This window comes from Bacteroidota bacterium (genome assembly GCA_016713765.1).
GTDB lineage: Bacteria > Bacteroidota > Bacteroidia > AKYH767-A > 2013-40CM-41-45 > Pollutiaquabacter > Pollutiaquabacter aromativorans.
Genome location: JADJON010000001.1, coordinates 2,018,497 through 2,133,839, shown reverse-complemented (window position 1 = coordinate 2,133,839; position 115,343 = coordinate 2,018,497). Strand labels below are relative to the sequence as shown.

96 protein-coding genes, 1 tRNA gene and 1 pseudogene (2 of these 98 only partly in view) are annotated in these 115,343 nt (G+C 53.6%); 38 read left to right on the top strand and 60 right to left on the bottom strand.

Going from position 1 to position 115,343, the window contains the following annotated elements; all coding sequences use genetic code 11:
- The 4 genes from IPJ96_08190 to IPJ96_08175 form a co-directional block, all read left to right on the top strand.
- Positions 1-642: the 3' portion of a TonB-dependent receptor gene (locus IPJ96_08190; protein ID MBK7910329.1), read on the top strand. It extends 1,731 nt beyond the left edge of the window; only the last 642 of its 2,373 coding nucleotides appear in the window; the start codon falls outside the window, past its left edge; it ends in the stop codon at positions 640-642.
- A gap of 4 nt (positions 643-646) precedes the next feature.
- Entirely contained in the window at positions 647-1,528 is an 882-nt protein-coding gene (locus IPJ96_08185; protein MBK7910328.1) for a DUF4249 domain-containing protein, read from the top strand.
- A gap of 48 nt (positions 1,529-1,576) precedes the next feature.
- Positions 1,577-2,521 carry a thioredoxin-disulfide reductase gene (gene trxB, locus IPJ96_08180; protein MBK7910327.1) on the top strand — a complete coding sequence of 315 codons (945 nt, stop codon included), beginning with the start codon at positions 1,577-1,579 and terminating at the stop codon, positions 2,519-2,521.
- 165 nt (positions 2,522-2,686) lie between these two features.
- Positions 2,687-2,935, top strand: coding sequence for a 4a-hydroxytetrahydrobiopterin dehydratase (locus tag IPJ96_08175; protein MBK7910326.1), 249 nt, complete (start codon positions 2,687-2,689; stop codon positions 2,933-2,935).
- 1 nt (position 2,936) lies between these two features.
- Here the strand turns inward: IPJ96_08175 and IPJ96_08170 are convergent, their stop codons facing one another.
- The 3 genes from IPJ96_08170 to IPJ96_08160 are packed head-to-tail and all read right to left on the bottom strand — an operon-like array spanning position 2,937 to position 6,384.
- Entirely contained in the window at positions 2,937-4,622 is a 1,686-nt protein-coding gene (locus IPJ96_08170) for a S8 family peptidase (GenBank protein MBK7910325.1), read from the bottom strand.
- The gene (locus IPJ96_08165) at positions 4,612-5,343 is read right to left on the bottom strand and encodes a hypothetical protein (protein ID MBK7910324.1); all 732 of its coding nucleotides are present in this window, start codon (positions 5,341-5,343) and stop codon (positions 4,612-4,614) included. Before IPJ96_08165 ends, IPJ96_08170 begins: the two co-directional genes overlap by 11 nt.
- Before the next feature lie 3 nt (positions 5,344-5,346).
- The gene (locus tag IPJ96_08160) at positions 5,347-6,384 is read right to left on the bottom strand and encodes an alkane 1-monooxygenase (GenBank protein MBK7910323.1); all 1,038 of its coding nucleotides are present in this window, start codon (positions 6,382-6,384) and stop codon (positions 5,347-5,349) included.
- Between the two features lie 109 nt (positions 6,385-6,493).
- Between IPJ96_08160 and IPJ96_08155 the strand changes: the two genes are divergently transcribed.
- The 3 genes from IPJ96_08155 to IPJ96_08145 are packed head-to-tail and all read left to right on the top strand — an operon-like array spanning position 6,494 to position 10,105.
- Positions 6,494-7,186, top strand: coding sequence for a carboxypeptidase-like regulatory domain-containing protein (locus tag IPJ96_08155; protein ID MBK7910322.1), 693 nt, complete (start codon positions 6,494-6,496; stop codon positions 7,184-7,186).
- Positions 7,170-9,701 carry a carboxypeptidase regulatory-like domain-containing protein gene (locus IPJ96_08150; GenBank protein MBK7910321.1) on the top strand — a complete coding sequence of 844 codons (2,532 nt, stop codon included), beginning with the start codon at positions 7,170-7,172 and terminating at the stop codon, positions 9,699-9,701. Before IPJ96_08155 ends, IPJ96_08150 begins: the two co-directional genes overlap by 17 nt.
- Positions 9,701-10,105: a hypothetical protein gene (locus tag IPJ96_08145; GenBank protein MBK7910320.1), complete on the top strand. Its 405-nt coding sequence runs from the start codon at positions 9,701-9,703 to the stop codon at positions 10,103-10,105. The genes IPJ96_08150 and IPJ96_08145 overlap by 1 nt, the downstream gene beginning before the upstream one ends.
- Positions 10,106-10,107: 2 nt before the next feature.
- On the opposite strand, the gene IPJ96_08140 is transcribed toward IPJ96_08145, so the two are convergent.
- The 4 genes from IPJ96_08140 to IPJ96_08125 all read right to left on the bottom strand — a co-directional run bounded on the left by IPJ96_08140 (position 10,108) and on the right by IPJ96_08125 (position 15,642).
- Complete coding sequence (locus tag IPJ96_08140; protein MBK7910319.1) at positions 10,108-10,923, bottom strand: SDR family oxidoreductase; 816 nt, start codon at positions 10,921-10,923, stop codon at positions 10,108-10,110.
- Complete coding sequence (locus IPJ96_08135; protein ID MBK7910318.1) at positions 10,916-12,343, bottom strand: FAD-binding protein; 1,428 nt, start codon at positions 12,341-12,343, stop codon at positions 10,916-10,918. Before IPJ96_08135 ends, IPJ96_08140 begins: the two co-directional genes overlap by 8 nt.
- Positions 12,300-13,703: a hypothetical protein gene (locus tag IPJ96_08130; GenBank protein MBK7910317.1), complete on the bottom strand. Its 1,404-nt coding sequence runs from the start codon at positions 13,701-13,703 to the stop codon at positions 12,300-12,302. Before IPJ96_08130 ends, IPJ96_08135 begins: the two co-directional genes overlap by 44 nt.
- 118 nt (positions 13,704-13,821) lie before the next feature.
- Complete coding sequence (locus IPJ96_08125; protein ID MBK7910316.1) at positions 13,822-15,642, bottom strand: T9SS type A sorting domain-containing protein; 1,821 nt, start codon at positions 15,640-15,642, stop codon at positions 13,822-13,824.
- Between the two features lie 149 nt (positions 15,643-15,791).
- Here IPJ96_08125 and IPJ96_08120 point away from each other — a divergent pair, with 149 nt between their 5' ends.
- Complete coding sequence (locus tag IPJ96_08120; protein MBK7910315.1) at positions 15,792-16,154, top strand: DUF3127 domain-containing protein; 363 nt, start codon at positions 15,792-15,794, stop codon at positions 16,152-16,154.
- Positions 16,155-16,221: 67 nt separating this feature from the next.
- Here IPJ96_08120 and IPJ96_08115 read toward each other — a convergent pair whose 3' ends face one another.
- Entirely contained in the window at positions 16,222-16,713 is a 492-nt protein-coding gene (locus IPJ96_08115; protein MBK7910314.1) for an FKBP-type peptidyl-prolyl cis-trans isomerase, read from the bottom strand.
- A gap of 93 nt (positions 16,714-16,806) precedes the next feature.
- Here IPJ96_08115 and IPJ96_08110 point away from each other — a divergent pair, with 93 nt between their 5' ends.
- Positions 16,807-17,817: a metal-dependent hydrolase gene (locus IPJ96_08110; protein ID MBK7910313.1), complete on the top strand. Its 1,011-nt coding sequence runs from the start codon at positions 16,807-16,809 to the stop codon at positions 17,815-17,817.
- On the opposite strand, the gene IPJ96_08105 is transcribed toward IPJ96_08110, so the two are convergent.
- The 4 genes from IPJ96_08105 to IPJ96_08090 form a co-directional block, all read right to left on the bottom strand.
- Positions 17,818-18,603, bottom strand: a complete 786-nt coding sequence (locus tag IPJ96_08105; GenBank protein ID MBK7910312.1) for a (Fe-S)-binding protein — start codon at positions 18,601-18,603, stop codon at positions 17,818-17,820.
- Between the two features lie 31 nt (positions 18,604-18,634).
- The gene (locus IPJ96_08100) at positions 18,635-19,936 is read right to left on the bottom strand and encodes a (Fe-S)-binding protein (protein MBK7910311.1); all 1,302 of its coding nucleotides are present in this window, start codon (positions 19,934-19,936) and stop codon (positions 18,635-18,637) included.
- A 9-nt stretch (positions 19,937-19,945) separates the two neighbouring features.
- The gene (locus tag IPJ96_08095) at positions 19,946-20,905 is read right to left on the bottom strand and encodes an MCE family protein (GenBank protein MBK7910310.1); all 960 of its coding nucleotides are present in this window, start codon (positions 20,903-20,905) and stop codon (positions 19,946-19,948) included.
- A gap of 150 nt (positions 20,906-21,055) precedes the next feature.
- On the bottom strand, positions 21,056-22,255 hold the full coding sequence (locus tag IPJ96_08090; protein ID MBK7910309.1) for an N-acetylmuramoyl-L-alanine amidase: 1,200 nt from the start codon (positions 22,253-22,255) through the stop codon (positions 21,056-21,058).
- A 124-nt stretch (positions 22,256-22,379) separates the two neighbouring features.
- On the opposite strand from IPJ96_08090, the gene IPJ96_08085 reads away from it, so the two are divergent.
- Entirely contained in the window at positions 22,380-24,905 is a 2,526-nt protein-coding gene (locus IPJ96_08085; protein MBK7910308.1) for an LPS-assembly protein LptD, read from the top strand.
- 153 nt (positions 24,906-25,058) lie between these two features.
- Here the strand turns inward: IPJ96_08085 and IPJ96_08080 are convergent, their stop codons facing one another.
- Together IPJ96_08080 and IPJ96_08075 are read right to left on the bottom strand one after the other, a co-directional pair.
- Entirely contained in the window at positions 25,059-25,721 is a 663-nt protein-coding gene (locus IPJ96_08080; protein ID MBK7910307.1) for a hypothetical protein, read from the bottom strand.
- A 42-nt stretch (positions 25,722-25,763) separates the two neighbouring features.
- A complete protein-coding gene (locus IPJ96_08075; protein ID MBK7910306.1) occupies positions 25,764-26,303 on the bottom strand; it encodes a GNAT family N-acetyltransferase in 540 nt (179 codons plus the stop codon).
- A 76-nt stretch (positions 26,304-26,379) separates the two neighbouring features.
- On the opposite strand from IPJ96_08075, the gene IPJ96_08070 reads away from it, so the two are divergent.
- On the top strand, positions 26,380-27,165 hold the full coding sequence (locus IPJ96_08070; GenBank protein MBK7910305.1) for a toxin-antitoxin system YwqK family antitoxin: 786 nt from the start codon (positions 26,380-26,382) through the stop codon (positions 27,163-27,165).
- Between the two features lie 6 nt (positions 27,166-27,171).
- On the opposite strand, the gene IPJ96_08065 is transcribed toward IPJ96_08070, so the two are convergent.
- The 4 genes from IPJ96_08065 to IPJ96_08050 form a co-directional block, all read right to left on the bottom strand.
- Positions 27,172-27,654, bottom strand: coding sequence for an ABC transporter ATPase (locus tag IPJ96_08065; GenBank protein ID MBK7910304.1), 483 nt, complete (start codon positions 27,652-27,654; stop codon positions 27,172-27,174).
- 39 nt (positions 27,655-27,693) lie between these two features.
- Complete coding sequence (locus IPJ96_08060) at positions 27,694-28,959, bottom strand: MFS transporter (protein MBK7910303.1); 1,266 nt, start codon at positions 28,957-28,959, stop codon at positions 27,694-27,696.
- A gap of 215 nt (positions 28,960-29,174) precedes the next feature.
- Entirely contained in the window at positions 29,175-31,064 is a 1,890-nt protein-coding gene (locus tag IPJ96_08055; protein ID MBK7910302.1) for an ABC-F family ATP-binding cassette domain-containing protein, read from the bottom strand.
- 127 nt (positions 31,065-31,191) lie between these two features.
- A complete protein-coding gene (locus IPJ96_08050; GenBank protein MBK7910301.1) occupies positions 31,192-31,734 on the bottom strand; it encodes a hypothetical protein in 543 nt (180 codons plus the stop codon).
- Between the two features lie 562 nt (positions 31,735-32,296).
- On the opposite strand from IPJ96_08050, the gene mgtE reads away from it, so the two are divergent.
- Both mgtE and IPJ96_08040 read left to right on the top strand, forming a co-directional pair.
- Positions 32,297-33,676: a magnesium transporter gene (gene mgtE / locus IPJ96_08045; GenBank protein ID MBK7910300.1), complete on the top strand. Its 1,380-nt coding sequence runs from the start codon at positions 32,297-32,299 to the stop codon at positions 33,674-33,676.
- A gap of 12 nt (positions 33,677-33,688) precedes the next feature.
- Complete coding sequence (locus IPJ96_08040; GenBank protein ID MBK7910299.1) at positions 33,689-34,159, top strand: copper resistance protein NlpE N-terminal domain-containing protein; 471 nt, start codon at positions 33,689-33,691, stop codon at positions 34,157-34,159.
- A 14-nt stretch (positions 34,160-34,173) separates the two neighbouring features.
- On the opposite strand, the gene IPJ96_08035 is transcribed toward IPJ96_08040, so the two are convergent.
- Entirely contained in the window at positions 34,174-34,956 is a 783-nt protein-coding gene (locus tag IPJ96_08035) for a DUF1573 domain-containing protein (protein ID MBK7910298.1), read from the bottom strand.
- Positions 34,957-34,960: 4 nt separating this feature from the next.
- Complete coding sequence (locus IPJ96_08030; protein MBK7910297.1) at positions 34,961-36,352, bottom strand: peptidoglycan synthetase; 1,392 nt, start codon at positions 36,350-36,352, stop codon at positions 34,961-34,963.
- Between the two features lie 119 nt (positions 36,353-36,471).
- Here IPJ96_08030 and IPJ96_08025 point away from each other — a divergent pair, with 119 nt between their 5' ends.
- On the top strand, positions 36,472-37,314 hold the full coding sequence (locus IPJ96_08025; GenBank protein MBK7910296.1) for an MBL fold metallo-hydrolase: 843 nt from the start codon (positions 36,472-36,474) through the stop codon (positions 37,312-37,314).
- On the opposite strand, the gene IPJ96_08020 is transcribed toward IPJ96_08025, so the two are convergent.
- The 10 genes from IPJ96_08020 to IPJ96_07975 form a co-directional block, all read right to left on the bottom strand.
- The gene (locus IPJ96_08020) at positions 37,302-39,365 is read right to left on the bottom strand and encodes a ComEC/Rec2 family competence protein (protein ID MBK7910295.1); all 2,064 of its coding nucleotides are present in this window, start codon (positions 39,363-39,365) and stop codon (positions 37,302-37,304) included. The two genes, IPJ96_08025 and IPJ96_08020, sit on opposite strands and share 13 nt — an antisense overlap.
- A gap of 95 nt (positions 39,366-39,460) precedes the next feature.
- Positions 39,461-40,582, bottom strand: coding sequence for a lipid-A-disaccharide synthase (lpxB, locus tag IPJ96_08015; GenBank protein ID MBK7910294.1), 1,122 nt, complete (start codon positions 40,580-40,582; stop codon positions 39,461-39,463).
- The gene (locus tag IPJ96_08010; protein MBK7910293.1) at positions 40,579-40,881 is read right to left on the bottom strand and encodes a hypothetical protein; all 303 of its coding nucleotides are present in this window, start codon (positions 40,879-40,881) and stop codon (positions 40,579-40,581) included. Before IPJ96_08010 ends, lpxB begins: the two co-directional genes overlap by 4 nt.
- Complete coding sequence (locus IPJ96_08005) at positions 40,871-41,176, bottom strand: hypothetical protein (protein ID MBK7910292.1); 306 nt, start codon at positions 41,174-41,176, stop codon at positions 40,871-40,873. Before IPJ96_08005 ends, IPJ96_08010 begins: the two co-directional genes overlap by 11 nt.
- Complete coding sequence (gene surE / locus IPJ96_08000; protein MBK7910291.1) at positions 41,151-41,942, bottom strand: 5'/3'-nucleotidase SurE; 792 nt, start codon at positions 41,940-41,942, stop codon at positions 41,151-41,153. The genes IPJ96_08005 and surE overlap by 26 nt, the downstream gene beginning before the upstream one ends.
- Before the next feature lie 122 nt (positions 41,943-42,064).
- Positions 42,065-42,517, bottom strand: a complete 453-nt coding sequence (locus IPJ96_07995) for an Hsp20/alpha crystallin family protein (GenBank protein MBK7910290.1) — start codon at positions 42,515-42,517, stop codon at positions 42,065-42,067.
- A 209-nt stretch (positions 42,518-42,726) separates the two neighbouring features.
- Positions 42,727-44,682, bottom strand: a complete 1,956-nt coding sequence (locus IPJ96_07990; GenBank protein ID MBK7910289.1) for a hypothetical protein — start codon at positions 44,680-44,682, stop codon at positions 42,727-42,729.
- Positions 44,683-44,822: 140 nt separating this feature from the next.
- A complete protein-coding gene (locus IPJ96_07985; GenBank protein MBK7910288.1) occupies positions 44,823-45,695 on the bottom strand; it encodes a hydroxymethylglutaryl-CoA lyase in 873 nt (290 codons plus the stop codon).
- Positions 45,685-46,188 (bottom strand): TlpA family protein disulfide reductase, encoded by a 504-nt coding sequence (locus IPJ96_07980; GenBank protein MBK7910287.1) that lies wholly within the window; start codon positions 46,186-46,188, stop codon positions 45,685-45,687. Before IPJ96_07980 ends, IPJ96_07985 begins: the two co-directional genes overlap by 11 nt.
- Positions 46,189-46,194: 6 nt before the next feature.
- Positions 46,195-46,656 (bottom strand): DUF4920 domain-containing protein, encoded by a 462-nt coding sequence (locus IPJ96_07975; protein MBK7910286.1) that lies wholly within the window; start codon positions 46,654-46,656, stop codon positions 46,195-46,197.
- 137 nt (positions 46,657-46,793) lie between these two features.
- Here IPJ96_07975 and IPJ96_07970 point away from each other — a divergent pair, with 137 nt between their 5' ends.
- A complete protein-coding gene (locus IPJ96_07970; GenBank protein MBK7910285.1) occupies positions 46,794-47,474 on the top strand; it encodes a tetratricopeptide repeat protein in 681 nt (226 codons plus the stop codon).
- Between the two features lie 62 nt (positions 47,475-47,536).
- Positions 47,537-48,031 (top strand): 6,7-dimethyl-8-ribityllumazine synthase, encoded by a 495-nt coding sequence (locus IPJ96_07965; GenBank protein ID MBK7910284.1) that lies wholly within the window; start codon positions 47,537-47,539, stop codon positions 48,029-48,031.
- 48 nt (positions 48,032-48,079) lie between these two features.
- On the opposite strand, the gene IPJ96_07960 is transcribed toward IPJ96_07965, so the two are convergent.
- From IPJ96_07960 to prmC, 8 genes are all read right to left on the bottom strand, one after another.
- The gene (locus IPJ96_07960) at positions 48,080-49,162 is read right to left on the bottom strand and encodes a T9SS type A sorting domain-containing protein (protein ID MBK7910283.1); all 1,083 of its coding nucleotides are present in this window, start codon (positions 49,160-49,162) and stop codon (positions 48,080-48,082) included.
- Positions 49,163-49,297: 135 nt separating this feature from the next.
- Positions 49,298-51,376 carry a T9SS type A sorting domain-containing protein gene (locus tag IPJ96_07955; GenBank protein ID MBK7910282.1) on the bottom strand — a complete coding sequence of 693 codons (2,079 nt, stop codon included), beginning with the start codon at positions 51,374-51,376 and terminating at the stop codon, positions 49,298-49,300.
- 12 nt (positions 51,377-51,388) lie between these two features.
- Positions 51,389-52,084, bottom strand: coding sequence for a WG repeat-containing protein (locus IPJ96_07950; GenBank protein ID MBK7910281.1), 696 nt, complete (start codon positions 52,082-52,084; stop codon positions 51,389-51,391).
- A 107-nt stretch (positions 52,085-52,191) separates the two neighbouring features.
- Positions 52,192-54,570 (bottom strand): TonB-dependent receptor, encoded by a 2,379-nt coding sequence (locus IPJ96_07945; protein MBK7910280.1) that lies wholly within the window; start codon positions 54,568-54,570, stop codon positions 52,192-52,194.
- 48 nt (positions 54,571-54,618) lie between these two features.
- Complete coding sequence (locus IPJ96_07940; GenBank protein ID MBK7910279.1) at positions 54,619-55,497, bottom strand: 4-hydroxy-tetrahydrodipicolinate synthase; 879 nt, start codon at positions 55,495-55,497, stop codon at positions 54,619-54,621.
- 3 nt (positions 55,498-55,500) lie between these two features.
- Positions 55,501-56,049: a hypothetical protein gene (locus IPJ96_07935; protein MBK7910278.1), complete on the bottom strand. Its 549-nt coding sequence runs from the start codon at positions 56,047-56,049 to the stop codon at positions 55,501-55,503.
- A gap of 51 nt (positions 56,050-56,100) precedes the next feature.
- Complete coding sequence (ligA, locus tag IPJ96_07930; protein MBK7910277.1) at positions 56,101-58,179, bottom strand: NAD-dependent DNA ligase LigA; 2,079 nt, start codon at positions 58,177-58,179, stop codon at positions 56,101-56,103.
- 20 nt (positions 58,180-58,199) lie between these two features.
- Positions 58,200-59,093 (bottom strand): peptide chain release factor N(5)-glutamine methyltransferase, encoded by an 894-nt coding sequence (gene prmC, locus IPJ96_07925; GenBank protein MBK7910276.1) that lies wholly within the window; start codon positions 59,091-59,093, stop codon positions 58,200-58,202.
- Between the two features lie 58 nt (positions 59,094-59,151).
- Between prmC and ribD the strand changes: the two genes are divergently transcribed.
- Entirely contained in the window at positions 59,152-60,189 is a 1,038-nt protein-coding gene (gene ribD / locus IPJ96_07920) for a bifunctional diaminohydroxyphosphoribosylaminopyrimidine deaminase/5-amino-6-(5-phosphoribosylamino)uracil reductase RibD (GenBank protein MBK7910275.1), read from the top strand.
- A gap of 12 nt (positions 60,190-60,201) precedes the next feature.
- Positions 60,202-61,125, top strand: coding sequence for a M20/M25/M40 family metallo-hydrolase (locus IPJ96_07915; GenBank protein ID MBK7910274.1), 924 nt, complete (start codon positions 60,202-60,204; stop codon positions 61,123-61,125).
- Between the two features lie 3 nt (positions 61,126-61,128).
- Here the strand turns inward: IPJ96_07915 and IPJ96_07910 are convergent, their stop codons facing one another.
- Positions 61,129-61,536, bottom strand: a complete 408-nt coding sequence (locus IPJ96_07910) for an acyl-CoA thioesterase (protein MBK7910273.1) — start codon at positions 61,534-61,536, stop codon at positions 61,129-61,131.
- A gap of 167 nt (positions 61,537-61,703) precedes the next feature.
- On the opposite strand from IPJ96_07910, the gene IPJ96_07905 reads away from it, so the two are divergent.
- The 4 genes from IPJ96_07905 (at position 61,704) to IPJ96_07890 (ending at position 66,276) form a co-directional block, all read left to right on the top strand.
- Complete coding sequence (locus IPJ96_07905) at positions 61,704-62,453, top strand: 5'-nucleotidase C-terminal domain-containing protein (GenBank protein ID MBK7910272.1); 750 nt, start codon at positions 61,704-61,706, stop codon at positions 62,451-62,453.
- Positions 62,443-63,414 carry a metallophosphoesterase gene (locus tag IPJ96_07900; GenBank protein ID MBK7910271.1) on the top strand — a complete coding sequence of 324 codons (972 nt, stop codon included), beginning with the start codon at positions 62,443-62,445 and terminating at the stop codon, positions 63,412-63,414. Before IPJ96_07905 ends, IPJ96_07900 begins: the two co-directional genes overlap by 11 nt.
- Positions 63,415-63,592: 178 nt before the next feature.
- Complete coding sequence (gene dnaA / locus IPJ96_07895; GenBank protein MBK7910270.1) at positions 63,593-65,023, top strand: chromosomal replication initiator protein DnaA; 1,431 nt, start codon at positions 63,593-63,595, stop codon at positions 65,021-65,023.
- A gap of 95 nt (positions 65,024-65,118) precedes the next feature.
- The gene (locus IPJ96_07890; GenBank protein ID MBK7910269.1) at positions 65,119-66,276 is read left to right on the top strand and encodes a hypothetical protein; all 1,158 of its coding nucleotides are present in this window, start codon (positions 65,119-65,121) and stop codon (positions 66,274-66,276) included.
- A 34-nt stretch (positions 66,277-66,310) separates the two neighbouring features.
- Here IPJ96_07890 and IPJ96_07885 read toward each other — a convergent pair.
- Positions 66,311-66,383: transfer RNA gene (locus IPJ96_07885), tRNA-Lys, on the bottom strand.
- A 116-nt stretch (positions 66,384-66,499) separates the two neighbouring features.
- Here IPJ96_07885 and IPJ96_07880 point away from each other — a divergent pair.
- The 5 genes from IPJ96_07880 (at position 66,500) to IPJ96_07860 (ending at position 69,854) form a co-directional block, all read left to right on the top strand.
- A complete protein-coding gene (locus IPJ96_07880) occupies positions 66,500-67,057 on the top strand; it encodes a thioredoxin family protein (GenBank protein ID MBK7910268.1) in 558 nt (185 codons plus the stop codon).
- The gene (locus IPJ96_07875) at positions 67,054-67,893 is read left to right on the top strand and encodes a deoxyribonuclease IV (GenBank protein ID MBK7910267.1); all 840 of its coding nucleotides are present in this window, start codon (positions 67,054-67,056) and stop codon (positions 67,891-67,893) included. The genes IPJ96_07880 and IPJ96_07875 overlap by 4 nt, the downstream gene beginning before the upstream one ends.
- Complete coding sequence (locus IPJ96_07870; protein ID MBK7910266.1) at positions 67,890-68,456, top strand: GNAT family N-acetyltransferase; 567 nt, start codon at positions 67,890-67,892, stop codon at positions 68,454-68,456. The genes IPJ96_07875 and IPJ96_07870 overlap by 4 nt, the downstream gene beginning before the upstream one ends.
- Before the next feature lie 28 nt (positions 68,457-68,484).
- Entirely contained in the window at positions 68,485-68,910 is a 426-nt protein-coding gene (locus tag IPJ96_07865) for a GNAT family N-acetyltransferase (protein ID MBK7910265.1), read from the top strand.
- Positions 68,911-69,023: 113 nt separating this feature from the next.
- Complete coding sequence (locus IPJ96_07860; protein ID MBK7910264.1) at positions 69,024-69,854, top strand: hypothetical protein; 831 nt, start codon at positions 69,024-69,026, stop codon at positions 69,852-69,854.
- Between the two features lie 62 nt (positions 69,855-69,916).
- Here IPJ96_07860 and IPJ96_07855 read toward each other — a convergent pair whose 3' ends face one another.
- The 5 genes from IPJ96_07855 to IPJ96_07835 all read right to left on the bottom strand — a co-directional run bounded on the left by IPJ96_07855 (position 69,917) and on the right by IPJ96_07835 (position 77,229).
- The gene (locus tag IPJ96_07855; protein ID MBK7910263.1) at positions 69,917-70,483 is read right to left on the bottom strand and encodes a YqgE/AlgH family protein; all 567 of its coding nucleotides are present in this window, start codon (positions 70,481-70,483) and stop codon (positions 69,917-69,919) included.
- Positions 70,484-70,585: 102 nt separating this feature from the next.
- The gene (locus tag IPJ96_07850) at positions 70,586-71,758 is read right to left on the bottom strand and encodes a hypothetical protein (protein ID MBK7910262.1); all 1,173 of its coding nucleotides are present in this window, start codon (positions 71,756-71,758) and stop codon (positions 70,586-70,588) included.
- 108 nt (positions 71,759-71,866) lie between these two features.
- Positions 71,867-73,471: a PDZ domain-containing protein gene (locus IPJ96_07845; protein MBK7910261.1), complete on the bottom strand. Its 1,605-nt coding sequence runs from the start codon at positions 73,469-73,471 to the stop codon at positions 71,867-71,869.
- A gap of 73 nt (positions 73,472-73,544) precedes the next feature.
- The gene (locus IPJ96_07840; protein MBK7910260.1) at positions 73,545-75,947 is read right to left on the bottom strand and encodes a TonB-dependent receptor; all 2,403 of its coding nucleotides are present in this window, start codon (positions 75,945-75,947) and stop codon (positions 73,545-73,547) included.
- A gap of 25 nt (positions 75,948-75,972) precedes the next feature.
- Positions 75,973-77,229 carry an NAD(P)/FAD-dependent oxidoreductase gene (locus IPJ96_07835; protein MBK7910259.1) on the bottom strand — a complete coding sequence of 419 codons (1,257 nt, stop codon included), beginning with the start codon at positions 77,227-77,229 and terminating at the stop codon, positions 75,973-75,975.
- Between the two features lie 63 nt (positions 77,230-77,292).
- On the opposite strand from IPJ96_07835, the gene IPJ96_07830 reads away from it, so the two are divergent.
- Positions 77,293-79,380: a DNA mismatch repair protein MutS gene (locus tag IPJ96_07830; protein ID MBK7910258.1), complete on the top strand. Its 2,088-nt coding sequence runs from the start codon at positions 77,293-77,295 to the stop codon at positions 79,378-79,380.
- Positions 79,381-79,405: 25 nt separating this feature from the next.
- On the opposite strand, the gene IPJ96_07825 is transcribed toward IPJ96_07830, so the two are convergent.
- The 4 genes from IPJ96_07825 to IPJ96_07810 form a co-directional block, all read right to left on the bottom strand.
- Complete coding sequence (locus IPJ96_07825; GenBank protein ID MBK7910257.1) at positions 79,406-80,374, bottom strand: AAA family ATPase; 969 nt, start codon at positions 80,372-80,374, stop codon at positions 79,406-79,408.
- A gap of 34 nt (positions 80,375-80,408) precedes the next feature.
- On the bottom strand, positions 80,409-81,767 hold the full coding sequence (locus IPJ96_07820) for a peptidylprolyl isomerase (GenBank protein ID MBK7910256.1): 1,359 nt from the start codon (positions 81,765-81,767) through the stop codon (positions 80,409-80,411).
- Between the two features lie 18 nt (positions 81,768-81,785).
- Entirely contained in the window at positions 81,786-82,661 is an 876-nt protein-coding gene (locus IPJ96_07815) for a peptidyl-prolyl cis-trans isomerase (protein ID MBK7910255.1), read from the bottom strand.
- 74 nt (positions 82,662-82,735) lie between these two features.
- Positions 82,736-84,694 carry a peptidylprolyl isomerase gene (locus IPJ96_07810; protein MBK7910254.1) on the bottom strand — a complete coding sequence of 653 codons (1,959 nt, stop codon included), beginning with the start codon at positions 84,692-84,694 and terminating at the stop codon, positions 82,736-82,738.
- Positions 84,695-84,781: 87 nt separating this feature from the next.
- Here IPJ96_07810 and IPJ96_07805 point away from each other — a divergent pair, with 87 nt between their 5' ends.
- A complete protein-coding gene (locus tag IPJ96_07805) occupies positions 84,782-86,581 on the top strand; it encodes a multicopper oxidase domain-containing protein (protein ID MBK7910253.1) in 1,800 nt (599 codons plus the stop codon).
- Positions 86,582-86,590: 9 nt separating this feature from the next.
- On the opposite strand, the gene guaB is transcribed toward IPJ96_07805, so the two are convergent.
- From guaB to IPJ96_07780, 5 genes are all read right to left on the bottom strand, one after another.
- Positions 86,591-88,060 carry an IMP dehydrogenase gene (gene guaB / locus IPJ96_07800; protein ID MBK7910252.1) on the bottom strand — a complete coding sequence of 490 codons (1,470 nt, stop codon included), beginning with the start codon at positions 88,058-88,060 and terminating at the stop codon, positions 86,591-86,593.
- A gap of 187 nt (positions 88,061-88,247) precedes the next feature.
- Positions 88,248-90,293, bottom strand: coding sequence for a gliding motility-associated C-terminal domain-containing protein (locus tag IPJ96_07795; protein ID MBK7910251.1), 2,046 nt, complete (start codon positions 90,291-90,293; stop codon positions 88,248-88,250).
- 90 nt (positions 90,294-90,383) lie between these two features.
- On the bottom strand, positions 90,384-91,679 hold the full coding sequence (locus IPJ96_07790; protein ID MBK7910250.1) for an insulinase family protein: 1,296 nt from the start codon (positions 91,677-91,679) through the stop codon (positions 90,384-90,386).
- A 4-nt stretch (positions 91,680-91,683) separates the two neighbouring features.
- Positions 91,684-92,925: an insulinase family protein gene (locus IPJ96_07785; protein ID MBK7910249.1), complete on the bottom strand. Its 1,242-nt coding sequence runs from the start codon at positions 92,923-92,925 to the stop codon at positions 91,684-91,686.
- A gap of 10 nt (positions 92,926-92,935) precedes the next feature.
- The gene (locus tag IPJ96_07780; protein ID MBK7910248.1) at positions 92,936-93,886 is read right to left on the bottom strand and encodes a nitronate monooxygenase; all 951 of its coding nucleotides are present in this window, start codon (positions 93,884-93,886) and stop codon (positions 92,936-92,938) included.
- Between the two features lie 145 nt (positions 93,887-94,031).
- Between IPJ96_07780 and IPJ96_07775 the strand changes: the two are divergent.
- Both IPJ96_07775 and IPJ96_07770 read left to right on the top strand, forming a co-directional pair.
- A pseudogene (locus IPJ96_07775) lies at positions 94,032-95,020 on the top strand (NTP transferase domain-containing protein).
- 39 nt (positions 95,021-95,059) lie between these two features.
- Positions 95,060-96,328: a serine hydroxymethyltransferase gene (locus IPJ96_07770; GenBank protein ID MBK7910247.1), complete on the top strand. Its 1,269-nt coding sequence runs from the start codon at positions 95,060-95,062 to the stop codon at positions 96,326-96,328.
- Between the two features lie 73 nt (positions 96,329-96,401).
- Here IPJ96_07770 and IPJ96_07765 read toward each other — a convergent pair whose 3' ends face one another.
- Both IPJ96_07765 and IPJ96_07760 read right to left on the bottom strand, forming a co-directional pair.
- Positions 96,402-99,923 carry an immune inhibitor A gene (locus IPJ96_07765; GenBank protein MBK7910246.1) on the bottom strand — a complete coding sequence of 1,174 codons (3,522 nt, stop codon included), beginning with the start codon at positions 99,921-99,923 and terminating at the stop codon, positions 96,402-96,404.
- 108 nt (positions 99,924-100,031) lie between these two features.
- Entirely contained in the window at positions 100,032-101,189 is a 1,158-nt protein-coding gene (locus IPJ96_07760) for a homogentisate 1,2-dioxygenase (GenBank protein ID MBK7910245.1), read from the bottom strand.
- A gap of 319 nt (positions 101,190-101,508) precedes the next feature.
- Here IPJ96_07760 and IPJ96_07755 point away from each other — a divergent pair, with 319 nt between their 5' ends.
- The 6 genes from IPJ96_07755 to IPJ96_07730 all read left to right on the top strand — a co-directional run bounded on the left by IPJ96_07755 (position 101,509) and on the right by IPJ96_07730 (position 110,046).
- A complete protein-coding gene (locus IPJ96_07755) occupies positions 101,509-104,211 on the top strand; it encodes a T9SS type A sorting domain-containing protein (protein ID MBK7910244.1) in 2,703 nt (900 codons plus the stop codon).
- 120 nt (positions 104,212-104,331) lie between these two features.
- A complete protein-coding gene (locus IPJ96_07750; GenBank protein MBK7910243.1) occupies positions 104,332-105,363 on the top strand; it encodes a fumarylacetoacetate hydrolase family protein in 1,032 nt (343 codons plus the stop codon).
- Between the two features lie 9 nt (positions 105,364-105,372).
- On the top strand, positions 105,373-107,610 hold the full coding sequence (locus IPJ96_07745; GenBank protein MBK7910242.1) for a bifunctional (p)ppGpp synthetase/guanosine-3',5'-bis(diphosphate) 3'-pyrophosphohydrolase: 2,238 nt from the start codon (positions 105,373-105,375) through the stop codon (positions 107,608-107,610).
- Positions 107,611-107,623: 13 nt separating this feature from the next.
- Complete coding sequence (locus IPJ96_07740; GenBank protein ID MBK7910241.1) at positions 107,624-108,106, top strand: transcriptional repressor; 483 nt, start codon at positions 107,624-107,626, stop codon at positions 108,104-108,106.
- A 218-nt stretch (positions 108,107-108,324) separates the two neighbouring features.
- Positions 108,325-108,672 carry an STAS domain-containing protein gene (locus IPJ96_07735; GenBank protein MBK7910240.1) on the top strand — a complete coding sequence of 116 codons (348 nt, stop codon included), beginning with the start codon at positions 108,325-108,327 and terminating at the stop codon, positions 108,670-108,672.
- 96 nt (positions 108,673-108,768) lie between these two features.
- Positions 108,769-110,046, top strand: coding sequence for an adenylosuccinate synthase (locus IPJ96_07730; protein MBK7910239.1), 1,278 nt, complete (start codon positions 108,769-108,771; stop codon positions 110,044-110,046).
- Positions 110,047-110,216: 170 nt separating this feature from the next.
- Here IPJ96_07730 and IPJ96_07725 read toward each other — a convergent pair whose 3' ends face one another.
- From IPJ96_07725 to IPJ96_07710, 4 genes are all read right to left on the bottom strand, one after another.
- The gene (locus IPJ96_07725; GenBank protein MBK7910238.1) at positions 110,217-111,155 is read right to left on the bottom strand and encodes a S1/P1 Nuclease; all 939 of its coding nucleotides are present in this window, start codon (positions 111,153-111,155) and stop codon (positions 110,217-110,219) included.
- 96 nt (positions 111,156-111,251) lie between these two features.
- Positions 111,252-112,001, bottom strand: a complete 750-nt coding sequence (locus IPJ96_07720; GenBank protein ID MBK7910237.1) for a 2-phosphosulfolactate phosphatase — start codon at positions 111,999-112,001, stop codon at positions 111,252-111,254.
- A gap of 92 nt (positions 112,002-112,093) precedes the next feature.
- Complete coding sequence (gcvT, locus tag IPJ96_07715) at positions 112,094-113,194, bottom strand: glycine cleavage system aminomethyltransferase GcvT (GenBank protein ID MBK7910236.1); 1,101 nt, start codon at positions 113,192-113,194, stop codon at positions 112,094-112,096.
- Positions 113,195-113,275: 81 nt separating this feature from the next.
- Positions 113,276-114,355 (bottom strand): glycosyltransferase family 4 protein, encoded by a 1,080-nt coding sequence (locus IPJ96_07710; protein MBK7910235.1) that lies wholly within the window; start codon positions 114,353-114,355, stop codon positions 113,276-113,278.
- Positions 114,356-114,471: 116 nt separating this feature from the next.
- Here IPJ96_07710 and IPJ96_07705 point away from each other — a divergent pair, with 116 nt between their 5' ends.
- Positions 114,472-115,343 carry the start of a polysaccharide biosynthesis protein gene (locus tag IPJ96_07705; protein MBK7910234.1) on the top strand. The gene runs 1,024 nt beyond the window's last position, so the window shows 872 of its 1,896 coding nt (coding positions 1-872); it begins with the start codon at positions 114,472-114,474; its stop codon lies off the right edge, out of view.

Here is a 115,343-nt window from a genome sequence, read left to right as displayed (position 1 = left end):
GTGGAGGCGTATTACAAGGAGATGAAAAACCAGGTCGAATACCGCGAAGGATTCCTGCCGGAAGAAACGGTGAACGACAACATCGACAATAACTTCGTATTCGGAAGGGGATGGAGTTACGGGACAGAATGGTTCATTAAAAAATCAGCCGGAAAGTTCAGTGGCTGGATCGGCTATACGCTCTCCTGGACCAAACGGAAATTCGAAGACCTGAACCTTGGTAAAGAGTTCTTTGCCAAGTTCGATCGCCGGCACGACATCAACATCGTCCTGACCCGACAGATGGGAACACGATGGATCCTCGGTGCGACCTGGGAATACTCCACCGGAAACCTGAACACCTTCCCACAACGCCTGTACCTCTTATCAGACGGCAATATTGTGCAGGACTATGGCGGTGAACGCAACAACTACCGTTTGCCTGCTTATCACCGACTGGACTTTTCGGCTACGCTGAAGAACAAGCCCGGCCGCAAATACGAATCCAGCTGGAACTTTTCGGTGTTCAATGTTTACAACCGGTACAATCCGTACATCATTTACTTCGACACCAAGTCGGAAAACGGAACCATCGAGATCCAAGCCAAGCAGATCTCGCTCTTCCCGATCATTCCAAGTGTCACCTGGAACTTCAAATTTTGAACCGATGAGAACGACCCGACTACTCCTTGTCTCCCTCCTGCTCCTGTCGCTCTCGGCTTGTGAGAAGAACGTAACTGTCGACATCCCCGAAGCTGAAGAATTGCTCGTGGTGGAAGGCTATATCGAAAATGGGCAGCCTGCCCTACTCGCCCTGTCCAGGACTCTCCCCTTCTTTGGCAGCATCAACGTCACCAATGTGATCCAGAACACTGTCCAGGGCGCCCGGGTGATCGTATCCGATGGCACGACGATCGACACGCTGGATCAATTGCCGGGATTCGGCGTCTATGTATCCAGCCTGATCGGTGAAGCCGGAAAAACGTATACGCTCCGGGTCGAAGCCGAAGGGAAAGTCCTGACAGCATCGACCAAGATCCCCGAAGTGGTGACACTCGACAGCACCTGGTGGAAAGTCGATGGCGAACGGGACTCGCTTGGTTTTGTCTGGGCCCGCATGACGGAGCCTGACACCCTGGGCAACTGCTACCGTTGGTTCGCCCAGCGCATGAACCGCTATACGTTCGGAGATGACATCGGAAGGCAAAAGGATTCCATATTCATCGCACCGCTCGGCTCTGTCTTCGAGGACAAGTTCATCAACGGCAGGAGCTTCAATTTCAGTTTCCCGCGGGGAATTGCCACCAACTCCGAAAAGGAAGACGACGAAAATGAAGAGCGGTTCTTTTTCAAGCGCGGCGATACGATCGTCGTGAAATTCACTGCCATCGACAGGGATCATTTTGAATTTTGGCGTACGGCTGAGACGCAGATCCAGAACAACGGGAACCCGTTCGGATCCCCGGCGCCGATCACGTCCAACATCAGCGGCGGATTGGGCATTTGGGGCGGTTATGCCGCTTCATTTGACACCGTCATTGCTCAGTAAGGCGGGTTCGTTCTTTGTCCGTACCTTTGCGGCCTATTTCATTAGGCCATGAGTGAGACCATCGAACATGTACAGTGCCTGATCATCGGATCAGGTCCCGCCGGATATACTGCCGCCATATATGCCGCCCGTGCCGATCTGAAGCCTGTAATGTACCAGGGACTTCAGCCAGGCGGACAATTGACCATCACGACGGAAGTCGAGAATTATCCGGGATACCCGAAGGGAACACACGGTCCGCAAATGATGGAGGATTTCAAGGCCCAGGCTGAGCGCTTTGGCACGGATATCCGTTTCGGCTATGCAACGTCCGTCGATTTCACCGGGCCCGTTCACAAGGTGGTCATCGACGAAACGAAGACCATCCATGCCGACTCGGTTATCATCGCTACCGGCGCTTCTGCCAAATGGCTCGGCCTGCCCTCGGAACAACGCCTGAACGGTTACGGCGTATCCGCTTGCGCGGTTTGTGACGGATTCTTCTTTAAAGGTCAAACGGTCGCCATTGTCGGTGCCGGTGATACTGCCGCGGAAGAGGCTACCTACCTCGCCAAACTTTGTAAGAAGGTCTACATGATCGTCCGCCGGGATGCTATGCGGGCCAGCAAGGCCATGCAACACCGTGTCCTCAACACCCCTAACATTGAAGTACTCTGGAATCACGAGACCAAGGAGATCGTCGGTGAGAAGGGTGTGGAAGGTGCGATCCTGATCGACCACAAGACGGGCCAGGAACGCAGAATCGATGTCACGGGTTTTTTCGTTGCCATTGGGCACCATCCCAATTCCGACATTTTCAAAGGTTGGATTGATATGGACGAAACCGGCTACATCAAGAATATTCCCGGCACTTCGAAAACTTCCCGGGAAGGTGTTTTTGCAGCGGGTGATGTTGCTGATAAGGTCTATCGGCAAGCCGTCACCGCAGCCGGAAGCGGATGTATGGCCGCCTTGGATGCCGAACGCTATCTCGCGTCAAAGGGCGTCCACTGACCCGAATCAACCACTTCGCCAATTAGCATTAAATAGCTTATAATCAGCTATTTAATGCTAATTTAATTATTCGCTGGTTTACGCTTTGTGGTGGATGCCACTTACTTGCGCCGGATTGTCGTTTGGTTACATTTGTCGGACCACATCATGGCAACCACACAAACAATGGCTTGGAAAGAAGAGGACAACCGACTAACGCGCAGTTACGAGTTCAAGGACTTTGCGCACGCCTTTTCGTTCATGACAAGGGTCGCTTTCATTTGTGAAGCCATGAATCACCACCCGGTATGGAGCAATAGCTGGAACAAGGTTCACATCAGTCTGACAACGCACGATGCCGGACATATGGTCACGGAAAAGGACCGCCGGCTATCGGATGCCATTGAGAAAGTGTGGGACGAAATCAAGGGTTGAATCAGCGGGAACGTACGACCTTCCGGACGAATTCCTTTTCTCCTGAAGCTACCCGGATGAGGTAGAAACCCGTCTGGAGATTTCCGAGGTCTGGAAGGCTTAGGGTACTGATGCTGTTCCCGCTTACCGCCACATCCTTGTTCCATACGACCCGTCCCAAGCCATCGGTCAGCGAGAGCCGAATGGTTTGTGCCTTCCGGGAGAAATACTGCAGTTCCAGGCGATCATTGAACGGATTCGGATAAACGCTCATCAGCGCTTCTTCATAAGGAAGACCGTCGATGATACCGCCCAGCAGCAGGTCAGCCAGGATAAAGTTCGGAATGCCAAAACCGAGGGAGTCGCCGGGAGTATTGTAATAGCTGGCACTTTGCTCAATGGCGTGAAAAACCTCCATGTTCGATTTGTTGGGATGGGCTTGCCACAGACAAGCCGCCGCTCCGGCAAGTACCGGACATGCGAAGGAAGTGCCGTTGCCCGGTCCGTTACTGCCATCGCCATAGGAAACGATAGTTCCAAGACCCTTCGCCGCGACATTCGGTTTAACATCGCCATCGGAAGACGGGCCGAAACTACTGAAGGAAGCTTTGAATCCGGAGGAATCCACCGCGCCTACTGCCAGCACACTGTCACCATCTGACGGAGCACTGATGTAGTGCCAGCCGGAATTTCCCTGATTGCCGGCGCTCGCCAGAACCAGGAGTCCACGGCTCGCGGCAAAGTCGGCTGCAAGCGAAGACGGACAGGTATTTCCATTCATGTCCGCGTAGGTATGGCTGGCGGAAGTATCGTCGAAGGTAGAATACCCCAGGGAGGATGTGATGATATCCGCGCCCGCGCTATCGGCATATTCGGCAGCGGCAGCCCAATTGTATTCTTCGATGATATTCTCCGTCGGTGCATCTTCGCTACGCAACAGATGGAAGGCGGCGTGCGGGGCGGTTCCGATTAACTGGCCCGGTAAAATGCCGGCAATCGTAGATAATACGGATAATCCGTGGGAGTCGTCTTCAAAAACGGATGCCTGATCGTCGACGAAGTCCCAGGTAGATAACAAGCGATTATCGATGAAGAGGCTGTCGAGGGATGGTACATGATCGGCCTGATAGAAGCCTGCGTCCAGCACGGCGATGACGATACCTTCCCCTTTGTATCCCTGATCGTGGAGATACTCGGCATTCATCAGATGCAATTGATTGAAGGAGGGGCCATAATCATACGATGCGGTACGCAGGAAAGGCAACTCCTTCAACACAGGTCCGGAATGAAGCCGAAGGCTCTTTTTCCGGGAACCATCGCCCGGAGAGCCGGCAACCCGCTTCACACGGTCGCTACTGAGAACAAAGGGCAAAGCATCAATGGAGATCCGGGTAAGGGAGTCGCACTCCACCACTACGGCATTCTGCCACTTGAGCCGGTTGATGATCCGGGCACCTTTCGTTGCAACGCTATCGATGTACCATTCGTTGACAGGCAAGTCCGCCTGGGTCACCGGGATATTCTGGCGCGATCGCCGGTCGATGGCGCGCTGGGAAAGAAAATCCTGCGGCGCGCCGACAGAAAAAGTACTTCCATTCTTATCCGTAAAACGCACTACGTATTTTGCCTGGCCGGTTTGCGCAGTCACCGTCTGCATGCTCATCAGGAACAGGCAGGTTGCCAGGAATCGGATTCGTTCAATGCCCATAATCTCGGACGGTTAAAGTGTATTCGGTCCCATTCAGGATCAGCGGCAGACCGGAACTCTGTATGAGAACGCTGACACTATCCGATTGTTTCTGGATCATCCCGACATCCCGTGCATAGATCTCTTCTTTGTAGATCCGGTTGATGTTCGAGGAAAATTCGTTTTGTAAAACCGTGATCGTTTGATCAAAGGCGTACGGCCCGACCGATTTCGCCTGAAACAAATCACGGTAGATATAGACTTCTTCCAGAAAGAAGTTGTAGGCGTTTCCGTTCCAACTCTTCCGGGCATCGATGGGGAAAGCCAGCTTGACAAACCGAACGTTGTCTTCCGTCCGTTCCACGTTCTCACTCGTCCGCTTGGCGGTCCACAGGTTGAAATATTCCCAGGGAAGCGTATCGTTTTCACGCCGATACCGGTTGATGCGAATGGCCGTATCCCCTTCTCCATCAATGAAAACGGAATCGATAACTTCCCGCAACTGGAAATGATAAAATTCAACGGCCGTGTCGACCTCGCCTGCATCATCAACCGGAAGATGAACAACCGAATCAGCGTCGTACTCGATCCAGGTACCGCTATCAATGGGGAAGTAAGCCTGGTAAGATGGCAAACTGGAAGGTGCAACCGTATCGTCCTTACAACCTGTGCATGCACCAATCAGGAAAAGTCCCGGCAACAGGATCCATCGGCAATGTTTGAATGGAGCAAAATGGATCATGGTTCAGGTAGCGTGAATTTGCTGAAGATACTGCTCCAGTCGTGGGTTGACAATCTTGAACCAAATGGGAGGAATAAGCGCCATCAGGACTGCAGATGCATACCCACCGGGAAGTACAGGACTTTTTTCGTACGTCTGAAGGGTATGATAAGGTTTCGATGCATGGAAATGATGATCACTGTGACGGCTCAGGTCGATCAGGACAAATCGGCTGACCACTTTGTCCGTCTGCCAGCTGTGCGTTTCCCGAACCCGCTCGTCTTCCCGGCGGGAAAGGCCATAGTGTTCAATGTAGTTGGTGTATTCGAGCAGGAAATTCGCGGTTAGTATCTGCAAGGCCCAGGCACCCAGACCGGGCCAACCCAGGAAATACCAGCACACGATGGAAACAAGCAACAAGCCCGTGAAGTTTCTCCAGACATAATGATCAGGATGAACCGTTGATTTACCTTCATGCCTAAGACGCTGGTTTTCCAATCGAATAGCTCCGGAGAGCTGACCGCTGAGCGATCGCAAGAAGAATGCGTACAGGTTCTCGCCAAAGCGGGCAGTAGCAGGGTCCCTGGGTGTTCCGACCCATTTGTGGTGCACCCGCAGGTGTTCAACGAAGAAGTAGATGTTGCCTGCTGTGAAAAGCAGGAACTTCCCCAAGGCCTGCCAGGCCAGGTGCTTTCGGTGAACCAATTCATGGGCGATGACAATCGAAGAAGATCCCGAATGAACGCCTGTAGATAGCGCGGCCCCGATCAGGTGGATGCCGGCAATTCTGCCGCCGGCAATGGAATCGAACAACGCGCCCAACGCCACTACCTGAAAAACGGCATGCAAAATCAGGATCAGATCCGGTAAAAAGGAGGTGGATGCTGACTCATTGTGATGATCCTCGGCGACGAACCACTCGAGGGCTGCCAGCAATCCCAGGGAGAAAACCAGGTTCGCCCAGGACCAGGCACCTCCCAACGCATTTCCGGCAATGGTTACCAGTCCGGGCGCAAGGCTCCAGAGATACCGCAGATTGCGCAGGGTCCCGCGAGTAAACATGTACAACAAATTTACGAAAACGACCGGGGCTAAAGCGTTGATAAACCGTCAATTTTTTACCGGAATTGCCGTTAATCAACTTCCCATTAGTTAATACCTTTACCCCACTATGCCTAAAAAATACGGCTTCCCGGCCATTTTGGCCCTGTTACTCTTCACGCTTGGCACAAAGACCGCAGTGGCCCAGTCTAACCGGCTGATGCCCGATGACCTTGTCCAGTTTTCCGGAGTCGTAGTCAGCAACGACAGCCTGATGCCCATCCCCTTTTCGAGCATCATGATCAAGAATACCAGCCGGGGAACCATCTCTGATTACTACGGATTCTTTTCGTTCGTCGCCAAAATGAAAGACACCGTGGAATTCGCGGCCATCGGCTTCAAGAAAGCGGTCTTCATCATCCCGGATACGATCAGTGACCACCGGTGCTCGCTCATACAACTGCTGCGACGCGATACGGTTCTCCTGAAAGAGGTCGTGATCTTCCCCTGGCCGACGAAGGAACAATTCAAGGACGCCTTCCTGCAGCTTCGCGTACCGGACGACGATCTGGCCCGTGCCGAACGAAACCTGGACCGTAATCAACTCAACATTCTTGCGACCGCCATGCCGATGGATGGCTCCATGAACTTCCGCTACCAGATGGAACAGCAATCGAGCCGCTTGTACTATGCCGGGCAGCTACCGCCGAATAACCTGCTCAACCCGGTCGCCTGGTCCAAGTTCATCCAGATGTGGCAAAACGGCGATTTTAGAAACAAGAACAAGAATAGTCGCAAGACCACGGATGACGACGATAATTAAACGGCTTTCCGCCGCTATTCTGCTCGGTTTCCTCCTGCTTTTACTCCCGGGCAGCATCCTGGCCCAGAACACGGGCGTATTACGCGGGACGGTACGTGACAGTGTTGGTAAACCGCTCTTTGGTGTTACGGTCGCAGTCTTTGGAAAACCTCAGGGAACGACGACACGGGATGACGGCCGATATGAATTGTCGCTTCCGGCGAACGAAGCGCTGCGCATCGTTTTCAGCAGCACAGGACTCCGTACCGACACGGTTCTGGTCACGCTGACGCCGGGGGAATCCCGGGTGCTGGACCGCCGGATGCGTTCACGTGTCGTGCAATTCAAAGAGGTCAACATCGAAGACCGATCGCTCAAGACGATCAACGTTACCCCGATCAATCCGAAAGTCGTATCCGTGCTCCCAACGCCGAATCAGAGCGTTGAAGACCTGATCAAAACGATGCCCGGTGTTGGTTCTGCCAATGAATTGAGTTCCACCTATTCCGTGCGCGGCGGCAATTACGACGAGAACCTTGTTTACATCAACGACTTCGAAGTATACCGGCCCTTGCTCGTACGCTCCGGGCAACAGGAAGGGATCAGTATCATCAATCCGGATATGGTCGAATCCATCTTCTTCTCTGCCGGCGGATTCGATGCTGTCTATGGCGACAAACTGAGTAGCGTACTCGATATCCGGTACAAGAAACCGAAGGAATTCGGAATAAGCGCCAGCGCCAGCATGCTGGGCGGTTCGTTGACCATTCAGAACCGAAGCAAAAACGACAAATGGTACTGGATGGCGAGTGCCCGCCAGCGGTCCAATCAATATCTGCTTAACACGTTCGAGACAAAAGGTGAATACCGGCCTTCCTTCACGGACATTCAATTGCTGACGGGATTTGAACCCAGCTCGCGCTGGACCATTGAATTGTTCACCAACTATGCCCGGAACCGTTACCAGCTCACCCCCTCCACGCGGGAGACGAATTTCGGCACCATCAATGACGCGAAACGATTCACGGTCTACTTTGAAGGACAGGAATTCGATCGCTACCAGACCGGATCGGCTTCAGCCTCCGTCGCCTTTAGGCCGAATGAGCGCGTCAAGCTTAAACTGATCGCCAGCGGATTCGCCACACGCGAAGAAGAGAACTTCGACATTCTCGGACAATACTTCCTGGATCAGTTGGAAGCGGACCTTGGCAAAGACGATTTCGGAGACGTCGCCTTCAACCTGGGTGTCGGCTCCTTCCTAAACCACGCACGCAACCGTCTGGAAGGTCAGGCAACCAGTCTGGAGCACAAAGGTGAGCGCGTGGGCGAGCGCTCGCTCTGGCAATGGGGAGCGAAGGTCAGCACAGAGCGGATCGAAGACAAGATGCACGAATGGAACTACAACGATTCGGCAGGCTTTTCAATCCCCTCTCCGCGCGATTCCGCCGACCCGCGCATTCTGCTGAACGACGTGGTTATTGCCAGGAACACGCTGGAATCGAACCGGGTCATGGGCTTCCTGCAACATACCTGGCAACTCTCCGATACCAACCGCGTCATCCTGACCACCGGCATTCGTGCCAATTATTGGGACCTGAACGAACAACTGGTGATCAGCCCGCGCGCCAGCATCACCTATAAGCCTGACTGGAAACGCAACATGAGTTTCCGGGCTTCCGGAGGAGTCTATTATCAGCCCCCCTTCTACCGGGAACTGCGCGACCTGGATGGAACCGCCTACCCAAAAACGAAAGCACAGCAATCGATCCATGCGGTACTCGGTGGCGATTATACCTTCCTGGCACTCGGCCGGGAGTTCAAACTCACCACCGAAGTCTATTACAAGTTCCTTGAAAACCTGATCCCGTACAAGGAAGACAACCTGCGACTCCGCTACCTGCCAACCTTGCAATCAAAAGGTTATGCGCGCGGGATCGACTTCCGGTTGTTCGGTGAATTCGTACCGGGAACCGAATCCTGGGCCAGCCTCTCCATCCTCCAAACGGAAGAGGACATCACCGGTGATGCTTATTACCTCCGGTATAACGCGGCGGGCGAACAGATCATCGCCGGGTACACCTTCGACCAGAATGCGGTCGATTCCCAAAAAGTTGAACCGGGCTACATTCCGCGGCCGGCTGATCAACGCGTCAATTTCGGTCTCTTCTTCCAGGATTACCTGCCCAAGTCGCCGACCTTCAAGATGTCACTCAACTTGCTCTTCGGCACTGCACTCCCCTTCGGCCCTCCCGGACGTGATCGTTACAAAGACGTTTACCGTTCACCCTCCTACCGACGCGTCGACCTGGGCCTGTCAAAACAGATCATCGGCGAAGACGTGGTAAACAAACCGCAAGGAAAGTTCTTTTCCGGTTTCAAATCCTTATGGATCGGTGTCGAAGTGTTCAATCTCCTGCAGGTCTCCAATGTAGCGTCCTACTCCTGGATCACCGATGTCAGCAACGCCCGGAAATATGCTGTGCCGAATTACCTGACAGCACGGCAACTCAACCTCCGTATCAACGCTCGCTTCTGATGGATGCACGCGCACTGCTTACCAGTTTACTTCTGACCGTCTCGCTGCTGGCAGGCCCATCGGCCTCCCACGGACAAAGCGTCGTATTCTGCGAGCAGGTGAGTTCGGACGGAAAGCCGGTGAATGCCAGTGATTATTTTTCCATCAAGCGCGATGGCGGTTTTTTGCATGTGCTGGTGACGCTTCCACATGCGGTGAATACCGACCAGGTACGCGCGGATCTCTTTCGTCGCGAGAAAGGCGCATCCGTTTTTGAGAGTTCGGTGTACATCCCGACCTCTCCGTCCTACCGATGGTTCTCCCATCGGCTGACCTTTTATCAGGAAGGCGAATACGAGATCTTCTTCTACGATAAACAGGAAAAACTCCTGGCGGTCGGCGGCATCCGTTTACAGGTCCGCTGAGCTTATTTGAAAGGGGAATCAGGCTCCTTGGCCATGTGGTTATAAACCACCCCATCCAGCCATCCGGGAAAAAACTTGTTCAGGAAGACCGTCAGCTTACCCTCGCGGGTCATGACCAGGTCGCGTTTGCGCTGCTTTACTGCATTGAAAATCCTGCGAGCAACTTCCTCGGGTTGCATCATCTTTCCTTCCTCCCGGGGAGATTCCCCCTGCCCTTTACCGTCGGCTCCCAGCGAGGTGACCCGGATGTTGGAGGCCGTAAAGCCCGGGCATGCCACAAGTATATGCAGGCCTTTCTTCAAGTTCTCTGTTCGCAGGGTCTCCAGAAATCCTTCCATGGCAAACTTGGAGGCGGAATAACCAGTCCTGCCGGGTAGCCCCTTCTTACCGGCAATGGATGATATACCGACAATGCTGCCCTTTTGCTTCAACAGGTAGGGTAACGCGAACTTGGAACAATAAACGGTTCCCCAAAAGTTGATATCCATCAATTGTCGGATAACCGACAGGTCCGTCTTTTCGAATAAGGCACGCATCGACATCCCGGCGTTGTTGATGAGCACGTCGATCCGGCCAAAGGTGTTGACCGTCTCTTGTATCAGGTTTTTACAATCCTGCTCTTTCGCTACATCTCCGGTAACCGCGTACACCGGGATTCCGGCTGCCTGCAATTCGCTAACGGTTTTTCCCAGCCGGTCCGCCTGCCGGGCGCTGATTGAAACGGCGAAACCATTCCGTCCGAATTCAAACGCGAGCGCCTTCCCGATTCCGGAAGAAGCGCCAGTGATCACGACAACAGGACGATTACGATCAGGCATCTGGAAAGATCTTTCCCGGGTTGAGTATTCCGTTCGGGTCGAACAGACGTTTGATCCCTTTCATCAGCTCCAATTGCACCGGATCGAACGGGATGTCCATGTACTGTTTCTGTACGTAACCGATTCCGTGTTCACCAGAAATCGTACCGCCCAACGAAACGCATAATTCAAAAATCTCCCGAATTCCTTTCGGCACTTCTCGCTGCCAGGCTTCGTCCGACATCTCTTCCTTGATGATGTTCACGTGCAGGTTACCGTCGCCGGCGTGCCCGTAACAGACACTACGGAAACCATACTTGGTGCCAATCGCTTTTACTCCTTTCAGGAGGCGAGGTAATTCAGCGCGTGGAACGACGGTGTCTTCTTCCTTGTAAATGGAGTGCGACTTCACCGCTTCGCCGGCACTGCGGCGCGCCTTCCAGAGATCCGCCTTCTGTTGCGTCGTATCGGCAAAGAGGATCTCGTCACATTCGAATTCGTACAACACTTCCGAGATACGTTCACATTCCTTGAAAAGAACGTCCCGGTCGTTGCCATCCACTTCGATCAGCAAATGGGCGTTGATATCGTCTTTGAGGGGCACCTTCACATCCACGAATCGCATGACATACTCAATGCAGTCACGCTCCATGAACTCAAGTGCGGATGGCGTAATGCCGGTCCGAAAGATGGCACTCACCGCTTCACAGGCTTTTTCAGCGCTGCGGAAAGGCACCAGCATGAGGAGGTTCTCCTTCGGGAGCGGGACCAGCCGGAATACGATACGGGTAATGATCCCCAACGTTCCTTCACTGCCGATCAACAACTGTGTCAGATTATACCCGGTGGAATTCTTCAGCACATTTGCGCCTGTCCAGATGATTTCTCCGGAAGGAAGGACCACCTGGCAATTGAGCACGTAATCCTTTGTAACGCCGTACTTCACTGCTTTTGGACCGCCTGCGCATTCGGCCAAATTGCCGCCAAGAAAACAACTGCCCCGGCTGGCTGGATCCGGCGGATAGAACAGCCCCTTCTCCATCACCGCATCCTGAAAAACCTGGTTGATGACACCCGGTTCCACCGTTGCCTGCAGATTACGTTCATCGATCGAAAGAATGCGGTTGAAGCGATCCATGGCGATCACCACCCCGCCCAGAACCGGCAATGCGCCGCCGCTGAGTCCGGTCCCCGCACCTCTCGGTGTTGCGGGAATGCCGGTGCGGTTACAGAATCTTAGGATGGCAGCAACCTGCTCCGCGGTATCGGGACGGACAACCACCTGCGGAAGAAAGCGCAGGTCTTCCGTGTAATCGTGCGAATGGTTATGCAATGCGTCCTCATCCGTGAGCACGAATTCACGTCCAACGATTGCACGCAACTCTTCCAAATGAGCATCAATGAGAGCGGGGTACGCTTTTTCGGGGGCCTTGCGGGACATGATTCTTTTTGGTTTCCGTCACGGGTACGAGTTCGTACCCCAATACATAAATGGTTCCGGTAGCCTCTCCGGTATCGTCACCGAGGTAGTAGATCCGCGTACCACGATCGAGCACACAACGAACATGGGAAAGTCCGAAAACAGTGGTGTCTGTAAACTGCCAGGCCCAGGAGGAACCGGTATCCGCAAGGGCAATAAACGGTTGTACCATTCCCTCACCTTCTGCCAGGTTCTTAGCACCCGACACCAGCCACTTCCCCGCAAAGGGGAACGCGTTGAGAATGGTACTCCCCGGCCGGGTCGTTCGTACGATCGTATCCTTACCCGATGGGGTCCAGACTGAAAGAACTCCATAGCGCTGTCCTCTCGGATAATCGGTGATATCACCGGTCATGACCATGAAGGAGTCGCGGACGGATAAACTGTTGGCGACTCCGTCGGTCTGATTTCCGTTGTACCATTTCTCCTGCAACAACATGCCGTTTCGGGTGAACCGGATGAGCGGAATATCGGATCGGTCACTGGCATGATTCACCCAACCGCTAACCGCAAGGAGTGAATCTCCTTCAAGGCTAAGCTGAAAACCCGCATCGCTTTCACCGAGGATGCCGTCATAACGGTGCTGCCAGACAAGACGACCCGTGGAATCGAACTTGGTTACCAGGAGATCAGAGCTCCTCAACGCGACGTCGGCATTCCCGCAGAGATAGACATTGCAGGAATCATCGACGACCAGGTCGTTGAAGATGTCCATTTGGAGTGTTGACCAGGTTTGCTTCCAAATCAGTTTCCCTTCCAGGTCAAAACGACAAACGACGGCATTCAATCCCGAATCCAGGGAAGTGATATATCCGCCCACGTAAATGGCTCCGGTTGGGTCCGCACCGATACAGGTGGGAGCATCATACAATCCCGCGACACCTCCAACCCTGTCACCCGGAAAAGCCCCGCCGTCACCCGAAAATCGCACGACTTGTATATCGGCATCGGCTTCACTGATCTTCGCTACGCCAACCGTCCAGAAATTTCCGAAGTGATCCAGGCATCCGTCGACAGCCAGGTCATCGCCGCCGATTCCGCTGTTGAAGGTCCTCTCCCATATCCTTTTTCCATCAGGGCTCAAGCGCGTCACGTAGAAATCCCGCAAAGAATCCGGGATGGCCGTAGTTCCCAACACAAACAAGTCGCCGTTCGGTGCCACAGTCATATCATTGGCCTTGTTGACGGTCGTAAGACTGGATTTTAGTGCGACACTGAACAACGGTCTTACGTGCACCACGGGCTGCTGGGCCCGGCTTGTCATTTGCTTTCCGGTAACCAGGATGATCAGCAAAATGGTCGGGAAAATGGGAAAACGCATGGTTGGCAAAATTAACAAATTCTATGGGCTGCTCTAAATTTCAACGCTCCCGCCAATGAAAAACTCCCCGCTGTGCATGGAGTCGCACAGCGGGGAGTTGAAAGAGAAAGCGGGGCGGTTAGAACGCAACCAGACGAATCGTCTGTTGGTGTGACCCGGTCTGAAGGCGCAAGTTGTAAATACCGGAAGCGAGCCCGAGTTCACGAATGTCCAGCGTCTGTTGGAATTTTCCTGCAGGCTGATTGCCGGAATAAAGTGAAGCGATCCGACGACCGGTCATGTCCAGAAGATCAAGTTGAACGGACGAAGGATTGATCAGGGTATAGTTCACCCGGAATACATCGCTCGAAGGATTCGGACTGGCTGTGAAGTTGACCAGGTCGTTGATCTGCTCGATACCGGTAGTCGACAGGATCTGTACGGTGTCGATCGTCACCGTCGGTCCGCAGGTATTGTACGCATACAAGGTCACGATGTAGCTGCCTACACCCGGGAATGTGTGTTGAATGCCGGTGTTGGTAGTGGTGACAGCAGGTGATCCATCACCGAATCGCCACACCAGGGAGTCCGTGCCGAGTGCAGATGCGGTAAAGTCGACGTCGTTCGCCAATACCGTGTACGTGTAACCGGAGATGGGGAAGCTGCCGGCACTTTGCTGGAAGAGTGTGATCGGAACTGCTACCCAGTTGTTCTGGTCGTTTGTCTCAAGGAAATTGTTCATCGGATCGGTGATTGATACGATGTAATAGTCACCATTACAGGTGGTCGACGGCAGTACGATGCCCATCCCGTTCAATCCTGAGCTGTAGATATCCAGGTTACCGACATAGATACCCTGATCGCGTGAACAACCCGATACACTGCCGAGATCCGAGTTCGGGATATCCGATTTGTTGAGTGTCACGCCCTGGTCATCCACGCAGTAGCCGTAGTTGGCATCACAATCACCAAGGTTCACCAGACAGAAACTCTGTTTGTTACCCGTGCCGATGATAGGCCAGTTTCGGGAATCAGGATCCGGTGTAGCGCGCCGAAGCGTAAAGTCGGCCCAGTTGTCGACGTGCACGTGCCCGTGGGTCGGGTGATAGCTCATCGTGCCGGCCGGACGGTCGAAGTAGGTCATGCTGCCGCCGTCTTTGTGGTAGATGCGCTGAATTACCAATTCTTTGGGATACGATCCGTCAGGACAGGGAGTGCTGCAATTGGAAACGACCGAATCACAATAGCAGGAACCTGTACCATGTATTTCCATGGGTCCCCAACCGATGTTGGGCGTTGCGTTGCCCATCGTAATGTTTCCGGCGTATTCCTGGTGGTCTTGTTGGATACAAAGCACCGAGGAGGTCATGTCCGGGAGCAGGTCGCAATCGGTAGAAACCCCATCCGGACAGGCGCAGCCGGTGGCATCGGAGGTATTGCACGGACCACCGTTGGCAGTAGGATCTGCCGGCGGATTGATCATGAAGAAGACCGAGACGAAATGAAAGGTGCCCGTATCGGCTGTCGGGAAGATGTCACGGATCCTCAACAACCAGGTACCGTTGGGATCCGAACCGTCGTTGAATACGTTCAACGACATCTCAGGCAGGTAAGTGCCGGTGAAGGGTGCCGGTGCATACTGGATACGACCACCGGTTCCATTCATCATGAAACAGGTGTTCCGGTATCCCGGTCCGTTCCCGCCATGACCAATCGAAAGGTCGATGATCTTGCCATCCGGTGATTGCAGGCGTAACTGCAGGTCTTCCACAAACTCGTGGCTGATATCCAGGCATACCGAGGCAAGACCAAACGTGCCATTGATCTGGTTGGCGATGCCGTTGACCTGAATCGGAATCAACACATCACCACCCGTAATCGGCGTAGCGGTTGAATTCGTAAAACTTTGGGCGAATGATCCCAGCGGCAAGAATGCCAGCAGGAGTAACAGTTTTTTCATGTGGGTGCGTTTGCTTGGGTAAATTTAAGTGTTTTATCCTAACATACAACCACTTAGGCAACCCTCGATTTGTCCCCAATCTTATCAACCGGCTCCATCCTGAACGGGAATCCTCGTATCTTAGCCCAATAATTTTCAACAGCACACTTATGTCCATGCAAGTTACCGGCTCTCTCAAAGTAAAGAAGGAAACCCAAACGGTCAGCGACCGCTTTAAAAAGCGCGAATTTGTCATTACCGACAATTCCAGCCAGTACCCACAGCACATCAGCTTCGTCCTTACCCAGGATCGTTGCAACCTGCTCGACAGTTTCCAGACAGGTGACAACCTGGTCGTCCATTTCAACCTCCGGGGCCGGGAATGGACCAGCCCTCAAGGTGAGGTAAAGTATTTCAACACCCTGGAAGCCTGGCGCATCGAGCGCGGACAAGGCGCTCCGGCCGGCGGTCAGGAATACTCGCAGGATATTCCGGAGTACATTCCTTCCGGAAAAGATGACCTGCCCTTCTAATTGATCAGGATACAAAAAGGAAAGCCTGTCCAAACGGACAGGCTTTTTCTTTTTTAGCTAGAAGCGATCAATGCACGTGACCGTGGTCCATCTCTTCCGGGGTAGCCTCGCGGACTTCCACGATTTCCCCGCTGAAATGCAGGATATGTCCGGCAAGCGGGTGGTTGAAATCCATCTTCACTTTCTGTTCGTCGTAGGAGACCACTTTACCATTCAGCATGTTCCCTTCCTGATCGGTCATCGGGAGTACATTGCCGACTTTGAGCATGTCGAAATCGATCACTCCTTCTACTTTAAAGATTTCAATCGGAAGATCGATGATCGCCGCGGCATCGGTTGAACCATAGGCATCATCGGCTTCGATGGTGAAGCTGAAGGAATCACCACTCCCCTTACCTTCCAGTCCCCGTTCGAATCCCGGGATCATCATACCGACACCGTACAGGAACTTCAGAGGACGGGACTGATCAGCCGTCTCGATATGCTTCTGTTCTTCGGCCGGAAGGTTGGCATGCAGGCGGTAGGTTACGGTTACCACCTTGTTGGAATCAATTTTCATTCGTTCTGATTTTTGATAAAAATACGGAGAATCCGGGTTCGGCTGCCGTGAAAAGGTATAAATTGCCTTCAACTGCATTTTCAGCGGATTTCAATGGATAGTCTGACACATACAGTGATTGGAGCGGTCGTGGGGGATGCCTTCGCCGGCCGCAGATTGGGAAAGAAAGCGATGTTGTGGGGCGCGTTGATCAACAACCTGCCTGATATCGACGTGCTGACAAGTTTCTGGATGACCCAGGCTTCCGGCTTATTGGCCCACCGCGGGTTCACCCACTCGATCCTGTTTATGGTGATCATGACGCCCTTGTTGGCCTATGGCCTTCATGGTCGTTATAAGACGACATCTTCCTATCAGGATTGGTTGTGGCTCAGCGGATCGAATCTTTTCATCCATTTGTTCATCGACGCATTGACGGCCTATGGCACAGGATGGTTCGAACCGTTTTCGCATGAACGGGTTTCGCTCAACATGTTTTTTGTGGCCGATCCGCTTTATACCCTTCCGTTCATTGTAGGCGCCATCGCATTGATGATCCTGCGCCGGGGTTCTCCCAAGCGCATCAGTTGGCACCGGATCGGCATCCTTTGGGGAGTTTTCTATCTGCTCTTCGCCGGTTGGAACAAATACCGGATCAACCAGGAGGTAACAAGTAATGTGGCGAAACAGCGACTACTGGTGCATGACTTCATCAGCACGCCAACTCCCCTGAACAATTTCCTGTGGTACGTGATCGCCCAAGGCGATAGCGGATATTATATCGGCTATCGGTCGGTATTCGATCCCAAGACGCCTATGGCGTTTACCTATTTCCCCCGAAACGACGCACTCCTTACGCCCTGGAAAGACGACCCGGAGGTGGGTAAACTCATCCGGTTTTCGGAAGGCATTTACCAGCTTGATCAGGAAGACGGCCAGACGGTTTTCAGCGATATGCGTTTCGGACAGATCGGAGGCTGGATGGACCCTAAGGCTAATTTCGTATTCAGGTTCTACCTCGACCGCCCCGATGGCAATGACCTGGTGATCCAACGCGGACGAATGGAAGCCAGTACGCCCGAAGCCCTGAAAAGTCTATGGAACCGAATGTGGGGCCAGCCCTGATCAAAGGTCCTTGGCCTGCGCGATCAGCTCGGCTACATCCAGGACCTTCACTTCACTTTCCTTGTTGAAGTGCTTGACGCCGTCCGTCATCATCGTCATGCAAAACGGACAACCCACCGCGATCACATCGGGTTGAAGGGCCAGCGCTTCTTCACTGCGCTCAATGTTGACGTCCTTCTCCCCTTTTTCCGGCTCTTTGAACATCTGTGCGCCGCCCGCTCCGCAACAGAAACCGTTCGCACGTGAACGCTTCATTTCGGAGAGTGTGCTGTCGAGTTTTCGGATGAGCTCGCGCGGCGCTTCGTAGACTTCATTCGCGCGACCGAGATAACAAGGATCGTGGAACGTGATCCGTTTGCCGGAAAATGCCCCGCCTTCGATGCGCAGCCTGCCGTCGTTGATCAACTGCTGCAACAACTGAGAATGATGCAGCACTTCATAACGACCACCGAGTTCCGGGTATTCGTTCCGCAGGGTGTTGAAGCAATGCGGACAAGCGGTGACGATGCGACTCACTCCGTATCCGTTCAAAACCTGGATATTCATCATCGCCTGCATCTGGAAGAGGAACTCGTTGCCTGCACGCTTCGCCGGATCGCCGGTGCAGGACTCTTCCGTTCCCAAAACAGCGAAGCGCACATTGCAATGATGAAGGATCCTGGCAACGGCACGGGTAACTTTTTGCGCACGCTCATCAAACGAACCTGCACATCCTACCCAGAAAAGAACCTCCGGTTGCTCACCCCGGGCGGCAAACTCGGCCATCGTTTCCACTTTGAAATCCATTCGTCCGTCTCGATTAGGGTGTGTGAATCAGTTAATCGTTCGCCCAGTTGAAGCGATCGGCCTGAGCGAATTGCCAGGGCGCGCCGTTGTTCTCCACTTTGTTGAACATACCGGCCAGTTCCTGCGGCACCTTCGATTCTTCCATGACCAGGTAACGGCGCATGTCGACGATGATACTCAACGGGTCGATGTTGACCGGACAGGCTTCCGTACAGGCATTGCAGGAGGTGCAGGCCCACAATTCCTCTTCTGAAATATAGTTGAGGAGTGATTTATCGTCACGGAATTCCGGGCCGTTGCGGTCAATGTTTTTACCCACTTCCTCCAAGCGGTCGCGCGTATCCATCATGATCTTACGGGGCGAAAGCAACTTGCCGGTCTGGTTCGCGGGACAATTCGAGGAACAACGCCCACACTCCGTACAACTGTAAGCGTCCATCAATTGCTTCCAGCTCAGGTCAAACACATCCTTGGCGCCGAACCGCGATGGCGGAGCTGCCGCGTCTCCCGGTGGCACGGCGGACGGATCCAGCATCAACTTTACCTCTCGCGTAACACTTTCCATGTTGGTGAAACGCCCTTTGTAGTCGAGGTTGGAATAATAGGTATTCGGGAAAGCCAATAGGATGTGGAAGTGTTTGGAATACGGCAGGTAGTTGAGAAAAACGAGAATTCCGATGATGTGGAACCACCAAAGCAGGCGCTCCACGATGACCAGATTTTCAGGGTTCCAACCTTCGAAGAACGGCGTCAACATACTGCTGACGGGGAACCAACCGGCCTGAACATAGTGACCGTAATGTTGGGCCTGTAACACGGAATCGACTGCGTTCATCTTCAGGAAGGCCGACATCAACAGGATCTCGGTCACCAGGATCAGGGTTGCATCGGTCCGGGGCCAGCTGGTCATTTCCCGCATCCAGAAACGCTTCAGGCGAATAACATACCGGCGTACCAGGAAAATCACGCAAGCTACCAGTACCAGCAGCGCGAGGATCTCGAAACTCCCGATCAGGAGATCATACAAGGGTCCGAGAAATGCAAACACCCGATGCGTACCAAACAGTCCGTCGATGACGATCTCCAGCACTTCAATGTTGATGATCACGAATCCCGCGTAAACGAATATGTGCAGGATCCCTGCCACCGGACGGGTCACCATCTTCGACTGACCCAGAGCGACCATGGTCATCACCTTCCAGCGGTCAGCGCTGCGGTCAGAACGGTCGAGCGGTCGCCCGAGCCGAATGTTGCGGATGACTTTCCGGATATTGCGCGTAAAGACCGCAACCGCGGCCAGAAGCAAGAGCAGGAATATCAATTGTCCGATCATACGTCCGGATTATTTCTTGCCGAATGAGATCAATGAAACATTGAAGTACCGCTTGGGGTTTTCCCGGAAGTCGGTCAAGAGCAGATCCAGGCTGCGGGACGTGGAATTCAGGTTGTGGTAGAGGCTGTCGTTCGTAGCCAGTTGCCCGAGCGAACCTTCCCCGGTGTTGACCTTTCGCAAGAGCGAGGAGGTCTCTTCCAGTGTCTTCCGGGTATTTTCAATGGTCATGGCGAGATTGGCGCGGGCCAGGGTATCGCTGATCGACGAGAAATTATTGATGGCGTTGGTGATCGCGTCATTGTTCTTCCGGAAATTGGCCAAAATGGATTCCAGGGAAGCAAGCATGCTTGCCAGTTTCCCGTTGGCGGTAAGGCCGGTGTCCAGGCTGCCGGTCACGTGCTCGATCGAGAGCAGCGAATTGCTGATGCTTTCAAATGAACGCTTGAGATTGTCTTTGGTTTTTTCGTTGAAGACCGTCCGGACGATGATCAGGACCGAATCCATGGAAGACAAGAGGTTCTCCGCTTTCTGCTTGATCGGAGCGACCTGGGCACTGACCGATTCGCTGAGACTTTGCTGAATAGCCGACACGAGGGTATCGCCGTCTTGCAACTCTTCGGTCGCGTCGCCCAGTACCAGCCGGATACCTTTCGTTCCCAACAGGTCGGTTCCGAAGATCTCGGCGGTGGAATTACGCGGGACCACCACTTCGTTCTTCAAATGCATGCTGACCAGGATACGGCCGGAGCGGTCAGGGAAAAGCGAAAGGCTTTTTACCATGCCAACTTTCATCCCATTCACCTGAACGGTGTTGCTGGGCGCCAGGCCATCGACGTGATCATAAACCGCGTACACCAGTTTCTGACTGGTAAAGAAATCTTTGCCTTTCAAATAATTGATACCCCAGAAAAGGGCGGCGATCCCTACCGTGACAATCAGTCCGATGCGTGCTTCCTTCGAAATTTTCATACCCAATAGACCGGAAGTACGATCCTGCCGGTCAAAACCGTGATTGATTAAGCACCGAAAGGTAGGCATTTTAGCCCGGCCTGCTTTCCGCGATACTCATCCGAAAGTCCGAAAATTCAACAGGATATGAACAAAAGCCGACGCACTTCCCTACTTCAACCGGGCTTTGGCTTCCTTGTAAGGAATGCGTTTTACGCCCTCATAAGCGACCACAAAAGCATCCTTATAACCCTTCGCCCTCAAAGCAGTTTGTAAGTCCAGCGCGTCTTCCGGATCACGGAATTTTCCACTGACATACTTATAGAGCTTCCCATCCTTTTCCTCCCGCCAGTCCCCCGCTTTTTTCAACTTGGAACTCGAGGACGTCAGGCGTGTGGGTGAAACAGCAAACTGGACACTGAAGTAGATGTCGTTGTCAGCTTTCTCTTCCGCAACCGGCTTTGCATTTTCAACGGCAGGTTTCGCGGATTCCACCGATGCCGGTTCACCCTTATCATTGGAGGGTCGATCGGTGTCCGCGGTCTTTCCCGAATCACCGGGTTCGATTGCTCGTCCATCGCCTGTATCCGAACCCGATTCTACACTCTGCTTATAGCGCTTGAATGCATTGAAGATCGCTTCCGCCATATCGCGCTGCCCGCGTTCCGATCCGAGAAACTTCTCCTCCGATGGATTGGAAAGAAAGCCGGTCTCCACCAGAATGCTCGGCATCGTCGTCTTGAACAGCACGATAAACCCGGCCTGTTTCACTCCGCGGCTTTGCCGGCCCTGCTTCTTGACTTCCTGCTGAACGAGCGAAGCCAACCGCAGACTCTGGTCGAGGTAAGCGTCCTGGTAAAGGGAAAAAATAATGTTGGCTTCCGGGCTGTTCGGGTCGAATCCGTCGTATTGCTTGAGGTAATCCTTTTCAAGCAGCACGACACTGTTTTCCCGCTTCGAAACCTCGAGGTTCGCTTCGGTCTTATTCAAACCCATGACCCAGGTTTCCGTTCCTTCCGTCTCTTCGTTGCAGAGTTCCTTTTTCTTCTTCTTGTCGAAATAGCAGGCGGAGTTACAGTGGATACAAATAAACAGATCGGCTCGGGCGTTATTGGCAATGGTTGCCCGCTCGTGCAATTCCACAAAAACGTCGGTGGATCGGGTATAAATGACCTTGACTTCAGGGAAATGGCTTTCGATGTAACGCCCCAGTTGCAAAGCGACACCCAAGGCCACATCCTTTTCTTTGACTTTGCCGCCCAGGCAGCCCGAGTCTTTACCACCATGCCCAGCATCGATCACGACACGGTGAATCGCATAACGCGGTGCCGGCGGCTGGAAGGACGTCAACAATAGGAATATCAGCGCCATCGCGGGATACCCGTAAAGCACCTGACGCCTGCGAAATTTCGTTAGCTTTGAACCCTTAACCAACCGCACGGATTTCCCCGATTTGTTTACGCAAGTTTCCAAAATATCAGCCCTTTGTCTGTTTTTGGGAGTCGGTCTTTTTCAACAAGTTGCTGTTGGCGGGAACGACTTTCATACCCCCGTTGACACGCTGCCCGTTACGGCGGATTCCGATACGGTCGTCGTTTCGTCCGATTCCATATCCATCCCTGAAGATACGCTGGTAAGCTCGGAAGGACTCTCCCTTCCGGTCAAGTATCACGCCAGAGACTCGATCCGGGTGGACGTAGCAAACGAAGCGGTGTATTTATATGGCGCTGCAACGGTCGATTACGATGATTTACATCTCGAAGCGGAAAGGATCCGCATCAACATGGGCGACAAGGAAGTCCATGCCGAAGGCCTGATCGATAGTACGGGAACCTCGATCGGGACTCCCCATTTCTCGCAAGGGCCTCAGGAATTCCGGTCCCGTGCCATGCGGTACAACTTCCAAACGAAAAAAGGCAAGATTGATTATGTAATCACCAAAGAAGGAGACGGTTATATCCACGGTGAGGTCGTCAAAAAAGACCCGGAAAACAACTTTTTCATCCGCAACGGACGGTACACTACCTGCGAACTCGATACACCTCATTTTTCCATATCTTCCAACAAGCTGAAGGTCATCAGCAACAATAAGATCGTCACAGGCCCCGCTTACCTGACGATTGAACAGGTTCCGACCCCCTTGTTCATTCCCTTCGGTTTCTTTCCGAACAAGAAAGGTCGCAGCTCCGGTATCATTTTTCCAGGCATCGGCGAATCCGCGCAACGCGGGTTCTTCTTCCAGCATCTGGGATACTACTTCGGCTTCAACGACTATTTCAACCTGGCCCTGACCACCGACCTTTACACCAAAGGCAGCTACACGATCGACGGGATTTCACAATACCGGAAGCGTTATCGTTATGGTGGCTCCTTTCGGGTGAGCTATGCCTACTCGGTACAAAGTGAAAAGGAACTGCCCGACTTCAACGCCAGGAAGGATTTTCAGATCACCTGGAACCACAACCAGGATCCCAAAGCCAATCCTTACAGCATATTCAACGCCAGTGTACACGCCGGCTCCTCGGCCTACTATCAAAACACAATCGCCAGTACGAATAACTTTCTGGCGAATACCTTCCAGTCTTCCCTCACCTGGTCGAAATTGTTCCCGGACCAACCCTTCAACCTCAGTGTAGCCGTCAACCATTCCCAAAACAACCTCACCCGGGATGTACGGATCACCGCGCCGGACGTCAGTTTCAATGTGGCCCGTATCTTTCCTTTCCAGCGCAAGCAACAGATCGGCAAGCAACGCTGGTATGAGAAGATCGGCTTTACCTACAACCTGCGCGGCACCAACTATATTCAGCAAAAGGATAGTCTGCTTTTCCGACGTGAATCGCTGGATGACATGCAAAACGGCCTGCAGCACCAGATCCCGATCTCGACGGCTTTCAACGTTCTCAAATTCATCAACGTCTCCCCGACCTTCAACTATACCGAGCGCTGGTATTTCCGCACGACCGAATATGCCTACAACGCAGAAAAAGGCGGACTCGACACCCTCACAGTGAATGGCTTCAAAGCCGCCAGGGAATATTCGACCGGAATCAATGCGCTGACACGTGTTTACGGCATGTTCCAGTTCGCCAAAGGTCCTGTGGCGGCTTTCCGGCATGTACTGACTCCTTCAGTAGGATTCAGTTACCGTCCCGATTTCTCCCAGCCGAATTTCGGCTACTTCAAAACCGTTCAGTACGATACCAGCGGAAATACACTCACCTACTCGATTTTCCAGAATAGCGTTTACGGCGGTCCCTCCGGCGGGAAATTCGGCAGCGTAAATTTCGGTCTCGACAACAACTTTGAGATGAAAGTGCGGACCTACTCCGACACCGGCATGGCGCTGAAAAAGATCAAACTGCTGGAGAGCCTGCGCCTGGGAACAAATTATAACCTGATCGCCGATTCCATGAACTGGAGTCCGCTGTCGATCAGTGGTCGCACCACGATCCTCGACCGCGCCCAGATCACGTTTAACGGATCACTGAACCCCTATGCCTACGATGAGAACAACCGGTATTACAACCGTTTCCTCAAGGATGTCAATGGTAAGCTCTTCCAATTGACCAATGCGAACGCTGCCGTGAACTTCTCGCTGCTGGCAAAGCGCAAAGACAAGAGCAGCAATAAACTCAGTCGGGACGAACTCAATTACATCAACAGTCATCCCGAGGAATACATCGATTTCGAAGTACCCTACAACCTGTATGTCGGCTACAACTACGGTTATTCGAAATTCGGCAATGCTGCCAGTAACACCTCGCAAGCACTCAGCCTGAGCGGCGATTTCAGCATGACACCCCGCTGGAAAGTCGGCTTCAACTCCTGGTACGATATAGAAGCCGGCCGTTTCACCAACTTCAACCTCAATATCAACCGCGACCTGCACTGCTGGGAGTTCCGTTTCAACTGGGTTCCATTCGGCTACCAGGAAAGCTACTTTTTCCAGATCAACGTAAAGTCATCCGTCCTCCAGGACCTCAAAATGATGAAGCAACGGACGCTTTTTGACAGGTAGGGGTGGGGATTAGAAATTAGTAATTAGTAATTTGTAATTTGTGATTGGTGATTGTTGATTGGGGAGAGTTGAAAGATGAAAGTGGAAAGTTGAAGGATCACTGTTCACAATTCACTATTCGCTATTCGCTAATCGCTATTGGCTGCTCACTGTTCACTCCATTCCCCACAACCGCACGAACTTGTAATTCGCCGAAACGGTCAACAATACGTGTCCGCCCGCGTGGGTATGGTCCTCTACTTCGATGTGAGTGTGACCGACCTGCTTGTCTGCCGCTACCTCTTTTCCAAAATGCACCATGTATTGCCCGGAGAGGCTTACATCCAGCGCTCTCGTGATGTTGAAGTGGGTCCCGATACCGCCTTGCGTCGCCATACTCAGGCGATCGGCATGATTGCTCCGGTTGTCTTTTTCAAAAACATCCGTGTAATCGAAACAATGCCCCAGAATCAGGTACGGCTGTAGCAAGCGGGAAAAATCAACGTGCTTACCGGGATAATACATCACCGACCAACCGATGTGGTAATCGTTCCGCTGAGCAAAATCGCCCACCTCCGACGTCAGATAATCGAAGTACCATTCGGTATTCAAACGCTTACCTAATTGCAACCGGAACTGGCCGCCGATGCCAACCCCCATGCCTTCTTCCGGCATCTCGTTGAACAGGCTAAGCGTGTTGCGCGTACCGAGCGAAAACCAACCGGAGTTTTCCTGTCGGAAGAGACTCCCTTCTCCGGCATAGCTTGTTGCAGAACTCAGTGCGGCCGCCCCTGCAGCCGTGATGAAGATGATCCAACGAAACCAGTAAGGATGCATGGGGTCTGTGATCTTGGGGGAATAACGCGGATAAGCTGATGTTTATTGTTGTTGCTTCAACACTGGTACCGCAGCCTTCATCAGGTAATCTTCGTCCAACGCTTTGCCGAGCTGAAACAGTTTACTGCCAAAGATCTCGAAACCATATTTCCGGTAAAAGCGGATCGCGCGCGCGTTGTCGATGTTGACCCCTAGCCAAAGCATATCCATGCCCTCCTCTTGCGCAAGACGAATGATCGCACCCATGAGCGTCGCCGCCAATCCTTCCCCATGCAACTCCCGGAAGACGTACACCCGCTCGATCTCCAACGGACGTGTTCCTTCCAAAGCGGGATAGATCCGGTCGCGACGAACCTTGGCGTAGCCACCGATCCGCGCACCATCACGTACCAGGAAGAAAGTGTTCACTTCCGAATTGGCGAGATCCTTCCGGACTTTATCGTGGTCAAAGGCATCTTGCAGATAAAGCGCCATATCCTCCGGGGTATTGTAATCCCGCCATGTTTCATAAAAGGTCTCCCGACCGATCCGGGCGACAACCTCCGTGTCTTGAACTCCGGCAATTTCTACTGTCCAGGCCATGCGGTGAAAATACGCAGCTTCCGATGTTCATCACAAATTCCCGAAGCAGGACTATCTTTGCGCCGGTTTAACTGCTATGAAAAAACTCCTGCTCCCCTTCCTGCTCGCAACCGGCCTGAGTGTCTCGGCTCAGAAAGACAATCAAATGGCCCCGGTCAAGGCTCCTCAACCGGTCAAACCGGTGAACCCGATCCTGCGTGGAGAACAGGTTTCTGGAAAGATCGATACCATTGCAACGCCCGATCCCCTGACTCCTGGTCGCAGCCAGTGGACCATCCTCAACCCCAACGGGTCCGTAAAAGCGCAGGGTTTCATGCGCGACGGCAAGCGCGACGGTGTCTGGCGCGAATATGCCAGCAGCAACAATGTGCTGGTAAAAGTCGAAGAATATAGGGACGGGCATAAGAACGGTGCCGTACTTGCTTTCTCCGCCGTCGGCCAGGTCAACCTGAACGAAACCTACCTGAACGATACCCTCCAGGGTCCACGCCTTACCTACAGCAACAACGGCCGCATCAAGACCATGGAACACTACGTGAAAGGCGTTCTGCAAGGCAATCGCAGGTCGTTCTACGACGACAGCAAATTGCAGGAAGACGCCAACTACAAAAACGGTGTGCGCGACGGGGTTTCGAAATGGTTCAGTTCAGCCGGCAAACCTTCCATTGAATATACCTACGTGAACGGTGAATTGTCGGGCCCGGCGAAACTCTACGACGAAAACGGCGACCTCAAGCAGGAAGGTAGTTTCATCGCGGGCGACGAAGACGGTGAATGGAAGGTCTACGAGAACAAAGTGCTCGTAAAGAAACTGTACTACAAGAAAGGTGAAATCACCCGCGAAGTGCCGGTGAAGAAGTAAGCGCGATCAGACCAACTGCCGGTGCCAACTCTCGGCAAAAGGCACCTTCCAAGCCGACTCCAGGTCAGACAGCCGGTCTATCAGGTTATTGTACACCACGGTCTTCGGACCGATTTCGCCTGACTCCACGAGTCGGGCGAATTCTTTTCTGGGAACCACTTTCAACATCTCCCCTTCCCCGAAAGCGAAGTTCATCCGATCCAGCAGGTCCACGCCGAGCTGCTCACTTACTCGCCGAACCAGGTGCACCGACTTGTCGATGGAACATCCACTGGCCATGGCCTGCCGCTCGTCGATTGCCAATACCAGAAAGTGATGGTCAAAGATCGCGTAGCCGGCCTTCAGCGCGACGTTGTGCGCCGTCCATTCCGAAACGAATCGTTCTGCTTCCTCCCGAACCCAGCGTTCTTCGTCGGGTGTCAGCGGACGTGGGGACTGAAATATCCAGATCCGGGCGTCTTTCGGTAACTCTTGCAGCGGTACGTACATGATGATCGGCTTGAGCTGCAAAGATACGAACTCGGGGCGTCAGGCAGGCGGTATCGGTTCGTGTAACTGGAGCTTGCGCAGCTTGGGCAGCCAGACGCCGGCGGCCAGTACGGAGCCCATGGCAACCGAGCCGCCAATCACGACCGACGGAACCAACCCCAGCAATTTCGCGGCAAAACCCGACTCGAATGCCCCCAACTCGTTCGAACTGCTGATGAACATGGTGCTTACGCTGGAAACGCGTCCACGCATGTCGTTTGGGGTGAATAACTGCACGATCGTAGCGCGGATCACTACGCTGACGTTATCGAAGGCTCCGCTCAACGCGAGAATGGCCAGCGACAAATAAAAACTTTTAGACAAGGCGAATGCAATCATGCAGGCGGAAAATCCGGCCACACACCACAACAATTTCTTTCCGGCATTGCGCAGCGGCGGATGCTTGGTCATGTACAACGCCATGATCACCGAACCGGCAAATGGCGCCGCACGCAGGAATCCGAATCCTTTCTCCCCCACCCCGAGCACTTCACTGGCAAAGACCGGTAACATCGCCGTAGCCCCACCGAAGAGCACGGCTACCAGGTCCAGCACCATCGCTCCGAAGATCATCTGATTTCCGAACACGAAACGTAATCCGCTGCGGATACTTGCACCCATCGTTTCATCCCGCGTCGCGGGCGCGTATGGCTGTCGGGGTACGCGCACGACCTGTAGGAAGGATAGCAGCATCAAGGCTACGACGACCCCGTACGAAAATTGCTTACCCAAAAAACCAAGCATCAGACCGCCGATAGAACTGCCCACGACCACCGCCACATGCCAAAAGGTACTGTTCCAGGCCGCGGAGTTCGCATAGGCTTCCCGAGGCACGATTTGTCCGACCAATGCGACCTGCGCCGGACTATAAAAGCCCCGCAACAATCCGAGCAGGAACATCACCGCATACAACGGCATGGCCGTACCGGCGAACCCGCCCTGGCTGTAATGACGGGACAACAGGAAGAGACCGATCGACACACACAACTGTAAAAACCCGATCCGCGCCAGCAGGACACGGCGATCGTTCCGGTCGGCCACGTAGCCCCCGTATAAGGCCAGTCCGACAGCCGGAATCGCCTCGGCCAGTCCGAGCAAACCCAACGACAGCGGGTCCTTGGTGATCTCGTACACCTGCCAGCTCAATACAACAAACTGGATTTGCAGGCCAAGCGTCAACAGGAATTTCGAAGCCAACAGTTTCCGAAAATCCGGCAAGCGAAATGCGAGAAACGAATCGCGCTGATGAAAAAAGTCATTCGCCATCGATGGAATAAAGAAAACACTTTCCCGCGAGAGGAAGTGGTCGCCCTGGCCGCAGTTTTACACAATGAAAAATGAGGAGCGGACCGATCCGTGCGCTGCTCGCCTCCAGTCCCGTGTTCTCTCGTCAGATCAGCGGGATCGCCCGGTTGAACAGCCTTAGCCTGACGAGATCACCCGGGGCTAGCCCGGATCGCCGGTGACGTTGATCCATATCGTCAGGCCAACTCCGACAACTCCAGCCAACGCATGGATTTCTCGTCCAACTGCTGCATGACCGACTCCAGTTCATGGGCCCAACCGCTGAGTGCGGCATGGTCGGAAGATCCCCCGTTGAGCAGTCCGGTCAGGTCGGCCTTCTTTGCTTCCAGGGCGGCGATCTCCGATTCCAATCGCTCGAACTCCAGCCGTTCTTTGTAGGTGAGCTTCTTCCTGGCGGTTTCCTTTACCGGTGCTTCCTGTTCCCGCGCTTTCCGTTCGAGCACCGCTGCCTGATCCGCCGCTTTTTCCCGTTCCTCCTGGTCGATCCTCAGTTCGGAATATGTCCCGTTGTAATCCCGGATCTTTCCCTCGCCTTCGAAGACCAGCAGGTGATCCACCAGCTTATCCATGAAGTAGCGATCGTGCGAAACGATCACCAAACAACCACGATAATGCAGGAGGAACTCCTCGAGCGTGGCCAGGGTCAGGAGATCAAGGTCGTTCGTAGGTTCGTCGAGGATCAGGAAATTCGGATTGCGGATCAGCACCGTGAGCAAATGCAGACGTCGCCGCTCGCCCCCGCTCAGCTTCGAGACGTAGGTCTGCTGCAACGAAGGCGGAAACTGAAACAACTGCAGAAACTGTCCGGCCGATACCTTGCTGCCATCGGCCAGTTGAATCACGTCGGCATGTTCCCGAACGACTTCTATGACTCGTTTATCCTCCTTCACCTGCAATCCCGCCTGTGAATAGAAACCGAATACGACGGTCTCGCCAATATTCACTTTCCCGGAGTCCGGCGGCTCCTTTCCGGAGATGATGTTCAGGAAGGTGGTCTTGCCACAGCCGTTCTTTCCGACGATGCCGACCCGTTCACCGGTCCGGAACGTATAGTCGAAGCCTTTCAGGATGGTACGATCGCCAAACGCCTTGTAGACTTTTTTCAACTCGATGATCTTCCCGCCGATCCTGTTCATCTTCACATCAAGCTCAAGACCGTCTTCCTTTCGCTTGCCACCCATGCGGTCTTTCAGATCATGAAAGGCATCGATCCGCGCTTTCGACTTGGTGCCACGCGCCTTCGGCATCCGGCGGACCCATTCCAGTTCGGTCCTGAAGAGGTTACGCAATTTGTCCTGGGTCCGGGATTCCGCTTCCTCCCGTTCGGCCTTCTTCTCCAGGAAGAACGCGTAGTTACCATCATAAGCGAAGATCTTCCCCAGATCAAGTTCGAGGATGCGGTCGGTGACATTATCCAGGAAGTAACGGTCGTGGGTCACGAGTAACAGGCTGAGGTTGGCCCGGCCGAGATAGCCCTCCAGCCATTCCACCATTTCAACATCCAGGTGGTTCGTGGGCTCGTCGAGGATGAGCAAATCGGAGGGTTCTACCAGCACCTTGGCCAGTGCGATTCGTTTTTGCTGACCGCCGGAGAAACCCAGGATCTTTCGGTCGAGGTCGTGAATGTCGAGTTGTCCAAGGACCTGACGGATGCGGGCTTCATAGTCCCAGGCATTGGCCGCATCCATGCGGTGTGTCATCTCTTCCAGATTCCTCGCGCTTGCCGGCGTATTCTCACGGGAGTGTTGTTCCAGCGCCAGTTCGTATTGCCGGGTGAGTTGTACTACCGGATTCTCGTCACCGAAGATCAGCTCCGCGACGGTTCGATGTCCGTCGAAACTGGGCTCCTGTTCTAGGTAAGCAACGCGAACATCCTTCCGATACGTGACCTCACCGGAATCCGGCACGTCTTTACCGGCCAGAATGCGCAACAGGGTGGTCTTGCCTGTACCGTTCCGCGCGATCAAAGCTACCTTCTCGCCACGCGCGATCCCGAAACTCAACTCCTGGAAGAGGAGTTTGTCACCATAAGCCTTGCTGACACGATCAACCGATAAAAGATTCATTGCTCAAATTTCCTTCCGCAAGGCACTACTGATTAGTCGATTAATACTCTTTCGAATTCACATCCAGCTACCGCAAACTGCTCACCGCATACCGCCGAATGAAATCCGCCAACCGAATTCAAATTCCTTAATCCTTCGCGCCTTTCTCACCGGTGAACTGATCGGTCTGATACTTGAATAGCACATTGAACGTGGTCAGGCTGCCATAACAACGGGTGATGTACTGCTGGATGTTGACCTTGTCCTCATCCGACAACTTTTCATGGGCATTGATGCGTTGCTCCAGCACCCGCAGGCGATCCCGCAGCATCACAATCTTGTTGAAGAACGTTTCAATCGGGACCTCCTTGGGTTTCAACGCGGCATCGGCCGGTTGTAGCACCATCTTGCCCCCTACCCAACGACCTCCCAACTCGACACGCTCCTGGATGTCGGAGTACTTCCGGATCACATTAACCAACAACACCTCGATATCGGCCAGTGACACCAGGTCCTGGTCCTGATCGTTGGCGTCGATGATCTCAAGGCCCTGTTCGTCACGGTCCAGATCGCGCATCCCGTGATCCATGAAAGTTACGACATACTCTTCCGGTTTGACCTGTACGATGACGCCTGCACCAAACTGGGGATGCCGGATCCGGGAACCTATTCCGAGGGAGTTGGTTTTCATGGGAGCGATTTTTCACAAAAATACTCCTTTCCCCGCAGCCCACTGACAAAGCCCGAATCATCGGTATTAACAGTCCGGAGGTTAAGTTGTGTTAATGTCTGTCACGAACAGGTCATCTCGAACGTCTCATACAATACAAGCATGCACAGGACGTTGTTCTCATTACGTTTTTGTGTTCATGTTTTTCGTGTGGGGGGCCGTCGGTTCGAAAGGATCGGCGGCTCTTTGTTTGAAGGAGGGACAAGAACCAAGGGACGAGGGACGAGGAATGAGGGACGAGGGACGAGGGACGTGGGACGTGGGACGTGGGACGTGGAATCTCCTAAAAAACTATTCACTGTTCACTGTTCACTGTTCACTGTTCACTATTCACTATTCGCTATTCGCTCCTGCCTTCGCTAAAGCTTCGGCAGGCAAGATTCACTATTCACTGTTCACTGTTCACTATTCACTCTTTACGATTCACTGTTCACTTTTCCCCCACGAAAAGCTTCCATTCCGCCCCCTTTTTCCCTAACTTGCCTTCGGATTTGAAAGTCAACCCGAAAATGGACGACCATCCATGGTTAGTGCGGAAGAAAAGGAACTGCTGGCGGAACGTTTCGTCACCGGCAACCTCTATAAGCTGAAGCATCTCACTGCTATGGTTCAGCCGGAGGAACTTGCCGAGCTGATCAACGAATCCCCCCACATTGACGTAATTAAAGTGTTTCAGGTACTCGACGCCGAAAAGGCGGTGAAGACCTTCGAACACCTTGATTTTGAGCGTCAGGAAGCCCTCCTGCTGTCCTTCAGCGTGGATCAGCTTTCGTCAACCCTCAATGCCCTTTCCCCTGACGACCGGACGGCACTGTTCGAAAAGCTACCGACCGAAACGCTTCGGAAATACCTCTCCCTGCTGACTGCCGAAGAGCGGAAAACTGCCAACCAACTGCTCCAGTATCCCGAAGACTCCATCGGGCGACTGATGACGCCGGATTTCATTTCCGTCAAGGAGCACTGGACCGTGCAGCAGGCCCTCGATTACATCCGGAAGTATGGAAAGGACTCCGAGACCCTCAACATCATCTATGTCACCGACGAAAAGGGATTCCTGCAGGACGACATCAAAGTCCGTGACTTCCTACTCGCACCGCTTGACCTGCCGATCTCCGGGTTGATGGATCGAACTTATGTTTCACTCGATGCCCGGGATGACCAGGAAGTCGCGATCGAAGCCTTCAAGCAAACCGACCGGGTGGCCCTTCCGGTCACCGATTTCAACGGACTGTTATTGGGCATTGTGACCGTCGATGATATGGTCGACGTTATCGAAGAAGAAGATACCGAGGATATTCAAAAGTTCGGTGGTACCGAGGCACTTGAGGAACCGTACCTTAAAGTCTCGCTACGGGAAATGATCGGGAAACGAGCCGGTTGGCTGATCATCCTTTTTCTGGGTGAGATGCTTACGGCCAGTGCCATGGGGTACTTCGAAGACGAACTGAGCAAGGCCGTTGTATTGGCACTCTTTATTCCCCTGATCATATCTTCCGGCGGCAACAGCGGTTCCCAGGCGGCCACCCTGATCATTCGTGCCATGGCACTGGGCGAGGTCACGATCGAAACCTGGTGGCAGGTCCTGCGACGGGAATTCCTGTCCGGTCTGGCGCTCGGCGGCATCCTGGGCGTCATTGGATTCCTGCGCATCGCAACCTGGTCACTCTTCACCGATATCTATGGACCACACTGGGTAATGCTCGGCCTTGTAGTCGGATTTACATTGATAGGGGTCGTCTTATGGGGAACCATTACCGGCTCCATGTTCCCGATCCTGTTGAAACGCATCGGCGTCGACCCTGCCGTTTCATCCGCACCCTTCATCGCAACATTGGTCGACGTTACAGGGCTTGTTATTTACTTCGGGTTCGCATACCTGCTCTTGAAGGGTTCGATGCTTTAAGAATCCTGTTGGATGTTTCAGCACGACCACGATAAAAACTCCCTAAGGAAGCGGCTTATTCGCGTTTTCATTTTTCTGCTAATCCTGACTGCCTGTTCCAATCCAACTCCTGAAGAGCAGGAATCCGACTTGCCCGGACCTTTCCTGCCGTCGCAGACTGAATCCTACAGCGGAATCCTCCCCTGCAACGATTGTCCCGGCATCCGGACCAGCCTGACGCTTTTCCCTGATTCGTTGGCGTATCGACTGACAGAAGACTTTTCGGTTTCCGGCGAACAAGATTCCACCATGACCCGATCCGGCATTTATCAAATCGAGTACGGCTTGGGAGAAGATACACTCGCGGTCGTGATTCGATTGGATCCAGCATCCAACCAACCTGCCTTCTTCCTTCTGCTCGGGGATTCCGCTCTGGAAATGCTGGACGCAGCTCGAAGCCCTCAGGCTAATCCGATTGCCCACCGGCTCCGGAAAAATCGGTAAGCGAAATAGTCGACTTATTTCGTGACAGTACCCTTCACCTCGAACCTGATTTCCGGGGCTGCAGGATCGTTTTGAAAAAGCTGGAAGTTGCGTGACTCCTTACCCTCTTTGCCGAAAGAATCGTAGGTCAATTGAATGACCGTACTATCACCCGGCGCCAGGAGTTGTTTGGCGATTACGGTTTTGATACAACCACAAGCGGATCGCGTACGTCGCAAGATCAATTCCCGCTGTCCGTCATTGTAAACAGGAAATGCATGCTCCACTTTCGTGCCCTGGGAAATCGTACCGAAATCAAAAACGGTTTCCGGAATTCTCGAACGCTGGACCACCGCAGAATCTTCGGTACTTAAGGGAGCAAAATACTCGGTGATGTTTGCCGAGATGGTGATCACCTTCTGGGGCAGGTCGGTATCCGTAGTGGAAAAGATAAGCCGGTCAAATACCTGCCCGAAATCGTTCTTTTCTCGTGCATCGTAGCGAATGGCGATCCATCCTTCCGATCCTGATGCCAGTTCTTCGCCAGAAAGGCTGATCCGCAGGTGAGTCGGAACATCTTTCGGCAATTCCCAACGGATGCTGCTCGTTGCGGTGTTCAATACCTTCAGGGTATCCGAGCGCAGTTCGTTCGTCCTCACCTTTCCTAGTTTCAGGACAGAATCGGAGAACCGAAGGTTTCCCACTTTTTTCGGAAACCGGTCGTTGGTGGTAGGTTCCGAAGCAACCAGGCTGCGCTGGGCGGCCAATGGATATGCTTGAAACAAGAGAACCAGCAGGAGGCAACAGATACGGGTCATCGGCTTAGGCAGACGGAAGTAACGATTTTTCAGTCAATTCCCGTGCAAGTTCCTCCAGAGAGATTCCGTCAAAAGTTCCCGAACTCATGAATAGCAAAACGGTTCCACGCAGGTCCCGGTTGCGCAACTGGTCCAGCCAATCAGCGGAATCGGTGAATACCTGAAGATCGCCGCGGTCAAAGGCTTTTGCCACTCGATCCTTCGAGATGGATGGCAACCGCTTGTGCTCGATCGTATGGGGATTGAAATAAACCCAGGCCTCGTCCGCTGCCGCCATGCTGCCACGGTACTCATCCAGGAACTTCTCGTTCAGGCTGCTGAACGTATGCAGTTCCATCAGTGCGATCAGCTTCCGATCCGGGAACTGCTGACGAACAGCCTCGGTAGTGGCCTTCAATTTCGATGGTGAATGGGCAAAGTCCTTGTAAACCGCGCATTGATCATTCGATGCCAGGATTTCCAATCGCCGTGCAGCTCCCCGGAAACTGGCGATCGCGTGGTAGAACTGTTCATCCGAGACACCCAAGGCATGACAGACCAGCCGGGCACCTTCCAGGTTCATGAGGTTGTGTTTTCCGAACACTTCGATCGGTACCGGACCGATCGTCGTATCCAGTATCGTGCGCCCGTTCTCGATCCGGTGGGCGGGGATTCCGTATGGTACCCGCTCCGCCCCGACCTCGGCGATATGCATTAACCGGTTCACTTCCGGGTCTTCCTGGCAGTAGATCACCTTCCCTGCTGGTGGCACTTGCTCCACATAGATTCGGAACTGATCAAAGTACTGCTCATAGGTCGGAAACACATTGATATGGTCCCAGGCAATTCCGCTCAACAAGGCTATATCTGCTTTGTACAAATGGAACTTGGGACGACGATCTACCGGAGAAGCGAGGTATTCATCCCCTTCCAACACGATCAAAGGCGCGTTGGTGATCCGCACCATGGTATCAAAGCCTTCCAGCTTGGCGCCGACCAGGTAGTCAAAATCGCGATCCAACGATTGGAGTACCCAAAGGATCATCGAGGTGATGGTGGTCTTGCCATGACTACCGCCGATGACAACCCGGGTCTTGTTCTTAGAATGTTCATACAGGTACTCCGGGTAGGAATATACCCGAAGCCCCAGCTCGCGGGCTCGCTGCAGTTCGGGATTGTCTTCACGGGCGTGCATGCCGAGGATGACCGCATCGGGCCGGTAATTCAGGCGATCGGGAAACCAGCCAATCGCTTCCGGGAGTAGTCCGGCTGCCTGTAACCGTGAACGCGACGGCTCGTTGATCTCATCGTCGGATCCCGTCACCCGAAATCCCAACTGATGCAAGGCCAGCGCGAGGTTGTGCATCGCGGCTCCGCCGATCGCAATGAAATGTACAGAAGTGGGCTGTTGCGACATGAACGCTTCTTTGGCGAAAGATCGTAAGGATGCCGGGAACGAACCGAACCGGTACCCGGGCGATTTGCACAGCGTTTCCCACAGTCCTTTTGCGTATTTTGCCGTAGTCTATACCACTTATGAAGCTCCATTCCATCGATACCGGTCATTTCAAACTCGACGGCGGCGCCATGTTCGGGGTTGTTCCAAAAACCATCTGGCAAAAGCTGAATCCGCCCGATGAAAACAACCTATGCAGTTGGGCCATGCGTTGTCTGTTAGTAGAAGCCGGCGACCGACTGATCCTGATCGACAACGGGATCGGCGATAAGCAGGATGCCAGGTTCTTCGGGCATTACTACCTGCATGGTAGCGGTAATCTGAGTCGTTCGCTCCAGTCAAAAGGTTTCCAGGAAGCCGATATCACGGACGTGTTTCTCACCCATCTGCACTTCGATCATTGCGGCGGCAGTATCCGATGGAATAGTGACCGGACCAAATTCGAACCTGCGTTTCCCAACGCCACTTATTGGAGCAATGAAAAGCACTGGCAATGGGCGACTCAACCGAATGCCCGGGAAAAGGCATCCTTTCTGAAAGAGAATATACTTCCGATCGAGGAAAGCGGACACCTTCGCTTCCTGAAAGAAGGCGAAGATCTGCTGCCCGGATTCTCCGTCCGCCTGGTTCACGGACATACGGAATCCATGATGCTGCCCGTAATCGACTACAAAGGAAGGAAGCTTGCCTACTGCGCTGACCTCATGCCTTCTGTCGCTCATTTGCCGGTGCCGTACGTCATGGCCTACGATACACGGCCCCTGCTGTCACTCGGAGAAAAAGCCGCCTTTCTCGAGGACGCCATGAACGGCAATTGGACACTCTTCTTCGAGCACGATCCGGTGATCGAATGCTGCAACCTCCAACGCACGGAAAAAGGGATCCGGCAGGCTGAAGCCTTTGACCTGGATCAGTGGGTTTGATCGATTAACGATTTCGACCAATATCCTCGTTCACTTACCGGAAAGACGTTGGAAATACGATTGACCGGCAATCTGCGGAGAGACCCATCCGCGATTATCTCCTGCTCTCGGCTGTTGCTTACCACCCGTAGCGGCCGACCCGCTTTTCTCAGAATGATTGTTCCGTTCCGTCCGATCGGTGTCGATCCGTCGGTTAGCCAGTACACATCCTTTCCGATCACCAGGCAATCCCCTTCCTTCAAGAACATCCCACCACTTTCCCGCAGTGAAATGCTGTTCTTGAGCAGGTAAGTTTGACACACTTTGGGATCGATCCCCCGAAAATTCAAATGCGCGTCAATACGGCTTCGGATTCCCGGCGATAAGTCGACCGTATCAACCAACAAGAAGGCTTTGGACCCGGTTTTGAGCAGGCAAACAGATGCTCGAACAGGCAATACCGAAATATCCGCTTCGGAAAGTTGTTGTTGTCTGACATTTACCTGGACACCCAGACAGATCATAACTGAAAACAGCCCTGCCAGCAACAGTCTCCCGTTTCCTGAAATTACCCAGCGATGTATGCACAAGACCAACAGGCTCAATGCCGTTAACTGGGTCACGTTTATCCAAATACCCGTTGTTTGTGCGCATGGCAAATCGCCCATCCACTCGACAAGGGCCAGAAATGCATCCATGAAGTGTTGCAACAGCGAGCCTAACAAGGGGCCAAGACCGGCGATAGGCCCCAGGAACAACAACACCAGCCCGGCGAACATCGCAAGTGTGCTCAGTGGAATAATGATCGCGTTCGTGAGCAGGAATAAATTCGGAAACTGATGAAAGTAATACAGCCCGAGCGGAAATGTGAACCACTGTGCGGCCACGCTCACTGACATGAACTCCCAGACGCGTTGGCCCAACTTCGTTCGTACCGGACTTCGCTCGCGCAACCAGGGATAGAGGGCCAAGATGCCTCCCACGGCTGCGTAGGACAATTGAAATCCGACATCCGCGGGAAGTGACGGATCCGCTACGGTCAACAGAAAGATCGAAGCCGCCAGCGAGTTCCATACCGCAGCCGGGCGGTTGACCAGGTTGCTTCCGAGCACCAGGCTTAACATGGCGGCGGACCGGAGCACAGCCGGAGAAGCGCCGGTAAGGAAAGCGTACAACCAGATGAACAAGAGCGACAATACTTGTTGCAATCGTTTCCCGAATGTGCGCCTGTTCAGAAAGCCCAGCAGCATCCTGATCGCGGCATAAACAAGCCCGACATGCAGTCCGGAGACGGAGAGAACATGCAACGTCCCGGTAGCGGAAAAAGCCTGCATCACTTCGGCATCCACGGCATCGTCGTATCCGAGCACCAGCGCCGACATCACCGCCCAGGCTTCATCGCGTAAGCCGGCTTCCCGAAAAATGTTAAGCAGCCTCTCACGATACAGGCTGAATCGCAGCGCAAGCGAAGGATCGGGGTCCGGATCAACAGCCACCAGCTTGTTCGCCGAGATTCTCAATTCGTGATGAATCCCATGGTCGGCCAGCCAGGCTGTGAAATCGAAGGTTCCCGGAAATGGAAGGCTGTTCAGCTTTCGCGGACGGTCGTACACCCAGAACCGGTCGTTCAACCGTACGGGAAGGCTGTCGGGAGCATACACCACTACGCGGCCTTCTGCGCGTAACAAGCCACCGGCATGCTCTACCGCCATCACCTCGGCGATCAATCGCTTCCCGGAAGCTGTTATCCTGGGAGCTTCGGAAAAATGCAGCAGCCACGCGGTGGCTTGTTCGTCATGCGAAAAATGAAAGGGAGACTGGAGCGCTTTAACCCGTGAGGCTCCCAATTGGTAGCCGGCGGAAAACAAGAAAACTGATGCCAAGGCACCATATATCCAACGTTCACGATACGCAAGCCATCCGCGCGGATGATAGGCCAGCACCATCAGGATCAGGCAAGCGATTCCTGTTAAGAGCAGCAATGCCGGATGCAACGACCGGTCGAGACTCCCCCACCACCATCCGAACAACAAGACCGGTAAGAGGCGAATAAACGGAAACGCCTTTTTCACACCGGAACAAAACTACCGCACCGGAACCTGCCAGCGAAGGGGTTGAATGATTCAACCGCTTTTAAGCAACTGCCTGTAAGCGGAAAAAGAAAAGCTTATCGGGCAACCGTCAGATAGCGAAACATCTGTCTGGCAGCCAGTGCGGATGCTCCGGCTCCTCCAAGTTTCGTTTCCAATAATTCGAAATCGTGCAATTGCTGTTGCCGCCGCTCTCCGTCAAGCAACTGAGCCAGCTCCCTCCGTAGGTTGTCAACGGTCAGGTCCTGCTGAATGAGTTCCCGCACCACTTCACGGTCCATGATCAGATTCACCAACGAAATGAATTTGATCTTGACCAACGCTCGAGCAATTACGTAGGAGATTCGTCCGCCCTTGTAACAGACGACCTCGGGAACTTTGAACAATGCCGTCTCGAGGGTGGCGGTGCCGGAGGTCACCAAAGCAGCACGCGCATGCCGAAGAACGGGATAGGTTTCTCCTTGCAACACGCGGACTTCCCGTTCGCCGATCAATTGCCGGTAATAACCCAGGGGCTGTGAAGGTGCAGCGGCGATCACAAATTGAAACGCGGGAAAAGTTTTTGCAGCTTCCAACATCAACGGCAGCATCGTGCCGATCTCCTGTTTGCGACTCCCGGGCAAGAGCGCCACGAGCGGCCGATCATCCAAACCGTGTTGCTTCCTCCAACTGATTTCGTCTTCTCCTCCGGGCCAATGGGCAATCGCATCCAGCAAGGGGTGGCCGACGAAATCGACCTCCATGCCGAAACGCGCGTAGAACTCCTGTTCAAACGGAAGGATCACGAACATGCGCTCCACATCCCGTTTGATCTTGTGCACACGCGACTGTTTCCAGGCCCAAATTTGCGGACTGATGTAATAAAACACCCGGATGCCCTGTCGCTTCGCCCATTCGGCGATCCGGAGATTGAATCCCGGGTAATCCACCAGTATCAAGACATCCGGTTGAAAACGCAGAATGTCTTCCTTGCACCAGGACAGGTTACGCATGATTGTGCGCAGATTCATGAGCACTTCAGTGAAACCCATAAACGCCAGTTCACGGTAGTGCTTCACGATATCCACGCCCTGTTCCGTCATCAGGTCTCCACCCCATCCACGAAAATCCGATCCGGCATCCAGCTTTCGCAGTTCGCGCACCAGGTTGGCGGCGTGCAGATCGCCGGATGCTTCTCCTGAAATGATGTAATACTTCATAGGACGAATTTCAGGAGGACGATCAAACCACCGTAGATGAACATGGAAAACAGGACACCCCGGGCAGTCTTTTCCAGGTTGAATCGCAGACAGAGGAAGAACAGACCGAGGTTCGCGATCAGGCTCAAACTTATGACGTGGGACAATACGTGTCGCTCATAGTATCGCTGGATCATCTCCACCACACCGGCGTTCTGAATCAGCGAAGTGTAGAACGCGAAGGCCAGGAACGGCAACACGAGCCCGGCAAGGAGTCCGCCGTATAAAATATCCAGTCGTTTTCTCGTTTCAGCCTGCATGTCGGAATCGGTAGTACCAAAAAGCGTAAGCCATGGCTGTCAGGAAGGTAACCATCAACCATCCGCGACCGGTGTGCTCCCGTTTGTAATTGATCACCAGAAGTCGAAAGACGATAGCCGCTACAAGTAAGGTAAAGAGTTGCGGATGCGGGGCGATCGACCAGCGATCATTTCCAGTCTGCTCCGTCAACCAGCTACCCAGATGACCCAGAAGGTAATTCAGCAGCGGCAAGAAGATGAGCGCTGATAAAGCTCCCGCCAGGAACGAATCAGCGGGCAATCTTATTGAGCTCATATCCCTGTTCATTCAGGAAAGGAATCGCGTGATGGGCGGTAAAGTCGAACTGTACGGGAACCACCGACACATAACCGTTGGCGAGCGCCCATTCATCGGTATCCTCTCCCCGGTCATGATTGACAAACTTTCCGGTTAGCCAATAGTACTTGCGCCTGGTCGGATCGATCCGTTCGTCGAACTCCTCCTCCCACTTTGCCATTGCCTGCCGGCAGATCTTGATTCCTTTCAAATCCTCAAGCGGCAAACTCGGAATGTTGACATTCAACAAAGATCCCTGCGGCAAGCCTTTCTCCAGCACACGGGAAGCGACGATCCGCGCAACGTGAGCGGCGCCGGAGAAATCGGCATCGAGGGAATAGTTCAAGAGAGAAAATCCAACCGAGGGAATGCCTTCGATAGCGCCTTCCATCGCGGCCGACATGGTACCGGAATAAATTACATTGATCGAGGAGTTGCTTCCGTGGTTGATACCGCTGACGCATAGATCCGGTTTCCGGGGAAGTATCTTGTCCATCGCGATCTTCACACAGTCCACCGGCGTTCCGCTGCATTGATACCAGTCATGATCGCCGTGCACCTCCACCTTGTCCAAACGAAGCATGTTGTGGATCGTAATGGCGTGGCCCATGCCCGACTGGGGGCTATCCGGCGCCACCACATACAGATCTCCCAGTGCACTCATGGCGTTGACCAATGCATGCAAACCGGGAGCGGTGATACCGTCGTCATTGGTGACCAGGATCAGCGGACGTCCATTACCCATAACAGCAAATGCGTTTGAATGCCGCAAAGGTAGTAAAAAGCGAGGGCCGGGCTACAGAACAAAGAAGCGCCGCCGGACCATACCGGCGACGCTAACCCACTACTCAACACAGAAATTTACACTCAGGCCACCGTGATCTCACGGCCGGCTTTTTTCTTCTCTTCCACGCGCTTGGGCAGGTTGATGGAAAGCACTCCATTGTTGTATTCCGCCTGGATCTGTTCGGCGTCGACATGCTCGGGCATGGTAAAGCTGCGGCGGAAAGAGGAGTAGGAAAACTCCTTACGCGTGAACTTGCTGCCTTCTTCCTTCTTTTCTTCTTTGCGTTCGGCGCGGATGGTCAGGACCCCATTCTCCACCTCGACTTTGAAATCAGCCTTGTTCATTCCCGGTGCGGCGAGTTCGATGTGAAAGCGCTCCGGAGTCTCGCTGATGTTGACTGCCGGAACCGAACGGAAAGCGTCCTTCGGCAGAAGTTCATCGTTGAAGAAATCGTTGAAGAAGTCTCCAAAGACCGTCGGGAAACCCGTGTAACGGTCTGCGATCGGATTGTTGCGGAATTTAATCAGTGTCATGGCTATTGATTTTTCGTTGTACGACCCCGATTCGACAAGAGGCGTACCAAGCCTTTTTGTGCGATCCAATCCGCATGATAAATGTCAAATTGACTTTTCCGATGCGGGTAAAGAAGTCAATTCGTCGCTATTCTCGACCGGTGATTGACAAAATTTCACAAAAAAAGAGGAGCTGAAAGGCTCCTCTTTTCATTCATTGCCGGTAGCAATTATTTCGGGAATGCGGCTTTCGCCTGCTTGATGTCCTGATCGAAGGTGGTCTGTGTAATGTTGTTATCGTTTCGGAAAAAGAAGACCCCGCCCCAATTGTAAACGATTTTCTGGTAGTTCGTAGCAGCACCGTCTTTTTTGACAACCGTACGATAGATGGTCCGGTTACTCTCTGTAACGGTTTCTTCCGTTACACCATCCCGGTAATCCGAGTCGACGATCTTCGGAACGGAGGTGGTCGTCTTACCAGCTGTACTGCTCTTTTTGGTTGTATCCTGAGCGGAGGCTTTATTGAGCAACTGCTTCTTGGCTTCGATCTCCGCCAGCATCTTCGCTTTGCGGTCATTCTCTTCCTTCTCGGCCAATGCACGTTGTGCCCGGGCACTTGAATCCTGACGAGCTTTCTCGGCAGCCAGTGCGGCCTGTCGGTCGGCATCCGCCTTTGCTTTCGCTTCCGCGTCTGCACGGGCCTTGGCTTCCGCTTCCCGCTTGACTCGGTCGGCTTCGGCTTTCGCAAGGGAGTCACGACGGGTTTGCTCGGCGAGTTCTGCCAGGCGCTTCGCTTCAGCAGCTTCCTTATCCTTTTGGATCTTCTCTTGCCGCGCCTTCTCTTCGGCCAGTACACGGTCACGTGCTTCCTGCTCGGCTCTGGCGATCGAATCCTGACGCGCCTTTTCACGAGCCTTCGCTTCTGCTTCTGCTCTTAGCTTAGCTTCCGCGTCGGCTTTGAGTTTCGCGTCGGCTTCTGCTTTCAGGCGAGCGCGTTCAGCATTTTCCGCGGCTACGATTGAATCCTGACGTGCTTTTTCCTTTGCTTTAGCTGCTTCTGCCTGAGCACGCGCGTCCGCCTCTGCCTTGGCTCTTGCGGCGGCCTCGGCGCGAAGACGAGCTTCTTCAGCTTTCGCCAGCGAATCCGCTACTTGTTTCTTCCGGGCTTCCTCCGCGATGGCTCTTGCTTTGGCATCCGCCTCGGCTTTTGCAATGGCATCCGCCTCGGCCTTCAGCCTTGCCCGCTCAGCGGCTTCGGCCGCAACGATTGAATCTTGTCTTGCTTTCTCGGCGGCTTTCGCTTCCGCCTCCAGACGGGCCTGCTCGCGCAAGCGGGCTTGCTCCGCTAAACGGGCCTGCTCGGCATCGGCTTTGGCGATGGAATCCTGTCGGGCTTTTTCTCTTGCCTCTGCGAGCGCTTTCGCCTTTGCTTCGGCGGCGGAAAGACTGTCGAGGCGCGCTTGTTCGCGCATAGCTGCCGACGCAGCCGCCTGGACACGGGCCAACGAATCGAGGCGCGCACGCTCCTGCTCCTTCTTTAACCGGTCCTGCTCGGCCCGTTGTGCCATCAACTGGGCCTCCCGATCCTTGGCCTTGGCCAGCGAGTCATTCCAAACCTTATTCAGAGAATCCAGGCGAGCACGCTCTTGTTGACGCCGAAGTTCTTCCGCCTGCCGGCGTGCAAGATCCTGTTCGGCCTGGATCTGCTTCGTGTAACTGGCGTCATGGACAAAATCCTCATAAGTAGGATTAAAGGCAATCCGGGCAACCGGTTTGTTCATGGATGCATTCTGAGAAACTCCCGCTACATCCTCGAACATATCGATGTTGAACTCGTTCTGAAAAATGATGTCGGCCTGATCGGCCGGCACTTTGGTACTAAAAATAACGGATTTGGGCACAAGGCCGTACTGGGAGAAATTGATGGTGTAATCGTGCTGCAACTCCATGCGGAAGGAGAAGGTCCCATTCGCCTGCGAGGTGATGGTCTGTGGGGGAATGCCCGGACAATTAACGGCAATCGAAACGCCGCCGACGGGCTTATTGTCCTTCCGCACCTTTCCGGTGACCTCCACGTACCCGGTACGTTGGGCCATAACGCCCATGGAAGCGAAGAAAAGAAGGAATAAAATCACCAACCGGAAGTACCGGCTTCCTGAGGCAGGAATCGTTTGAATGTTACGCACGCAGACTGATTCGAATTAAGGTATAACAAAGGTACGGAGTAGAACCCCGTTTATTGTATGAATTTCAGACTTTTCCGGAGAAATTTGCACACGTTTCTCCGGTATTCAAATACCGTACCTGTACGAGAAAGTTTCAGTAATCAGGCGTGAAAAATCTCACCGGCCATGGCTACGGCCCTGGACCAGGCTTCCGCATTCAGCCCCATGGCTGAAGGCCCGCCGAATTTCGTCACCACCTGCTCGGTGGCAATATTTCCGACCAGATCATTGTTGGCCATCGGGCAGCCGCCGATACCCTTCAGGGCCAGATCGAAATTACGGCAGCCGCTTTCATAGGCGGCTGTAATTTTCTCTTCCCAGGTGGCAGGATGCGAATGAAGATGCGCTCCGAAGGTCACTTCCGGCACCGAAGGAATCAGGTGGGAAAACAAGGCCCGGATGTTTTCCGGATTACTGACCCCGACGGTGTCAGCCAAGGCGATCCTCCGGATGCCTTCATCGGCCAGTCTCTGCACCCACTGAACCGCCAGTTCGGGGCTCCAGGCTTCGCCATACGGATTGCCGAAACCCATCGAGATGTAGATGAGCACATCTTTCCCTGCCGTCTTCGCCAGCGATTGGATCTCCCGTACCCGCTCCAACGACTCTGCGATGGTCGCATTCGTATTCCTGCGTTGGAATTCCTCGCTGATCGAAAAAGGAAAACCCAGGTAACGGATCGGCTCGTGCTTACAGGCATCCTCCGCGCCGCGCACATTGGCCACGATGGCCAGCAGGGAGGTCGTGGTAGTCCGCAGATCGAGTTTCGATAATACTTCGGAAGTATCCCGCAATTGCGGAATGGCTTTGGGCGAAACGAAGCTGCCAAAATCGAGCGTATCAAAACCGACTTCCAACAGGGCTTGCAGGTAACGAGCCTTCACATCGGTCGGAATAAACTCCGGCCAACCCTGCATGGCATCCCGCGGACATTCGGTGAGCTGAATCGTTGACGTCATCGGATTATAATTCATTGAAGAGTTCGAACCAACGCAATTCCAGGTCGTCGCTTCTGACAAGGCGTGTACTACGAACCCGGTGTTTCCGGTCGATCAGGTAGATGGTCGGGGCTACTTCTATTCGATAGTCCTGTTTGACCTTGTTTACGTCAGCTGGCAGTAGTTCTGTCCAGCCGGCGGTGTGGGTAGCCAGTTGTTCCTTCCAGGCGGCTGCATCCGTCGTCAGGGCCACCGCGACGATTTCGAGATTGGCTCCATGCTCACGCTGGTAAAAGCGCTGCAAGTCGGGCAAGATGTATTCGCAAAAATGGCAACCGGGCTCATAGAAGAAGACGGCTACATAAGTCGCCTTGACCTTTGAAAGGCAAACGGGCTTTCCCTCCTGATCGATGCCTTTGATGTCGGGAGCGATCGTCCCTTCAGCCAAAACGGTATATCCGCTCGCATCCGTTTGGGCGCGAGCTTCTCCGATGATCAGGCAGAAGAGCAGCAGGAGAAGTGGCCGCATGGAGGTTTATTGGATCTTCACTCCGCTCGCCTCGAGGACCAATTCCACGAAAGGTTCGTTGATCGCGTTGATCTCCTCCTCCGACTTTCCGTCTTCTTTGGCATACTCCCGCAGGGTAGCCACATCGGTGGTGTCGTAATGCAAACGACCGGCTACGACCACTTGCTTTCCTGAAAGGTCTTTCGGCACGGTGAAACTGTGTTCGGGCATACGCACCAGCAGTGCGACACCGCTTCCCTGATCGAGGTTGAACCAGCAGCCTTCCGCCTGGCAGACCTCATTCACCTTACCGGCAAGTGTCGCGGTGGCTTCCGGTTTGTCCGTCAACAGGTTCTTCGCCTCGGCAGCCGGCACCGCAACCTTCTCATCGACCGGTCCGCCATAGCTGGTCGGCTGGTTGGCATTTTTGCAGGAAAAAGACAGGGTCAGGACCGTGGCTATCAGCAGCAGGGTGATTCTGGATTTCATAACTGCAAAGGTACATCCTGGGAGTCGATTTGTGGATTTGCTCAAAAACGTGTTGAAAACACGGATTTCAGCATCCTGAATCCTTGGAATAGCCACAAAAAAAGGTTATTTTTGCAGCCTTGTTTATTTGAACAAAAATGGCTGAAACTCAACAAGAACAGGAAATCAGCGTCCAGGAAGCGATCGGGCGCACGGAGCATTTCATCAACCAGAATCGCAAGAGCCTGGGTATCATCATCGGTGCCCTGGTCGTAGCGGTCGGCGGTTACCTGTTTTATCAGAAAGTATACGTTGCAGGTAAGGAGAAAGAAGCATCTACCGCCCTCTTCCATGCTGAAGCGTATTTCCGTCAGGACTCCCTCCGTCTTGCTATCAATGGCGATGGCAACAACATGGGCCTGGAGGAGATCGTGAACCAATACAGTGTCAGCCCCTCCGGCAACCTGGCTCGCTACTACCTCGGCATGGCTTATCTGCGCACCGGCGCTTTCGACAAGGCCGTAGAGTCGTTGAAGAGCTACGATGCGAAAGACGAGATTACCGGTTCGCTCGCTTACGGTGCAATCGGTGATGCCTATATGGAATTGAACAACGCCGACGAAGCCATTTCGTTCTACGAAAAGGCTTCCAAGGAAAAGCCGAACAACTTCACCACCCCGATCATGCTGATGAAGCTGGCCGGCGCGCTGGAAGGTAAATCCAATTTCAAGGAAGCGAAGGAAGTATACGAACGCCTCAAGAAGGACTATCCTGCCAGCACCGAAGGCACACAGGCCGAGAAATACATCTCCCGTGCCGAGGCGATGATCGGTAAATAACCCTAAACGAACGCATGAAAAAGGCTGCCCGAACGGCAGCCTTTTTCATATCCGCAGCATCCATGGCTACCCATCTGAAGAACCTGTCTGATTTCAACGCGGCCGAACTTCCTTCCGCGAAGGGAATGCGTTTTGCGCTGGTCGTTTCTTCCTGGAATGACAAGATCACCGGCGCACTCGCCGATGGAGCCCGGGAAGCGCTCTTAGCCGCTGGTTGTTCGGCGGAGGATATCGAACGGGTCGATGTACCGGGAAGCTATGAGTTACCCTTAGGAGCCCGCTGGATGGCCGACCAGCAGCGCTACGACGCCATCCTTTGCCTGGGCTGTGTGATCCAGGGAGAAACCCGGCACTTTGATTTCATCTGCGATGCCGTTGCGAACGGATTGATGGACCTGAATCTCGAGTACGGACTCCCCTTCATTTTCGGCGTGTTGACACCCAATACCCTGGAGCAAGCCATCGACCGGGCTGGCGGTAAACACGGGAACAAAGGTGTTGAGGCGGCAACCACGGCTATCCGCATGGTAGCCCTGAAGCGATCCATCAACAAATAAAAAAGGCGGAAAGAACATCTTCCCGCCTCCCTAAAACTCTTGCCTGGGTCAGTCGCGCACTTGAATGTTCGTAACACGATCATTCAGTCGCAATAGGTAGGGACCTTCGGCCAGGTGAAGTGAGGCCAGGTCCACCACCCGGATATTGGTACCTGCAACGCCATGCAACTGGTTAGAAAAAACGATCCGACCCTGCAGGTCCCTCAGTTCAAGGGATACCGGTGCTGCATTGGCCGCGTTCCAGCGTACGGTCAGGATGTTGCTGGCCGGATTCGGATAGGCCGTCAGATCACTTATTATATTCAGTGACTGAACTCCGGTTGTAAGCGGAGCATCTTTGTAACGGATTTGTGTAACCGTGCCCGTTGCCGTGGTATTGATCTGCAATACGGGAATCCCCTCTCCGTTTGCCAGCCATTTGTATTCGACGGTCGTGATCGCCGGGAGGTTCAAACCAAATCCAAGCGAGTCGATGTAGACACTGTCCTGTTCGACAATTGTACTGACAACCCGCAAGGCATTATAAGTTCCGTGCGGAGTCGTGACTGACCCCCATCCATCCACGACAGTCTGTCGGTTGCGATCCACCTGGAAGAAGAATCCGAGGGTGCTCGTCAGGTCCAGTTCGTAGCCGGAGTTCGAAGCAGCGGTATTCCCGAACGAGAGCGGGAATTCATAGTGGACATCGTGCGACGAATAGATGATCGGCAGTTGGGCGCCGTTGACAGTCGCGCCGAAGCCGGGTTGCTTATACTGCGTGCTGCTGTTGTAGAAGAAATTGAAGACATCGCTGACATTCACCGTTCCAAGGTTAAACGCCTGGCCCCGGGTTGCCTGATTAGCGCGGTTCGGATTGAACGGAAGGTCGCTGAACACGACGGAAAACACCGAAGCGGTCGCATTGACACTTAAGAACGTATCGATCGTTTGTCCATTGGACACCAACTGGGAAAAATCCCATACGGCATTGGCGCCGGTCGTGGTCAGATCGATTCCCGCAGTTGGTGCAGCGGTACTGACCCGGAAGGTGTCTCCGGCGGAAGGAAGATCGGCGGATTGGATGGTGATTTGTGCTTCTGCGATCGCAGGCAACAGGAAAGCCAGCACAAGCAAGTGGTACAGATTACGCATTTGGGTGATAGTTTCCGGTAAAGATACCGTTCTCGTTTGGTTGTCGTCGGAGTGCGCCTGAAATTCACCCTTGCGACAGGATGCAAAAAAACAGCGGCCCTTGGGGTACCGCTGTTTCTCGTGTAATTCGTATCGTTATCGGGTGATGAGCAAATTCCGGAGAATCAGTTGATCGGACTGACGTAGCCGGACCGTGTACAAGCCGTTGGCTACGGCAGGCAGACTGACACCTCGATTCAGATCAGGCGAAGTCTGATCCCATTCCTCCAGGTAAACCCGTTGTCCGATCGCGTCCAGCACTTCCAGTTGCAGGTGTCCGGTTTTCAGGTTTGTCGCCGACAATTGGAATGAACCCTGGCTGGGGTTCGGGAAGAGCGACAAAGAACCGTTCTGCGAACCGATCGACTGAACACCCAATACGATGTCGTACTGGATCGAATAGGCATTGCAGCCGTGGATATCGGTGACTTGAACGTAATAGACCCCGCTTTGAGTCATGACGAATGCGCTGTCGGTCGCGCCGGGAATCGCCGCTCCGTTGAGGTACCATTGGTAACTCAAGGCATGACTGCAATACAAGGTGTCGTTAATGTAAGTTACCGTAGGACGAATGGGTGCATAGACATTGATGTACCCGACCACATTCCGGGTACTCACCCCGTTGCTGTTGCCGGCACTAAGCGTGACGGCATAGCTGCCCGGGTTGTAATAACATACCGGTGCAGGATTCGCGCTAATGGAAACGGAAGGTATGCCACCCTGGAATGTCCACTGATAAATCGTCGCGTTCACCGAATTGTTGGTGAAGGTCACGCATTCTCCGATGCAAATGGACGTATCACTGGCGATGAAATCGGCTCTGGGGAAATTGGCCAGGCAGGCAGCAGCGGGACAAGAAGGATCGGGTTGGTACTTCCAGATATCAGCGTGGAAGCCCGTGTAATTCACATAGCCTCCCAACAACCAGAAGTAACCTTGTTGATCGGCATAAGGAAGCGGCCCGTAGCGATTACCAGGATAGTTGGTCGGATTGAAAACCCCGAGCGTGCCATATACGGGATCCGAGTTCGGTGTCTGGTTACCGCTGATGTAGGTCCATTTGAGCGTGGAGACATTGAAGAACCAAAAGTCGCCGTAACCCTCTGAAGGACCGAGGTCGTTGCCGCCACCATAGACGAAAAGATTCCCGCAGGAGTCGCGCCAGCAGGACCGATTCTCAAATCGTGCACCCGGCGTGTTAGCGGAATCTTCTACGCAGGCAGTACCGTAGATTTGTCCGGCACCCGGCACGTTGCTACCGGCCATCCAGGTCCATTGGTTAATGGAAGGATCGTACTTCCAGACATCATCAAAAATCCCCTGGGTCGAGTAGGCGCCAAACATCCAGAAGTTATCGTTATTGTCTTTCCAATGTGCATGTACCATCCGGTTGGAAGGCACGTTGGTGGAAGCGGCAACGCCTTTTGTTCCCCAGTTACCATTCTGGTATTGGAGATTGGGTCCAGCCATCCAGGTCCATTCATTGGTATTGACATCGTACTTCCAGGTATCGTTGTAACCATCACCACCGAAGAGCCACAGATTACCAGCGTTATCGACCCATGCCGCATTCGTTTCGATGCGTTGACCGGGATCGTTTGTCGGAGACGGTACACCCAATGTGCCCCAGTTGGCGGGAGCCATGCCTGTCTGGGATCCTTTCATCCAGGCCCAGAGGTTGGTGTTGATGTCGTATTTCCACAGATCCCCCATGTTGCCGGCATTGCCCACTCCACCATACAGCCAAAGATTACCGGATAGGTCCACCCAGGTGGCAGAGGTACGGCCTCGTCCTCCGGGCGTGTTACCGGGTGCAGCAACGCCCTGAGTGCCATATACGGGGTTACCGGAACCAGCGGCACCGTTACCGCTCATCCAGGTCCACAAGCCTGTTGCCGGGTCGAACATCCAGAGGTTATCGTTCCATCCGAAGCTGGTTCCACCGCCGTACTGCCAGAACTTTCCGTTCCGGTCGGTCCATTCGGAACCTTCGTAGATGCCTTGCGGCCAATTAGTCGGAGACGGGACTCCCTGGACTCCGAAACTTCCGGCGTAGTTTCCAAGTGTATCACCACCCATCCAGGCCCATTGACCGGCTTGCGCGTTCGAGGTGGATATTGAAATACCGGTCAGGAGGATGACCATCCATCCGGCAATGAGTAATTGCTTTCTCATGGGTTCAAAAGATTAGCGTTTACGTTTGGTGAATTCCTCTTCGGGCACTTCCAATTCGCGTGTCCGCTTACCTTTTGTATCGATGAAATACATCTTCTCCCCTTTTCGAACGAGTGACTCTCCGTTGTGGAATGATTGCGCGTCGTCGAAGGAGGCAGGCAAAATCCATTTACCGGCAGCATCGATGAATCCCCACTTCTTTCCGTCGTAAACCGGTGCAAGTCCGGAAGAAAAATTCCGGGCATTCTGATATTGCAACGCGATGATCGTCTGTCCATCCCGATTGATGTAACCGAATTTCCCACCGATCATCACCCGTGCGAGTCCGTCGCAAAACTCATCCGCCAGGTCGAACTGCGCGGGGATCGAATACGAACCATCCGGTCTGATCCAACCGTACTTACCATCCCTGGCTACGCGTGCAATCCCTTTGTTGAAGACACCGGCATCCGAAAACTGCAGCGGAATAACCTCCGTGCCGAAGACATCGAGAAAGCCACGAAGACTATCGCGGACCACCAGGGCCCTTCCTTCGATGAATTCGGAACCGGCATCGTAGGTGGCCGGCACCACGATAGCACCCTTGTCATCCCGGTAGCCGACTTTGGCTTTCATGTAAAACCGGATGAGGTGTTGTCCATACAACGGCCCGGAACCTGCCAGCAGGGTCAGGAAAACCATTAAATGAAGGAATCGGAATCTTCCCATCGCATTTGAATTTAGTTACCAAATGTAACCGAATGCGGTAATCCGGCAAGGAAAGGACGGACCTTATTTTGCCAACGCGGGAATATGGAGGGCGAAGGGCAGAAAGATCAGAATTCAGCCACGATTCCGATACTTGGAATAAGGCTCCCCGCTTCATTGGGGATCAGCAAGGGCAAATAGGCGTCGGTATTATTGGGATCTACGATCGGCTGCCCGTTGGCATTCCGTTGTACACTGACGTAAGGTGCAAATTCCGTTACCTGATTATAGACATTCTGCACATCCAGGAAAAAGTTCAAGCTCCATTTTTTATAGTAATACTTCTTATCGATCCGCAGGTCGAGCTGATGAAACGCATCGGTGCGCAAGGCGTTGATGGCGGTACGGTCCGGGATACCTTGTCCGGTGATGTCGAAGTTGGATTTCTCGACAGACGCTGCAACGTCAAAAGGCGTATAAGGTGTACCACTGTTGAATCGGAAACGAAAACCCACCTGCCAGTTCTTGGGAAAGTACTTGCCGCCGGTCAGGCTGACGACATGCCGGAAATCCCAGGAAGAAGGCAGAAATGCACCGTCCAGACTTTCGAACTCACTGCGTAAAAGTGTGTAAGCCAGGATGCCGAATACTTTCTTGAACAGTTTCTGTTGTACCATGAATTCGACCCCATAGGAACGCCCCCTATTGTCGAAACGAACAGGTACAGTTCCAACGGTACCGAAATCGCTGCCCTGGTTGGCGATGGAAATGGAATCGCGTAGGTTGAAGGGATACTGCGAATAGTTCTTGTAGAATCCTTCGAGGGTAATTCGGACAAAGGAGGGTGCCGTGTATTCGAAACCGGCGACCAGGTGATCGCACTGCATGTAGCGGGCATCCACCTTATTGACCAAGGTTCCTGCATTATCGCGGAAGCCAAGAATGGTATAGGCCGGAAGTTGGAAGTACCGTCCGGCGTTGGCATTGAAACGGAAGCGGTCGGAAAGCCGATAGCTGAGCGACAGTCGGGGAGAAAACTGATCCTGGGGACGTTGCATCCGTTCGTTGAACGTATTGGCATCCAGACGAAATCCGGCTGATAGCGTAAGATCTTCCCGGAGAGCGGAGATACTCCACTGCGCGAAGAGGGCAGCTTTGTAGAAGCTGATGTCGGATTGATACCGGACTTCTCCCACATACGGCACCCTGTTGAAGGTCCGATTCGTATATTCGGCCGATTCCAGGTTCATGCCGAAGGTTATTTTCTGGCTTCCGATCCTTTCCACTTGTTCGTACCTGAACTTGTTCTCCGTTTCCCGGCTGGAATAATCGAGCAAGCGGTTGTTCTCAGAAGACGCATCGTTGTCCTGGAATTTCTCCGCGTCATTCTGCAACTGGTTTCTTGAAAGTGCAAACAGGGAATATCCGTTCGTTCGGTACCGGCGGTAAACGGCTCCGACGGTGTAATTCCACTGCGTGTTGACCGGAAGGTTATTGAGGAGGTATTGCTGCAAATCGGTTTCGTCCTGTTCCAGGTTGAGTCGTACCCGGTCATCGGCACCAAGACCCAGGAAGGTGATCTCGTTACGATCATCGATCTTCCATTTTGTCTTGACGAGGAAATCATCGTAGGTCGGCAGGAATGGCAAACCGATCGCTTTGAAGAGAAATTGCAGGTAGCTTCTTCTCCAGGATGCGATGAAATTCACCTTATCGGACAAGGGCCCATCCACGGTCGCTGCCAGGTCGGATGCTCCCAACGTCAGGGTATAACCCATTCGCTCTGCCCTGCCCTCTTTCAACTTGAAATCCATGACCGAGCTGAGTGTGTTACCGCGAGCTGCCGGGAAAGCACTGCTGTAAAAGTCAACTTCCCGGATGAAGTCTACGTTGATCATGCCCACGGGGCCTCCGGTGGAACCCTGTGTGGCGAAGTGGTTGATATTGGGGACCTCGATACCGTCGAGGTAAAATCGATTTTCGTTCGAGGAACCGCCGCGAATGATCAGGTCGTTGCGGAAACTGGCGGTGGCCGCTACACCGGGCAACGATTGCAGCGCTTTGGAGATATCCCGGTTGGCTCCAGGATTACGTTTGATATCCACTTCACCGACATTATAGACGGAAACCGGGGCTTCTTCCAGTTTCACAAACGGATCGGGGCGAACAGTCACTTCTTCCAGCTCGGTTGAACGTGCGACGAGTTCGACGCGGACAGGCCGTACACGGGTCGAACTTACATCGATCTCGAAAACAGCCGCCTTGTCGTAGCCGACCGACGTGACTTCGATGTTGTAGATTCCCGGTGTCAATCCACGGAATTCAAACCGACCCTGTTCGTCGGTGGTCGTTCCGATCGTAGTACCGGAGATCTGTACCGGTGCAAACGGTATGGGCTGGTTACTGAGCTTGTCAACGACCTGGCCGTTCAACGTAGCCGAAGGGGCCTGCGCGAAGGCCACTTGGCCAAAAAGCAGGAAAAGGAGAAAAAGGCGGATCCGCATCATCGATTTCGCTTGAGGAAACACCTTTCGCTGCGAAAAGTTCAGCGGAAATCAGCCACGGAGGATGGTCTCGAACTTGTTGATCGTGGATTTACCGACCGATACCAATGGAAGCCGGACATGCTCGGCACAAACGTTCTGAAAACTGAGCAACCCTTTGACTCCGGACGGATTTCCGTCGACAAAAATGGCACGGGTGATCTCCTGCAGTTTATAGTGCAGTTTTCGAGATCGGTCAAAATTACCTTCCAAGCCGGCCCGGACCATTTCGCTCCAATCCTTCGGAAATGCGTTGGCGATGACCGAGATGACGCCATCGGCTCCGCAGGCAAGCATGGGAAGGGTGAGCAGATCGTCGCCGCTGATCACCAGGAAGTCCTTCGGACGACCGTGCAGGATGCGCATGACCTTTTCCAGATTGCCGGAAGCCTCTTTGATTCCGATGATGTTGCGTACATCGTGCGCCAGTTCCAGGGTGGTCTCGGCATCCATGTTCGAGCCCGTGCGGGAAGGAACATTATAGAGTATGAGCGGAACCGGGCAGGCGTTGGCGATCATCTTGTAATGCTGGTAGATCCCCCGCTGGGAAGGCCGGTTGTAGTACGGGGATACGGACAGCACCGCGGAGACACCGTCGAAATCCATTTCTTCCATGCATTCGAGGATCTCGTTGGTATTATTTCCACCCAATCCCAGCACGACCGGCAAACGGCCGTCGTTGATCTCCAGCACGAAATCCAGCACAGCACGACGTTCGTCCTTCGTGAGGGTGACCGATTCACCCGTGGTGCCAAGCGGAACCAGGTATTCCACTTTTCCGTCGATGATCCTGTCGAGCAGTTTTTTGAACCCCTTGAAATCAATGCTACCATCCTTATGGAAGGGTGTCACCAGGGCGACACCGGTCCCTTTGAGTTTATTCAGGTTCATGGTTCAGCGTTTTACTTGGCGCAGGTAGTGCTCCGTCTCTTCGATGACGGTTTTTATACCGGTGTCCGGGGGCAACTGCAACATCATTTCGTAGCAGGTGATATTGCGTTTGTCATATCGGCCGATGCGAAACTTCGCATGCGAAACAGCGGCAATATAGCGTAGCGGGAATGATTTCCCATTATTCAGGTTAATCAGGATATCGAAAGGTTCCCGAATGAAGTTATCGACGATCGGGTCCTTCGGAATCAGGCGGAAGTCGAGGTCTTTGCGGGTGAAAAAATCGAGACCATACTGGGCGAACTGTCCGTTGGGCAGTTGCTTCTTGTCGACAAAACCCATAGCCTGGATATCCTTTTTGTAGACGGAACGCACCTGTTTCACATATGCCTTCACCACTTCGTAATCACGCGCGTCGGTGGCATCGTAAAGTATCCCGATCTTCTGGGCGTCATCGAATGGAACAACCTCGTGCACCAGTTTCAGCTTCCGCACATCCTGCAGGAAGCGTCGCTGTCCGAGATACGTCCGAATCTTTTTGGGTACGGCCAAGGTTCTGCTGCTAGCCAGACGAAGATAGGGCTTTTCATCCGATGCGAGCACTCATCGAATCATTCGCTCGAAGGTGGCTTCGTCGATGACTTTTACTTTCAGCCGTTCCGCCTTTTCGATCTTACTGGGACCGGCCTCCGAGCCTGCCAGCAGGTAGGTCGTCTTGGATGAAACACCTGATTGGACCTTTCCTCCGTGGCGTTCGATCACTTCCTTGAGTGCATCGCGTTCGAAGTGTTCGAAGACACCGGAGACGACAAACGCCATACCGGCCAGTTTATCGCTAAGGGGACCTTTGCCACGTGTATCCAGGGTCATTTTCAACCCGGCCTTCCGGAGGGCATCGATCTGCCGGAGGTGTTTCTTGTCGCGGAAATATTCGTGTACACTTTCCGCGATCTTTTCACCGATCTCTTCAGCCTGTATCAACTCCTCCGCCCCTGCCGCTGCCAGGGCGTCCATGGTTTTGAAATGTTGGGCCAGTTTCTTCGCCACAGTCTCCCCGACATACCGTATCCCGATGGCGTACAATACCCGCTCGAAGGGCACTTCACGGGAGGCTTCGATTCCCTGCAGGATCTTTTGCACCGATTTTTCCTGCAAGCGAATGACTCTCGGCTTTTCTCCCGGCTCCGTGGAAAGGGTTTTCTCCAAGCCCAGTAACTGTCCTGCTTCCAGGCGGTACAGGTCTGCCGGTTCTTTGATCAGTCCCTTATCGAAGAGCAGTTCCACTTTGCCTTCGCCGAGGCTGTCGATATCCATCGCCCGTCGGGAAATGAAATGCTCGATCTTCCCCTTGATCTGCGGCGGGCAACCGTCCTCGTTCGGACAATAATGCAAGGCCTCCCCTTCACGACGAATCAATGCTTCGCCACATTCCGGACATTTTCGAATGTAACGTACCGCCGTCGCGTCCTTCGGGCGTTTCTTGAGGTCGACACCGGTGATCTTCGGAATGATCTCGCCACCTTTTTCCACAAAAACATGATCCCCGATGTGGAGATCGAGTTTAGCGATCTGATCGGCGTTGTGCAGGGTGGCACGACGCACGGTGGTACCGGCCAGGTGAACCGGTGCCAGGTTGGCTACAGGCGTGATCGCTCCCGTTCTTCCAACCTGGTAATCGATGGACAACAGGGCCGTGGAAACATTCTCCGGCTTGAACTTGTAAGCGATCGCCCAACGCGGTGACTTCGCGGTGTATCCCAATTCCCGCTGGAAACCCAGGTCGTTGACCTTGATGACAACGCCGTCGGTATCATACGGTAATTTCGCACGGCGCGTATCCCAGGCATGGATAAAGTCGAGTACCTGTTTCAGATTACTACACAATTTGTAGTGCTCATTTATTTTGAAGCCCCATTTACCGGCCTGCTCCAGCGATTCGACATGCGTTTTGAAAGGCAAACGTTCCCCGAGTACGAAGTACAGGTAGCAATCGAGCCCGCGTTTCGCGACCTGGGCCGAGTCCTGCATTTTCACCGTACCTGCAGCGGCATTTCTCGGATTTTTCATGAGTCGGTCCGCAATCTCCCCTTCATCGTATCCGTCCTCACGCAATTGCGAAGCCAGTTGCTTGTTGATGCGATCGAATGACGAGCGGGGCATGAACACCTCACCCCGGATCTCAAACTCCTTCGGGAAGTCACCGTGCAGGCGGAGTGGAATCGTTCGGATCGTTCGGATGTTGGCCGTGACATCATCACCCTTTACGCCATCGCCCCGGGTGACTGCCTGTACGAGCCGGCCATCCCGGTAAGTCATCCCGACGGCTACGCCGTCAAACTTCAATTCACAGACGTATGCGACGTCCTCTCCTACCACTTTACGCACCCGTTCGTCGAACTCACGCACTTCCTCCTCGCTGTAGGTATTTCCGAGCGAGAGCATGGGATACCTGTGGGTAACGGAGACGAACTCTTTCGTTACTTCACCTCCGACCCGCAGACTTGGAGAATCGGATGCGCGGAACTGCGGAAACTCCTTCTCCAGGCGGATCAGTTCCTCCAAAAGCTGGTCGAACTCGAAATCACTGATCACCGGTTTGGCATCCTGATAATAGAGCCGGTTGTGCTTATCAATGAGCGCAGAAAGTTCTTCGATCCGCGCTTTGGCTGCTTTTTCGTTCATGGTTCAATCTCAAAGTTGCGTTATTTACCCGGACCCGCCACATCATCGGGTAGCCGGCCGAGAACAATGCGTTCGTTTCCGTTCAGATCGCGCAGATGTGAGGTATCCACCAGTCCGGCGGTTTTCAGTAGGTCCTCCGTTTCGGATCCCGTTCCGCTGTGTATTTCAAAAATCAACCAACCGCCGGGCACCATCCACCTGGATGCACGTCCCGCGATGACGCGATAATACAGTAGCGGATCTTCCGTCGGACTGAACAAGGCTTGCGGAGGTTCGTGGTCGCGGACACGGCTGTGTAGCGTCGCTTCGTCCGCTTGCGGGATGTAAGGCGGGTTGCTCACGATCAGATGAAACGGCATCTCGGACAGTTGCGTTTCCTGCAAAACATCAGCTTGCAGAAAATGCACAGCTGCGTCCTGCTCCGACGAATTGCGCCTAGCAATTTCCAGGGCCGCGTCGGAAATATCAATGCCGATTACCTCACCATCAGGGAAGGCTTTTGCCAGGCTGATAGCGATGCAACCACTTCCGGTGCCAACATCCAGAATCCGGAGTCTGGTTCCCGGGTAGCGCGCCATCCAACTTCTTGCCTTATCCATTGCCTGGCGGACCACTTCTTCGGTCTCCTGGCGAGGGATCAACACCGCAGGTGATACTTGCAGGTTCATGCCCATGAATGGGGCTCTGCCGAGTACATATTGGACCGGTTCTCCACGCTCCAGGCGTGCAAGGTCATCCATTAAACGCTTTTCTGTTTCAGCTTCGATCGCTTCCGCTCGTCGGATCACCAGGTCGATGCGGCGCATGCTACACCTTCCCTCGATCAATCGTTCGATCACGGCGATACGTTCCTCTTCCTCGTACTCGGAAGGAAGTCGTTCTCTGGAGAGCCGGACGAATTCGCCCCAATTCATTCGACGAAAATACGGCGATGAACGGGAACCACCGCTTTCTGCCTAACTTCGCCACATGTTGGATATCCGGTTCATGGAGCGTGCGCTCGAACTTGCCCGATTGGGGCTCGGACGGGTCGCGCCGAATCCCTTGGTTGGCGCCGTCCTGGTGCAGGACGGGATGATCCTGGGTGAAGGATACCACGAAGTCTTCGGCGGTCCGCATGCTGAAGTACGGGCCGTGGAAGATGCCCTTCGCAGAGGTCACGAACAGCGATTGAAATCCTCGACCTTATTCGTGAACCTGGAGCCCTGTTCGCATCATGGTAAAACGCCTCCCTGTACGGACCTCATCCTGCGTTATGGAATTCCGAAAGTCGTGGTTGCCAATACCGACCCCTTTCCGGCTGTTAATGGAACAGGCATTGAATGCTTACGTGCAGCGGGTGTGGAAGTGCAAGTCGGTATCGAGGCGGAAGCGGGGCGATGGCTGAACCGACGCTTTTTCAAATTCCATGTAGCAAACAGGCCCTGGATCCTGCTCAAGTGGGCCGCATCACTGGATGGATTCCTGGGCGCGAAGACCAATGATCCGGTAGGGCGTCGTGTATCCGGGTCGGAGGCACATCGTCTGGTCCACCGATGGCGTTCGGAAGAAAGTGCCATAGCGGTGGGCAGTGCCACTGCGCTTAACGACAATCCTCAACTCACTGTACGGGAATGGCCGGGGCGATCACCGGTCCGGATACTCTTTGACCGAACCGGGCGTGTTCAGGGTGATCTTCATTTGTTCGACGGATCGGTTCGAACGATCCGTTTCTCACAGAAAATAGTGGGACCGACCGCGGGTATGGAGGAGATCAGGCTGGAGGAAGGATCCCATTTTTATCGTGATGCCTTTGCCAGCCTGTATGATCTCGGTTTGCAGTCTGTACTGGTTGAAGGCGGATCAGTAACCCTGAATAACCTTATCTCGGAAAACCTGTGGGACGAAGCCAGGATCTTTACGTCTCCCGTTCATCTTGGCGAGGGCGTTCCCGCGGTTTCGGTTCAGGGCAGGACGCTGTCAACCGAACAAATCGGAAACGACCTTCTGACCGTTTTGATACCCAAATAAAAAAGACACCGTATGCAGGAATCCTTTGCACTCCTGAAAAAACTCTGCTCCATCCATGCTCCTTCCGGAAATGAAGGCGCGATGACCGAATTCCTGCTGGCCTATATCCACGAGCACGGGCATCGTTGGAAGCATCAGCCGGCGGTCTTTGCCGGCGAAGACTTTCAGGATTGCCTGTTACTGGTATTTGGAAAGCCACGAACAGCCGTCTTTGCCCATATTGATTCGATCGGTTTCACCGTCCGATATAACCGGCAATTGGTGAGGATTGGAAGCCCACATTTTGAAAGCGGAACAGAATTGGTCGGACACGATTGGGAGGGAGCGATTACCTGTACGGTTCAGGTTGACGATGAAAGTCACTGGCACTATGCAGCAACACGAGAACTGGACCGCGGTACTGACCTGACGTTCAAACCGAAATGGATCGAAGACGAAGTATCGGTACAATGCTGTTACATGGATAATCGCTTAGGCGTTTGGAATGCACTTCGGCTATGCGAGACCCTGGAGCATGGAGCCGTGGTATTTTCGTGCTGGGAAGAACACGGTGGCGGAAGTGTTCCATATCTCGCCCGTTTTCTCTGGGAACGTTACGGCATCCGGCAGGCCCTGATTTCGGATGTCACCTGGGTAACGGAAGGCGTACCAGCAGGAAAAGGGCCTGTAATCTCTCTTCGGGATTCCGGACTGCCGCGTCGACGCTTTGTCGATAGGATCCTGTCGATGGCGGAAGCCAGCGGCCTACCCTATCAGCGGGAAGTCGAAGGAGCCGGCGGAAGTGATGGAACGGAACTACAGAAGCAACCCTACCCCATCGACTGGTGTTTCATCGGTCCGCCGGAAGAAAACGTCCACAGCCCGAAGGAAAAGGTGCACAAAGCGGACATTCTCGGGAACCTCGAGTTGTACCGATACCTGATGGATCGCTTGTGAGTCTTAAGGAAGGAACTTCTTCAAAGCAAGGAGCAAAGCGTCCGGGGGCTGACAGGGTCGACCCGTAGCCTTGCTCACGAAAACCAAGGTAGTTTCCGCCTCATTCAGCAGATCGCCTGCCTCATTCCGCAGTTCGTATAGAAAGCGCAACCGGACACCAGAAAGCGATACGATCCGGGTCGTGAGCACCAACAGGTCATCATAATAAGCAGGCCTTCGGTACCGGACTGAAAAGTCGGAAACCGGCAGCAGGACACCGCTATCTTCGAGCGAACGATAGCTGAAACCCAGGCTGCGCAAGGCCTCCACACGCCCGACTTCGTAATAAGTGGCATAGTTGCCGTAATAGACATATCCCATCCGATCGGTCTCACCATATCGGACGCGGAAGCTGGTTTCGTGCTGGTACATCGGAAAGAAAATCCTGTAGCGAGCGACGAAGGTAACAACGACTACATTTTTTCCTATACTTGTATGACGGAATCCCGCAGCGGGCGCGCCCTTCCTACTCTTCGCGTTTTTCGTCCGTCAGATTCCTTTCAGTTCATCCATTCACCACCCATCACCGGCTTCACGTCATGCTGCGTTCCGGAAGGTTATTGTTTTCGTTATTCCTGCTGAGCGGTTGGGCCTGTTCCCGTCCTGCCTTGCAGCACGTGCAGTTGCAGGAATATGTTTTCAGTGACAGCACCTACACAACGCAGGATCCGAAGATCGAAGGACGGATCGCTCCGTATCGGGACAGTTTGAACAGGTCGATGGCGCGGGTCTTGGCCGAATCGGCCCAACCGTTGGAAAAGAAGCAGCCGGAAGGTAAGCTCGGCGATTTCGTGGCCGATGCCTGTATGCAGGAAGCTGCAGCACTAACCCGGGAAACGATCGACCTTGCTCTATTCAATCACGGAGGATTGCGACGTTCGCTTCCGATGGGTGCGATAACGCTCGGAGATGTGTACGAGCTCATGCCGTTTGACAATGAATTGGTCGTCATAACACTTCGCGGGAGCAAGTTGCTGGAACTGTTAAACCATGTTGCTTCCACCGGTGGCGCTCCGGTTTCGGGCCTTCGGATGTTGATCAGCAGCAACCTGGCGGACTCCGTCCGGATCGGCGGCGAACCCCTGGACACCAGCCGAACCTACCGGGTGTTAACGTCCGATTATCTGGCGAACGGCGGCGATCGTTATACTGCCTTTGCGGACGCTTTGAGAAAAGAAGAACTGAGGCTTCGGGTACGAGATGCGATCGTACAGCGCCTGGAAAAACTCGGACAGCAGCGCCAAACGCTTGTTGTCACACTCGATGGAAGGATCCAACATGCAGAATAACCCTTCCCGACACACATCCGGCCTGGTTTCCAGGCGGAGTTTTCTGCGCTATGCCAGCGGAACGGCCGCGTTGATCGCTGCCGGCATGATACCGGTGCCCGCTTTTGCACGGACCGATTCGATCAAATTAACCATCCTGCACACCAATGACGTCCATAGCCGGATCGATCCGTTTCCGGACAATGACCCCAAGTATCCGGGGTTGGGCGGTTTCGCGCGCAGGTCAGCATTGTTGCGGCAGATCCGTTCAGAGGAATCGTACGTACTGCTGCTGGATGCCGGCGATATTTTTCAGGGTACGCCCTATTTCAACCTATATAAAGGAGCACTTGAACTGCAACTCATGAGTGAAATGGGGTATGATGCCGTCACGATCGGCAATCACGATTTCGATGGCGGCATCGACAATTTGCGGGAACGCATCGAACAGGATGCCAGGTTTCCGTTCCTGAACGCGAATTACGAGCTACAGGACACGCCGTTGAACGGACGGGTACTCCCCTACAAAATTTTCAGGCGCGGAGGATTAAAGATCGGCGTACTGGGTATCGGCATCGAACTGCAGGGACTGGTTGACGCGCGGATGTATGGGAACGCACGCTACCTGGATCCAGTGTCGATTGCCGAGCAAACAGCCCGGCGATTAAAACACGATGAAAAATGCGACCTCGTGATCGCGTTGTCGCATTTGGGTTACCGTTACAAGGAAAAGAAAGTCTCCGATATCATACTGGCCGAAGAAACCTCGAGCATTGACCTGATCATCGGCGGACACACGCATACATTCCTCGACGAGCCGGTACAATTGTCGAACAAAGCCGGGAAGACCGTGCATGTAGCACAAGTCGGATGGGCCGGCATTCGTCTCGGGAGAATCGACTACTTCTTTGATCGTGATCGAAAGAAAAGTTCGCTCCTCGGCGGACAAGTAAAACTTTCTGATTACACAATAGGAGCATAAATTTTTTTTAAATAGTTTTTCTACAAACCTTTGTTACGTTATTTTCGTCACGGGAAACAGAGAACGAAACGAACGGGACAAGAACACACGAAACGCATTACCCGCTTAACGGCGGCACATCACGACGGATTCGATTTTACGCACCACACAAAAACCACTTTTCTTAGAGGAGACCACTATGGAGAAAACCTGCGAGAGTGTTTGGAAAAAATGCCTGCAGATCATTAAGGACAACGTCAGCCCGCAAAGCTTCAAGACGTGGTTCGAACCGATCAAGCCGATCCGTCTGGACGGCAAGGTTCTGACCATTGAAGTTCCGAGCCAGTTTTTCTACGAATGGCTTGAAGAGCACTATATCACCCTGATCAAGAAAGTCATCCGCCAGCAACTTGGACCCGAGGGTCGACTGGAGTACAGCATTGTGATGGAACACGCCGTGGCTGAAAAGCCTTACACCGTGCGCATCCCGACCAAGACCTCCGGTGACCTGAAGAATTCTCCGGTCAGTGTTCCGGTGAACGTGAGCAGCACGATCCGCAATCCCTTCATCATCCCCGGATTGAAGAAGGTGAATGTGGAGTCCCAACTCAATCCGAATTACACCTTTGAGAATTTCGTCGAGGGCGATTGCAACCGTCTGGCCCGTTCGGCCGGATACGCGGTTGCCGGCAAACCCGGCGGAACCGCTTTCAACCCACTCCTTATATATGGTGGCGTCGGAATGGGCAAGACCCACCTGGCGCACGCCATCGGTATCGAGATCAAGAACAGCCATCCCGGGAAGACCGTACTGTATGTGACAAGTGAGAAGTTCACCCTGCAGTTCATCGACGCCGTCCGCAACAACGAACAGAACGATTTCGTCCATTTCTACCAGATGATGGATGTACTGATCATCGACGATATCCAGTTCCTTGCCGGCAAGGAAAAAACCCAGGATGTCTTCTTCCACATCTTCAATCATTTGCACCAAACCGGGAAGCAAATCATCCTCACATCGGACAAGGCGCCGGTCGATCTCCAGGGAATGGAGCAGCGCCTGCTGAGCCGGTTCAAGTGGGGTCTTGCGGCCGATCTGCAGATGCCTGACCTGGAAACCCGGATTTCCATCCTCAACCGGAAGATGTACCAGGACGGCATTGAATTGCCGAAAGAGATTGTCGAGTACATCGCTTACAGCATCACCTCGAACGTACGCGAATTGGAAGGCGCCCTGATCTCGATCCTCGCCCAGGCTTCGCTTAACAAGAAGTCGGTTACGCTGGAGCTCGCCAAGCAGATGATCGACAAGTTCGTCAAGAACACCACGCACGAAGTCTCGATCGACTACATCCAGAAGATCGTCTGCGATTATTTCGACCTGCCCATCGAGATGCTCAAGTCGAAGACCCGCAAGCGCCAGGTCGTTCAGGCCCGCCAGATCGCCATGTACTTTGCCAAGAACATGACGAAATCGTCCCTGAGCAGCATCGGCGCCCACTGTGGCGGAAAGGACCACGCCACGGTCCTGCACGCCTGCCGTACAGTCAACAACCTCATCGAAACCGACAAGAAATTCAAAGCCAGCGTAATGGAACTTCAAAAGAAGATTGCCATCAACGCAAAATGATCCTCGTTTAACCAACGACCAGCGGCCGCCCCGGGATTTATTCCGGGGCGGTTCGTTTTTACACCGCTCCCCTCCATTTCCTACATTCGCACCCGATGAAGATCAGTGAAGTCACCACGCCAGCGGAGGCTGAAGCGTTCATCCGCTTTCCCATACGTCTTTACCGGGGCGATCCGAACTACTTGCAGCCGTTGGACAAGGACATCAAAGCCGTCTTTGATCCGAAGGAGAACAAGTTTTTCCGACATGGTCAGTGTACCCGGTTCTTGTTGCGCGACAACGACGGCCAGGTCATAGGCAGGATCGCCGCCTTCATCAACGACCGGTTGGCAAAGAAAGAAAGCCAGCCCACCGGTGGATGTGGATTCTTCGAATGCATCCACGACCAGGTAGCCGCGAACCTGCTGTTCGATACCGCACGTGACTGGCTGGCAGCTCGCGGTATGGAGGCCATGGACGGACCCATCAATTTCGGCGAACGGGATGCCTGGTGGGGCCTCATCGTGGAAGGATTCGATCCGCCACCTTACAAGATGAACTACAACCCGCCGTATTACCGGGAATTATTCGAGTCGTACGGCTTCCAGATCTACTTCCAGCAATGGTGCTACTCTCTCAAGGTGGCCAACCGGCTGCAGGAAAAATTCTATGCCAGGCATGCCGCGATCAGGGAGAATCCGGACTATCGTGCCGAGCACCTGCGGAAGAGCCGGCTGGAAAAGTATGCGGAGGATTTTAGAACAGTCTATAACAAGGCCTGGGTCAAGCACGGCGCTGGGAAAGAACTGGAATCCCGGCAGGTCCAGGGCTTTTTCCGAAAGATGAAACCCGTCATCGATGAACTGGCCATCTGGTATGTCTATTATAAGAACGAACCGGTGGCGATGTGGGTAAACCTTCCCGACATCAACCAGCTCTTCGGCCGGTTCAAAGGCAAATTCGGGTTACTGGAAAAACTACGTTTCGTCTGGATGCTCAAGCGCAGGAAGACGAACAAATTCATCGGCCTCGTATTCGGGATCGTACCGGAACACCAGGGTAAAGGTGTCGACTCCTTCATGATCGTGGAAGGAGCGAGTGTGATCCAGGGCAAGAAACTCTATGAAGACTTCGAGATGCAATGGATCGGAGATTTCAATCCGAAGATGGTCGCGATCGCAGAAAGCCTTGGAACCTACCGCAGCCGGGTTCTGATCACGTATCGCTACCTGTTCGATCGGACCAAACCATTCCAACGACACCCGATCTTGTAAAAGCAAAAAGGCCTCCGGAGGGAGGCCTTTTTTGTGATTTCGCTGGGACTCGAACCCAGGACCCATACATTAAAAGTGTATTGCTCTACCAACTGAGCTACGAAATCGCCTTAAAGAGGCTGCAAAAATAGCAGTTTTTTAAATCAAACGACCTTCAGGAAAAAATTTTTTCGTTTTCTCACTTGCCTCATGCTGAGGTACATTAGCTGATTAACAATAGTTTATGGCGCGCACACCGTCCACCATGGTCGAGTTGGGGACACCACTCCCCGCTTTTTCACTTCCGGATACGGTCACCCATCGCACCTATCAGGATTCCCAATTCCTGGGAAAGCCACTGGTAGTGGCCTTTATCTGCAATCACTGTCCGTATGTTCAATTGATCGAAGCAGAACTCATGAACATCGCGCGTTCGTATGGCGCACGTGGTATCTCCTTCCTGGCGATCAGCTCCAACGATCCGGTGCAATATCCTCAAGACAGCCCGGAGGAAATGAGGAAACACGCGGTTGAAATGGGTTATCCGTTCCCGTATCTCTTTGACGCCACCCAAGAGGTTGCGCGCGCGTTCGATGCAGCCTGCACCCCGGACTTTTTCGTGTATGATACCTCGGGTCGCCTTTACTATCGCGGTCAATTGGATGACGCGCGTCCTAAGTCGGATCTTCCGGTTACCGGGCACGATCTTCGGCATGCGCTCGATGAATTGCTGCGTGGCGGCCCCGCACCGGAATTTCAGCGACCCAGCATCGGCTGCAATATCAAATGGAAGACCGCATGAAAGCGCAGTTGCTTGGAGTACACTGTTCGATAGCCGGTGGATTGGAAAAGGCATTCGAAGAAGCGGATGCACTCGGCATCGACGCGATGCAGATCTTCACCCAAAATCAGCGCCAGTGGGTCAACAAAGTGCTTTCGGACGAAGCCATCCGATCATTCAAATCGGCCTGGAAGAAGAGCGGAGTCAAGCGTATCTTCTCCCATTGTTCGTACCTGCTTAACCTGGGTTCGGCGGACCCTGCCCTCTTTTCGAAATCTGTCGATGCCCTCGAAGGTGAGGTACGCCGTTGTCATGCCCTTGGCTTGTCGGGGTGCGTCCTGCATCCGGGTGCCGCACAAGGTCGGTCTGATGAAGTCACCCTCGCCCGGATCGCCGAAGGATTGCAGGAAGTGCTGCAACGAACCGCCGCTTGTCGAACCCATATCCTGATCGAGAACACAGCAGGACAAGGCACCAGCATGGGGTATCAATTCCGTCATCTCGGTACATTATTGAAAACTGTGCGCTCCAACCGGCTCGGCGTCTGCTTTGATACCTGCCATGCTTTCGCCGCAGGTTACGATCTACGCGATGCAAAGGGGTTTCAGGCATGTTGGAAGGAATTCGATCAGGAAGTCGGCATGGAACGACTGAAAGCCATTCACCTGAATGATTCGAAAGGCGGATTAGGCAGCCGACTCGATCGGCACGAACACATTGGACGAGGTGAACTTGGCCGGGATTGTTTTCGACGCATGCTGGAAAAATTTCCCGACGTTCCGAAAGTGCTGGAAACGGATAAGGAGGACGATATGGACAGGAAAAACCTGGAGTATTTGAGAAAACTGATCCAATGAGCAGCGCCAGGATTCGTTTTGAGCCGGTGACAGCTGGTCACTGGTCACAATTGGAAGACCTCTTCGGTGAAAAAGGTGCTTGCGGTGGTTGCTGGTGCATGCATTGGCGATTAAAAGCTTCCGACTACAATGCCGGCAAAGGGGCAGGTAATAAAAGGCGGCTGCGGAACCTTACGAGGAAATTTCCACCGGGTATTCTGGCCCTCTCCGGAAAGGAAGCTGTGGGCTGGATTTCGATGGGTCCGCGCGAAGACTTCCCGCGCCTCTCCGGTTCCCGCATCCTGAAGCCTTTGGATGACAGTCCGACCTGGAGCATCGTCTGCCTCTTCATTCGAAAAGATCATCGTCGCCAGGGACTTTCCACTGCGCTGATCAATGCCGCCGCACAGTTCGCCAGGAAATCGGGCGCGGAACGGATCGAAGCGTACCCGGTTGATCAGCCGGCGGGGCTACCCGACGTATTCGCCTATACCGGTACCTTAGGCGGATATTTGAAGGCAGGCTTTCGGGAAGTCGCACGGCGCTCCCCTACCCGTCCGATCGTCCGATTAAACTTCACCTGAATCGTCCCGCTCAACGTCCACTACCATCATGATCAAAACGATCCAGCATCCCGACGAATTGTTGCAAGTGCTACCGGTTGTTCGCGCTTTGCGACCGAACGTGAATGAAGAGAATATCCGATCGCTGATCGGTGGGATGATGCAGCGGGGTTATCATCTTATCTATACGGAAGAAGACGGTGTAGCCACCGCCTTCTGCGGATACCGTTACAGCGAGCATCTGGCCTGGGGGCGTGTGATTTATGTGGATGACCTCGGCACCCTCCCCAACTATCGGGGAAAAGGATACGCTTCCGCGCTGCTCGAGCGCGTATTCGAGACGGCGCGAAAACAAGGACTGGATGGCGTGCACCTGGACTCTGGCAGCATTCCAGCCCGCTACGACGCGCACCGACTCTATCTGAAAAAGGGATTCAATATTACTTCCTTCCACTTCGCCACCAACTGGGGTTGACTTTTTTCGCTCGTCCTTAAACCTCAAGGCCTACCGGCGGTCATAGGGTTGTCGTTTGCAAACACCCCAGCGTTCGGGACGAACGTTACCCCAACACCTTCATTCCTCTTACTATGAAACCAACACGTTTCACGGCCCTGGTGTGTCTTGTCGCCGCCCTGGCCCTCCTCTTGAACACCGGTTGCAAGAAAGACAGTAATTCAGAAAGCGAAAACGCGATGACCGCTCTCCAGGAGATCGGTCAGGCGGAAAACATCAACGCGGACATGGATCATCTGGATGCCGAAGCGGCGATGACCAGCGGTGTATCCAACCAACGCACCTCCGAAACCGGTCGCTTCGGCTTCGGAAGTTGCGCCAACATCCTGCGTGATTCGATCAACCACACGGTCACGATCGATTTCGGGACCGGTTGTACCGGACAGGACGGAAGGACCCGCAGCGGTCAGATCCTGATCACCTATTCGGGTCGCTACTTCGATCCGGGCGCTGCGTGGACCGTCGTATTCTCCGATTATCATGTTGATGGCCGTCTCATTGAAGGCACACGGACGGTGACGAATACCGGTTTCAATGCCGCTGGTAACATGGTGTGGAACATCGATGCGCAAAACATGCGGGTCACCTTGCCCGATGGGCGGTGGAAAACCTGGAACAGCCAACGCACACGGGAGATGATTGCCGGATTCGGTGACAGTACCTGCGTGAATGATGTCTATCGTGTAAATGGTACCGCTACCGGCAGCAATGATCGCGGGGATACTTTTCAAGCGACGCTTACCGACCTTGTTCGGGAGCATGATTGCCGTTGGATCACAAGCGGAACCATCAGCGTGAGCAGCTCCAACCGTCCAGACCGTAGCATCGATTTCGGCAGCGGGACCTGCGACGACGAAGCAACGGTTACCGTAAACGGGCAGTCGCGTATCGTACACCTGCGCTGAACTTCATCAGCATGAAAAAGCCCCGAAGCAGATGTTTCGGGGCTTTTTATTTTCTTGATATTTCAATTGATGCCGGGATCCTCCGGGAAATCATTCAGGATGCCGTAAACGTGTCCCATCTTGCGCAGCACGCTTCCCCAGACCGTTGTCGGTTCTTCAATCAGCGCGCTGTGCGTATCCGCGGGCGTTATCCACCAGTTATCGTGCAGGATCTCATCTTCCAACTGGTGCGGAACCCAGCATGCAAAACCAGCAATGAACTTGATCTGATCCGTCGTCACTTCTCCCGATTCGATCATCACTTTCAACTGCTCGTAATCTCCACCCCAATAGATGCCCTCGCTGATTTTCTTGCTCCCCGGAAGATTCCGGATCGAGTGCACGTAGTAGATGGAATCCAGTTTGATCGGACCACCCCAATAGACCGGCGCATCGAACTCCGGAAAGTCGTCGAGGGCATCCCCGATCTTCAACGGAGTCGGTTTGTTGATGATAAACCCGATCGTACCCTTCGTGTTATGCTGGCTGATGATGACCACCGAGCGTTTAAACGAAGGCTCCGGATTGAAAGGCTCAGAGATCAGCAAGGAACCGACCTGAGGCCTTGGAGTACCCACTTTCTTTTTCATGGAAGCCGATCACAAACAAATCATTTAACTACCAGGAAAATTAAAAGGTTTGAACACCAAGCGGGGGTGCATTACACTCCGTTCTTACAGAGCACTTATTTTTTACCAGCCAACAATTAAAACGCTGCCCTTCAGCCAGTTACGAGCACTCAAGGTAACCAGATACGCGCCAGGTTCCAGACCCGTCGGCAAAGCACGTTCGATTCTGAAATACCCGGAAGGCATTCTATTCAAATCTTCGGAAAAAATGCTTCTTCCTTGCAGATCGTACAGGTGTAAAAACAGTTCTCCGACCGGATCTCGCAAGTCCCCTTCCAGTTGAAAATAGCTGTTTGTCGGGTTTGGGAAAACTCGAAAAGCAGTGATGGGTAACTCCGGCTCATTGATTCCGGGCGAGGTACCCGACTGTATCCGAACGATGACCGGCAAATGATCGGATGCTCCGTACAAAGCATCAGCAACAGTTGCCGGAACGGCTGTATTGGTCCCGTAGTTGATCGACTCGTTGAAGTGATTACCGTCGTTACCGATAGCCTCGTAGGTGCCGGGCAGGTAGTACAATTCACCTGCCTGCACCAGCGCGTTTGACATCAGTATCATATCAAAACGATCGTCCATCCCGCCGTTACTTCCTCCACCGACTGCATTCAGTCGTGTTGATTGGGTGTGAAATGGCGCGTAGGCGGGATCATTCCAGATGCCGGTAAGATTCAGGACGTCGACAACATTGCCGTCATCGACAGGGCGGTCTACGATCAATTTTTGATAGGCGGCTTCATAGTCTCCGTAAATATTGAAGTCGCCACAAACGAGAAAATCGGTACCCGCCGGTAGCAGATCCGTCCGGCGGCGAAGTGAATCCACCTCCTGTGCGCGTTGGGCTTCGTTGGTGACGCCTGTGCTGGCCTTCAGGTGTACGGCATACACCCGAAGCGTGTCGCCGGTCGGCTTAAATACCAAGGTGAAGACATTGATGTCGCGCAATGTCGTTTCGATCGGCACATTGCTCACAAAACGGAAAAGTGAATCCTTGTAGAAAATGCCGTTGTTGCTGTCGGGGCCCTGGATGTAATTACCCTGGCGGTATACACCCGGTCTGCGCAGGTTCAGGACCGAGTTCAGGAACCAGGTTGTGCTGTACGAGGTCTGATTCTCCTCGGTGACGAGGATATCGGGATCAGCATACTCGACCACCGTCCGGTAATAAGGAAGGCGCGTTGTTGTATCGTTGACCAGATCCGAGGTATTGGGCCAGTTCAGCAGGTTCCAGTTCATCACGCTAAACGAACCGGCTGGTTGCGCAAAGACATTTAACGCCGACAGTCCGACACATCCTATTGCCAACAGGAATTTCCCAGCGAACGATCTACCCATCATCTTCTATTACCGGGCCGATATCTTGAGTCGCTCGAAACTGTTATCGTTGATCGATTCGATCGCCCGTTGCAGAACGACATTGATATCGTTGATCACCTGGAAGTAGGCGCCAATATCCCAGAGATTGCGCGCGACCAATGCTTTCAACTGCAGTCGGATCAGGCGTTCCGAGGTACGAAATCCTGCACTGTCCATGGGCACTCCGCCCTTGCTGGCAGCTTCCAGGAACTCTTCGAAGAACGCGCCTTCGGGTTTGAAATCTCGTTTGAACACCGCCATGTCCGGGTAAGCGGACAACAGTTTATTCCGGTTACGATCCACATAGTTCAGCGTGAAATCACCCAGGATATTCTTACGCAGCAGGTCGGTATAGTACGTGCTACTCATGCTGGTGTCCAGTGGGACAAATACATCCGGCATGATGCCACCTCCCCCTCTCACGAGGCGTTTGGCACTGGTGAAATATTCGGTGGAATCCTGAAAACGGATACTGTCAGCATAGAAGAGTTCACCATGTTTGAACCGATTGACGTAATCCATATCGTATTCGTCCTCCTGCCCGGGTTCGTAGGGCTTCTGGATACAGCGACCTGAAGGCGTATAGTAATGCGCGACGGTCAGGCGGATCATGGAGCCGTCCGGCAGGCCGTACGACTTCTGCACGAGTCCTTTGCCAAAACTGCGTCGGCCCACGATCAGTCCGCGGTCCCAATCCTGCACGGCGCCTGAAACGATCTCACTGGCGGAAGCGCTGGTTTCATCGATGAGAATCGCCAGTTTACCCTTTTCCCAACCACCCATCACGGAAGACATGTAATCTTCCGATTGGGTCATGCGGCCGCGGGTGAAGACGATCTTTTTTCCTTCCGACAGGAATTCATCCGAAAGCTCGACCGCTTTATTCAGGTAGCCGCCGCCATTCCCCTGAAGATCGAGAATCAGTGCTGTTATGCCCTGCTTCTTGAGTTTCTCGAGCGCGTCCCGGAATTCGGACGGAGTTGAGTCGGCAAAACGGGAGATCTTGATATAACCGATCTGCGGTGTTACGAGATACGATGCGTCCACACTGAAGAGCGGAATCTTGTCGCGGGTGATCATGAAGTCGAGCAAGTCCGCACTCCCCCGACGGAAGATGGTCACTTTCACTTTGGTTCCTTTCGGTCCCCGCAGTTTCTTGAGTACATCGTTGTTCGTGATCTTGATGCCAGCGACGGTGGAGTCATTGATCGTAACGATGCGGTCGCCGGCCCGGAGTCCGAGTTTTTCGGATGGACCACCCGGAATGGTCTGGGTGATCAGGATCGTGTCGTTGTTGATGTTGAACTGGATACCGACCCCTTCGAAGTTACCGACCAGCGGCTCGTTCATTTCCCGCATCTCTTCGAGCGGAATATAGACCGAATGCGGATCGAGGTCCTTTAGCATGGCGCGGATCGCTTCGTCGGACAACTGCTTTTCGTTGACCGTATCGACATACCAGAACTTAATCAATTGCAAGGCATACTCCAGTTTGCTTTGTCCATTCTGAGCCATGACCGGCTGGAGCGCAAGGAGGGAAAACGCAACCGGCAATAGCGAGCGGAAGCGTCGGAGGATGGATACACTTTTCATGTAGTACAAAGATACTTGCGGGAGCGTTAAGGAAATCCTAAGTCCCGGGAGGTTTTACGCAGTTTGGGGTTGATCAGGAGCCGTTGTGGATCCCAAAGGGAACGCGGAGTCGAATCGCCACATTCCGGCCCATTTCCCGGTATCCGATGGCCCGGATGAGGGACAGATGATTGAAATACCCCTCGTTCAAGAGGTTGTTGACGGACACGGTAATGTCAAATTGTTGCCTTCCCCAATGAAAGGAGCCGCCCAGATGCAAGTCGATGAGCTGATAACCGTCGGTTGCCTGCTCAAATTCCGCCAGCTTATCCTGCTTAGCATAGTTACTCAAGACGATTCGTGCGAAGGGTTCATAGAGGTAATTCAACCGGGGCTTGTGTATGCTGAGTGAAGCGACGGTCTTATTGGCCGGTATGAACGGTAGATTACCTCCACGATCCAGTTCCCCGACGGTCATTCCGTAGGCAAGCTGCAAATCGACCCAGGAGGCCTTGGGATGGTGGATGTTGAGGGTGAGTTCTCCTCCCGAAAGTGTAGCGCTGTTCTGGACATAATTGTATACCGGATACAGCGAATCCTTTCCAGCGACCGTCACACTATCAAACCGTCCGGTGTTTTGGAGGTAAATGAAATTCGCCACCTGGTTATAAAACGCCTGGGCGTTGATGGCCAACCAACGTCCTTCCCAGGAAAGGCCGAGGTCGGTTTCCCTGCTTTGTTCCTGCTCCAATTGCTGGTTACCGATCTCGAAGCGATAGGCTCCCTCATGGGGGCCGTAGGTAGCCAACTGCAAATAGTTGGGAGCCGTTACACCGGTGCCGAAGTTCCCTTTCAGCGTCCAACCCTTGTGGAACTTCCACACCAACCCAACGGAACCGTTCAGGAGCGTGTATTCCTTCTCCAACTCGATCTCCGGACGAATTTCCGTGGAGTCGGTTTCTTCTCCACCTTCATACGATTCCAGGTCCATGCTGCGGCTGTCGATACGGCCACCGGCCATGATCCGGAGGTTCTTCCAATCGTAATGGATCATTCCGTAAACGCCCAGGTTGGTGATATCGGCATCGGGTACCAGCCCTTCGAGACCGTTGTTCCTGTTACCCTGGATATATCCCTGCGTACCCACCGACCATTCGAATCTCTTTTCACCATCCGAACCATAGCGCAGATCGTAGGTGAGGGTGTTGAGACGCAGCCCGATTGCCTTCTCTTTCCCGCCATCCGCGGTCGGTTCAAACTCCTTTCGGTCATTGTGTTGGAAAGAAAGATTGGCATTGATCCTGCCCCCTGGCAAGAGGATCGAATTCTCACTTGAGACAATGTGATTGGTTACGTCCTGGTACGGTGCTTCGAATTCGCGATCCCGTTGTTCCTCGGTAAACTGTTCCGGTTCCAGGTATTGACTCTCATCCTCCTGCTCGACGATACCGATCTGTTGACGCAGGTAGGAGTAGGTCAGTTTGGAAACGCCCCAGCGCTTGCTCGTTCCCAAGACCAGTTTGGCATCGGTGGAACCGAACTTGCTGTTGGGAGCGAAATCCTTATCGATCTCATTCTTCTGGCGTTCTTCACCTTCACCCTGAATGTAACTCGTATGCGACTGCCAGCCTCCACGGAAACTGTAGAAAAGGCCGTTATTGTTCATCCCCTTCACTCCTGCACGGCCGCGTATTCCCAGTGTATTGGTGAAAAACCCCAGGTCGACGTCGCCGGAAGTTGTCCCCAAGGCCGCGGGTTTTTCATCCGTGAAGATGATGGCACCGGCCAGCGCATCGGGACCGGCCATCAAAGCCGCGGGGCCTTTCAGTACTTCCACCTGATCGACTCCGTTCTCGTTTACGCCCATATCATGCCGATCGTCCCACGGCTGGTTCTCGATCCGTGTCCCGTATTGGTAAATCAAAAGTCGGTTGAACGAGAGGCCGCGAATCACCGGCTTTTGTATTCCATTTCCCAGGGTGATCTTGTCGATTCCAGGTTGATAAGCCAAAGCCGATAATACATGCACTGCACCCTGGCGCTCCAACTCGTCACGAGTCATGGTACTGAGCGCGTAGGGCACCATATCCGGTAGTCGCTCGCGATTTCCGGTCACGGTGACCTCCTGCAAGTCAATCAGTGCAGGTTCCATCTCCACATTCACGACCGTAGCGGAATCCTTAAGACTAACCTGTACCAGCCGGCTACGATACCCGGCGCGGGTGACCTGGACATTGATTCGCCCCTGGTGGAGGTTTCGGAAAATGTAGGTGCCACCTTCTTTGGATAGATCAATGCGGTTGAATTCCGGGATGAACAGCGTTGCGCCTTCAATCAACTTCGTCTTGTCGGACTTGTCGGAGACGATTCCACTCAGGGTGTACTGTGCCTGCCCTGTCACGGAGAATAGCAGGAATATGGAAATCCAGAATACGCGGATGGAGTTGGTCATGCAATGCTGTTGGTTCAGGATGTCGAAGGTAAGGATTGAGCGCATTGGCGCTTCTGAAATAGATTTCGTTTTAATGAAGTGCGGATGAACTTTCGGCCATTGACTTCCCGGCGATGAAACCGGTACTCCAGGCCGCCTGAAAATTAAATCCTCCGGTCAGACCATCGATATCGAGTACTTCGCCGGCGAAATAAAGTCCAGGCACCAACCGGCTTTCCATCGTTCGAAAATCCACTTCCTTCAGCTTAACGCCACCACAGGTTACAAATTCATCCTTGAAGGTAGTCTTCCCGTTGAGCAGATGTCTATCGCGCAACAGCTTATCGCAGAGTCGTTGTATTTCGGTCGACTTCAACTCCGACCAGGTCGCCTGTTCGGGTATCTCGCAGCACACCAGTAAATACTCCCACATCCGTTTCGGCAATCCTTCGAATGTATGTGATCGAAGCATACGGGTTCCGAACTGATGGCGATTGGCGGAAAAGATCTCCCGTAATTGCTGTTCGTTCTGACCCGGCAGCCAGTTGATCAGGATTTCCTGACGGTAATGCACTGCGGCCAGTTCACGGGCGGCCCGGGCGCTGAGCCGCAGGATCGCCGGTCCGCTTAATCCCCAATGCGTGACCAAGACCGGTCCGGTCTCTTTGAACTTCGTACCGATCAATTTCACTTCAGCAGGATCAACGACCAGTCCCGGCAATCCAGTCAGGGGATCTTGCGGAAGATTGAATGTAAACAGGGAGGGCACCGGATCCTGGATCGCGTGGCCAACGTCTTTCAGCCAGGCGAAACCGGATGCACTCGGCATCCCGCCACTTGCGACCAGGACCTTGTCGGCGCGCAGTGAACCGTCAGCAAGCTGTAACACCATTCCACCGTTTGGATCCGGATTTATAGCCAGTACCGCAGACTGCTTCCTGACCACCACACCTGCATGTTGTGCCGCCTCCTCCAGGCATCGCACGATCGTTTCAGATTGATCCGTATCCGGAAACATACGACCATCATCTTCGGTCTTCAACCGCACACCTTCCCGTTCAAACCAACTAACGGTATCCCGCGGTTGGAAGCGACTGAATACTTGCCGCAGTTCCTTACCGCCACGCGGGTAGAAACCGGTCAGTAAGGCTGGATCGAAGCAGGCATGGGTGACATTACAGCGACCGCCTCCGCTGATCCGCACTTTGGCCAGGACCCTGGAAGACTTTTCCAGGATCACCACCTGTGCCGAGGGATCCTGCCGGGCCGCGGTGATCGCGGCGAAGAAACCCGCTGCTCCACCGCCAATGATTGCCAGGAGCCGCTTCCGTGGCTGTTCTGAAGGCATAAGGACAACGAAAATACAAGCGATCCGGCACCGCCTGACGCTGAAAATCGCGACTTTTGCACCGTGCAATTCTATCCGGAGGATACTCCCCAGCTTTTTGAATTCGACCGGGTCCTGGACCAGGTCGAACAGCGCTGCCGCAATGGCTCCTCCCGTCAGCTTGCACGCTCCATCCACCCGATCGAACACAAGGAAGTCTTGCTGGCCAGTCTCCGCCAGGTTGAGGAGTTCCGGCATACCCTCGCGCACCAGGGTTATTTCCCGGACCTGTATTTCGATGACTTCATTTCCGAAGCACAGTTGTTGGGGAAAGCCGGCAGCGTGCTATCCGAAGCGCAATTTTCCAGAATACGATCGGCCTCTATAACCGTCAACAGTTTGTTACGGTTTTTGAAAGAGCGGCAGGTGTCCTTTCCTGCGCTGTTGAAGTTGTGTGCACCAATCAAGGAGACGAAAGCGGTAGTTGATCCGATCGACGCGATCATTGATGCGCAGGGCCAGGTCAAAAGCAATGCGTCGGACACGTTGATGGAAATCCGGGGGTTGTTGTCTTCGCAACGCCGGGAAGCGGACAAACGGTTCCGTTCATTCATCAACGATCTGAAGAAGCGCGGATGGTTGCGGGAAAATGAAGAGAATTTCTACAACGAACGTCGGGTACTGGCCGTCCCATCGGAGCACAAGCGTGACATCCGGGGGATCATCCATGGGAAGAGTGATACGGGAAGGACCACCTTCATCGAGCCGGAAGCACTGGTAGAACTCAACAATTCGATAGCCGAACTGGAACAGGACGAACGAAGCGAGGTTCTGCGCCTACTGCGGGAATTGACGGATCGGCTGAGGCCCCATTCCGCTTTGATCCTGGCTTATCATGACCTGCTGACGCGCTTCGATCTGCTGCGGGCTAAGGCCTATTTCGCACTCGATATCGGCGCGATCCTGCCGGGCATTTCCGATCATCCGTCGATCCGGCTGGTGGGCGCGCTCCATCCCCTGTTGTTTCTTAAAAACAAGGCGCTCGGGAAAAGCGTGATTCCGCTCAACCTGGAGCTGGATGCCGAGAAACGTATTCTGATCATCAGCGGCCCGAATGCAGGCGGGAAGTCCATCACGTTGAAAACCGTTGGCCTCCTGCAACTCATGTTGCAAAGCGGCCTGCTGGTACCCGTGAAGGAGGGTTCTGAAATGGGACTGTTCCGACACCTGCTGGCTGATATCGGCGATAGTCAGTCGATCGAATACGCGCTGAGTACGTATAGCAGCCGGTTGATCCGGATGAATCACTTTTTACGTATGGCCAACAACCGTTCGTTGGTCCTGATCGATGAATTCGGCACGGGTACCGACCCTGAATTGGGCGGCGCGATCGCGGAAGTCGTTTTGGAGGAGATCAACCGACGCAAGGCATTCGGTGTCTTTACGACGCACTACACCAACATCAAGCTGCTGGCCGACCGTCTGGACGGCGTGATGAACGCATCCATGTTGTTCGAACCGGAAACCCTTCAACCACGGTACCAACTGATCGTCGGGCAACCCGGAAGCAGTTACACCTTTGAAGTAGCCGAGCGGATCGGTTTACCGGAACATGTGCTGAACCGCGCGAAGAAAAAAGTCCAGAAGGAGAAATTGCGGCTCAACAACCTGCTGGCCGATCTCCACCGGCAAAAATCCGCTCTTGAGCGGGAAGTGGCGGAGTTGGAACGTCGCAAGCAACGAACCGATGTTGCCGGGCAACGATTTGAGCAACTCAGTCAGCAGCTCGAAGAACGGATGGAGCGCGACAAATCCAAACGCGAAGAACTCCGCAAGCTTGCGGAACTTGGCCGCAAGATGCAGTCGTTCGCGGAAGAATGGGAAAAATCGAAGGACAAAAAACAGGTCATCAAGAAATTCGTAGGCAACATGACCGCGGAAAAGAAAAAGAAAGCCGCGGAACACACACCGGAAAAAGTCGCCAAACGAAAGGCAGCGCTACTCGATCGACTGCGTAAAGAAATACGCGTCGGGAGCTCCGTACGGATGATGAAAAGTCGTCAGGTAGGGATCGTAGAAGAGATCCGGAAGGATGTGGTCTTCGTCAGCTTTGGCAACCTTCGCGCAAGCGTCAGTCTGGAGAACCTGGAACTGGTCACGGACCCGTCATAGCAGGGCCGATCGCGCTACACCAGAATCATTTCAGCAGGCCTTCGATGATCGCTTCGACGGAAATACCATCGGCTTCCGCCCGGTAGTTCCGAACGATCCGGTGGCGCAGGATCGGGACAGCAACCGCGCGTACATCTTCCGCATCGGGTGAAAACTTGCCGTTAAGCGCCGCATGGCACTTGGCTCCTATCACCAGGTATTGGGAAGCCCGGGGGCCGGCACCCCAGGAAACGTATTGGTTCACCTGAGCCGTGGCAGCCGGTGTATTCGGTCGGGTTTTGGCAGCCAGGGTCACCGCGTACTGGAGTACGTTATCCGGGATCGGTATCCGCCGAACGAGCTCCTGAAAGAAACGAATCTCTTCACCGTTCAGCACGGGTTTCAACTCCGGTGAGTAGTTACTGGTCGTATTCTTCACAACGGTCACCTCTTCCTCGAATGCCGGGTACGTCAACAGCACATTGAACATGAATCGGTCGAGTTGCGCTTCGGGGAGCGGATAGGTCCCCTCCTGTTCGATCGGGTTCTGCGTAGCGAGTACGAAGAAAGGCTGATCCAAGGGGTAGCGTTTTCCGGCGGCTGTGACCGCGTACTCCTGCATGGACTCGAGTAACGCGCTTTGCGTTTTTGGAGGCGTACGGTTGATCTCGTCGGCGAGGATGATGTTGGCGAATAACGGGCCTTTGATAAATCGAAATTGACGGTTCTCGTCCAATACCTCCGTACCAATGATATCGGAAGGCATCAGGTCGGGTGTGAACTGGATGCGGTTGTACGTGAGGCCGAGTGAGCGGGCGATGGTGTTTACCAGCAGCGTCTTGGCAAGTCCCGGAACACCGACGAGCAGACAGTGGCCGCGGCTGAAGATGGAGATGATGACATCGCGTACGACTTCATCTTGACCGATGATCACTTTGCCGATCTCCGACCGAAGTTCCCGGTATTTGGCAACCAGGTCTTGTACGGCTTCTACATCGCTTGAATACTGCTTCATAAGTTGTCAGGGGTCTCGTTGGCTGCGGCGGGGATCATTGTCCGGTCTGCCAGTGCTGCAATTCCTGGCAGGAGGAGAATTCGGGGTTGATGTTGATGTAGGTGGATTTGCGTTTCTTATCCACCCAGTCGCTGAGCACTTTCGCCTGCTTTTCCGACAGCGCCACTTCCTGGATCTTCTGATAATCGTCCCGGAGATTCGCCTGGTGCGGCTTCGTACGGGTCTTGACCATCACGATACGATAAGCCGTCTTACCATCCGCATTGTTCATCATGAGTGGCGGTGAGATGCGGCCGGTCGGAAGCGTGTCTACCTGGAAGAACAGCAGGCGATCGATCTTATCGGGAGAAAGGCGGGTCGTGTTGGTCTCCGGATTGATCATGAGACCGCCGTTGTTGCGGGTATCTTCATCGTCGGAGAATTTCAAGGCCGCATCTTCGAAGGTAATCGATCCTTTGTTGATCTGCTGCCGGATCGAATCGAGGGTATTGACACACTTGATCAGATCGTCATCGCCGGTCTTTGGAACGAGGAGAATGTGGCGAACATTGATCTGGTCTCCCCTGCGCTCTACCAGTTGCAGGACGTGAAAACCGAACTTGGTCTCGATGATCGGGCTTATCTCGCCGGGTTTCAGGTTAAAGGCCGTTGCTTCGAACTCCGGCACCATCGTACCGCGCTCGAAGAAGCCGAGTTCCCCACCCTTTTTCGCTGAACCGGGGTCCTGTGAGTAAAGCGCGGCATACACGGCGAAATCTTCGCCGGCCAGTATCTTCTTCCGGAATTCTTCGAGTCGGGAACGAACCGCTTTTCGTTCAGCATCGCTGACCGGAGGACGGCGCACGATCTGCGCCACTTCCAGTTCAGCATCGATATACGGCAGGCTGTCGGGAGGAATGGAGTTAAAGTACTCCCGAACATCGTTCGGCGTGGCGGTCACATCCTTGGTGATTTTTCCCTGCATGGTCTGCACCAGCAATTGATCACGAATCATGTCGCGCAATTCGACTTTGAGCTGACGGATGGTCGTCTTAAAATACTCTTCCAGTTTCTGTTCGGAACCGATCTGCCGCACGTAGAAACGCATCCGGCGGTCCAGTTCACTCTCCACCTGGGCTTCCGGCACATCGACGCTGTCAATGGCCGCCTGGTTCACCATAAGTTTGGAAAGGATCAATTGGTCAAAGATCCCGCAGCGGGCTTCTTCAGCCGCTTCCCCGCCCTGGGCGAGGTATTGCATGTATTGCTTTTCGATATCCGAACGCAGGATGATCTGATTGCCGACGGTGGCCACCACCTGGTCGATCAAGGTCTGAGCCCGGCTCAAAGTGGAATGCAGAAAAACAGTCAAGAGTATCAGCCAGGCGGCAATACCGGTTCGTCGACAGGTCATGGAGCAAAAATACGGGTTTTAATAGACTTCGGCCTTCCCATTCTTACGGGCCTCTTCATAGGCCTGCTGCTCCATTTCTCCGATCAATTTGAGTTTCCGTTCGTTGATGATCAGCGTCCGGATGTTGTTTCGCTCGAAGCTGAGCGGCGAGGTACTGTTCTTGATCATGAATCCGCGAATGGAGACCAGATAGATGTTCGTGGAGTCCTCGATCTCAATGTTCCGGTTATTCTGCAGGAACTGTTCCTTATCGTAGGTTTTGATCGGAATCTCTTTCAACAGGTCATCGAACAAGAGCCAGGTCGAGTCGTCCAGGAAGTAGTTGACTGCGTATTGCCGGCAGTAGTCGGCCAGCGCTTCCCGGTCGCGCGGACGAGTGCTGGAGAACAGGTCGCGGACCTTTCCGATTTTCGGCGCCTTCCTGGGGAGTTTGAGGTAAACAACCTTGATGATGTTGTCGCGCAGTTCGAAGTTCTTCTTATTCTGTTGGTAGTATGCCTCGATCTCTTCCTCGGTCACGTTGGTATCGAGTTTCTGGCGGACCAATTCCGCTTCGTAGGCATGAATGAGCAGCGAACGTCGATAATCCTCCAGTTTCTGCTCGACTTCCTTCTGTTCGTCATCCAGGTGTTCTTCCGCCAGGTGCAAGACGGTCTGTTGCCGGATCCAGTTCTCCACGTACGCAGTCGTCGCGGCCGTGCTATCGTCGCGGGAGGCGCCGACCGGGACGACCCCTTCGAGGTCTTCCGGAAAGAGGTAGCGGTCGAACGCCCGTGCTATGGCCCCTTCACCCGGGTTGTCAGACTTCCTTCCTGAAAAGTACTTGCATCCGGTCCCCTGAAGCATCAGGAGAGCTGCAAGCGGCAGGATGAGGCGGAGCTTTGGTGACAACATCGGGTGGATTCAGAAACGCCGATGGCGCTCCTGTAATGGGAACGCCATCGTGCGGGTAATATTGGAAGGCCGGATCACTTGTTGGCCACGGAATCTACAACATCCTGGTTGATCTTGACAGCATACTTCGAGCGCAATTGCTCGATCCATTCCTTTTCCAGCGAGCTCTGGTAATCGGCGGTTACGAGGCCCTTAGCTTCGTCGAGGGACTTTGGACCAGCGGGCAGGACGTTATGAACGTCCACGAACACCACCTGGTTATTGTGCGGCATATCCTTCGACAAGCCCTTCTTCCACTCGATCTTATCGATAACATCATTGTCGCCTTTGGCGAATTTTCCGGTCTTGACCTGGAGATTGAGTTGCGAGGTCTTGTTGATCCGTGACATAAGCGTATCGACATCATCGACCGTTTTCATCAACTTGTGCACCTGCTTGGCGATATCGGCATTGGCGCAGGTATAGATCGTAGCGTCGAGCCGGTCCGGCCAGGGATATTTGGTCTTGTTCGCTTCATAGAACGACTTAAGACCCGCGGTATCCTTCACGGCTTTCGACCACACCTTCTTGTCGGTCAATTCGAACAGCAGGATACCATCGCGGTATTCCTGCATCAGGTTACGGAAGTCGGGATACAGCGAATCCAATTTCGATTCCTCATACGCCAGGACACTTTCGTTTACCCATTCATTGTAAAGATTGCTGACCATGACCTGAGGAGCGATGGTACCACCGCGCTTGCTTTGGTGATCGGCCACGTAGGTTGCGAAATCCTGTTGTGTATAGGATTTGTTGCCCAGGGAGAACATCACCGACTTCAAAGCGGAGGCGCGATCGGCCGTCCATTTTCCCTGGGTCAGGGTACTGTCGACCACCTTGTTGAATTCGTCCCGCGTTTTAGGATTCTCCTTGAAAGCGTACTTGGATTTGACGCGGTTGATCATGGACGACTTGCTCAGTTCGGAGCGGGAATCTTTCTGCACACGCCCTTTCAGGTCGTTCTGCATTTCTTCATACGAGGCGAGCGGTTTGCGCTCCATCATCTTGATGATGTGCCAGCCATAGGAAGTACGGACCGGTTCGGAGACGTCACCGGCATTCTTCAGCGCGAAGGCCGCCTTTTCAAATTCGGGTACCATGCGTCCCGTTCCAAACCAGGGCAGCGTTCCGCCGGCCTTGGAGGAACTCTGGTCGTCGGAGAACTGACGCGCGAGGTCTTCGAATTTCTCACCGGCTTTGATCTTGCCGGCAATCTCGTTGATCTTCTGTGTGGCTTTGAGGGAATCTTCTTCCTTGGCACCGGCGGCAAGTTTGACCATGATGTGGGCAACGTGCACTTCACCCTGAGCGCTGCGGGAGTCGGTGACCTTGACAATGTGATAGCCGAAACGGGTACGGATAACGGAAGACACCTCTCCTACCTTGGTGCTGTAAGCAGCCGATTCGAACGGATAGACCATCTGCATCGCGGAAAAGTACCCCAGATCGCCGCCGTTGTCTTTCACGGAGGGATCTTCGGAGTATTTCTTAGCCGCAGCCGTGAAATCCATTCCCTTCTGTATCTCGGAACGAATGCGGTTGGCCTTGTTGAAGGCTTCAAGCGTGTCTTTCGGAAGCGCGTTCTGGTCGCACTTGATCAGGATGTGACTGGCCCGCAGGTCCGTCTTCATCCGGTCATAGGCTTCGCGGATGAGTTGTTCGCTTACCTGCTTGTCGACGAGGTAAGGTTGCGCCAACTGTTTACGGTAACCGGCCAGTTCATCTACGAACGACTTGACCGTATCCATGCCAAGTTCGAGCGCTTCACGGACCTTCAGCTTGTAATTGATATACAACTGGAGGTAATCATTGACCGCTTTCTGGTCATAGTTATTGTCCTTGGTGTTGTTCTTCTTGAACACACGCTCGAACTCACTCTTGGGAATATCCTCCCCGGCGATGTTGAGAATAATGGCATCCGACTTCTGCTGCGCTACGGCGGCAAGGCTGCCAAGGAACAGCAGGGCTGCACACAGGATGGTTGTACGGTTCATTTTGGTTAAACAATTGAGCGGCGCAAATTTAGCAATCCCTACCGGGTACCAAAAGATGAAGAAAGGTCATTTTCAGATGAATTTCACATGAACTCGACATTTGGTAATCAATCGGTGAATACCTGGAAAGAGCAGATAAATGTCATGTCAAAAGCGGAATTCCTGAATTACTTTACCGCCCCTAATCCATCACCCATGAATGCTGACCTGCGCCGGCTTTTAACGCTCCTTCTATTACTACCCGTGCTGGCGGACGCTCAAACGTCCAATCCGATGCCGATTCCTCCGCTACTCAGCGGAAAGAATTTCAGTCTCAGTTGCGATACTTCCTCCGTCTTCTTCTATCCGGGAATGCGGACCAGCACCTTTGGGGTAAACGGATCATTTCTGGGTCCGACCCTGGAATTTCTGAAGTGGGATACCGTTTCGATCGATGTCATGAACAACCTTCAGGAGATGACCACGATGCACTGGCACGGCATGCACGTGCCGGGTGACATGGACGGAGGGCCCTATCAGGAGATCATGCCGGGTATGATGTGGAACGCGACCTATCGTGTGCTCAACAATGCCGGAACCTATTGGTATCATCCGCATCCGCACATGATGACCCAGTCGCAGGTCACCATGGGCATGGCCGGATTCATCATCGTGCGGGATTCCGCGGAAGCCGCGCTGGCATTGCCGCGTGAATATGGTGTCGATGATTTTCCGGTCGTATTGCAGGATCGTAAATGGAATACTGTAACCGGACAATTTGAGGTTACCGCACTGGGTGACTCCATGATGATCAACGGAGTACCGAATGCTTATCTGGATGTGCCGAGCCGGATCGTTCGGCTGCGCGTACTCAACGGATCCAATGCCCGCGTCTACCAGCTTGGGTTCCTGGACAACCGAACCTTTCAGGTCATTGGCAACGATGGAGGTTTGCTCGCTGCACCGGTGACCGTCAGCCGACTGCTGCTTTCCAACGGCGAACGCGCGGAGATCCTGCTCGATCTGAACGGTCTCCAGGGCGACTCCCTGCAATTGATGAGCTATGCGACGGAAATGTCGACCACCATTCCCGGCAACATGAGCGCGGGCATGGGGGGTACCGGCCCGCTCGAGCGTGTCGATTTCCCACTCTTGAAACTGCGCGTCCAGGGACCCGGAACCGGCGGAGTGACCAGCATTCCCGCTACCTTGGTTCCACAATACGTTTGGAATCCGAATGATGTCAACCGTATCCGCAACCGGACTATCACGGGGATGGGCATGCCGGGCATGGGCAATTTCTACCTCGACGGGAATACGTTCTCGATGAATTTTGTCAACGATACGATGCGCCTGGGCGATATTGAAGTGTGGTACATGACCAACGCCTCAAACATGGCGCACCCCATGCATACGCACGATGTGCAGTTCTACATCCTCGAAAAGAACGGGCAGGCACCGCCACCCGAAGAGAGCGGAGCGAAGGATGTGGTCCTGATCGTTCCGGGCGATTCCATCACCATCATCACGCGGTTTCTGGATTATGCCGATGTGACCTCACCCTACATGTACCATTGTCACAATCTTGCCCACGAGGATATGGGGATGATGACCTCGTTTGTGGTTATCGATACTGCCACCACGCAGGTTCGCGATCTCCTGGATCAGGGCTTCGCTGTTTACCCGAATCCGAGTTCAACGGACTGGACGCTGCACATGGCCAATCCCGATCAACCGCTGGAGTGGAAACTGACCGACCTTCAAGGTGCTGTCATCCAACAGCAGCGATGGACGGATACGTCTGGAAAAGACCTGATCATCCCGGGCAGAAATCTGGCACCCGGACTTTACCTCTTAAGCATTCAATCCGGAACGACCACCCGTGTAGCCAGGCTGGTCAGGTTGTAGCGGAGCCGTTCAGCGGTGGTAATTCGGAGCCTCCTTCACGATGGAAACATCGTGTGGATGGCTTTCGCGAACGCCGGCGCTGGTAATACGGATGAAGCTGGCCTTTTGAAGCGACGCGATGTTGGGTGCTCCGCAGTATCCCATGGAAGCCCGGAGGCCGCCCACCAACTGGTACAACTCCTCGCCTACCGTTCCTTTGTAAGGTACGCGGCCGACGATTCCTTCCGGTACCAGTTTCTTCACATCGTCCGTTTGTGCCTGGAAATAACGGTCTTTGGAACCTTCGCGCATGGCTTCGATGGAACCCATCCCGCGATAGGTCTTGAACTTTCTTCCTTCGTAAATGATCGTTTCGCCCGGAGACTCTTCGGTGCCAGCCAACAGGCTGCCGAGCATTACGCAATGCGCCCCGGCAGCGATGGCTTTCGCGATGTCTCCGCTGTATCGGATACCGCCATCGGCAATGACACCCACCTTGCTTCCCTTCAAGGCTTCCGCGACCTGATAGACAGCGGTAAACTGCGGTACGCCGATCCCGGCGATGACGCGCGTCGTGCAAATCGATCCGGGACCGATTCCGACCTTGACTGCATCCGCGCCGGCTTTCGCGAGGTATCGTGCGGCATCCGCCGTTGCGATGTTTCCGACGATAACCGGAAGTTTAGGGTGTTTCTTTTTAACGGCTTTGAGGACTTCTACTACGCCCTTCGTATGTCCGTGTGCCGTGTCGATCGTGATGATGTCGACACCGGCTTTCACCAGCGCATCGGCACGCTCCAGACTGTCGCGCGTCACGCCGATCGCTGCTCCGACACGCAAGCGGCCAAACTCGTCCTTGCAGGCATTGGGGCGCGATTTGAACTTGAGAATGTCCTTATACGTGATCAAACCGACGAGACGACCTTTCTTATCGACTACCGGTAACTTCTCAATCTTGTATCGCTGCAGGATGCTTTCCGCTTCTTTCAGGTCCTTGACGCCGGTGGTGGTTACCAGCCTGTCCTTGGTCATGATCTGGGCGATCGGGCGATCTACGTCTTTTTCAAACCGGAGGTCACGGCTGGTGCAGATACCGACCAGTTTACGATCGTGGTCAATGACGGGGATACCCCCGATGCGGTAATCGCGCATGATCCGCAGGGCGTCGTGCACTTTCGCATCCTCAAAAAGTGTGACCGGATCGTCGATCATTCCACTTTCACTGCGCTTTACCCGTCGAACCTCAGCGGCCTGCTGTTCGGCCGTCATATTCTTGTGCAACATCCCGATGCCACCTTCGTGGGCGATGGCAACCGCCATATCGGCTTCGGTGACCGTGTCCATAGCGGCGGATAGAATAGGCATATTCAACCGGATACCGGGAGTCAACTGGCTTGATACATCTACTTGATTTGGAAGGACTTCCGAGTAGGCTGGGATCAGAAGTACATCATCGTAGGTGAGCGCTTCACCTAAAAATCGGCCGGTTGCAACTTTCATAGACGGAGTCTGGGTTGAAAAAAAGTTGCACGCAAAGGTAGGGATTTATGGGGAGATGTGGTGGGGGAATTTTTGGAATAGTGAATAGTGAATAGCGAATAGCGAATAGTTATTAGTTACTAGTTACTAGTTACCAGTTTCATAGCTTTTTCCGGTTTGATGATCGGATTTGAACGGTCTTTCGAAATCAGCGGATGAGGGTGATGGTGCCGAGTTTGCGGCGCTTTCCTCCTTCGGGGCTGTTGTACTCGATCAGATAAATGTAAACGGCGGGTGGCGCGAGTTTTCCGTTGCTTGCACCGTCCCAGGATTGCTGTGGATTATCGGATACGAATATCTCCTCACCCCACCGGTTGAACACGATAAACGTGTACCCTTCCGGGTTGACAAAGCCGTTGAACGGACGGAAGGTCTCGTTGATACCACCTCCTGGATGGAAGGCGTTTGGAATAAAACTGAAGGGTTCCTGATAAACGCACACTTCGTTCGAGCGGACGGAATCGAGGAAGAAATACGGATTACCCGCTCCTTCGATGGCTTCAATGATATAGCAGAACTCGCCGTCGCTCAGAAAATCCCGGAGAACAGAATCCCGGTATTCCGCTGTAGCACCGTAAGGAATGGTGGCGATTGGAAATGCTTCAACGGTTCCGTTGATCCGCCTGTAAATATCGAACCGGTCGATCCCGCCAAGCCAGTCGCCATACTCGGTCCACGAAACGAAATTGGTAAAGTCACCTTCTGCCGCAGCGGTAGCCACCATGGATCGGCTGACCTGCGACTCTTTGGCTTGTAATCCGCACGAATCGATGGTAACGATCTTGTAGTACCATACCTGCTCCGTGCTGGGGTTATCGAAGAACACCACCCGATCGGTTCCATCGTCCGATTTGAAGGCAATGCTGGTGAAAGGACCTGCTGCCGATGCGGCACGGAGTAATTCATATCCACTGACGGGGCTGACCGGATCCACATACCCTTCAATCCGGATCGTATTCTCCTCCAGCACGCTCACCTTTCGAATGTAGGAGTACGCGGGCGGCGGCGGAAAGACCGGTGTGATGCATTTGCGGTAACTGGTGGATGTCCGCGTCGTATTCGAGGGGTCGATCGCGCGAACCTTATAGCAATAGTTGGTCCCTGAAACGATGTTGGTATCCCGGAACGAACTGCTGTTCCCGGTGGCAATCAGGACTTCCGGGCCACCGTTGGCGGAACGGTAACATTCATAGACGGGCGCCACGCCCCAACCTCCATAGGAAGTGCAGAGGATCTCAATAGCTTTTTCACAGATCAGGAACGATACCTGCACCTGCAGGGAACTGTGCATCACACTTTGCGCCGACTGATTGCCGCAACTGTCGACGGCTACGATTTTAAAGTCGCGTGGCGCGCCGGTGCCATCGATCCCGGAATTCAGATACGTCGTTCCGATGCCGAAGGCCGTGTCCAGGGGTGTCCAAACCGGAGCGGATGAGGATCCGGTATTAATTTGAATCTCATAATAACGCGTATCCGGTGAAGTATTCTGCGACCAACCCATTACGATGTTACCGGCACCATCGACCGACACGGAATCGAACTGTGGTATCTCCGGCGGCAACAAGTCGCGGAAATTCTCTCCATCCCGGTTGGATCTGGAAGTACAACCGCCTTGATCCGCCACTTCAATCCGGTAACGCACGGTGTCGTTGCAGATGGCGATGAGGTCGTTATAGGTCATCGGGCGAACGCCCAGGCTGGCATCCACCGAATCAATAAGGGTGAAAATACCTGTAGGAAATTCCCGGTAGAGTCTGTAGTAAACCGAATTGGTCGCAATAAGGGGATCTCGAAGCGTATTCCAGTTCATGACCGCGAAACCGGAATTAGGGTTGATCACATTCAGAAAAATCGCCGAAGCGGTATCGGAAAGAATATCCGGAGCACCCGAAGCGGATTTGAATGCGAGATAATACCAGGCGGGATTGGTGTTCGCCAATGCAGTGGCATGCACTTCGCTGGTGTCCCCATAAATGAAAATACTGTCGATCGGGCTAAAAGGACCTGCAGCAGACGTGGAGTGGTACAGATAATAACAACGAAAATCCGCCGGTGAAAGTCCGTTCCTGTCCCAGGTTACGGTTACGTCGCCCGTGTTACCGACACTGAGGCAACGCACATGAAATTGCTGTGCGACCCCGGCTAGTGGAAGCCCGAAAAAGAACAACAGTAACAGCCGGATCAACCTCATGAGGACAAGCCCTAAAGGTACGCTTTCCGGTCGCGCGGGTCAACGGAAAGGGGGCGAATGGCCGAGGGGATGTGGTAAAAACGCTCCTTTTCAGCGTTTACCAACCACCAATTCGGTGAACGAATCCGGCTTCCAAACGCGTCTTGCAAGCTCCAGCAATTCCGCCGGAGTTACCGACTGCAGCACCTTGATGTAATGCGTGTAGTAGTCGTAGTCGAGTCCGTTAACGACCAGGGTCTTACTTCGATCCAGTAGTGCGAACGGTCCGTCGATTCCTTTCAAGAAATTACCCAGCAAGAAGTTGCGTACCATGGCCAGTTCCGATTCAGGAACAGGATCGTTGCAAAGCCGGTCGATCTCGAAATAAATCTCTTTCAAAGCCGCTTCGGTCACATCGGCCCCGACTTCCGTAGAGATAAAGAAGTAGCCTGCTTCTTTCATGGAAACCAGCGCGGAACCGATCCCGTAGGTATAGCCCTTATCTTCACGAATGTTTGACATGAGCCGCGATCCGAAATAGCCACCCAAGACCGTGTTGAGTACCGACATGGCGGGGTATTCAGGATCCGAGCGACGGAACAGGGGTTTTCCGATCCTTATCGCCGACTGAATGGCGCCAGGTTTTTCCTGGTAGTGCTTTTGAGTTGGATCAAGCATGGTGACTCCTCTGCTTTCCGACATTGATTCCGATGTCTTCCAATCGGAATCGCCAAAATGCTGGTCCAACAATTTTTCCAGGTCCGCAGGCAGTTTTCCGGCTACGAAGATGGTGCAGTTGTCATTGGTATAGTGTCTGCGCCGATATGCTTCCAGTTCCTCCCGATCAAGCTGCAGATAGTGTTCGGCTGAAACGTAGAATCCGTATGGATGTGCTTGCCCGAACAAGAGCTGTAAAAAGCGGCGACGGGCGAGTGACTGTACTTTTTCATTTTCCACCGTGAGCCGTTGCACCTGGTTCTGCTTGTAGATGCCGAGTTCGTGCTCAGGGTAAACGGCGTCTGCGAAGAGTTCCCGAACGATGGGTAGCATCTTGGGCAAATGCTTGTTCAGCGTGTAGAGCACGATTGAAACGGTGTCGGGACCTTCTTCCGTTTCGAGGAAGGCTCCGAAATAATCGATCTGGTCCGCAATCTCCTGCGCGCTTTTCTTCGATGTACCTTCCTGGAGCAGGCGATTGGCGGCATTCTGGAGTAATGGCCGTTGAGGGTCGAACGATCGAAGCCTAAACAACCACTCTATCCTGACCAGGTCCTGAAAACCGGCATTGACGGTATATACCGGGATGCCGTTGGTCAATTTAACCTGTCCGGCTTTCTGTACGTCAAGTTTGGTGATCGGACGAAAATCAGGTGCAAGGGTGCGGTCGGGTGAAGTCATCAAATTCATACGATCAGTTTCGTTCTGAGAAGTAGCGAAGAACCGATACGTTCTTCTTGTTGAATACCTGCTGTGCCTGTTGCTGCACCTGAGCAGCGCTGACGGCCTGAAAAAGCCCGAGTTCCGTATTGATCAGTTCCGGATCCCCCATGTACTCGGCAATGGCCAGGTTGAGCGCACGACCGGAGAGGTCCATCTCGGAAAACTCGAGCGTACTTTCCACCTTGTTCTTTACCTTTTCAAGTTCCGTTGCCTCTACCGGCTGGGCCGTCAGGCGGTTCAGTTCTTCCCAAACCGCGGCTTCCGCATCTTCCATCTTCACGCCTTTGACCAGTTTGCCCTCGACGACAACAAGGCCTTTATCGAAATCACCGGTACCATAAGCATGGACCTCGCTGAAAAGCTTCCGTTGCTTGACGAGCGCATTGTAAAGACGCGACGATTTACCACGCGACATGATATCGGTCAACAAGTCCAGCGCATAGAATTCCGGATCCAGTCGCGAGCAACAATGAAACGCCATATACAAAGCATCGTACGGAACTTTGCGGTTGACGGACAATTCACGCGTGGTATCCTGTACCGGTTCGACAGGATAAGGATGCCGAGCACCCATTTTCCGATCGATCGTTCCAAACCATTTATCAGCAAGCGAAAAAACCTCGTCGGCTTTTACTCCACCGGCAACGACCAGGATGGCATTGTCAGGTGAATAATAGCGTTGGAAGAAATCCCGAACATCCTGCAAGGTAGCTTCTTCGATATGGCTCACCTCTTTTCCGATGGTTGCCCACTGATACGGATGCACTTTATAGGCAAGCGGCCGCAGGAGCAGCCAGACATCACCATAAGGTTGATTGAGGTAGCGTTGCTTGAATTCCTCGATCACGACGCTGCGTTGCACTTCCAGGCTTTTAGGCGTAAAGGCCAGGCTGAGCATGCGATCACTCTCCAGCCAGAAGGCCGTTTCGAGGTTGTTCGCAGGTAGCGTACAATAGTAGTTGGTGATATCGTTATTCGTGAAAGCATTGTTGTCGCCTCCGGCCAATTGAAGCGGGCTGTCGTAATCGGGAATGTTGACCGAGCCGCCGAACATCAGGTGCTCGAACAAGTGCGCGAATCCTGTCCGGTTCGGATCCTCGTCCCTTGCCCCGACTTTGTACAAGAGATTCACCGTTGCGAGTGGAGTGGCCGGGTCCTCGTGGACGAGCACCGTCAGACCATTATTCAACGTCTTTCGTGTATACTGGATCATAGTCGTTCTATCAAACTTCCATTGCAGCGATACGTCGCTGCGCCTGCCGAAATTCCTCCCATACCTGGCGGACAATATCTCCTGCCGGCTGAATAGACCGGACTGCCGCAGCCACTTGCCCGATCTCCAGTTCCCCTTCCTCCATATCACCCTCGAACATTCCCTTTTTCGCCCGGGCACGACCGAGTAATTCTTTCAGTTCCTCCGCAGTTGCACCCCGTGTTTCCGCCGCCTCGACGGCTTCGGAGAATCTGTTGCGCAACAGACGAACAGGGGTCAGTTGTTTCAACATCAATTTAGTGTCGCCTTCGGATGAATGAATGAGCGCCTGTTTGAAGGCAGCATGTCCCGACGACTCAACCGAAGCCACAAACCGGGTTCCCATTTGAACACCTTCAGCGCCCAGTGCAAAACAGGCCATCATGCCTTCACCATCGGCAATCCCGCCGGCCGCGATCAAGGGCAATGCTGTTGCCTTTCGGATCATCGGGATCAGGACCAGGGTGGTGGTTTCTTCCCTGCCGTTGTGTCCGCCGGCTTCAAAACCTTCGGCAACGAGGGCGTCGACACCTGCTTCTTCGCACTTCCGTGCGAACTTGGTATTGGCGATAACGTGTACCACCTTGGCACCCCCTTCTTTCAGGAATGTCGTCCAGGTTTTCGGATTTCCGGCAGAGGTGAATACTACCGGAACACGTTCTTCACGGATAATGTTCATGTGCTCCTCGATGTTCGGGTAAAGCAGGGGAACATTCACTCCGAACGGGCGATCCGTTGCCGCCTTGCATTTCCGGATGTTCTCGCGCAGAATCTCGGGATACATGGAACCCGCTCCGATGATCCCGAGTCCACCGGCCTGGCTGACCGCGGCTGCAAGTTGCCAACCGCTGCACCAGATCATACCCGCCTGGATGATGGGATATTGAATTCCAAATAGTTCTGTAATCCTGTTTTTGAACATACGGGTTTAACATCCGGGGCAACTTTCCCGGGAGGAAGGAGTCAAAAGTACTTACTTTTATCCCCCGGAATCAGGCCCCGACAGCCCAGCCATCAACAATCTGTTGGTGGAACCTGAATCATCCTGTTCGGATTAAGATTGACCAATGAAAGTACTCATTCCCGTTGCCGGTATCGGAAGTAAGTTGCGACCGCATACGCATACGCAACCGAAAGCGCTGGTACCCGTAGCCGGCAAGCCGATCCTTTCCCACATCGTCGACAATCTGATCGAAGCGGGTATGCGGGAGTTCATTTTCATTGTAGGCTATCTGGGTGATAAGGTGGAAGAATACATCCACTCCAATTATCCCGGCATCATCAAGCATTTCATCATCCAGGAACCCCGGGAAGGAACCGGCCATGCGGTTTGGCTCGCCCGTCACCTGGTAAACCCAGGCGACGAACTCGTCATTGCACTTGGTGATACGATCTTCGATGTGAACCTGCGGGAGGTGCTTTCCTCAGAAACCTCTGCCCTTGCAGTCAAGCGGGTCGACGATCCGCGGACCTTTGGTGTTGCCGAACTTGATGAAGACGGATTCATCCGCCATGTCAGGAGAAACCGCCTATCCCGAAATCCAACCTGGCATTGGTCGGGCTGTACAAGATCCGGGAGTCGCAGGAACTCATCCAGGCACTCGACGAGATCATCAACCGCAACCAGCGGACGCAGGGTGAATATCATCTGACCGATGGTATTGAAGTCATGATTCGCAACGGCGCGAAGATCAGAACCTTTCCGGTCGAGAACTGGTACGACTGCGGCAGCAAGGAAAGCCTGCTGGAGACCAATGCCGTGTTGCTTAAAAAAGTAATACCGGCCCATCAGTATCAATTTCCGAACACCATCATCATTCCCCCGGTCAGCATCTCGGAACATTGTCGCATCAGCAATTCAATCATCGGACCCAACGTGTCGATCGGCGATCATACGATCGTCCACTACTCGATTGTAAAGGAATCGATCATTGGCTCTTACAGTGAGATCCGGAATGCGGTCCTTCATCATTCGGTGATCGGCAGCGATTCATCGCTACACGGATTGAGCCAGTCGCTCAACCTCGGCGACAGTACCGAGATCGATTTCGGATAATCCAGACAACTACGCAATCGTCTTCGAGACGATCCACTTATGGAAAAAGACAAAGAACTCTTCGCCCTAATCGCGAAAGAAAAAAAACGACAGCAGCAGGGAATCGAGCTCATCGCCTCCGAAAATTTTACAAGTAAACAGGTCATGGCCGCCATGGGTTCGTGCCTGACGAATAAATATGCCGAAGGATATCCCGGCCGCCGTTACTACGGCGGCTGCGAAGTCGTCGACCAGGTAGAACAACTGGCCATTGACCGGGCCAAGACCTTGTTCAACGCGGCATGGGTCAATGTACAACCGCATTCCGGCGCTCAGGCCAACGCCGCGGTCATGTTGGGCGTTATTCAACCGGGTGATACCATCCTCGGTTTCAATCTAAGTCATGGAGGTCACCTGACGCATGGATCGCCGGTGAACTTTTCCGGCAAGATCTACCGTGCCGTACACTATGGCGTTCATCCCGATACCGGCCGGGTCGATTACGATGAAATGAAAAAGGTCGCGCTGGCCGAACGTCCCAAACTGATCATCGCAGGCGCATCCTCCTACTCTCGCGACTGGGATTATGAATTCATGCGCCGCCTCGCGGATGAAGTCGGAGCCTTGTTGCTCGCCGACATCTCTCACCCCGCCGGTCTCATCGCCCGCGGATTGTTACGTGATCCGTTGCCGCATTGTCATATCGTTACTACCACTACGCACAAGACCCTGCGCGGCCCACGGGGCGGTATGATCATGATGGGACAGGATTTCGAAAACCCCTGGGGCCAGAAGACTCCCAAAGGCGAGACCAAAATGATGAGTGCGGTACTCGACGGAGCCGTTTTCCCCGGCACACAGGGCGGACCACTCGAGCACGTTATCGCCGGCAAAGCAGTCGCCTTCGGCGAAGACCTTCAAGACGATTACCTGAAGTATTGCGTGCAAGTCGTGAAGAACGCACAGGCCATGTCGCATGCATTCATGGAACTCGGTTACAAGGTGATCTCCGGAGGAACCGACAATCACAGCATGCTGATCGACCTGCGCAGCAAGGATCTGACCGGGAAGCTGGCGGAACAGGTACTTGGCAAAGTCAGCATCACGGTTAACAAGAACATGGTGCCCTTCGACGACAAGTCACCCTTTGTCACATCCGGCATCCGGATCGGCACCCCGGCCATGACCACCCGCGGCATCAAAGAAAAAGACGCCGTGCGCATAGTACAATTGATTGACGAGGCGTTGATGAATCATGATAACGAAACGAAGCTGGGCAGCGTCCTGAAAAAAGTGCATACGCTTACCGACAAGTTTGTGTTGTACTGATTACACACTTCCTTAAAACCAACCATTGACCCGATTGAACTTGTCCATTGACAATGTCAGTCGGGTCGATTGCTTATTGGACGATCAGACGGCGGTAAAGGCGCCTTCCGTCAACATCCACGGAAATGATATAAATACCAGGAGACAAACCGGTCAGCGGAAGATCGATCCGATCCGGGCTTTCCTGCGCATGCGGAAGCGACAAAACCTGACCGCGAACATCCGTCAACTGCACCGAACACCGTCCGATGCCTTGACGGAAGACGAGGCTTGCGCTCGTGGTTGCAGGATTCGGATAGGGTCCTGATACGATGTCATCGAAATTCGGCTCATCGAGACCGATCGTACAGGTAGCAACGGGGCTGAAACAAACCTGATCGATCGCCCAACCGTTCATTTGAATCGAAGCATCAGAACCGAAACGGAAACGGAAGACGATTTCCGATGGTTCATCCAGCACCAGGTCGTGACTGGCCGGTGTCCATTGCGCAACTGAACCAGTGAATCCTGCGACGGGAGGCAATCCAAGTCCGGTTATATAGCCGGCATTGAACCAGCCCGGATCACCGGCGGCGCCCAGGGTCTGCCAGGTCCAACCGCGATCAAGACTGTACTCCACCGTTCCTCCGTCCTGGAATTGTTCCGTTTCCAACATGTGCTGAAAGCTGAACCGGTAACATCGACCGGAGTCGGCAAGGAATACCGGCGTATAAAGAGCGCATTCCGTTTGTGCTTCATACGAATCGTGCAGGCCGGTCACCCAGGCATTGTTACCGTTGAAGGCTCCGCTCCAGCCTGGTTTATCCGGCGAGCCGTATTGCCACTGGTATTGCCAGGCACGCGTCAGGGGATCCAAACTCAACCAGGCAGCCTGGGTTCCGTCGAAGTCGTCGCACCAATTGGTGGAGCCGACGGACGTGAGACTGGTGTCCAGGATGCCCGAGAAAACCTTCAAGGTATCATCGGCGGGCCATGCTTCTGCCGGGGAAGTAGCGGATGCAATGACGGTTACTTCATGCCCACCGGGAGGGGCTTGCCAGAGCGATGAAAGCTGGATGGTAGCCACCTGCCCGTTTCCGATCGGTGTGGGCAAGGTGCAGTGTTGTTGATGGAAGAGTGAATCGTCGATCAACACGCGAAGATCAAATTCACTTACCGGCAATGCGCCCGAATTCCGGACACGGCATTGCAGAGCAGCCGGCAATACGGGATTGATCGGATCCGGCAACCCGTTCACCGCTTCCGGTGAAACGGAATGTGCCGGCGATGCCTCGAGTCGAATGTCATCGATCGACCAGCCGTCGACTGCCACTGAGTCATCCGATTGAAAGATGAACCGGAACTGGACGAGTGTCTGGGCATTCGAGTAAGCCGGCATCCAATACACACTTTCTCCCCAGGCGCCGGAACCGCCGCTCCATCCCGGCTGTCCGCTGGAAGCCAATGCCGCAGTATTGTACCAATTGATCCCGAGCGGGTCGTTTCGCTGACCGAGCGTGGACCAGGTCATTCCACTATCCACCGAAACCTCTACCCGACCGCCGTCCGCTCCGCTTTGGGTATTGAACCAATGATTGAACTTCAAACGTGGATTGTACCATCCCCGCAGATCGAAATACGGTGTGTACAAGACAGCAGTCACTCGATCCGGGTAGGAACCGCTTCCAGGCAGATTCCAGGCATTCATACCGGAAGCCGCACTGGTCTCACTGGAAAAAGCCGGCTTACCCAGAGACCAGTTTTCGGAAGTATCGGCAAACAAGATGGCAGATTCCAAATCGTCCGTGAACGGCAAGGTGCGGGTCGGGATACCGAAGAGTTGAAGTGAACGGGAATCATTCAGGTTGTCTCCGTCGGAGGGCACAGCGGATTGTATCGTCAACTCCGACGGACCTTCCGGAAGTCCAATCGTGTCGATCGTCCAGTCAGCGGCAGCGCCCGGTTGCAGTACGCCAGAATACTGGAAGCTCCTGACCAACGTACCGAGTTCGAGTTGAACGACAGGATCCTGCAAATCGGTGGAGCCGGTATTCCGGATCCGGATGTGTATGGAATCCGGGAACGCAGCCGCCGCGAAACGATGGCTGACGGAGACGTCATTGATGGACAAATCTATTCCCGGAGCAGGTTCCAAACGAAAGTCATCGATCCGCACGCCCGAAGCCACGTTACTTCCATCCGTTGACAAATGAAACCGGAATTGCACCAGGCCAACCCAACCATCGAGCGCTGAAAGCAGACAACGACTGTTCCTCCATTCAGGCAGGAGTCCAGACCATCCCGGTCCTGCCTGGAATGCAGACAAAGCGGCATGATCGTACCAGTTTTCGGTATTCTCATCGCCGGGCTGACCGACCGGCAGCCAGTTCAGGCCACCATCCAGGGTATATTCAAGCCGAAATCCGTCGTATCCAGATTCGGTTTCACATTGCTGCAAAAAGCTACATCGTACATTTCGCTCTCCGTTCCATTGGATAAAGGGGGAATACAAACTGGCATCCGTATGGGTGAGATAATCTCCACCGGGACTATCATCCCAATGAAAGGAAGAAGCACCCGAAGAATCCGGAACCAACGTCCAGGTGGAACCCGGATCGGTAGCCCAGTCATCCGGGCTTGCCATGAATTCGTCGGCAAAAGGCAATTGCATCCGTGCGAGTCCCCGAAGCGAACAATTTAAAGTATCATTGGACCGATCGCCATCGGAAGGATTAGAAAGAAAGCAACTCAGGTAAAAATCTCCAGCCGGCGGTGTATAGTGCCATTGCAAAGTGATGGTATCTTCCTCTGATGGCCCCAGGGTGATATTGATATTCTCTGAGAAGAGCATGACTCCATCGGTCGTGAAGTCGATTAAGACATTGTTGATCGAAGAAGCCCCGACATTCCGAACAATCGCCTGGATGCTATCCGCTACGCCGGCGACGACATACCGGTCAGGTCGTAACAGGTCCCGCAGTTCGACATCGTACGCGGAAGCTTGTTCTATCGAGAAGTCATCTATGGAGCAACCGGCGCTTGGAACAGAATCGTTTGAGGTGAAAACGAACCGGAACCGCACACTGCCGATGTAGTTGTTGAGCAGCGACAGCCGATACTCCGATTTCTGCCATCCGTGTGAATCCCCTGACCAGGCGGGCAATCCTGAAGCCTCAATATTGTTGCGCGTAAACCAGTTCTTGCCGTTGGCATCGCCGGATAGACCGAGGACCAGCCAGGTAGAACCATCGAGCGAATAGTCGATCCGGAAGCCGTCGAAATAATCCTCACACGACCGGTTCTGCCAAAAACTCAAGCGGCAATTCAGATCCTGATTGAAGTCAAAGGCCGGAGAGTACAGGTAGCAAACCGTACCGTCGGTAACCGCTGAATTCAGGGCGACATCCCAGGCTTCTGCGGGAGAATGAGCACCGGTAGTAATACCATAGGCCGGAGTGCCGAGTTCCCATGCACTTCCCTGATCGGAATACGCTGTCCACAGTGTATCAGAAGTGAAATCGGTCGCATACGGTAAGGCAACAGCACCTGCGCGTTCCGTCCATTGCAGGAGTGTCGCTCCGAAGAGCAATAAAAGATAAAAAAGCCTTCGACGCATCGTCACGATCCGGCAATTGCCGGCCACAGAAGATACGTCCCCGGAGGAGGTGAGTTGGGAAAAACTATGCTTAACAGCCCGAAATAAGGGCTGAAATCTTACACTTCCCTATGACAACCAGGAGCGGAAATAGTCCGGGTTCATGATCCGAACCGCCTCTTCGGTAACCCATAACGGACGGAAGGTGTCGACCATCACCGCCAACTCATGGGTTTCCTTTTTTCCGATGCTTCTTTCAACCGTTCCGGGATGCGGTCCATGCGGAATTCCGGCCGGATGCAGTGTGATCATGCCTCTCGTTACGGATTTCCGGCTCATGAAATCGCCATCGACATAATAAAGAACCTCATCGGAATCCACATTGCTGTGGTTATACGGCACTACGATCGCCTGCGGATGATAATCGTATAAACGCGGAACGAATGAACAGATCACATAATTATGCGCCTCGAACGTCTGATGAATGGGAGGTGGCAGGTGGACCCGGCCGGTCAGCGGTTCGAAGTCATGGATCGAAAGTATCCAGGGATAATGGTTACCGTCCCATCCGATCGCATCGAACGGGTGGGTGGCATAGATATAGGGGTAGATGAGTCCCTGCTTCCGGATCAGGATCTTAAAATCTCCTGTTAGATCGTAGGTTTTCAGATCCACTGGTCGCCGTATATCCCGCTCGCAATACGGAGAGTGTTCCTCGAGTTGACCGTAGGTGTTCCGGTAACGTTTACAAGTTTCCACCGCCGAGAACGACTCGACGATGAACAAACGGTTATCCGGGCCGTCGAATTCCAGTTGGTAGATGGTACCACGCGGAATCACGATATAATCTCCGTATCGAAACGAAAGCGATCCGTAGATCGATTTCATCTTACCGCTTCCTTCGTGGATAAAGATCACTTCGTCGGCATCGGCGTTCTTATAGAAGTAGTCGGACATCGACTTGCGGGGGGCGGCCAGCGTGATGTACAAATCATCGTTCACCAATACGGGCACCCGGCTTTCGATGAAATCATCCTTCGGCTCCACATGAAATCCTTCAAAGCTCTGGTGTTTGAGGGATCGCTTGAACGCCAGTTTGGGTTCTACCGACCAAGGTTCACCCAACTCCTTGATCATCGTGGGCGGGTGACAATGGTAGATGAGTGAATAGACGTTAGAGAAGCCGTGGGTGGATACAAGCTCTTCGGCATACAGGGAGCCATCCGGCTTCCGGAACTGGGTATGGCGCTTGGGTGGTAACTGACCCAACTGATGATACTGGGGCATAGCGTGCTAAGTGGAATTCAAATTTACGTAAAACACGCGAACGAATGGGTTGTTCAAGGCTGTAAGTATTTTTCAAACTATCCGAATTCGTCCGGCCCAGCGGCAAAAACCGATACGATTTATTTTTCCGGAAATGCGGATGCCCGTTCAAATCCGTCGAAATACCGGGCCTCGACGGTCAATTGTCCTCTTTTCTTTCAATGTCTTACAGCTGCAATCACCTGTAGTTATTGCGGGAACTCTCCCCCTCCCCATCCGATTAAATTAGACGAACGCGGCCAAAGTCCGCATTTACACTTTGAGCCAAAAATTCTGCCCCATGAAAAATCTGAACACTCAGGTAGTATCCCCTGCGCGCCTGGTGCTTCTGGCAACACGAACCACCACGTTCGTGATCATGTCCCTGCTGCTCCTGCTCGGAACGGATGCCAGTGCCATTACGTATTATTCAAGGCAAACAGGACCCTGGTCGGTCAATTCCACCTGGTCGACTGTCGGCTATGGCAACGCGACCAATACCGGAACCAGACCAGGTCCCGGCGATGTGGTCAACATCGGCAACGGTCACACGATCACCATCAACAACACCGCCAGCTGTGCCACGCTGAACATCGGACAAGGCACTTCGGGAATCCTGGAGTTCCTTTCCACCAGTACGTACACGCTGACCGTAACGGGCAACGTGACCGTCAATACCGGTGCCATCCTCTATTACAATACGGCCGTCAACCGCGTCCACCGCATGATCGTCGGGGGCAACTTCGCCAACTTCGGTCGCGTTGATTTCTATGTTGCCGCGAATCAGGTAGTAGACCTGACATTCAATACTACTGCCAACTCGAGTATCACGGGTATCGGTACCTGGGACCTCAATAACGTGTCCCTTACTAAAACTGGTGCTACCACTGCCACGCTGACGGTCAATACCAGCAATTTCGAAGCAGGGCTTCGGAATTTCATCGGTACCCAGGGCACCTATGTACACAACAATACCGGTTCCTTCAGCATCAACCCCACTACGGCAACGTTCACCATCGGACCGAACATGGTATTTAAAGTACCCATGGGCACGATGTGGTTCGCTTCCGCTGCGGACAACCTGATCCTCCAAGGCGAATTGTATGTGAATGGTGGCAATGTCCGTGTAGGTACCACTGCAGGCTTGCAGGGTCTTCGTTCCGACCAAAGCGGTACCAAGATCCCTTACCTCGAAGTTTCTTCCGGCACCCTGACCGTTTACGGCGGTATCACCTACGGCAGCGGGTCCAGTCTGGAGCCGTTTTCCTTCCGCATGACCGGCGGAACCATCCTATTGAACAGTGGAACAACCGGCACGAACCGTCAGGTCTTCATGGTCAACGACCGAACGACCAGTTCCTTCGTGATGAGCGGAGGAACGATCACGTTGCAAAAGCCGAACATCACGGGCGTAACGACTGTCGATTTCCACCTGTGTGGCACCGGAACAGTCACCAGCACCGGCGGTACCATTCAATTCGGCAATGCCAGCACGGCTGCGGGCGCACGCTTCGGCTTCCGGACCTTTGCAACCGTCACCATGCCGCATTTCCGTGTCACCGGCCCGGCCGCGAATACGATCACGCTGGCTCCGTCCGCCGGTTCTACCACGAACTTCCGATTGCTGAGCCTGTACATTGATTCCGGAAAGATCTTCGACATCAGGAGCCTGTCCGGCGCAACAGCCGATACCAAGACCATGACGCTGATGCGTACCGTCAACGGCGTGGATGCCCTGTACAACAGCGGGACCTTCACCGCGCGCAGCAGTACCGTTACCTTCAACACCAGCGGCGCACAAGCCATTGGTGGTACGGTTACGACCACCTTCTACAACCTTCAGATCAACAACGCGAGCCACATCACGCTCAACCGTCCTGCCAACGTCAGCAACCTGCTCTCCATGGTCAACGGGAAGCTCCTGACGACGAATACGAACATCCTTGTTTGCCAGGCGAACGCCAATGCCAACATCGGCACTTCGGCTTCGTACGTCGACGGACCGATGGAACACACCCTGGCCAGCGCGGCTACGGTGACCAAGATCTTCCCGATCGGAAAAGCAAGCGCTTACCGTCCGGTTACCTTACAGCTTACGCATACGAACGCATCCAGCGTCAGCTACCGGGGAGAGATCTTCAACTCGTCCGCTTCCGGTCTTCCCTACTCGCTTCCGCCCACGATCGCCAACGTGTCTAACGTTCGTTATGTACGCTTCACCCGCTCGGCAGTCAGCAACTTCAGCAACGGCAAGATCACGATGTATTACGATACCGACGACGGTGTAGCCGACAAGAACACGCTGCTCGTGGCGCACGACAATGGCACTTCGCAATGGTCCAACCTCGGCGGTACCGCTACGAACAACTGGACCGGCAGCATCACCTCGGGAACCTTCAATGCTTTCCGTACTTACTTCGCTTTGGGTAATCCTCCCGGTGGCGGCAATCCGCTTCCGATCGAACTGGGCAGCTTCAATGCCAACCTGGTTGACCGCAAAGTCCAGCTCAAATGGACCACCCAGGCCGAGATCAACAACTCGTACTTCACGGTTGAACGCTCGCGCGACAACGTGAACTTCGAAGGCATTGGCCGTGTGAACGGCTCGGGTTCCACCTCCGAGACCCATAACTACGGTTATGTGGATGTCAACCCGTATCCGGGCATCTCTTACTACCGCATCCGGCAGACCGATTACGATGGCACATCAGAATCGTTCCCATCCCAGGTGATCAATAACATCCGGAAAGGCAGCTTCACCGTGTACCCGAACCCGGCCAGCAGTCGGGTGGTCCACCTGAGCTACGGCGACGACCAGATGCAGTTCTACACCATTACGGTGCGCGATATCACGGGCCGGGAGATCCCTGCCACCGTGTCACGCACCGGTAACGGGGATATACAACTGGAATTCTCAGAAATCTATATGAAACCCGGCTCGCTTTACTTTATCGTGGCAACCGACGGAATCGAAACGGTTCAGCAGAAACTGCTGATCCAGTAAGACACCTTTCATGGTTTGGTTTGGATGATTGGTTAGACAACCGGAGGGCCCCTATGGGGCCTTTCGGTTTTTTCGGGGGTCTCCTCCCCGTTTCGTATTTTTGTGAAAAGCCAATTCCTCATGAAACTTGTCACCTATCGCCTTGGCAACCGGGAACGTATCGGCCTTTGGCATGATGGATCCATCTATAACCTGCCGGATGCTGCCAAATCGCTCGGATTTACAGCCCTCCCGGACGATATGCTCGATTTCATCCGGGCCGGTGAGGCATCCTGGGAAGTCGCACGGAAGATCAATGCGAAGATCCGATCCGGCAACAGCGATCTTAGCCCGGAGGCGGTTGGTGAAAATGCCCTGATGGCACCTGTTCCCCGTCCTACTTCATGTCGTGACGGCTATGCGTTCCGCCAACATGTAGCAGCGGCCAGAAGGAATCGAAAAGTCCCCATGATCCCGGAGTTCGATCAGTATCCGATCTTCTATTTCACCAATCACAACGCCATCCAGGGACCCGGGGAGATCCGTTGCATGCCTGACCATTTCCAAAAGCTGGATTTCGAACTGGAGTCGGCGATCGTCATTGGTAAGAAGGGACGCAACATCCGGGCATCGGAAGCCGATCAATATATTTTCGGCTATCTGATCATGAACGATATGAGCGCGCGGACACTTCAAATGGAAGAAATGGTATTGAACCTCGGACCGGCCAAGGGCAAGGACTTCTCCACCGTCATCGGCCCCTGGCTGGTGACGCCCGACGAATTGGAGAGCCACCGCGTCAGCCCCAAGCCGGGTCATGTAGGCAACAGCTATGATCTGACTATGAAATGCTGGGTGAACGATAAGTTGGTCAGCAGTGGGAACATGAAAGACATGGACTGGACGTTTGCCGAGATCGTGGAGCGCTGTGCTTACGGTGTGGATATTCTTCCTGGCGACGTGATCGGCTCCGGCACGGTTGGCACCGGTTGTTTTCTGGAATTGAACGGTACCGGATTGCTGCAGGACCCGAACTATCCGGTTCAGTGGCTGCAGGACGGCGACCGGGTCGACATGGAGATCACCGGACTCGGCAGACTGAGCAACACCATCCGGAAAGAAAATACGGATTTCTCGCTGTTTGCGATCAAGAAGCAGGCGCAGGAAGCCTGAGGACGAATCATGGCGAACGAACAGGACCTGCGCGATTCAACACCAAACGGTGCAACGAATTCGGAAGCTGAAAAGGATACGATCCTGAAGGCTTACCGGGCGTTGCTGCGTTCGTTGCGACCCTCGATGGGTAAAGGCGATAAGAAGATGATCCGCCTTGCCTTCGATATGGCGCTCGAAGCGCACAAGGACATGCGCCGCAAGACCGGCGAACCCTACATCCTGCACCCGCTCGCTGTCGCCCAGATCTGTACCGAAGAGATCGGTCTTGGACCACTGGCCATCGTCTGTGCCTTATTACACGATACGGTAGAAGACACCCACCTTACACTGGATGACATCAAGAATTCCTTTGGTGAAAAGGCCGCGTCGATTGTAGACGGGCTGACCAAGATTTCCGGAGTCGTCCTGAACGGCAGTTCGATCCAGGCGGAGAACTTCCGGAAAATGCTGTTGACGCTCTCCGATGACGTCCGCGTGATCCTCATCAAACTGGCCGACCGCCTGCACAACATGCGGACGCTCGATTCGATGAAACGCGAAAAGCAGTTGAAGATCGCCAGTGAAACGGCCTTCCTGTACGCGCCCCTCGCTCATCGCCTCGGTCTGTACTCCATTAAGACCGAGTTGGAAGATCTGGCATTGAAGTACACCGAGCCGGAAACCTACAACGACATTTCGGAAAAGCTGCAACAAACCCGGCGTGAGCGTAACAAGTATATCAACGAGTTCATCGAACCGATCCGACACGAACTGGCCCGTCAGGGATTCCGTTGTGAGATCAAATGGAGGACCAAATCGATTCAGTCGATCCGCAGTAAAATGCTCCGCCAGGGTGTAGGCTTCGAAGAAATCTACGACATCTTTGCCATCCGCATCATCATCGACGCCGAAGATGCCGATGAGAAAGCCATGTGCTGGCGTTGCTACTCCATCATTACCGACTTTTACCATCCGAACCCCGACCGCTTGCGCGACTGGATCAGTACGCCCAAGGCGAACGGTTACGAGTCCCTGCATACGACCGTCATGGGTCCGGGCGGGAAGTGGGTTGAAGTACAGATCCGTTCGAAGCGCATGGACGAGATCGCCGAAAAGGGATACGCCGCGCACTGGAAATACAAGGAATCTTCCGGTGAATCCGCACTCGACGAATGGATCAAGAAAATCCGGGAGTTGCTCGAGAACCCCGACTCGAACGCGCTCGACTTCATCGACGACTTCAAGCTGAACCTCTTTTCGGACGAGATGTTCGTCTTCACCCCGAAGGGTGAACTGAAGACCTTGCCGGGAAACGCCACCGCGTTGGATTTCGCCTTCGAGATCCATTCCGATGTCGGCAGCAAGTGCATCGGCGCCAAGGTGAATCACAAGCTCGTGCCGCTCAGTCACAAGCTCCGGAGCGGCGACCAGGTAGAGATCCTGACATCCAACAAACAAACGCCGAAAGAAGACTGGCTCTCTTATGTGGTGACGGCCAAAGCAAAGTCGAAGATCAAGACGGCGCTGAAGGAAGAGAAGAAAAAACTGGCGGAAGACGGCAAAGAGATCCTGGAACGAAAGTTCCGCCACCTGAAGCTGGAACTGAACCACGAGAATCTCAACGAGCTGCTCGCCTACTACAAGATCCCCACCAGCCTCGAATTGTTTTACCGGGTCGCGAAAGGCATCATTGATGTCCAGGACCTGAAAGAATTCGCCATTGAAAAAGGCGGCATCAAAGCGCGGACACCCGCCAAACAAGACGCGCCGGTCTCGCTCGAACAACTCGTCAAGAACGTACGGGGTTCCAGCGACAACCTTGTGATCGGCGAGAACCTCGAACGCATCGATTACAAGCTTTCGCCTTGCTGCAATCCGATTCCGGGCGACGACGTATTCGGCTTCATTACCGTGAACGAAGGCATCAAGATTCACCGCGTGAGTTGCCCGAACGCGATCCGGCTGATGTCGAACTATGCTTACCGCATTGTGAAGGCGAAGTGGACGAACCAGCAACAGATCGCCTTCCTCGCAGGCGTGCGGCTCACCGGCCTCGACGATGTCGGGGTCGTGAACAAGATCTCGAAAGTCATCTCCAGCGAACTCAAGGTGAACATGCGCAGTATCAGTATCGAATCGAACGACGGCATCTTCGAAGGTAAGATCATGCTCTTCGTACATGATACCGCCCATCTCGACAAGCTGATCAAGAAATTGAAAGAAATCCACGGCATTCTCACCGTCGGCCGTATCGACGCGGCTTAATCCCCCCTACTTCGTGAGCACACCCGACATCAACAAAGTCCGCCAGGTATTCACCACTTTTCTCGAAGCCCAGGGGCATCGAAAAACCGCGGAGCGCTTCGCCATCCTGGAGGAGATCTACTCGATGGACGAACACTTCGATGTCGAATCGCTTTTTGTCCGCATGAAGAACAAAGGGCTTAGCATCAGTCGCGCCACCTTGTATAATACCATTGACCTGCTGCTGGAATCGGAGCTGATCACCCGTCATCAGTTCGGCAAGAACCTGGCCCGCTTTGAGAAGTCTTACACGTACAAGCAGCACGACCACCTGATCTGCCAGGACTGTGAGCAGATCTTTGAGTTCTGCGACCCGCGTATCCAGCAGATCCAGTCGACCATGGGCGGGATACTTCGCTTCGACGTTAACCATCATGCCTTGAATCTTTTTGGTAAGTGCAGAGAGCTTAAGGAGACGGGGAGTTGTAGTCGGAGGTTGAGCGGTGCCGGGAAGTGAGTGATAATGCAGAAGATGGCAGTTTCCAGTAGGCGGTAGGCGGTGAGTGGTAGGCTGGTGACGAAAAAAATTACATTGAATTGTCCGTTAATGGTGTTGTGTAACCGGCTATGTCGCTTCCCAACCATTGAACGGCGTTGGTTCTCAGCGTTGATGTGTTAATAAATTACAAATCAACTGCTTAAGGCCTTTCCGGAGAGAATCCTTACTTTTACCGCATGGATTTCACGTATAAGATCATCAATCACGGCACCTACGCGATTGTAGAAATGAGCGGCAACCTGATCGATAAGAATCAGGCGACCCCCTTGTTGGAGGAAATACAGGACGTCATTGAGAAAGGCATCAACAATTTTGTGATCTCGATGGAACACTTCCGTTACCTGAACAGCAACGGGCTGAATGTACTTGTAAACATTCTCACGAAAAGCCGCAAGAATGGCGGCGACACCACGATCTGCAGTATTTCGGACAAGATCAAGGAACTGCTGATCATCACCAAACTGAATACCGTATTCACCATCACCGAGGACCTGCCGGCCGCCATCCGGCAATTCCAAAACTGATGGAGCGAAAACTGATAGCAAACTACATCCCGTGTCCGTTCCACGGGATGTTTTCATTTCCACACCGGTAATATCCAGGCGAAAGCCCATCCCGACATGTCCGTAGACGTTCTGCTCGGCCTCCAATGGGGAGACGAAGGCAAAGGAAAAATCGTTGACGTTCTCACACCCGAGTACCAGGTAATCGCCCGCTTTCAGGGTGGCCCCAATGCGGGACATACACTGGAATTCGAAGGCATCAAACACGTTCTCCATACGATTCCCAGTGGCATCTTCCGGGAAGGTGTCATGAACATCGTGGGCAATGGTGTGGTCATCGATCCGGTCACCCTGCGGCGTGAAGTGGAAGCCTTGCAACAGTTGCAGGTTCCGGTAAAGGACCGACTGTTCATTTCCCGCAAAGCGCATCTCATTCTTCCAACGCATCGGTTACTCGATGCCGCTTCCGAGGCGCTGAAGGGAAAGGACAAGATCGGATCCACCTTGCGTGGCATTGGCCCTACCTACATGGATAAGACCGGACGCAATGGCCTGCGGGTCGGCGATACGGAAGCATCCGACTTTCAACAGCGCTACGAAAAACTTCGGAACAAGCACCTGGAGTTGCTCCAGGGTATGCAGTACACCGACTACCGACTGGAAGAACTCGAAGCGCCCTTCTTTGCAGCCATCACCTTCCTGCGCGACTTGCCCTTCGTCGACAGTGAACATCTGATCCACGATCAGCTGGCGGCCCATCGCCGAATACTCGCAGAAGGCGCGCAGGGATCGTTACTTGATATCGATTTTGGATCGTATCCGTTTGTCACCTCCTCCAACACGATCACCGCCGGCGCCTGCACCGGATTGGGTGTTGCACCGCGCAACATCGGTCGTGTGTACGGCATCTTCAAAGCCTATTGCACCCGGGTCGGCAGCGGACCATTTCCTACCGAATTGCACGACGAAACCGGCGAGCGCATGCGAAAAGCCGGACACGAATTCGGCGCGACCACCGGCCGTCCCCGTCGCTGCGGCTGGCTCGACCTCCCGGCGCTTCGCTATACGATCCGACTAAACGGCGTCACAGATCTTACGATGACGAAACCGGATGTACTCAGCGGTTTTGAAACGATCAAAGTCTGTACGCATTACGAGATCGACGGAAAACGCATCGATTACATGCCCTACGAGATCGTGCATGCCGATATACGCCCGGTTTACAAGGAATTCCCCGGATGGAAAAAAGACCTTACCGGCGTCACCCGGGAGTCGGAATTCCCGAAAGAACTCTCCGATTACATCGCCTGGATCGAAGAAAATCTGAATGTGCCGGTCAGTATCGTGTCCGTAGGCCCCGACCGGAAGCAGACGATTCTTCGAGGAAGGAAATGAGTGGGAAACTGGAAACTGGAAACTGGAAACTAGAAACTAGAAACTAGTAACTAGTAACTGGTAACTGGTAACTGGTGATTAGTGATTAGTGATTAGTGATTAGTTACTAATTACTAGTTACCAGTTACCATTTACCAATTACTAATTACCAATAACCCGTCACCTTCCTCCTACTCACACCCCCGCACCGGAATCACCTCTGCCGTTTTTTCCTCTGGCAATGCCGGAAGTTCTGTTCCGTCGATTGGCAGGTCGGGTTGACCGGCTTCGAGCCAGGCTGTGTACCAGAATGACGCGACGCGACGGATCGCTTGTTGCATGCGTCGTTCCACTTGTCCGTCGAGCATGAGGTGATACTTTTCCGAATAGCCGGCCGCGTAAACCCGCACCACCTGGGTCCCACGACTTTCGTACGCATACTTTTTATCTTCCGGGTAGCTGCCTGCAAGGGAACGCTCGAACACCAGTACGGAATCCAGCGCGGCATAGCTCTCCGCCACGATTTTCCATGCCGTCTCTTCGGGATCCGATAACGCGCCAACCGGTCCGAGCAGGTAGTCATAACCGTTTCCAAACATTTCCGGCAAGCGGGATTCCCAGAACCCATGAATGCCGTGTTGACCCGTGAGCTGGCCATTGTAGTTGCGTGTGCAATGCAAGGGTACATGCGCGTCACCGATGTAATGACCCAGCATGGCGGAGTAATGCAGGATACGACCGCGATCACGGTCCCGGAACGCATAGATCAGCTTGTGATAAAACTCCGCAATGGTGTACGGCACCGTACCGTGGGCCATCAGCGTGTCTTCCGAGTATTTGGCAGCAGCATCCTTTCTTCGATGCGGCAAGCTGTCGATCGGATGTTCCCCATACCGGTCGAGGTCGATGAAATGCCTGGGAGCTTCCGCGGGGTCACGATAGCGGCGCAGGTCCGGATCGGTCGCGTGTTCGGTGATGTAACCGATGTTAGCCTTGTAAAATCCGAACATGGCTTCGGGCAAGAGATAACAGGCCATTTCGTTGATGCGCCGGTGCGCCCAGAACCCCCATGCATCCAGTTCCTGTGCCCAGAGAAAGCAGGCGATCAATACGAGTACGAATCGTTTCATCGTACAAGAATACCGCTCGGACCACTATCCGTCGTCCAATAAATGCGGGAACTAATATGAATTTGCTGAGATGAAAACGGTCGATACCGATTAAGTCTAATCCAAAGATCCAGCCAGCACCTCCATGCGAACCAGTGCGCCATCTTTCATCACCGGAATCACCCGTGTCTGGTTGGGTGTCAGGCAATACTTGATATCCTTCTTCAGGTTGAGACGCGCGAGTCGTTCCTTGTGGCTGGAGTAGTTCAGGAACTTATAGGGATCCTGATGGGCCAACTGATAGAGATACTTCAACGCAAGGCAACCGTCACCCAGTTTGAACTGGTCGGACATGGCTGAGAGTTTTTCCGTTACCGCTCCGGCGAAAATCGCATCCTCCAGATTGAACTTGTTCTTCCAACCGGAACACAACAAGAGCACACTCCGCTTCTCGGCCACCAGCCATTCGCAAAGGGCGTCGATATTGAGGAATGAGCCGATCACCACGCGATAAGCGTTACGAGCCGCTTCGATCGCCTGCGTTCCGTTGGTGGTAGTCAGGACCAGGGTTTGACCTTTGATCCGCTCATCCATATAATGGTAAGGGGAATTTCCAAAGTCGAATCCTTCGATCTGGATCGCGTCCCGTTCCGCACCGGTGAGATAACCCTTCGCCTTATATGCCCTCGCTTCATCGACAGAAGCCACGGGAATGATCTTTTCCGCACCATATTCGAAAGCCGTACACATGGCTGAGGTGGCCCGGAAAATATCAATGATCACCACGATGCTGGTATCATCCGCATAGACCGGATAAAGAAAGGGAGAAAAGCAGGCGTCGACTTTCAGGAGCGGTTGATCACTCATCAGCAACTATTCTGGTTTAAAAAACGAAGATAAAGGAATTCCGGAATGATCGCCGTCCGGTTACCGGGACGGTAAAAACAGTAGAATTTCCCTTATTTCTTGATGAACGGAATCTTGACCACTTTCGCGCGCAGCGCTTTGTCGCGTACCTGGATGAATATCTCCGAACCTTCCCTGGCAAACGCTGGCGGGACGTACGCCAACCCGATGGCCTTGTTCAAGGTTGGAGATTGGGTGCCACTCGTCACTTTACCAATCGCAATGCCCGCTGCATCCCGCACCTCATAATCGTGTCGCGGAATACCGCGATCGATCATTTCGAAACCGACCAACTTTCTGCTTACCCCTTCTTCCTTCTGCCGCTTGAGTGCATCGCTGTTGATGAATGGCTTGGTAAACTTCGTGATCCAGCCGAGTCCTGCTTCGATGGGGGAAGTGGTATCATCAATGTCATTGCCGTAAAGACAGAAACCCATCTCCAGCCGCAAGGTGTCGCGAGCACCCAATCCGATCGGGCGAATGCCCTGTGTTTTCCCTGCCTCAAAAATAGCATCCCAGATCTTCCCGGCGGATCCATTCTCGAAATACACTTCGAAACCACCGGCTCCGGTATATCCTGTCGCGCTGACCAGTACGTTCTCAATACCGGCAAATACACCCTTCGCAAAGGAATAGTACTCCATGTTCCGGAGGTCCATGTTGGTCAATGGCTGCAACACATCCGCAGCCAGCGGACCCTGTACAGCAAGGAGCGATGTCTTGTCGGAGATGTTGTGCATCTCCACATTCCATTCGTCCTGCTTCCGGATCCAGTTCCAATCCTTTTCGATGTTCGAAGCATTTACGACGAGCATATACGTCTGCTCATCGATCCGATACACGAGCAAGTCGTCGACAATTCCACCCCGATCATTCGGGAGGCAACTGTATTGCACTTTCCCGTCGAACAACTTGGCGGCATCATTGCTGGTTACTTTTTGGATCAGATCAAGCGCATGGGGTCCTTTCAGAATGAATTCACCCATGTGGCTGACATCGAACACGCCGACACGGTTGCGCACTGTTTCGTGCTCGGCATTGATCCCTTCGTAAGAGACCGGCATCAGGTAGCCGGCGAACGGAACCATTTTAGCGCCAAGACGAACGTGCAGGTCGTTGAGTGCAATGTGTTTGAGATCGGTGGTGATTTCCATGGGTTGTTCAGCTTTTCTAAAGCCGGTTCGAGACAATGAAGTAATCCCCTGAACGGCTATACGGGGGCAAAACTACGAATTTCAACGGTCCTTTAGGAAAAGACGGAGGAAGTTGTCACGGTTGGACTGTACGGAATACCGCGACACAACTTTGTCCCGGGTCTTTTGGCTGAGTCGACGCAAAAAGACCGGATCGCTCAACAAACGCTCCAGGCTGGATTTCCATTCGTCCAGATTTCGACATACGCATCCGTTCACATCGTGATCGACGATCTCGGCATTCACTCCGACATTGGATACCACAGGCGGAACGCCCAGCGCCATGTATTGCAATGCCTTGAAACCACACTTACCCCTCGCCCATTCGGTGTCGGGGAGCGGCATGAGCCCGACGTTAAAATTCATCAGGTCGTCGATCTCCGCTTGCTTGCTCCACTTGATATACCGCAGACTTTTCAGCTTGAATCTGGGTGGCGTATCACAGATCACGTGCAATTCGAAATCGTAACGCTTTTCAAGTTCTTCAAACACCGGTACTAATTCGTCCAGGTATTGGACGGTCGAATGCGAACCTGTCCAACCGATTACGAACGTATGATTATCATGGTCGACAATTTCGTTGTGATGTTCATCGGTATCGATCGTAGTCGGATTAATGACCACCCGGGAATTGAACTTTCGGGCATAGTCGCCCAGATAGGCATTACCCACCGATACAACGGAAGACCAGCCGCAGATCTTTCCCGTTTTTCCGAATGAGCGGAGCCAACGGGTGATGACGCTGTTGCTTTCCGAAGCGTTGGGGATCCAGATCGCGTCGTCGAAGTCGTACACCGTGTACTTTTTGAAAAGCCGGGTGATGATCCACTCCAACCAGGGCGGTCCGAACGGGCTCGCTTCTCGGTGGATGAACACGGCATCGTAGCGACCGAGTTTCAGCAGATCGCCCAGCCTGCGGAGATAGCCGCGCAGGATCGCGAACGCTTTTCGATCGAGGTGCCCGGGTTGATACAAGACCTTCCACGCACGCAAGTCCAGAAAGGGAGATAAATGCACATCCCATCCCGTTTCCTGCAAAGCCGGAAGGTATTGCTCAAAGCGAAATCGCTGGCTGGCGGCTTCACCTTGCGGATAGGGGACCAGAAAGAGTACTCGTTTCACGCAGGATGCAAACGACAAAGATAGCCGGAGGAACAGATAAAACGCAGAAATTAGAGTATATTTGAGGGTTAATTTGGTAAATCGTCGGTTAGTCGGCAGCTAGTCCACATCCAGCCATGAGGTTTCGCCTTTCCACCCGCAATACCCCGCGCTGGATCATTTTCCTGATCGATACCTCGATCTGTTTTTTATCCCTGATGCTGGCGTATCAGGTGCGCTTCAACTTTCGCGTTCCCGAGAACGAGATCGCCCTATGGAAATATGCCGTGCCGACCGTGCTGGGCGTTCGGATCATCAGCTTTCTGATATCGCGCGTCTACCAGGGCATCATCCGGTATACGAGCAACAAGGACGCGCAAAGGATCTTCTACACCATTACGGCCGGTTCCGTCGCACTGGCGGTGGCGAACATCCTGTCGTATCACAGCATCGGCTTTTACCTCGTCCCCTATTCCATCGTCATCATCGAGTACTTCGCAACCGTTTTCTCGATGACCGCATTCAGGATACTGGTGAAGACCGTTTACATGGAAGTACGCAATCCTTCCGGCGAACGAAAGAAAGTCATCATCTACGGCGCCGGTGAATCGGGCGTGATCACCAAGCGCACCCTCGACCGCGACGCAGGTAGCCGATACAAGGTCATCGCCTTTGTGGATGATAATCCGGCTAAGGCGGGCAAGACGCTGGAAGGCATTCGGATCTACCGCGCCGATACCGAGTTGGAAGAATTGCTCCACGCGAACGTCATCGACCACCTGATCCTGAGCATCCAGAACGTACCGGCTCCCGCCAAGCAGGCGCTCGTGGAAAAGTGCCTCGCCTTCGGTGTCAACGTACTCAATGTTCCGCCGGTCACGACCTGGATCAACGGCCAGCTCAGCTTCAACCAGATCCGGAACATCCGGATCGAGGACCTGCTCGAGCGCCCACCCATTCGACTCGATACCGAGGAGATCCGTCGTCAACTCGAAGGTCGTGTCATTCT

Excerpts from the sequence above, each read along its gene's own strand:
- IPJ96_07845 (MBK7910261.1), bottom strand. The coding sequence starts at position 73,471 with ATGAAAAGTGTATCCATCCTCCGACGCTTCCGCTCGCTATTGCCGGTT.
- IPJ96_08065 (MBK7910304.1), bottom strand. The coding sequence starts at position 27,654 with ATGTACGTACCGCTGCAAGAGTTACCGAAAGACGCCCGGATCTGGATA.
- dnaA (MBK7910270.1), top strand. The coding sequence starts at position 63,593 with ATGGAGAAAACCTGCGAGAGTGTTTGGAAAAAATGCCTGCAGATCATT.
- lpxB (MBK7910294.1), bottom strand. The coding sequence starts at position 40,582 with ATGAAGTATTACATCATTTCAGGAGAAGCATCCGGCGATCTGCACGCC.
- IPJ96_08170 (MBK7910325.1), bottom strand. The coding sequence starts at position 4,622 with ATGGGCATTGAACGAATCCGATTCCTGGCAACCTGCCTGTTCCTGATG.
- IPJ96_08120 (MBK7910315.1), top strand. The coding sequence starts at position 15,792 with ATGTCCATGCAAGTTACCGGCTCTCTCAAAGTAAAGAAGGAAACCCAA.
- IPJ96_07810 (MBK7910254.1), bottom strand. The coding sequence starts at position 84,694 with ATGAACCGTACAACCATCCTGTGTGCAGCCCTGCTGTTCCTTGGCAGC.
- IPJ96_07965 (MBK7910284.1), top strand. The coding sequence starts at position 47,537 with ATGGCTACCCATCTGAAGAACCTGTCTGATTTCAACGCGGCCGAACTT.
- IPJ96_08135 (MBK7910318.1), bottom strand. The coding sequence starts at position 12,343 with ATGTCCCGCAAGGCCCCCGAAAAAGCGTACCCCGCTCTCATTGATGCT.
- IPJ96_07880 (MBK7910268.1), top strand. The coding sequence starts at position 66,500 with ATGGCGCGCACACCGTCCACCATGGTCGAGTTGGGGACACCACTCCCC.
- prmC (MBK7910276.1), bottom strand. The coding sequence starts at position 59,093 with ATGAATTGGGGCGAATTCGTCCGGCTCTCCAGAGAACGACTTCCTTCC.
- IPJ96_08165 (MBK7910324.1), bottom strand. The coding sequence starts at position 5,343 with ATGATCCATTTTGCTCCATTCAAACATTGCCGATGGATCCTGTTGCCG.
- IPJ96_08125 (MBK7910316.1), bottom strand. The coding sequence starts at position 15,642 with ATGAAAAAACTGTTACTCCTGCTGGCATTCTTGCCGCTGGGATCATTC.
- IPJ96_08155 (MBK7910322.1), top strand. The coding sequence starts at position 6,494 with ATGCCTAAAAAATACGGCTTCCCGGCCATTTTGGCCCTGTTACTCTTC.
- IPJ96_08115 (MBK7910314.1), bottom strand. The coding sequence starts at position 16,713 with ATGAAAATTGATTCCAACAAGGTGGTAACCGTAACCTACCGCCTGCAT.
- IPJ96_08080 (MBK7910307.1), bottom strand. The coding sequence starts at position 25,721 with ATGCATCCTTACTGGTTTCGTTGGATCATCTTCATCACGGCTGCAGGG.
- IPJ96_08005 (MBK7910292.1), bottom strand. The coding sequence starts at position 41,176 with ATGAGCTCAATAAGATTGCCCGCTGATTCGTTCCTGGCGGGAGCTTTA.
- IPJ96_07795 (MBK7910251.1), bottom strand. The coding sequence starts at position 90,293 with ATGAGGTTGATCCGGCTGTTACTGTTGTTCTTTTTCGGGCTTCCACTA.
- IPJ96_08185 (MBK7910328.1), top strand. The coding sequence starts at position 647 with ATGAGAACGACCCGACTACTCCTTGTCTCCCTCCTGCTCCTGTCGCTC.
- IPJ96_07875 (MBK7910267.1), top strand. The coding sequence starts at position 67,054 with ATGAAAGCGCAGTTGCTTGGAGTACACTGTTCGATAGCCGGTGGATTG.
- IPJ96_08175 (MBK7910326.1), top strand. The coding sequence starts at position 2,687 with ATGGCTTGGAAAGAAGAGGACAACCGACTAACGCGCAGTTACGAGTTC.
- IPJ96_07855 (MBK7910263.1), bottom strand. The coding sequence starts at position 70,483 with ATGAAAAAGAAAGTGGGTACTCCAAGGCCTCAGGTCGGTTCCTTGCTG.
- IPJ96_08100 (MBK7910311.1), bottom strand. The coding sequence starts at position 19,936 with ATGATCGGACAATTGATATTCCTGCTCTTGCTTCTGGCCGCGGTTGCG.
- IPJ96_07770 (MBK7910247.1), top strand. The coding sequence starts at position 95,060 with ATGGAAAAAGACAAAGAACTCTTCGCCCTAATCGCGAAAGAAAAAAAA.
- IPJ96_07840 (MBK7910260.1), bottom strand. The coding sequence starts at position 75,947 with ATGCGCTCAATCCTTACCTTCGACATCCTGAACCAACAGCATTGCATG.
- IPJ96_07890 (MBK7910269.1), top strand. The coding sequence starts at position 65,119 with ATGAAGATCAGTGAAGTCACCACGCCAGCGGAGGCTGAAGCGTTCATC.
- IPJ96_07850 (MBK7910262.1), bottom strand. The coding sequence starts at position 71,758 with ATGAACTGGAACCTGCTGAACTGGCCCAATACCTCGGATCTGGTCAAC.
- IPJ96_08030 (MBK7910297.1), bottom strand. The coding sequence starts at position 36,352 with ATGTCGCAACAGCCCACTTCTGTACATTTCATTGCGATCGGCGGAGCC.
- IPJ96_08055 (MBK7910302.1), bottom strand. The coding sequence starts at position 31,064 with ATGAATCTTTTATCGGTTGATCGTGTCAGCAAGGCTTATGGTGACAAA.
- IPJ96_07870 (MBK7910266.1), top strand. The coding sequence starts at position 67,890 with ATGAGCAGCGCCAGGATTCGTTTTGAGCCGGTGACAGCTGGTCACTGG.
- IPJ96_07945 (MBK7910280.1), bottom strand. The coding sequence starts at position 54,570 with ATGATGCGGATCCGCCTTTTTCTCCTTTTCCTGCTTTTTGGCCAAGTG.
- IPJ96_08075 (MBK7910306.1), bottom strand. The coding sequence starts at position 26,303 with ATGGCCTGGACAGTAGAAATTGCCGGAGTTCAAGACACGGAGGTTGTC.
- guaB (MBK7910252.1), bottom strand. The coding sequence starts at position 88,060 with ATGAAAGTTGCAACCGGCCGATTTTTAGGTGAAGCGCTCACCTACGAT.
- IPJ96_08105 (MBK7910312.1), bottom strand. The coding sequence starts at position 18,603 with ATGGATTTCAAAGTGGAAACGATGGCCGAGTTTGCCGCCCGGGGTGAG.
- IPJ96_07720 (MBK7910237.1), bottom strand. The coding sequence starts at position 112,001 with ATGAGTGATCAACCGCTCCTGAAAGTCGACGCCTGCTTTTCTCCCTTT.
- IPJ96_08110 (MBK7910313.1), top strand. The coding sequence starts at position 16,807 with ATGGATAGTCTGACACATACAGTGATTGGAGCGGTCGTGGGGGATGCC.
- IPJ96_07975 (MBK7910286.1), bottom strand. The coding sequence starts at position 46,656 with ATGAAATCCAGAATCACCCTGCTGCTGATAGCCACGGTCCTGACCCTG.
- IPJ96_08070 (MBK7910305.1), top strand. The coding sequence starts at position 26,380 with ATGAAAAAACTCCTGCTCCCCTTCCTGCTCGCAACCGGCCTGAGTGTC.
- IPJ96_08025 (MBK7910296.1), top strand. The coding sequence starts at position 36,472 with ATGAAGCTCCATTCCATCGATACCGGTCATTTCAAACTCGACGGCGGC.
- IPJ96_07955 (MBK7910282.1), bottom strand. The coding sequence starts at position 51,376 with ATGAGAAAGCAATTACTCATTGCCGGATGGATGGTCATCCTCCTGACC.
- ligA (MBK7910277.1), bottom strand. The coding sequence starts at position 58,179 with ATGAACGAAAAAGCAGCCAAAGCGCGGATCGAAGAACTTTCTGCGCTC.
- IPJ96_07815 (MBK7910255.1), bottom strand. The coding sequence starts at position 82,661 with ATGTTGTCACCAAAGCTCCGCCTCATCCTGCCGCTTGCAGCTCTCCTG.
- IPJ96_07785 (MBK7910249.1), bottom strand. The coding sequence starts at position 92,925 with ATGATCCAGTATACACGAAAGACGTTGAATAATGGTCTGACGGTGCTC.
- IPJ96_07790 (MBK7910250.1), bottom strand. The coding sequence starts at position 91,679 with ATGAATTTGATGACTTCACCCGACCGCACCCTTGCACCTGATTTTCGT.
- IPJ96_08010 (MBK7910293.1), bottom strand. The coding sequence starts at position 40,881 with ATGCAGGCTGAAACGAGAAAACGACTGGATATTTTATACGGCGGACTC.
- IPJ96_08130 (MBK7910317.1), bottom strand. The coding sequence starts at position 13,703 with ATGCGTTTTCCCATTTTCCCGACCATTTTGCTGATCATCCTGGTTACC.
- IPJ96_07915 (MBK7910274.1), top strand. The coding sequence starts at position 60,202 with ATGCAGGAATCCTTTGCACTCCTGAAAAAACTCTGCTCCATCCATGCT.
- IPJ96_07985 (MBK7910288.1), bottom strand. The coding sequence starts at position 45,695 with ATGAATTATAATCCGATGACGTCAACGATTCAGCTCACCGAATGTCCG.
- IPJ96_08145 (MBK7910320.1), top strand. The coding sequence starts at position 9,701 with ATGGATGCACGCGCACTGCTTACCAGTTTACTTCTGACCGTCTCGCTG.
- IPJ96_07940 (MBK7910279.1), bottom strand. The coding sequence starts at position 55,497 with ATGAACCTGAATAAACTCAAAGGGACCGGTGTCGCCCTGGTGACACCC.
- IPJ96_08060 (MBK7910303.1), bottom strand. The coding sequence starts at position 28,959 with ATGGCGAATGACTTTTTTCATCAGCGCGATTCGTTTCTCGCATTTCGC.
- mgtE (MBK7910300.1), top strand. The coding sequence starts at position 32,297 with ATGGTTAGTGCGGAAGAAAAGGAACTGCTGGCGGAACGTTTCGTCACC.
- IPJ96_07760 (MBK7910245.1), bottom strand. The coding sequence starts at position 101,189 with ATGCCCCAGTATCATCAGTTGGGTCAGTTACCACCCAAGCGCCATACC.
- IPJ96_07960 (MBK7910283.1), bottom strand. The coding sequence starts at position 49,162 with ATGCGTAATCTGTACCACTTGCTTGTGCTGGCTTTCCTGTTGCCTGCG.
- trxB (MBK7910327.1), top strand. The coding sequence starts at position 1,577 with ATGAGTGAGACCATCGAACATGTACAGTGCCTGATCATCGGATCAGGT.
- IPJ96_07860 (MBK7910264.1), top strand. The coding sequence starts at position 69,024 with ATGAAACCAACACGTTTCACGGCCCTGGTGTGTCTTGTCGCCGCCCTG.
- IPJ96_07820 (MBK7910256.1), bottom strand. The coding sequence starts at position 81,767 with ATGACCTGTCGACGAACCGGTATTGCCGCCTGGCTGATACTCTTGACT.
- gcvT (MBK7910236.1), bottom strand. The coding sequence starts at position 113,194 with ATGGAAATCACCACCGATCTCAAACACATTGCACTCAACGACCTGCAC.
- surE (MBK7910291.1), bottom strand. The coding sequence starts at position 41,942 with ATGGGTAATGGACGTCCGCTGATCCTGGTCACCAATGACGACGGTATC.
- IPJ96_07725 (MBK7910238.1), bottom strand. The coding sequence starts at position 111,155 with ATGAAACGATTCGTACTCGTATTGATCGCCTGCTTTCTCTGGGCACAG.
- IPJ96_07910 (MBK7910273.1), bottom strand. The coding sequence starts at position 61,536 with ATGTACCAGCACGAAACCAGCTTCCGCGTCCGATATGGTGAGACCGAT.
- IPJ96_07805 (MBK7910253.1), top strand. The coding sequence starts at position 84,782 with ATGAACTCGACATTTGGTAATCAATCGGTGAATACCTGGAAAGAGCAG.
- IPJ96_07755 (MBK7910244.1), top strand. The coding sequence starts at position 101,509 with ATGAAAAATCTGAACACTCAGGTAGTATCCCCTGCGCGCCTGGTGCTT.
- IPJ96_07995 (MBK7910290.1), bottom strand. The coding sequence starts at position 42,517 with ATGACACTGATTAAATTCCGCAACAATCCGATCGCAGACCGTTACACG.
- IPJ96_08160 (MBK7910323.1), bottom strand. The coding sequence starts at position 6,384 with ATGTTTACTCGCGGGACCCTGCGCAATCTGCGGTATCTCTGGAGCCTT.
- IPJ96_08040 (MBK7910299.1), top strand. The coding sequence starts at position 33,689 with ATGTTTCAGCACGACCACGATAAAAACTCCCTAAGGAAGCGGCTTATT.
- IPJ96_08140 (MBK7910319.1), bottom strand. The coding sequence starts at position 10,923 with ATGCCTGATCGTAATCGTCCTGTTGTCGTGATCACTGGCGCTTCTTCC.
- IPJ96_07745 (MBK7910242.1), top strand. The coding sequence starts at position 105,373 with ATGGCGAACGAACAGGACCTGCGCGATTCAACACCAAACGGTGCAACG.
- IPJ96_07980 (MBK7910287.1), bottom strand. The coding sequence starts at position 46,188 with ATGCGGCCACTTCTCCTGCTGCTCTTCTGCCTGATCATCGGAGAAGCT.
- IPJ96_07970 (MBK7910285.1), top strand. The coding sequence starts at position 46,794 with ATGGCTGAAACTCAACAAGAACAGGAAATCAGCGTCCAGGAAGCGATC.
- IPJ96_07825 (MBK7910257.1), bottom strand. The coding sequence starts at position 80,374 with ATGAAGCAGTATTCAAGCGATGTAGAAGCCGTACAAGACCTGGTTGCC.
- IPJ96_08095 (MBK7910310.1), bottom strand. The coding sequence starts at position 20,905 with ATGAAAATTTCGAAGGAAGCACGCATCGGACTGATTGTCACGGTAGGG.
- IPJ96_07905 (MBK7910272.1), top strand. The coding sequence starts at position 61,704 with ATGCTGCGTTCCGGAAGGTTATTGTTTTCGTTATTCCTGCTGAGCGGT.
- IPJ96_08090 (MBK7910309.1), bottom strand. The coding sequence starts at position 22,255 with ATGGCGCTGATATTCCTATTGTTGACGTCCTTCCAGCCGCCGGCACCG.
- IPJ96_08050 (MBK7910301.1), bottom strand. The coding sequence starts at position 31,734 with ATGAAAACCAACTCCCTCGGAATAGGTTCCCGGATCCGGCATCCCCAG.
- IPJ96_07900 (MBK7910271.1), top strand. The coding sequence starts at position 62,443 with ATGCAGAATAACCCTTCCCGACACACATCCGGCCTGGTTTCCAGGCGG.
- IPJ96_07765 (MBK7910246.1), bottom strand. The coding sequence starts at position 99,923 with ATGCGTCGAAGGCTTTTTTATCTTTTATTGCTCTTCGGAGCGACACTC.
- IPJ96_07950 (MBK7910281.1), bottom strand. The coding sequence starts at position 52,084 with ATGGGAAGATTCCGATTCCTTCATTTAATGGTTTTCCTGACCCTGCTG.
- IPJ96_07865 (MBK7910265.1), top strand. The coding sequence starts at position 68,485 with ATGATCAAAACGATCCAGCATCCCGACGAATTGTTGCAAGTGCTACCG.
- IPJ96_08035 (MBK7910298.1), bottom strand. The coding sequence starts at position 34,956 with ATGACCCGTATCTGTTGCCTCCTGCTGGTTCTCTTGTTTCAAGCATAT.
- IPJ96_07750 (MBK7910243.1), top strand. The coding sequence starts at position 104,332 with ATGAAACTTGTCACCTATCGCCTTGGCAACCGGGAACGTATCGGCCTT.
- IPJ96_08150 (MBK7910321.1), top strand. The coding sequence starts at position 7,170 with ATGACGACGATAATTAAACGGCTTTCCGCCGCTATTCTGCTCGGTTTC.
- IPJ96_07780 (MBK7910248.1), bottom strand. The coding sequence starts at position 93,886 with ATGTTCAAAAACAGGATTACAGAACTATTTGGAATTCAATATCCCATC.
- IPJ96_07835 (MBK7910259.1), bottom strand. The coding sequence starts at position 77,229 with ATGCCTTCAGAACAGCCACGGAAGCGGCTCCTGGCAATCATTGGCGGT.
- IPJ96_07730 (MBK7910239.1), top strand. The coding sequence starts at position 108,769 with ATGTCCGTAGACGTTCTGCTCGGCCTCCAATGGGGAGACGAAGGCAAA.
- IPJ96_07735 (MBK7910240.1), top strand. The coding sequence starts at position 108,325 with ATGGATTTCACGTATAAGATCATCAATCACGGCACCTACGCGATTGTA.